Source organism: Actinoplanes sp. NPDC051494, assembly GCF_044454705.1.
GTDB lineage: Bacteria > Actinomycetota > Actinomycetes > Mycobacteriales > Micromonosporaceae > Actinoplanes.
Map to the genome: position 1 here is coordinate 335,469 of NZ_JBITDZ010000006.1, position 115,343 is coordinate 450,811.

General features: G+C 70.5%; 100 protein-coding genes and 3 pseudogenes (1 of these 103 only partly in view). 59 read left to right on the plus strand and 44 right to left on the minus strand.

The genetic code is table 11. From position 1 onward, the window contains the following. Positions 1-1,946 (minus strand): hypothetical protein (locus ACIA6A_RS22895; RefSeq protein WP_396099834.1); only part of this gene is annotated, 1,946 nt, incomplete at its 3' end. Between the two features lie 9 nt (positions 1,947-1,955). Next, the gene (locus ACIA6A_RS22900) at positions 1,956-2,432 is read right to left on the minus strand and encodes a hypothetical protein (protein ID WP_396099835.1); all 477 of its coding nucleotides are present in this window, start codon (positions 2,430-2,432) and stop codon (positions 1,956-1,958) included. Between the two features lie 144 nt (positions 2,433-2,576). Here ACIA6A_RS22900 and ACIA6A_RS22905 point away from each other — a divergent pair, with 144 nt between their 5' ends. Continuing rightward, the gene (locus tag ACIA6A_RS22905; protein WP_396099836.1) at positions 2,577-3,221 is read left to right on the plus strand and encodes a hypothetical protein; all 645 of its coding nucleotides are present in this window, start codon (positions 2,577-2,579) and stop codon (positions 3,219-3,221) included. Positions 3,222-3,225: 4 nt separating this feature from the next. Here the strand turns inward: ACIA6A_RS22905 and ACIA6A_RS22910 are convergent, their stop codons facing one another. Together ACIA6A_RS22910 and ACIA6A_RS22915 are read right to left on the minus strand one after the other, a co-directional pair. Further along, positions 3,226-3,693 (minus strand): hypothetical protein, encoded by a 468-nt coding sequence (locus ACIA6A_RS22910; RefSeq protein ID WP_396099976.1) that lies wholly within the window; start codon positions 3,691-3,693, stop codon positions 3,226-3,228. A gap of 957 nt (positions 3,694-4,650) precedes the next feature. Beyond that, positions 4,651-4,899: pseudogene (locus ACIA6A_RS22915) on the minus strand (zf-HC2 domain-containing protein); the annotation flags it as partial. 116 nt (positions 4,900-5,015) lie between these two features. Between ACIA6A_RS22915 and ACIA6A_RS22920 the strand changes: the two are divergent. Continuing rightward, entirely contained in the window at positions 5,016-5,651 is a 636-nt protein-coding gene (locus tag ACIA6A_RS22920; protein WP_396099837.1) for a response regulator transcription factor, read from the plus strand. 43 nt (positions 5,652-5,694) lie between these two features. On the opposite strand, the gene ACIA6A_RS22925 is transcribed toward ACIA6A_RS22920, so the two are convergent. The 6 genes from ACIA6A_RS22925 to ACIA6A_RS22950 form a co-directional block, all read right to left on the minus strand. Continuing rightward, entirely contained in the window at positions 5,695-7,458 is a 1,764-nt protein-coding gene (locus ACIA6A_RS22925) for a S8 family serine peptidase (protein ID WP_396099838.1), read from the minus strand. Positions 7,459-7,541: 83 nt separating this feature from the next. Next, complete coding sequence (locus ACIA6A_RS22930) at positions 7,542-8,303, minus strand: anti-sigma factor family protein (RefSeq protein WP_396099839.1); 762 nt, start codon at positions 8,301-8,303, stop codon at positions 7,542-7,544. Positions 8,304-8,305: 2 nt separating this feature from the next. Further along, the gene (locus ACIA6A_RS22935; protein ID WP_396099840.1) at positions 8,306-10,012 is read right to left on the minus strand and encodes an RICIN domain-containing protein; all 1,707 of its coding nucleotides are present in this window, start codon (positions 10,010-10,012) and stop codon (positions 8,306-8,308) included. A gap of 77 nt (positions 10,013-10,089) precedes the next feature. After that, positions 10,090-10,758 (minus strand): sigma-70 family RNA polymerase sigma factor, encoded by a 669-nt coding sequence (locus tag ACIA6A_RS22940; RefSeq protein ID WP_396099841.1) that lies wholly within the window; start codon positions 10,756-10,758, stop codon positions 10,090-10,092. Positions 10,759-10,905: 147 nt separating this feature from the next. Further along, positions 10,906-14,346, minus strand: a complete 3,441-nt coding sequence (locus ACIA6A_RS22945; protein ID WP_396099842.1) for a BTAD domain-containing putative transcriptional regulator — start codon at positions 14,344-14,346, stop codon at positions 10,906-10,908. Between the two features lie 56 nt (positions 14,347-14,402). Next, entirely contained in the window at positions 14,403-16,640 is a 2,238-nt protein-coding gene (locus ACIA6A_RS22950) for a BTAD domain-containing putative transcriptional regulator (protein ID WP_396099843.1), read from the minus strand. A gap of 367 nt (positions 16,641-17,007) precedes the next feature. Between ACIA6A_RS22950 and ACIA6A_RS22955 the strand changes: the two genes are divergently transcribed. The 4 genes from ACIA6A_RS22955 (at position 17,008) to ACIA6A_RS22970 (ending at position 21,588) form a co-directional block, all read left to right on the plus strand. Further along, a complete protein-coding gene (locus tag ACIA6A_RS22955; protein ID WP_396099844.1) occupies positions 17,008-17,361 on the plus strand; it encodes a hypothetical protein in 354 nt (117 codons plus the stop codon). 148 nt (positions 17,362-17,509) lie between these two features. Further along, on the plus strand, positions 17,510-18,133 hold the full coding sequence (locus ACIA6A_RS22960) for a response regulator transcription factor (protein ID WP_396099845.1): 624 nt from the start codon (positions 17,510-17,512) through the stop codon (positions 18,131-18,133). Between the two features lie 3 nt (positions 18,134-18,136). Further along, a complete protein-coding gene (locus tag ACIA6A_RS22965) occupies positions 18,137-20,872 on the plus strand; it encodes a hypothetical protein (protein ID WP_396099846.1) in 2,736 nt (911 codons plus the stop codon). A 92-nt stretch (positions 20,873-20,964) separates the two neighbouring features. Further along, positions 20,965-21,588 carry a TetR/AcrR family transcriptional regulator gene (locus tag ACIA6A_RS22970; protein WP_396099847.1) on the plus strand — a complete coding sequence of 208 codons (624 nt, stop codon included), beginning with the start codon at positions 20,965-20,967 and terminating at the stop codon, positions 21,586-21,588. On the opposite strand, the gene ACIA6A_RS22975 is transcribed toward ACIA6A_RS22970, so the two are convergent. The 3 genes from ACIA6A_RS22975 to ACIA6A_RS22985 all read right to left on the minus strand — a co-directional run bounded on the left by ACIA6A_RS22975 (position 21,585) and on the right by ACIA6A_RS22985 (position 24,879). After that, positions 21,585-22,628: an LD-carboxypeptidase gene (locus ACIA6A_RS22975; RefSeq protein WP_396099848.1), complete on the minus strand. Its 1,044-nt coding sequence runs from the start codon at positions 22,626-22,628 to the stop codon at positions 21,585-21,587. The two genes, ACIA6A_RS22970 and ACIA6A_RS22975, sit on opposite strands and share 4 nt — an antisense overlap. Before the next feature lie 149 nt (positions 22,629-22,777). After that, positions 22,778-24,301, minus strand: a complete 1,524-nt coding sequence (locus ACIA6A_RS22980; RefSeq protein WP_396099849.1) for an MFS transporter — start codon at positions 24,299-24,301, stop codon at positions 22,778-22,780. 98 nt (positions 24,302-24,399) lie between these two features. Then, positions 24,400-24,879, minus strand: a complete 480-nt coding sequence (locus ACIA6A_RS22985; RefSeq protein ID WP_396099850.1) for a response regulator transcription factor — start codon at positions 24,877-24,879, stop codon at positions 24,400-24,402. Positions 24,880-25,063: 184 nt separating this feature from the next. Here ACIA6A_RS22985 and ACIA6A_RS22990 point away from each other — a divergent pair, with 184 nt between their 5' ends. After that, complete coding sequence (locus ACIA6A_RS22990) at positions 25,064-27,295, plus strand: putative bifunctional diguanylate cyclase/phosphodiesterase (protein WP_396099851.1); 2,232 nt, start codon at positions 25,064-25,066, stop codon at positions 27,293-27,295. Beyond that, positions 27,256-28,098 (plus strand): alpha/beta fold hydrolase, encoded by an 843-nt coding sequence (locus ACIA6A_RS22995; protein WP_396099852.1) that lies wholly within the window; start codon positions 27,256-27,258, stop codon positions 28,096-28,098. The genes ACIA6A_RS22990 and ACIA6A_RS22995 overlap by 40 nt, the downstream gene beginning before the upstream one ends. Here ACIA6A_RS22995 and ACIA6A_RS23000 read toward each other — a convergent pair. From ACIA6A_RS23000 to pseB, 9 genes are read right to left on the minus strand one after another with little or no spacing between them, the layout of a single operon-like run. Then, positions 28,043-28,372, minus strand: a complete 330-nt coding sequence (locus ACIA6A_RS23000) for a pyrophosphatase (protein WP_396099854.1) — start codon at positions 28,370-28,372, stop codon at positions 28,043-28,045. The two genes, ACIA6A_RS22995 and ACIA6A_RS23000, sit on opposite strands and share 56 nt — an antisense overlap. Positions 28,373-28,378: 6 nt before the next feature. Further along, the gene (locus ACIA6A_RS23005) at positions 28,379-29,026 is read right to left on the minus strand and encodes a hypothetical protein (protein ID WP_396099855.1); all 648 of its coding nucleotides are present in this window, start codon (positions 29,024-29,026) and stop codon (positions 28,379-28,381) included. Beyond that, positions 29,023-30,435: an AAA family ATPase gene (locus ACIA6A_RS23010; RefSeq protein WP_396099856.1), complete on the minus strand. Its 1,413-nt coding sequence runs from the start codon at positions 30,433-30,435 to the stop codon at positions 29,023-29,025. The genes ACIA6A_RS23005 and ACIA6A_RS23010 overlap by 4 nt, the downstream gene beginning before the upstream one ends. A 20-nt stretch (positions 30,436-30,455) precedes the next feature. Further along, the gene (locus tag ACIA6A_RS23015) at positions 30,456-31,472 is read right to left on the minus strand and encodes a PseG/SpsG family protein (RefSeq protein ID WP_396099857.1); all 1,017 of its coding nucleotides are present in this window, start codon (positions 31,470-31,472) and stop codon (positions 30,456-30,458) included. Continuing rightward, entirely contained in the window at positions 31,469-32,203 is a 735-nt protein-coding gene (locus ACIA6A_RS23020; protein WP_396099858.1) for a cytidylyltransferase domain-containing protein, read from the minus strand. The genes ACIA6A_RS23015 and ACIA6A_RS23020 overlap by 4 nt, the downstream gene beginning before the upstream one ends. Further along, positions 32,200-33,594: a hypothetical protein gene (locus ACIA6A_RS23025; protein ID WP_396099859.1), complete on the minus strand. Its 1,395-nt coding sequence runs from the start codon at positions 33,592-33,594 to the stop codon at positions 32,200-32,202. The genes ACIA6A_RS23020 and ACIA6A_RS23025 overlap by 4 nt, the downstream gene beginning before the upstream one ends. Next, a complete protein-coding gene (locus ACIA6A_RS23030) occupies positions 33,591-34,397 on the minus strand; it encodes a hypothetical protein (RefSeq protein ID WP_396099860.1) in 807 nt (268 codons plus the stop codon). Before ACIA6A_RS23030 ends, ACIA6A_RS23025 begins: the two co-directional genes overlap by 4 nt. 5 nt (positions 34,398-34,402) lie before the next feature. After that, on the minus strand, positions 34,403-35,527 hold the full coding sequence (locus tag ACIA6A_RS23035; protein WP_396099861.1) for a DegT/DnrJ/EryC1/StrS family aminotransferase: 1,125 nt from the start codon (positions 35,525-35,527) through the stop codon (positions 34,403-34,405). Further along, positions 35,527-36,501, minus strand: a complete 975-nt coding sequence (pseB, locus tag ACIA6A_RS23040) for a UDP-N-acetylglucosamine 4,6-dehydratase (inverting) (protein ID WP_396099969.1) — start codon at positions 36,499-36,501, stop codon at positions 35,527-35,529. The genes ACIA6A_RS23035 and pseB overlap by 1 nt, the downstream gene beginning before the upstream one ends. Positions 36,502-36,706: 205 nt before the next feature. On the opposite strand from pseB, the gene ACIA6A_RS23045 reads away from it, so the two are divergent. The 10 genes from ACIA6A_RS23045 to ACIA6A_RS23090 all read left to right on the plus strand — a co-directional run bounded on the left by ACIA6A_RS23045 (position 36,707) and on the right by ACIA6A_RS23090 (position 47,176). Beyond that, positions 36,707-36,949 carry an acyl carrier protein gene (locus ACIA6A_RS23045; protein WP_396099970.1) on the plus strand — a complete coding sequence of 81 codons (243 nt, stop codon included), beginning with the start codon at positions 36,707-36,709 and terminating at the stop codon, positions 36,947-36,949. After that, positions 36,942-37,679, plus strand: coding sequence for an SDR family NAD(P)-dependent oxidoreductase (locus tag ACIA6A_RS23050; protein ID WP_396099862.1), 738 nt, complete (start codon positions 36,942-36,944; stop codon positions 37,677-37,679). The genes ACIA6A_RS23045 and ACIA6A_RS23050 overlap by 8 nt, the downstream gene beginning before the upstream one ends. Further along, positions 37,676-39,007 carry an AMP-binding protein gene (locus ACIA6A_RS23055; RefSeq protein ID WP_396099863.1) on the plus strand — a complete coding sequence of 444 codons (1,332 nt, stop codon included), beginning with the start codon at positions 37,676-37,678 and terminating at the stop codon, positions 39,005-39,007. The genes ACIA6A_RS23050 and ACIA6A_RS23055 overlap by 4 nt, the downstream gene beginning before the upstream one ends. Continuing rightward, the gene (locus ACIA6A_RS23060) at positions 39,004-40,041 is read left to right on the plus strand and encodes an acyl-protein synthetase (RefSeq protein ID WP_396099864.1); all 1,038 of its coding nucleotides are present in this window, start codon (positions 39,004-39,006) and stop codon (positions 40,039-40,041) included. Before ACIA6A_RS23055 ends, ACIA6A_RS23060 begins: the two co-directional genes overlap by 4 nt. Then, positions 40,038-41,234: an acyl-CoA reductase gene (locus tag ACIA6A_RS23065; RefSeq protein ID WP_396099865.1), complete on the plus strand. Its 1,197-nt coding sequence runs from the start codon at positions 40,038-40,040 to the stop codon at positions 41,232-41,234. Before ACIA6A_RS23060 ends, ACIA6A_RS23065 begins: the two co-directional genes overlap by 4 nt. A 13-nt stretch (positions 41,235-41,247) precedes the next feature. After that, positions 41,248-42,225 (plus strand): glycosyltransferase family 2 protein, encoded by a 978-nt coding sequence (locus tag ACIA6A_RS23070; protein WP_396099866.1) that lies wholly within the window; start codon positions 41,248-41,250, stop codon positions 42,223-42,225. Next, positions 42,222-44,504 (plus strand): hypothetical protein, encoded by a 2,283-nt coding sequence (locus tag ACIA6A_RS23075; RefSeq protein WP_396099867.1) that lies wholly within the window; start codon positions 42,222-42,224, stop codon positions 44,502-44,504. The genes ACIA6A_RS23070 and ACIA6A_RS23075 overlap by 4 nt, the downstream gene beginning before the upstream one ends. A gap of 67 nt (positions 44,505-44,571) precedes the next feature. Beyond that, positions 44,572-45,195 carry a copper chaperone PCu(A)C gene (locus tag ACIA6A_RS23080; protein ID WP_396099868.1) on the plus strand — a complete coding sequence of 208 codons (624 nt, stop codon included), beginning with the start codon at positions 44,572-44,574 and terminating at the stop codon, positions 45,193-45,195. Positions 45,196-45,338: 143 nt separating this feature from the next. Beyond that, positions 45,339-46,580, plus strand: a complete 1,242-nt coding sequence (locus ACIA6A_RS23085; protein ID WP_396099971.1) for a Dyp-type peroxidase — start codon at positions 45,339-45,341, stop codon at positions 46,578-46,580. Further along, positions 46,577-47,176, plus strand: coding sequence for a copper resistance protein CopC (locus ACIA6A_RS23090; protein WP_396099869.1), 600 nt, complete (start codon positions 46,577-46,579; stop codon positions 47,174-47,176). Before ACIA6A_RS23085 ends, ACIA6A_RS23090 begins: the two co-directional genes overlap by 4 nt. Here ACIA6A_RS23090 and ACIA6A_RS23095 read toward each other — a convergent pair. After that, positions 47,140-48,087: an alkene reductase gene (locus ACIA6A_RS23095; RefSeq protein WP_396099870.1), complete on the minus strand. Its 948-nt coding sequence runs from the start codon at positions 48,085-48,087 to the stop codon at positions 47,140-47,142. The two genes, ACIA6A_RS23090 and ACIA6A_RS23095, sit on opposite strands and share 37 nt — an antisense overlap. On the opposite strand from ACIA6A_RS23095, the gene ACIA6A_RS23100 reads away from it, so the two are divergent. The 4 genes from ACIA6A_RS23100 to ACIA6A_RS23115 all read left to right on the plus strand — a co-directional run bounded on the left by ACIA6A_RS23100 (position 48,087) and on the right by ACIA6A_RS23115 (position 56,743). Next, a complete protein-coding gene (locus ACIA6A_RS23100) occupies positions 48,087-48,485 on the plus strand; it encodes a MerR family transcriptional regulator (protein ID WP_396099871.1) in 399 nt (132 codons plus the stop codon). The two genes, ACIA6A_RS23095 and ACIA6A_RS23100, sit on opposite strands and share 1 nt — an antisense overlap. Before the next feature lie 9 nt (positions 48,486-48,494). After that, the gene (locus ACIA6A_RS23105; RefSeq protein ID WP_396099872.1) at positions 48,495-49,676 is read left to right on the plus strand and encodes an MFS transporter; all 1,182 of its coding nucleotides are present in this window, start codon (positions 48,495-48,497) and stop codon (positions 49,674-49,676) included. A gap of 532 nt (positions 49,677-50,208) precedes the next feature. Beyond that, positions 50,209-56,208: an RHS repeat-associated core domain-containing protein gene (locus ACIA6A_RS23110; RefSeq protein ID WP_396099873.1), complete on the plus strand. Its 6,000-nt coding sequence runs from the start codon at positions 50,209-50,211 to the stop codon at positions 56,206-56,208. Positions 56,209-56,245: 37 nt separating this feature from the next. Next, complete coding sequence (locus ACIA6A_RS23115; RefSeq protein WP_396099874.1) at positions 56,246-56,743, plus strand: hypothetical protein; 498 nt, start codon at positions 56,246-56,248, stop codon at positions 56,741-56,743. 56 nt (positions 56,744-56,799) lie between these two features. On the opposite strand, the gene ACIA6A_RS23120 is transcribed toward ACIA6A_RS23115, so the two are convergent. Genes ACIA6A_RS23120 through ACIA6A_RS23135 form a run of 4 tightly spaced genes read right to left on the minus strand, consistent with a single transcriptional unit; the run spans position 56,800 to position 60,543 of the window. Next, positions 56,800-57,528 carry a M66 family metalloprotease gene (locus tag ACIA6A_RS23120; protein WP_396099875.1) on the minus strand — a complete coding sequence of 243 codons (729 nt, stop codon included), beginning with the start codon at positions 57,526-57,528 and terminating at the stop codon, positions 56,800-56,802. 30 nt (positions 57,529-57,558) lie between these two features. Next, complete coding sequence (locus ACIA6A_RS23125) at positions 57,559-57,945, minus strand: MerR family transcriptional regulator (RefSeq protein WP_396099876.1); 387 nt, start codon at positions 57,943-57,945, stop codon at positions 57,559-57,561. Positions 57,946-57,965: 20 nt separating this feature from the next. After that, on the minus strand, positions 57,966-59,405 hold the full coding sequence (locus ACIA6A_RS23130; RefSeq protein ID WP_396099877.1) for a SulP family inorganic anion transporter: 1,440 nt from the start codon (positions 59,403-59,405) through the stop codon (positions 57,966-57,968). A gap of 34 nt (positions 59,406-59,439) precedes the next feature. Beyond that, a complete protein-coding gene (locus ACIA6A_RS23135; RefSeq protein ID WP_396099878.1) occupies positions 59,440-60,543 on the minus strand; it encodes a serine hydrolase domain-containing protein in 1,104 nt (367 codons plus the stop codon). Positions 60,544-60,649: 106 nt separating this feature from the next. Between ACIA6A_RS23135 and ACIA6A_RS23140 the strand changes: the two genes are divergently transcribed. Continuing rightward, positions 60,650-61,918 carry a sensor histidine kinase gene (locus ACIA6A_RS23140; RefSeq protein WP_396099880.1) on the plus strand — a complete coding sequence of 423 codons (1,269 nt, stop codon included), beginning with the start codon at positions 60,650-60,652 and terminating at the stop codon, positions 61,916-61,918. A gap of 17 nt (positions 61,919-61,935) precedes the next feature. Continuing rightward, complete coding sequence (locus ACIA6A_RS23145) at positions 61,936-62,580, plus strand: response regulator (RefSeq protein WP_396099881.1); 645 nt, start codon at positions 61,936-61,938, stop codon at positions 62,578-62,580. Here the strand turns inward: ACIA6A_RS23145 and ACIA6A_RS23150 are convergent. Next, the gene (locus ACIA6A_RS23150) at positions 62,513-63,385 is read right to left on the minus strand and encodes a TIGR03619 family F420-dependent LLM class oxidoreductase (RefSeq protein ID WP_396099882.1); all 873 of its coding nucleotides are present in this window, start codon (positions 63,383-63,385) and stop codon (positions 62,513-62,515) included. The genes ACIA6A_RS23145 and ACIA6A_RS23150 overlap by 68 nt on opposite strands. A 273-nt stretch (positions 63,386-63,658) precedes the next feature. Here ACIA6A_RS23150 and ACIA6A_RS23155 point away from each other — a divergent pair, with 273 nt between their 5' ends. Together ACIA6A_RS23155 and ACIA6A_RS23160 are read left to right on the plus strand one after the other, a co-directional pair. After that, entirely contained in the window at positions 63,659-63,841 is a 183-nt protein-coding gene (locus ACIA6A_RS23155) for a hypothetical protein (RefSeq protein WP_396099884.1), read from the plus strand. 86 nt (positions 63,842-63,927) lie between these two features. Beyond that, positions 63,928-66,108, plus strand: coding sequence for an MMPL family transporter (locus ACIA6A_RS23160; RefSeq protein ID WP_396099885.1), 2,181 nt, complete (start codon positions 63,928-63,930; stop codon positions 66,106-66,108). A gap of 58 nt (positions 66,109-66,166) precedes the next feature. Here the strand turns inward: ACIA6A_RS23160 and ACIA6A_RS23165 are convergent, their stop codons facing one another. After that, positions 66,167-66,340: a CsbD family protein gene (locus tag ACIA6A_RS23165; protein WP_396099886.1), complete on the minus strand. Its 174-nt coding sequence runs from the start codon at positions 66,338-66,340 to the stop codon at positions 66,167-66,169. Between the two features lie 74 nt (positions 66,341-66,414). Then, complete coding sequence (locus tag ACIA6A_RS23170; RefSeq protein WP_396099887.1) at positions 66,415-68,688, minus strand: putative bifunctional diguanylate cyclase/phosphodiesterase; 2,274 nt, start codon at positions 68,686-68,688, stop codon at positions 66,415-66,417. A 126-nt stretch (positions 68,689-68,814) separates the two neighbouring features. Between ACIA6A_RS23170 and ACIA6A_RS23175 the strand changes: the two genes are divergently transcribed. From ACIA6A_RS23175 to crcB, 8 genes are read left to right on the plus strand one after another with little or no spacing between them, the layout of a single operon-like run. Beyond that, a complete protein-coding gene (locus ACIA6A_RS23175; protein ID WP_396099888.1) occupies positions 68,815-69,855 on the plus strand; it encodes a glycosyltransferase family 2 protein in 1,041 nt (346 codons plus the stop codon). Next, positions 69,852-70,328: a GNAT family N-acetyltransferase gene (locus ACIA6A_RS23180; protein ID WP_396099889.1), complete on the plus strand. Its 477-nt coding sequence runs from the start codon at positions 69,852-69,854 to the stop codon at positions 70,326-70,328. The genes ACIA6A_RS23175 and ACIA6A_RS23180 overlap by 4 nt, the downstream gene beginning before the upstream one ends. Then, positions 70,325-71,365 (plus strand): pseudaminic acid synthase, encoded by a 1,041-nt coding sequence (gene pseI / locus ACIA6A_RS23185; protein WP_396099890.1) that lies wholly within the window; start codon positions 70,325-70,327, stop codon positions 71,363-71,365. Before ACIA6A_RS23180 ends, pseI begins: the two co-directional genes overlap by 4 nt. 16 nt (positions 71,366-71,381) lie before the next feature. Continuing rightward, positions 71,382-72,962 carry a hypothetical protein gene (locus ACIA6A_RS23190; RefSeq protein WP_396099891.1) on the plus strand — a complete coding sequence of 527 codons (1,581 nt, stop codon included), beginning with the start codon at positions 71,382-71,384 and terminating at the stop codon, positions 72,960-72,962. Beyond that, positions 72,959-73,909: a hypothetical protein gene (locus tag ACIA6A_RS23195; protein WP_396099892.1), complete on the plus strand. Its 951-nt coding sequence runs from the start codon at positions 72,959-72,961 to the stop codon at positions 73,907-73,909. The genes ACIA6A_RS23190 and ACIA6A_RS23195 overlap by 4 nt, the downstream gene beginning before the upstream one ends. Further along, positions 73,906-74,916 (plus strand): hypothetical protein, encoded by a 1,011-nt coding sequence (locus tag ACIA6A_RS23200; protein ID WP_396099893.1) that lies wholly within the window; start codon positions 73,906-73,908, stop codon positions 74,914-74,916. Before ACIA6A_RS23195 ends, ACIA6A_RS23200 begins: the two co-directional genes overlap by 4 nt. A gap of 9 nt (positions 74,917-74,925) precedes the next feature. Further along, a complete protein-coding gene (locus ACIA6A_RS23205; RefSeq protein WP_396099894.1) occupies positions 74,926-75,288 on the plus strand; it encodes a fluoride efflux transporter FluC in 363 nt (120 codons plus the stop codon). Continuing rightward, a complete protein-coding gene (gene crcB, locus ACIA6A_RS23210; RefSeq protein WP_396099896.1) occupies positions 75,285-75,638 on the plus strand; it encodes a fluoride efflux transporter CrcB in 354 nt (117 codons plus the stop codon). Before ACIA6A_RS23205 ends, crcB begins: the two co-directional genes overlap by 4 nt. On the opposite strand, the gene ACIA6A_RS23215 is transcribed toward crcB, so the two are convergent. Both ACIA6A_RS23215 and ACIA6A_RS23220 read right to left on the minus strand, forming a co-directional pair. Next, a complete protein-coding gene (locus ACIA6A_RS23215; RefSeq protein ID WP_396099897.1) occupies positions 75,628-76,911 on the minus strand; it encodes an ATP-binding protein in 1,284 nt (427 codons plus the stop codon). The genes crcB and ACIA6A_RS23215 overlap by 11 nt on opposite strands. A 62-nt stretch (positions 76,912-76,973) precedes the next feature. After that, a complete protein-coding gene (locus ACIA6A_RS23220) occupies positions 76,974-77,222 on the minus strand; it encodes a helix-turn-helix domain-containing protein (RefSeq protein WP_396099898.1) in 249 nt (82 codons plus the stop codon). A gap of 167 nt (positions 77,223-77,389) precedes the next feature. On the opposite strand from ACIA6A_RS23220, the gene ACIA6A_RS23225 reads away from it, so the two are divergent. Next, on the plus strand, positions 77,390-78,859 hold the full coding sequence (locus ACIA6A_RS23225) for a hypothetical protein (RefSeq protein ID WP_396099899.1): 1,470 nt from the start codon (positions 77,390-77,392) through the stop codon (positions 78,857-78,859). On the opposite strand, the gene ACIA6A_RS23230 is transcribed toward ACIA6A_RS23225, so the two are convergent. Continuing rightward, on the minus strand, positions 78,856-79,668 hold the full coding sequence (locus tag ACIA6A_RS23230; RefSeq protein WP_396099900.1) for an SDR family oxidoreductase: 813 nt from the start codon (positions 79,666-79,668) through the stop codon (positions 78,856-78,858). The genes ACIA6A_RS23225 and ACIA6A_RS23230 overlap by 4 nt on opposite strands. A 57-nt stretch (positions 79,669-79,725) precedes the next feature. Between ACIA6A_RS23230 and ACIA6A_RS23235 the strand changes: the two genes are divergently transcribed. After that, positions 79,726-80,115 carry a winged helix-turn-helix transcriptional regulator gene (locus tag ACIA6A_RS23235; protein ID WP_396099901.1) on the plus strand — a complete coding sequence of 130 codons (390 nt, stop codon included), beginning with the start codon at positions 79,726-79,728 and terminating at the stop codon, positions 80,113-80,115. 132 nt (positions 80,116-80,247) lie between these two features. On the opposite strand, the gene ACIA6A_RS23240 is transcribed toward ACIA6A_RS23235, so the two are convergent. Together ACIA6A_RS23240 and ACIA6A_RS23245 are read right to left on the minus strand one after the other, a co-directional pair. Next, on the minus strand, positions 80,248-81,009 hold the full coding sequence (locus tag ACIA6A_RS23240) for a DUF3800 domain-containing protein (RefSeq protein WP_396099902.1): 762 nt from the start codon (positions 81,007-81,009) through the stop codon (positions 80,248-80,250). A gap of 49 nt (positions 81,010-81,058) precedes the next feature. Further along, the gene (locus ACIA6A_RS23245) at positions 81,059-83,251 is read right to left on the minus strand and encodes a putative bifunctional diguanylate cyclase/phosphodiesterase (RefSeq protein WP_396099903.1); all 2,193 of its coding nucleotides are present in this window, start codon (positions 83,249-83,251) and stop codon (positions 81,059-81,061) included. Between the two features lie 285 nt (positions 83,252-83,536). On the opposite strand from ACIA6A_RS23245, the gene ACIA6A_RS23250 reads away from it, so the two are divergent. From ACIA6A_RS23250 to ACIA6A_RS23265, 4 genes are all read left to right on the plus strand, one after another. Next, a complete protein-coding gene (locus tag ACIA6A_RS23250) occupies positions 83,537-84,298 on the plus strand; it encodes a DeoR/GlpR family DNA-binding transcription regulator (protein WP_396099905.1) in 762 nt (253 codons plus the stop codon). Between the two features lie 82 nt (positions 84,299-84,380). Further along, the gene (locus ACIA6A_RS23255; protein WP_396099906.1) at positions 84,381-85,745 is read left to right on the plus strand and encodes an ABC transporter substrate-binding protein; all 1,365 of its coding nucleotides are present in this window, start codon (positions 84,381-84,383) and stop codon (positions 85,743-85,745) included. Between the two features lie 57 nt (positions 85,746-85,802). Then, positions 85,803-86,732, plus strand: coding sequence for a carbohydrate ABC transporter permease (locus ACIA6A_RS23260; RefSeq protein WP_396099907.1), 930 nt, complete (start codon positions 85,803-85,805; stop codon positions 86,730-86,732). After that, complete coding sequence (locus tag ACIA6A_RS23265) at positions 86,729-87,565, plus strand: carbohydrate ABC transporter permease (protein ID WP_396099908.1); 837 nt, start codon at positions 86,729-86,731, stop codon at positions 87,563-87,565. Before ACIA6A_RS23260 ends, ACIA6A_RS23265 begins: the two co-directional genes overlap by 4 nt. On the opposite strand, the gene ACIA6A_RS23270 is transcribed toward ACIA6A_RS23265, so the two are convergent. Together ACIA6A_RS23270 and ACIA6A_RS23275 are read right to left on the minus strand one after the other, a co-directional pair. Next, the gene (locus ACIA6A_RS23270) at positions 87,558-88,826 is read right to left on the minus strand and encodes an amino acid permease (protein ID WP_396099909.1); all 1,269 of its coding nucleotides are present in this window, start codon (positions 88,824-88,826) and stop codon (positions 87,558-87,560) included. The two genes, ACIA6A_RS23265 and ACIA6A_RS23270, sit on opposite strands and share 8 nt — an antisense overlap. Positions 88,827-88,919: 93 nt before the next feature. Continuing rightward, positions 88,920-89,456 carry a hypothetical protein gene (locus ACIA6A_RS23275; RefSeq protein ID WP_396099910.1) on the minus strand — a complete coding sequence of 179 codons (537 nt, stop codon included), beginning with the start codon at positions 89,454-89,456 and terminating at the stop codon, positions 88,920-88,922. Positions 89,457-89,579: 123 nt separating this feature from the next. Here ACIA6A_RS23275 and ACIA6A_RS23280 point away from each other — a divergent pair. After that, positions 89,580-90,863, plus strand: a pseudogene (locus tag ACIA6A_RS23280) (MFS transporter); the annotation flags it as partial. A 360-nt stretch (positions 90,864-91,223) separates the two neighbouring features. On the opposite strand, the gene ACIA6A_RS23285 reads toward ACIA6A_RS23280, so the two are convergent. After that, positions 91,224-91,811, minus strand: coding sequence for a TetR/AcrR family transcriptional regulator (locus ACIA6A_RS23285; protein WP_396099972.1), 588 nt, complete (start codon positions 91,809-91,811; stop codon positions 91,224-91,226). Positions 91,812-91,889: 78 nt separating this feature from the next. On the opposite strand from ACIA6A_RS23285, the gene ACIA6A_RS23290 reads away from it, so the two are divergent. After that, positions 91,890-93,122 (plus strand): MFS transporter, encoded by a 1,233-nt coding sequence (locus tag ACIA6A_RS23290; protein ID WP_396099911.1) that lies wholly within the window; start codon positions 91,890-91,892, stop codon positions 93,120-93,122. Positions 93,123-93,216: 94 nt separating this feature from the next. Next, positions 93,217-94,788, plus strand: a complete 1,572-nt coding sequence (locus ACIA6A_RS23295) for an alpha/beta hydrolase (RefSeq protein WP_396099912.1) — start codon at positions 93,217-93,219, stop codon at positions 94,786-94,788. Here ACIA6A_RS23295 and ACIA6A_RS23300 read toward each other — a convergent pair. Beyond that, positions 94,785-95,726, minus strand: coding sequence for an NAD(+)/NADH kinase (locus ACIA6A_RS23300; RefSeq protein WP_396099914.1), 942 nt, complete (start codon positions 95,724-95,726; stop codon positions 94,785-94,787). The two genes, ACIA6A_RS23295 and ACIA6A_RS23300, sit on opposite strands and share 4 nt — an antisense overlap. Positions 95,727-95,961: 235 nt before the next feature. Between ACIA6A_RS23300 and ACIA6A_RS23305 the strand changes: the two genes are divergently transcribed. The 3 genes from ACIA6A_RS23305 to ACIA6A_RS23315 all read left to right on the plus strand — a co-directional run bounded on the left by ACIA6A_RS23305 (position 95,962) and on the right by ACIA6A_RS23315 (position 98,332). After that, positions 95,962-96,549 (plus strand): TMEM165/GDT1 family protein, encoded by a 588-nt coding sequence (locus tag ACIA6A_RS23305; protein WP_396099915.1) that lies wholly within the window; start codon positions 95,962-95,964, stop codon positions 96,547-96,549. Positions 96,550-96,562: 13 nt separating this feature from the next. Continuing rightward, a complete protein-coding gene (locus ACIA6A_RS23310) occupies positions 96,563-97,513 on the plus strand; it encodes a cyclase family protein (RefSeq protein ID WP_396099916.1) in 951 nt (316 codons plus the stop codon). Positions 97,514-97,606: 93 nt separating this feature from the next. Then, on the plus strand, positions 97,607-98,332 hold the full coding sequence (locus ACIA6A_RS23315; RefSeq protein WP_396099917.1) for a tetratricopeptide repeat protein: 726 nt from the start codon (positions 97,607-97,609) through the stop codon (positions 98,330-98,332). Here ACIA6A_RS23315 and ACIA6A_RS23320 read toward each other — a convergent pair. Further along, positions 98,295-99,314 (minus strand): YbhN family protein, encoded by a 1,020-nt coding sequence (locus tag ACIA6A_RS23320; protein WP_396099918.1) that lies wholly within the window; start codon positions 99,312-99,314, stop codon positions 98,295-98,297. The genes ACIA6A_RS23315 and ACIA6A_RS23320 overlap by 38 nt on opposite strands. A 103-nt stretch (positions 99,315-99,417) precedes the next feature. On the opposite strand from ACIA6A_RS23320, the gene ACIA6A_RS23325 reads away from it, so the two are divergent. From ACIA6A_RS23325 to ACIA6A_RS23355, 7 genes are all read left to right on the plus strand, one after another. Further along, a complete protein-coding gene (locus ACIA6A_RS23325) occupies positions 99,418-100,485 on the plus strand; it encodes a PTS transporter subunit EIIC (RefSeq protein WP_396099919.1) in 1,068 nt (355 codons plus the stop codon). A gap of 1 nt (position 100,486) precedes the next feature. Further along, a complete protein-coding gene (locus tag ACIA6A_RS23330) occupies positions 100,487-100,807 on the plus strand; it encodes a PTS lactose transporter subunit IIB (protein WP_396099920.1) in 321 nt (106 codons plus the stop codon). A 2-nt stretch (positions 100,808-100,809) separates the two neighbouring features. Continuing rightward, positions 100,810-101,550 carry a magnesium transporter MgtE N-terminal domain-containing protein gene (locus tag ACIA6A_RS23335; RefSeq protein WP_396099921.1) on the plus strand — a complete coding sequence of 247 codons (741 nt, stop codon included), beginning with the start codon at positions 100,810-100,812 and terminating at the stop codon, positions 101,548-101,550. Beyond that, positions 101,547-101,996 (plus strand): PTS sugar transporter subunit IIA, encoded by a 450-nt coding sequence (locus ACIA6A_RS23340; protein ID WP_396099922.1) that lies wholly within the window; start codon positions 101,547-101,549, stop codon positions 101,994-101,996. The genes ACIA6A_RS23335 and ACIA6A_RS23340 overlap by 4 nt, the downstream gene beginning before the upstream one ends. Then, positions 101,993-102,265 carry an HPr family phosphocarrier protein gene (locus ACIA6A_RS23345; RefSeq protein ID WP_396099923.1) on the plus strand — a complete coding sequence of 91 codons (273 nt, stop codon included), beginning with the start codon at positions 101,993-101,995 and terminating at the stop codon, positions 102,263-102,265. The genes ACIA6A_RS23340 and ACIA6A_RS23345 overlap by 4 nt, the downstream gene beginning before the upstream one ends. Beyond that, complete coding sequence (locus ACIA6A_RS23350) at positions 102,258-103,883, plus strand: putative PEP-binding protein (protein ID WP_396099924.1); 1,626 nt, start codon at positions 102,258-102,260, stop codon at positions 103,881-103,883. Before ACIA6A_RS23345 ends, ACIA6A_RS23350 begins: the two co-directional genes overlap by 8 nt. Positions 103,884-104,123: 240 nt before the next feature. After that, the gene (locus ACIA6A_RS23355) at positions 104,124-105,740 is read left to right on the plus strand and encodes an IS1182 family transposase (RefSeq protein WP_396099926.1); all 1,617 of its coding nucleotides are present in this window, start codon (positions 104,124-104,126) and stop codon (positions 105,738-105,740) included. 184 nt (positions 105,741-105,924) lie between these two features. Here the strand turns inward: ACIA6A_RS23355 and ACIA6A_RS23360 are convergent, their stop codons facing one another. Genes ACIA6A_RS23360 through ACIA6A_RS23370 form a run of 3 tightly spaced genes read right to left on the minus strand, consistent with a single transcriptional unit; the run spans position 105,925 to position 107,755 of the window. Next, positions 105,925-106,131: a 4-oxalocrotonate tautomerase family protein gene (locus tag ACIA6A_RS23360; protein WP_396099928.1), complete on the minus strand. Its 207-nt coding sequence runs from the start codon at positions 106,129-106,131 to the stop codon at positions 105,925-105,927. A 23-nt stretch (positions 106,132-106,154) separates the two neighbouring features. Then, positions 106,155-107,021, minus strand: a complete 867-nt coding sequence (locus ACIA6A_RS23365) for an SDR family oxidoreductase (protein ID WP_396099930.1) — start codon at positions 107,019-107,021, stop codon at positions 106,155-106,157. Continuing rightward, positions 107,021-107,755 (minus strand): SDR family oxidoreductase, encoded by a 735-nt coding sequence (locus ACIA6A_RS23370; protein WP_396099931.1) that lies wholly within the window; start codon positions 107,753-107,755, stop codon positions 107,021-107,023. Before ACIA6A_RS23370 ends, ACIA6A_RS23365 begins: the two co-directional genes overlap by 1 nt. A gap of 101 nt (positions 107,756-107,856) precedes the next feature. Here ACIA6A_RS23370 and ACIA6A_RS23375 point away from each other — a divergent pair, with 101 nt between their 5' ends. From ACIA6A_RS23375 to ACIA6A_RS23395, 5 genes are all read left to right on the plus strand, one after another. Beyond that, positions 107,857-108,549: a TetR/AcrR family transcriptional regulator gene (locus ACIA6A_RS23375; protein WP_396099932.1), complete on the plus strand. Its 693-nt coding sequence runs from the start codon at positions 107,857-107,859 to the stop codon at positions 108,547-108,549. 36 nt (positions 108,550-108,585) lie between these two features. Next, entirely contained in the window at positions 108,586-109,899 is a 1,314-nt protein-coding gene (locus tag ACIA6A_RS23380) for a hemolysin family protein (protein WP_396099933.1), read from the plus strand. 9 nt (positions 109,900-109,908) lie between these two features. Continuing rightward, entirely contained in the window at positions 109,909-111,000 is a 1,092-nt protein-coding gene (locus ACIA6A_RS23385; protein WP_396099934.1) for a sporulation protein, read from the plus strand. A 170-nt stretch (positions 111,001-111,170) separates the two neighbouring features. Then, on the plus strand, positions 111,171-112,670 hold the full coding sequence (locus ACIA6A_RS23390) for an MFS transporter (protein ID WP_396099935.1): 1,500 nt from the start codon (positions 111,171-111,173) through the stop codon (positions 112,668-112,670). Between the two features lie 84 nt (positions 112,671-112,754). Further along, entirely contained in the window at positions 112,755-113,513 is a 759-nt protein-coding gene (locus ACIA6A_RS23395; protein ID WP_396099936.1) for a LamG-like jellyroll fold domain-containing protein, read from the plus strand. Here ACIA6A_RS23395 and ACIA6A_RS23400 read toward each other — a convergent pair. Further along, positions 113,506-114,651 (minus strand): annotated as a pseudogene (locus ACIA6A_RS23400) (glycoside hydrolase family 18 protein); the annotation flags it as partial. The gene ACIA6A_RS23395 and the pseudogene ACIA6A_RS23400 sit on opposite strands and share 8 nt — an antisense overlap. Before the next feature lie 169 nt (positions 114,652-114,820). Here ACIA6A_RS23400 and ACIA6A_RS23405 point away from each other — a divergent pair. Then, on the plus strand, positions 114,821-115,343 hold the start of the coding sequence (locus ACIA6A_RS23405; RefSeq protein ID WP_396099937.1) for an alkaline phosphatase family protein. Its footprint extends 1,538 nt past the window's final position; the window shows 523 of its 2,061 coding nt (coding positions 1-523); the start codon lies at positions 114,821-114,823; its stop codon lies beyond the right edge, outside the window.

The following is a 115,343-nucleotide window of genomic DNA, read 5'->3' on the forward strand; positions in this document are numbered from 1 at the left end:
ATGCGCTGGTTGCGGAGCTGGTCGGTGGTCGGGTGTGCGGCCCCGACGGCGGTCTCGTCGAGCACCCGCCCGGGCCCGTTCGGCATCGACGGCGCGGCGGTGTGCCCGCCACCGACGGTGCGGGGCGGTGCCGAGATGGTGCCGCCGTCGGCCGGGCGTGGGGTTTCCAGAGCTTGGATGCGCTGGTTGCGGAGCTGGTCGGTGGTCGGGTGTGCGGCCCCGACGGCGGTCTCGTCGAGCACCCGCCCGGGCCCGTTCGGCATCGACGGCGCGGAGACGTGGGAGGCGCCGGTGCTGGGCACGTGATCGACGCCGCCGGGCCGGGTGGTCGGCGGCATCAGGTGGCTGGTGCCGCTCAGGGCCGACGTGTCGGGCAGGCCGCCGGGGCGCAAGGCGGGAGGCAGCGTCGTCCCGTGCGGGACCGTGACCTGGCCGGCCGAGGTGGTGCCGTGCATCGCCGAGCCGGTGACGGGTACGTCAGGGCTCACGCCGCGACCGGTGGCGGCCGACACCGCGCCGCGTTCGGTGACGTGCGGCTGTGCCGACGGGTGGTAGGCGCCGGTGCCCGAGACCGTGGGCTCAGGGGCCACGGACGGGGTGCCCCGCGGCGGGGACGGCGGCTGGCCGAAATCCCGCTGCGTCGTCGTGGACTCGAAGCTGCCCCGGCTCGCCGGGGGTGAGACCTCGAAGGAGCTCATGCTGCCGCGGGGCGACGAGGTCGATACCGGGGAGACGTCCCCGCGCGCGCCGACGGTGGGGACACCGCCCCCGACGTGGCCGCGGTCGAGGTTCGCCATCGGCGGGATGTCGGTCGTCCGCGTGGCCGGCGGCCGGGAGGTGAGATTGCCCGACGCCGGCGTTCCGGTCCGCACTTCACCGGCACCGGGCACACCGCCGCGGGGTGTGGTGAACACCTCGTTGCGCCCGCCGCCCACGGCGCCGCCCCGCTGGCCGGTCACCGGGGCGTTCGTGTGCGGCGCCGCGAGCGGCTGGTTCACGTGGCCCGTGGCCTGCTGCGCGGACGAGCCCGTGGACTTCGCGGCACCGGGCGAGCCGGCCGCCATCAGGCGTGCGTCAGCACCGGTGGCGCCGGAGGCGGTGGGCGTGGCGTGGCCGCTGGTCGGGATGATCGGTGCGGCCGTGACGTCACTGGCGCTCACGACGGGAGCCGCGTCGTTGATGCGGGCGCCGGCGGAGTCGGTACCCCCGATGGGTTTGGGGGCGTTGAGCGCGGGGCCGTTGGTGGTCGTGCTGCCGGTCGCCGACGCCTTCGGAGGCACCTGCAGCTTCGGGATCGACGGGGCAACGGCGCCGCCGCCACCCCGCACCGGCGCGGCGGCGATGCCACGGATGGAGAACAGGCCGCCCAGCGCGCCCGCGAGCAGCACGCTCAACAGCGTGGTGCCGTGGACCTCCATGGGCACGCCCACCGCCGCGGAGACGATCGCGTTGGTGCCGAACTCCATCGCGACCTGCATGGATCCGTACGTGATGAAGCCCAGCGCGAAGTCGAGCACCATGGTGACGATCCGGCTCGCCGCCATGCTCATCGCGGGCAGCAGGCTGGCGAGCAGGCTCGACAGAGCGGCGAGAGCCGGCGCGAGGACGACGGCCAGGCCGAGCGTGAGCAGGCCGAGGATGGCGAGCACGATCTGCACGATCGCGGAGACCTTCTCGCGCTTGATCTGCTCCTCGACCTTGCTCGCGTACTCGTCGAGGAACTTGGCGAAGTCCCGCGCCGACTCGGCCATCTTTTTGAGCTTCACGTGTACGGCGTTCGCCGCGATGGTCGCCGACAGGCGCGCGTGTCCCGTCCACGTGATGCTCTTGTAAGCGGCCATCATCGTGCCGCCGAGCGACTCCAACCGGGACGCCTGTGCGCGCCAGTCGTTGGCGAGCTTGCGGAGCTCCTCGGGGCTCGCGCGCCCGTTCGTCTGGTTCGCCATGGTGGACCGTCAGCTCTTCGGCTTGGGGTACGGGTTGTCGGTGTAGTCCACCGTGATCGGCGGCGTGGTGCTGTCCTGGGGGCCCTTGCCGTCGCCCTCGCCGGTCATCGCGTGCACGAAGTCGTCGAACATGTTGGTGACCGCGTGTTCCGCGCTGTTGTAGTTGGCGGCGGCCATCACGGCGCCGTACCGGACCCGGTCGAGGATGCCCGGCGTCTCGACCTTGGTGGGATCCGCCTTGTCGGGCGTACCGAACAGGCGGTTCTGCACGTCCTTGAGTCTCGTGTTGAACGAGTCGGCCGCCTCGGAGCTCTCCCCGACCCAACCGATCTTGATCGCCTCCCAGATTTTGCCGACCTTCGTCCAGTCCTCCTGAAGGCTGGTGATCAATGAGGGCATGTAGACACTCGCGTACTGGTGCATGAAGTACATCTCGACGTCGATCCGAATGGTGGCAGTGTCATAGTTGGTCGTACTGTCAGCCACTAGGCACGCTCCGTCAGTCGGACTCCACCGTTCCCCTGACCGTAGCCATGGGGAAGGTGCCGTCCCCAGACCCTGTTCCGGCGTCGGCGGGGTCGTACCAAGAGGGACGTTGCCGCCGCCCCGGCACGCGCGTGAGGGTCAGGTATGGCCGATTCCCCCAGCAAAGTCGTTCCGGTAGACCTCACCCAGGACTGGCCGACCGGCCGGCACGTCAGCGGCGCCAACGAGGACCTCATCGGTTTCAAGGCGCCCACCTCGAACGGCAACGGCGGCTGGACCAACAGCGACGGGAAGCCGGTCGACGAGCACGGCAACCTGCTGCCCGACGCGAGCGCGCCCACCGGCGACCCGGCCGCACCGGACCTGCGCAGTTACAAGGTCAGCCCGGGCGAGATGCACGACGCCGAGACGACCATCCTCGCCGCGATGAAGGGCCAGATCACCGACTTCGAGTCGTTCCGCGACAGCGCGATCTCCCGGTCGAGCTGGGTGTTCTACACCGGGAAGGAGTCCGACACGGTCTCCCATTACCACCAGGGCGTCCCGCTGAACCCCAACGTCAAGTGGAGCGGTGCCTACGACGACGGCTCCGGATGGTACGCCGCGGTCAAGGACCCGCACCCGGACCAGACCGCGGAGATCCAGTACAACCAGTACCAGCTGCTGCAGGGTGTCGGCGGGGTCATGCAGCTGGTCGGCGACTTCGTCGGCAAGCTCAACAACGCCGCGCAGATCTACGCCGGCGCGGACATCCACTCCACGGTCCCGGACGGCACCACCACCGCCTGAGCTGTCAGCCGCCGTTGGGGCCGATGTCGGCCCCGACGCCGCGCGGAAGGTACACGGTCACCACCGCGCTGCGATCGCCACGCAGCACCGCGAAGTGCGAGATGTCAGGGATCCCCGCCGGCACCGTGCCGGTCACCTCCTGCACCTTCCCCTTCTTGCCGGTCCAGTTCGCCACCGGCCACCGGCTGTCGTCCACGCCGTAGCCGTACAGCCGGTATCCGGTCCCCTTCTTCAAGCCGGTCAGCTTCGCTCGCACCTCGGCCGATCCGCCCTTCGCGGTCAGGGTGACCGTCATCCGGGCACCACTGTCCACATCGGTCGCCGAGGCGGCCGCGCTGACGACGGCGGGTGCGACCGGCGAGACCGGATCGCCGTGGTCACTGCGGATGAGCGCCCCGGCGGCGATGCCACCGAGGGCCACGGTCACCGCCAGCAACCCGGTCGAGAGCATCAACGCACGTGTACGCCGCACAGGTCGCGTTTTCCCAGCAACGACCGTCACCTGGGGCGCGGGCCCGGGAACCGGAGCGGGCACGGTCACCGGAACCGGCCGGACCACGGGCTTGGTCCGCACCCCGGGTGCCACCGGTGGCATCCGGGGCGCGACGACCGGCGTGGGGGGAACCGCAGCCGGACCCGTAGGTGCGGGCATCGGCACAGTGGGCGCAGCCACCGGCACTATGGGCGCAGTAACAGGTGGTGCGGGGGCGACTGCAGACGCTGCGGGCGCTGCGGGCGCTGCGGGCGCTGCGGCTGCGGGTGCCGCGGGTGCTGCGGGCGCTGTCGCGGGCGTCGCGGCAGCGGCGGATGCGGCCGGCGGCGGGCTTGTCACAGCCGGGGCGACGGCGGCGGACTGCGGCGCAGTCGTCGGGGTCGGTACGGCCGGGATGCCGGGCGCATCCCGCGGCACGGCGGGCGTGACCGGCGGCGTAACTGACGCGGCAGGAGGCGTCATAGGCATGGGTGCCGGTGCGACGGGCCCCGGAGCCGGCCCGGAGAGCGGCAGCGCGGCGCGCACCGATGGTGGCACGACCGGTGGCGCGACCGGTGGCGCGGAAGCGGGCCGACCGGAGGCTGGTGCCTCGGGGACGGCCTGCGGTCCGGCGGCCTGCGGTTTGGCGGCCTGCGGTTTGGTCATAGGCGGTTTGGTCATGGGCGGTTGAGCGACGGGCAGATCAGCGGCGGGCGGTTCGGTGGCGGGGGTCTCCGGGGGACGGTTGCGTCCGAGCCGCCGGGGCCGGTGCGGCCAGGACATCCGGGACCGCGGCTCGTCGGGCTCCTCGACCGGCGCGAACCGGGCCGGGAACGCCGGTGGGATCGACGTGCTGAGCGCACCGTACGCGCTGGACAGGCTGTCCCGTTCGTCGGTGAGCAGCGCCAATGCGCCGAGCAGGTCGCACACCCGCGCTGCCTCGTCGCGACAGGCCGCACACGAGTCGAGGTGGGCCCGCACCCGCCTGGCTGATGCAGGGTCGAGCTCGTCGAGGTGATAGAGCCCGAGCTGCTCCTCGACGTGCTCGGTACCGTCCGCCACTGGTTTCAAATCCCCGGTCCGCTCCCGCTGGTGTGAGTCCGCACAGGACTCCTTACCCATCCTCGCCGACACCGGGGCGCCGCGTGACACCAGCTGAGCATGCTGGGTACGTACGGGGAAACATAAGTCCCTCATCAGGGGCATCGGAACCGCAACCCACCGGGGACGTCGGCGGATTTCGGCGGTTCGTGAACCGGGTGGGGCCGGCGTCCGTCTCAGTGGCGCCCGTGTACGCGGGCCAGACAGCTTGGAGGAGCCCGGTGTTCACAGCGGCCATCGTCTCGGACCAGCCCATCTCCCGTGCCGGTCTGGAGAAGCTGGCGTCCGACGACCCCGGCCTGCACGTCACGGCTGCGGTGGCGAGCATCGACGAGCTGCTGTCCGGGGGCGAGAAGTTCGACGTGGTGGTGCTGGAGCTGCCGATCGGCGGGACAGGCGCCATCACTCGAGCGGCAACGGTGGGGCGTCCCCTGGTGAGTGCGGCGTGGGGCCGGTCACCGAGTCTGCTCTCCGCGGTCCGGGCCGGCGCGCGGGGTTGTTTCAGCGGCTTCACCGAGCAGCGTGATGTTCGTGAGGCGGTCCGGGTGATCGTCCGTGGTGGCTTTTACATCTGCCCGCGGCTGGTCGGTCAGTTCCAGGGTGAATTGGCGCGCGGTGGCGACGAGGAGCAGAACGGACTGGCGCCGCGGGAGGTCGAGACGCTGCGGTTCATCGCCTCCGGTTTCACGCACGCGCAGATCGCGACGCGGATGGGGCTCTCGCAGGCGACGGTCAACACGTATGCGAAGCGGATCCGCGCGAAGCTGAACGTCAGCAACAAGGCGGAACTGACCCGGATGGCCATCGAGCTGGGCCACTGCAGTCAGCCTCGTCGCCTCAGCCGGGCTGCTGCCTGAACACAAGAGTCGAGGGCCGGGCGACTGCCCGGCCCTCGACGTCTCACTCCGATGGTTGTGCCGACTTCGCGCCGACCGAAGCCTTGGGGTTGGCCGGTGCCTCGGGGGTGCTCGCCGGGGACACGGTCGCGGCCGGTGCCGCCGGGACGGTGACCTTTTCCCCCGGCCTGATCCCTGGAGTTATCGGCAGGGTCTCCTGCTGCGCCGTCGGTTTGACCGAGGGCGGGCGGGTCGCCGGCGGCGGGGTGTCGTCGCCGGCGGGCGGCTCGGTGCTCTCCTGCTCGGGGGGCGCCTCGCCGCGCAGCAGCCCGCGGATGCGGAAGACCAGCAGCACGGCCGCGGCGATGGCGACCAGCGTCACGACGATGAGCAGCGTCGACCGGCCGCTGTTGGGCTCGGAGCTGACCCGGCTGAGCGCCTGCGCGTCGGACTCGGCCGCCACGACCTCCTCGGGCAGCACCTTGGTCACCGACTCGGCCGGGTTGATCAGGCCGAAGCCGAACGTGCCGTTGGGCACGGAGCCGTTGCCCATCTTGCTGGCGGTCGCCTCGAGCCGGTGCACGACCTGCTCGGCGGTCAGTTCCGGGTACGCGGACCGGACCAGCGCGGTGGCCCCGGCGACGAACGCGACGGCGTACTGGGTGCCGCTGCCGGTGAGCGAGCCGGTGCCGGTGATGCCGAGGCTGGTGACGTTGATGCCCGGTGCCACCACGTCCACGCCGCCCTTGCGGTAGTCGCCGGCGGCCTGGCCGTCCACGCCGATCCCGCCGACCCGCACGGTCCCCGCACCGATCATGGCGTCCGGGTTGACCGCGATCGCACCGAGTGAGGCGCCCAGCACGACCACGACGTCCTTCTTCGTGGCCTCCGCGACGGCGTCCGCCACGCCCTTGTCGTTGGTGTCCACGTAGGAGCCGAGGGCGATGACCGTCGCACCCGCCGCGACCGCCGCGCTGATGCCCGCGGCGGCGTCGGCCGCCTGGACCTTGGTGCTGGTCCCGGCGATGCGGATGGGCATGACCGTGGCATCGGGCGCGACACCGATGGGGCCACCGCCGGAGCCGCCCTTCGCGGCGATGAGCCCGGCCATGGCAGTGCCGGTGCCCAGGCAGTCGGTGTCACCCCGGCCGCTGCCGGAAACGATGTCGGAGCCCACGGCGACGTGCCCGGTGAGCTGCGGCAGGCTTCCATCCACACCGGAGTCGACGACGGCGACGAGCTGGCCGTCACCACGGCTCTGCGGCCAGGCCTGGTCCGCGGCGAGGCGCAGCTCGGCCCAGTTGGAGGACCTGGTGGACGCACCGGCGGTCGCGCACTGCCCCGACTTGCCGGTCTTGGCCTTGCCCGGCTTCGGCTTTTTGTCCTTCGAACCGCTGGTCGTGGTCTTGGGCTTGGGGGGCGTGGTGCCCGTGCTGGTGCCGGGTGCCGCGGCCGAGGTGCTGCCACGGGTGCTGGACGGTGATGGTTTCGCCGCCGCACTGGGGGTCACGGCTGCCGTCGGTGACTTGTCCGGGAGCACGCCGTACTGCACGCCGCCGCCGACGGCGTCCCAGGGCAGGATCAGCATCCAGCCGGCGGCAAGCCGTCCCGGGTCCACCAGCACGCCACCGTCGGGCTGCGGCCGGCCGGAGTTGAGGTTGAACACCTCCGCCGATCGGGCCGAGTCGCCGAGGAAGCGGTCGGCGATCTCGGTGAGGTTCTCCTTCGCGCCGTTGTGCGACGAGGTCACCGTGTAGTACTTCACGTAGTCGTCATCAGCGTGCGCGGCCGTGGCGCCCATGGCGAGCAGCGCTGTCGCTGCGCTCACGGCCAGACCCGCACGAAGTGCCGCTCGAGTGAACAAGGACATCCGCTTCCTTCTTATCGAGGCCGGGTTCATCAACTGGTTCATCAGCTGGGATCCGGTGCCGGGGCGCCCGCGGCGCCCGGCAGATAGACCGAGACCGCCACCCCGCCGCTTTCGGGGGAGACGGTGAAGAACGACAGATCCTTCAGTTGTACGCCGCGGAGCTCGCCGGAGACGTCCTGCACAGTGTCGGTGCCGGTCCAGTGGCTGACCGGCCGGGACTGTCCGTCGGAGGTGACGGCGTAGAGCACGTAGGCGGTGCCGGGGCGCAGCCCGTTGACGGTCGCCCGGATGTCGACCTCGTCGTCGCTCTCGGTCAGCAGTACCGAGGCGGAGGCGCCGGACGTCCGGTCGGTGGCTGTGGCGGCCGCGGTCACGAGGGCCTGGTCGGCGCGATGCCCGGGGCCACGGACGAGCGCCCCGAGCCCGAGCCCCGCGATGATCAGCACCAGCGCGAGCAACCCGCCCGCCCGGGCCAGCCGCGCCCGCCTGGAGGCCGTCCCGCGGGCACCGGGTCCGGTGCTGCCGCCCGCCCCACGGGCCGGCCGGCGCCGCCCTGCCGGGGCCGCCGCCGGGAGTGGCCGGTCGGCGGAATGCCCGGCGACGGCTTTATCGCCGGTGAGCTGGGCCAGGGCGGCCAAGGTCTCGACGACCTCGTCCGCCCCGGCCCGGCACGCGGTGCAGGTGTTCAGGTGCCGGTGGATGACGTCGCTGTGTGCCGGCTCGAGCTCGCCCAGGAAATGCAGCGCGAGCAGCTCCTCCCCGACGTGTTCGTCCGGCACCGTGTCACCCCTCAGCTCGTCCATGACTATTTGACGAGCATCCAGAACTGGTCCTTGTTGATTTTCTCGACCCGGTCCCACTGCTCGACCCAGTACTCGTTCCAGGTGCCGTCGGACTTCGGCGGGCCGAGGTCGTCACCGAGCAGTTCCATGAGCTTGCCGGAGTTGCGGTTCTGGATCTGGACCTTGCCGTCCCCTCCGTCGATCAGCTTCCACTGCTGTTCCTTGGCGGACTCGTTCTTGGTGGTTACGACGAGCTTGGCGTAGTTGTCCAGCGACGCGTTCTCGATGGACAGCGCCTGCTTGCTGAAGTCGTTGATGATCATCACGTAGCCATCGGTGGTGGCCTCCTGGAAGCGCCAGTACTGGTCGCTCTCCAGCAGGTTGTTGTAGAGCTGGACCCGCGTCCCGTCAGCGAGCTTGATCTGCCCGCCGGGCAGTTCCACCACCGCACCCGCCCATGCGTTGCGGATCTGGTAACGGGCTTCCGGGTCGAACAACTTGACCGGCTCGGGCTGTGCCGGCTTGGTGGCGGGCGTCGTGGTGGGGGCAGTCGAGGACGGTGCGGCGGTGGACGGCTTGATCGCCGGGGCCGATGCCGGTGCGGACGCCGACGCGGAGGCGGACGCCGAGGGCTTGCTCGCCGACGGGCTCGCCGACGGCTTGGGCGCCGGCTTCGACGAGGTCAGGCGGGCGTCCTTCTCGTAATCCGGGACGTAGCGTCCGACCTGGTCGGCGAGCTGCGGGACGTTGGCCCGCGGCAGGCCGTTGGCCTGCCGGACGATGTTGGGTCCCCACTGGTAGGCGCCCAGAGCCAGCGTGTACGGGTCAGCACCGCTGAGCCCGGCGAACTGGTTGCTCATGTCGCACATCGCGGTGCCCATGGCGAGGATCGCGTCGTCCGGGTTCCAGCGCGAGGCCGATGCGCCAGGCTGGTACTTTTCCCACAGGCTGTCGCTGAACTGAGCGATACCGGCGCCACCGTTGCTGGAGCGCAGGCTGGCGTTGAAGCCGGACAGGGCGCGCAGCTGCGCCGCGATCCGGGCCGGTGTGACGGTGGCGCAGATCCGGCCGGCGGCGTTGACGTCGGCGACGAGCTCCTTCGGCACCTCCATGGACGGCTCGGCGGACGCCGCGGCCGCGGTGGCCTTGGCGCTGAACACAGGCTGGTCGGCGTACCAGTTGGAGTAGGCGGTGACCTTGTCGACGTACGGCTCGGCGCTCGCCGGGACGCCCTTCGCCTTGATCACGGCCGACAGCCCGACCTTGTCGGTAGCGAGCGCGGCGGCCCACAGGTCACCGTCGATCTTGGCTGCGCGCAGCTGCCCGACGATCTCGCAAGTGCGGTGGGCCATCGCCAGCATGCTCGCCTGCCGGTCGGTGCGGGCCGCAGTGGACGACGGGCGCCATTTCGACCAGGTCGCGTCGTCCATGCCGGCGACCCCCGAGTTGGCGCCGTCCGCGCCGAACCCGGTGGCGGCCATCACCTGGGCGGCGACCTTCGGTGGGGTGAGTGCCGGGCAGGACAGGGCCGCGGCGACCAGAGAGGGAACGTCTTCGGCGGGCACCGGCGTGCCGGCGAGCTTCTCGTCGTCAGCGATGGCGGGGACTACCTCGAGGGCAAGGGCGCCGCAGACGACGATGGTGAGCGACAGCGCCACCACTTCGGCCCGTCCCCGGGTCGTCGTCAGCACTCGCCGCCACGGGGGGCGTGGCGTAGCGCGTTCAGTCATTTGTCCACTCATATGCTCAATCGATCCTGGATGAGAGGGGTCGTGCCTCACCAAGACGGCCCCCGGCCGTCGGCGGTTCACGATTCTGAGGGGTTTTTTCCGGCTCCGGCGGCGACCGTACCGTCACCTGGCCGGATCGTGAAGCCGCGTCCTGCGAGGGCCTCACGCAGCGCTTTCAAGGCGTAGAAGGTCCGTGATTTCACGGTCCCCGGCGGTACGTCGAGGACCTCGGCCACCTCGGCCACCGACCGTTCCTGGAAGTAGATCTCAACGAGAGTGATCCGCAACCGCTCGGGCAGCGAGTCGAGCGCCGCGCGTACCTCCTGGGCGTCCAGTGCCCGCTCGATGGGATCGTCGGTGCGGGCGTGGGTGTCGATGTACTCGTCCGACAGCTCGGCCGGGCGTGCTTCGGCGGCCCTGACCTGATCGATGAAAATACGCTTCGCGACCGTGAAGATCCAGGCTCGGCTCCACCGGCCGTCGGCGTTGCGGGCCTCCGGGTTGCGCCAGGCCCGGAGCAACGCCTCCTGCACGATGTCCTCGGCCCGGTGCCGGTCGCCACGGGTCAGCCGGGTCAGGAAGCTGAGCAGCACCGGTCCGTGGACCTGCTGCAGGTAACGCAGCGCGTCCTCGTCCGCGGCCTCGCCCACCTGGGTGCGCACCGGCATCTGCGAGGACGCGACCACCTCGGCCGACGGGTTTCCGGGGCCGGGCAACGCGCTGGGGGGAGGTGTGCCGTCAACCACCGGCAAACTCTTACATGCCGCTGCCGCAGTCGCGCGATTCGGGTCATGGTGAGACCCTTCTGTGCCCTAAGGGGACGGTCCGATGTGCCGCGCGGGCATCCACAGTGTCCCTTTTCGGGGACCTTTGGGGACAGTCGGCGCCTGCGGTCAGCGGGTGCTCGGCACGGCGGCCCGGGTCGGATCCACGCCCACCTCGGCCAGCCGCCGGCGGATGCGGCGCAGGTCCCAGCGTGCACCCAGAACCGTGTACAACCCCGTTGCCTCGGCGCCGGTCCGTGCCGCCTCGTGCGGTCGCCGGTTCGTGGCCAGCAGCACCGCCGCGTCCTCCAGCGCCGCCGCCAGCTCGGCCACCCGGCCCACCGTGCGGTAATGCGCGGCCGCGGCCAGAGCCGGTTCCGGATCGCCGGCGAGCAGGGCCCGGCACCGTTCGGACGCCGCCCAGGCCCGGGCCGGCCGGATCTCCTTGTCCGCCTCGGCCGCGCACAGCGCCGCGGCCTGCTCGGCGATGTCCGCACGGCCCTGCGCGAGAGCGAGCCGCAGCACCTCCGGCAGCCACTGGTGCCGCAGCATCATCGGGGCGTACTCGGGCACGAGCAGCGGCGCGAGGATCGCCAGCGCCTCCTCGGGCCGGTCCTGCTGCTCGGCCACCAGGGCTCGCGCCACCAGCAGGAAGTCGCAGCTCTCCCGTTCGGCATCGGTGGCCGGCAGCACGTCGGCGGTGTCCAGGTGCCCGGCCGCCTGGTCGGCGTCGTCGCGGTGGCCGGCGATCAGCGCCGCGACACCGTGCAGCAGCATGTTGACCGCGCCCGGTTCCCGCATGCCCAGGAACGTGCTGCCGGGAGCGTCGTCGGTGACCGCGCTGACCTCGGCCAGGGCATCGTCCCAGCGACCCAGCCAGTAGTACTGCACCGAGGACGCCACCTGCAGGCTGCTGGGCAACCGGTGCCGGATGGCGAAGAGGGCCGCCTCGCGCAGGGTGCGTTCGGCCTCGTCGAGCCGGTCCAGGCTCTGCAGGCTGAACATCCGGTTGTCGAGCAGGTCGAAGTACATCCCGGCGAACGTGGGGTGGTCGCGCATGATGTCCAGTGCCCGGTCGACGTACTCCAGGGCGCGTTCGTGGTCACGCCGGATGGAGTTGGTCAGCCAGACGGTCTGCAGCGCGAACGCCGCCTCGTACGGCTGTCCGTTCTCCTCGGCCGCCACGCGCAGGCCCTCGGCCGTACGGTCCGCCCGGTCCAGGTCGTCGAGGTCGCCGCGCCGGAAGTTGGCCAGCAGCACCCGGTGCCGGGTGTGCCAGAGCCCGGGCACCTCGGGGTCGGCGAGCGAGCTCTCCAGCAGCGCCATGGCCGCCGCGGCGTCACCCTGCCGGAACGTCATGGCGGCCAGCAGCTGGCGCATCTCCGCCCGGTCGGCCGGGTCGTGGGCCAGCTCCTGTGCCTCCCGGGCCTCGTCCATCGGCCAGCGCTCGTGCCGGAAGTCCAGTTTGACCAGGGAGATCAGCAGGGTCTCGCGCTGGGTGGGGGAGGGCAGCGCGGTGCCGAGTACCTGACGCAGCAGGCCACCGGCGATCTGCGGGGCCCGCCGGGCGACCTCGGTGTGGTGCCGGACCAGCCAGGACACCACCCAGTCGTCGACCACCGGGGCGACGGCGGAGAGCTGCTCGGCGACCCGGGTGACCGGACTCCCACCCTGGTCGAGGACCTCGGCGGTGTGCCGGTGCAGGGCCGCGCGGGCCGGTGCCGGGATGCTCTCGTACAACGCCTGGCGCAGGAACGAATGCCGGAACGCCAGATCGCTGCCGGCGTCCACGAGGACGTTGGCGGCCAGCGCCTCCTCCAGGCTGGACATCAGCTCGAACGGCGCGCGGCCGGTCACCGCCACCACGTCGTCGACCGCGAACTGCGTGCCGAGCAGCGCGGCCATCCGCAGCACCTCCTGGGTGCCGGCGCTGAGGAAGTCCAGCGTCGCCCGGACCACGGCGAGCAACGAGCGCGGCGCCTCGACCGGGACGGACTCGTCGATGTCGGCACGTCCGCCGATCATCCGGACGGCACCGCGGCGAACCAGGGCGGTGACCATCTCCCGGGCGCACAGCGGATTGCCGCCGGAGAGCGGGACCACCTCGGCCAGGTGCGGCCCGACCGGTGCCCCGACCATGCGGGTCACCAGGTCCTCGATCGCCTCAGCGGGCAGCGCGCCCAGCGACATGACGAGCCCTCGCCGGGTCTGCACACTGCGGCGCAGCCGGGCCATCTCACGGCCGTTCGGTTCCGGCCGGGCCGCCGCCACCAGCAGCAACGGGAGCCGGGGCGTGGCGGCCACCAGCCGGTCCCAGAACAGCACGCTGGATCCGTCGGCCCACTGCAGGTCGTCGACGATCAGCACCAGCGGGGCCACGGCACAGGCGGCCCGCACGTACGCGAGCACCCGGTCGGCCGCCGCGGCGAGCGCGGCCTCCTCGGCGTTGCCCTCGTGCAGTCCGGCGGCGACGGTCGCGCCACGGGCGTCGTCCGAGGTGTTCTCCAGGCCCAGCGCGCGCGTCACCACCTGCAGCGGAACATGCTGGTTGAGCTCGTCGGCGACGCCCCACGCCACCTGGCAGCCCCGGCCGGTGGCGTCGGCGAACGCCGCGGTGAGCAACTCGGTCTTGCCGATGCCGGGTTCGCCGTCGATCCAGACTGCCGTGCCCCGGCCCCCGGCGACCGCGCCGACCAGCGCCCGGAGGGCGTCCAGCTCGGTCCCGCGGCCGGCCGGCGGGTGGCCGGCCGGCCCGTCCCGCAGTGCCCGGGCCACCTGGGCGGGCAGGACCGGGGCGGCCGGGCGGGCGGCCGGCGCGGGCTCCGCGGCCCCGGTCAGGATCCGCTGGTGCAGCTCGGTCAGTGCCGGCCCGGGCTCCACGCCCAGCTCGGTGAGCAGCGTGCGGCGGGCCGCCCGGAACACCTCGAGCGCCTCGGCCCGCCGGCCGGTGCGGTGCAGCGCCAGCATCAGCAACTCGTGCAGGGGCTCGTGCAGCGGGTAGTCACGGATCAGCCCGGCCAGGTTGGCGACGACGTCCTCATGGCCCAGCTCCAGCGCGACCCGGGAGCGCAGTTCGATCGCGGCCAGGCGACGGTCGGTCAGGCGGGTCCGCTCAAGCTCGATGCGCTGACCGGAGAGCCCGGTGTACGCCTCCCCGTGCCACATCGCCCGGGCTTCGTTCAGCAGCGTGATGGCCCCGTGCAGGTCACCGGCGCCCTCCAGCTGGGCAGCCCGCTGACCGAGGGTGACGTACCGGTCACTGTCCAGGTCCTCGGGGTCGAGCCGCAGGCAGTAGCCGGCCGGACCGGAGGTGAGCAGGTCGTGGCCCAGGACCCGGCGCAGCCCGGAGATGTAGGTGTAGACGCTGCCCGCGGCGGTGGCCGGTGGCGTGACGCCCCAGATGCCCTCGATGAGCTCGTCGCGGCCGACGACCCGCCCGGCGGCGGCGGCCAGCACCGCGAACAGGGTTTTCTGCCGGGCGGCGCCGAGGTTGAGTTCACGATCGCCCAGCCACGCACGCACCGGCCCGAGAACCGAGACCCGGAGCCGGTCCTGCGGTGTAGTCGGCACGTGCCCTCCCAGTTCCGCTGCTGCGGCGACGCCCCCTCTGGGGGACCGGCCCACCGTCAGCGGATAACAGAAACCTCTCCGTCGATCATCGCTGACCGCGAAAGATGCGGCATCGTGGGGTTGCCTGCCAGGTGGGGGCGGACCCGGGTGAGCAGATTGCGGAACTGGTCGAGCCACGCCGCCGGGACCTGCCGGGCGCGCAGCACGGCCCGGGCGATCTCGGCGGCTGCTTCGTACTCGCCGCGTTTCTCGTGCGTCACCGCGGCCACCCAGCGCATCTCGCCCTGCAGCTCCAGGTCGCCGGTGCGGGCGGCGACCCAGCTGGCCTCCGACGCGGCGTTGCGGCCCTGGCGCAGCAGCAGCCGGGCCAACCACGCGGTGAGGACGAGCCGTTCGCCGGGCGCGACCGCGACCTGCGCCCGGGCCCGTTGCAGCACGGTCACGGCGAGCTGCGGCGCGCGGGTGGCGAGCTCCTCGACGTGGCTGGTGAGCCAGGTGGCGACCGAGCCGTCCAGTGGCACCGGACCGGCGAGGAGCTGGGCGACCACCCGCTCGGGGGGCCCGTTCGCGTCGGCGATCCGGGCGGCGAACGAGCGGTGCAGCATGACCCGCAGCGAGGCGGCGGTGCCCTCGTGCAGCACCCGCGCGACGACCCGGTGCCGGAAGACGATCGATTCCCCCTCGGCGATGAGCACCCCGGCGTGCACCGCCGGGGTGAGCGCCGCGATCAGCTCGGCGGCCGGCCGGTCGGTCACCAGGGCCAGCTCACCCACCGAGCACCCGGATCCCGCGCTCAGGAACGCGGTCGCGCGCAGCAGCTGCCGGGTCTCCTCGGTGAACGTGCCGAGGTGGGCGGCGACGGCGGCGTTCAGCCCGGACGGGAGCTGTCCCGGTGTGCCGGCGGCGGCAAGGTGCCGCAGGTAGCACGGATTGCCACCGGCGTCGGCGAGCATCTCCTGCAGGACCCAGGGCTCGGGCGGCTCCGGGGCGACCGCGCGGACCAGCAGCGGCGCGGTCTCCGCGGTCAGCCCGGCGAGTTCGAGGACCTCGTCGGCGGGCACCTCGCGCAGCCCGTTCGGGCCCGGCCGCCCGGCCGCGATCAGCAGCAGCGGCAGCTCCGCGGTGCTGTCGTGCAGCGCGGCCCAGACCCGCAGGGTGAGCGGGTCGGCCCACTGCAGGTCGTCGGCGACGAGGATCAGCGGGGCCTCGTCGGTGGCCCGCCGCACCAGCTCCGCGGCGCGGGCGACGGTGCCGGAGGTGGAGCCCTCCATCGCCTCGGCGGCCACGTCGTACAGCTGCCGGACCAGGTCGTGACCGGTGTCGCCGGGCATCGCGGACTCGAAGCACTCCAGCAGCACGCCGAGCGGCATCCGCTGGGAGAGCTCGTCGCCGACGGCCCAGCCGGTGCGGCAGCCGGCCGGGGTGGCGCCGCGCAGGGCCACCGCCATCAGCGCCGACTTGCCCATGCCCGGGGTGCCCTCGATGCGCACGCTGCGGCCCACGCCGTCGGCGACGTCGGTGGCGGCCCGGCGCAACCGGCGGATCTCGGTGTCCCGGCCGATCAGCGACGCCCGGTCGGACGGCATCGGCCAGGGTGTCTGCGGACGGACCGGCCCGGACCGGCGCTGTGCCTCGGCCGGCCGGCCGGCGGCGCGCAGCGCGGTGTCCAGCATCGCCTGCAGGTTCTCCTGCAGCGGGTAGGTCCCGACGAGCCCGCGCAGCGCCGCGACGGCGTCGTCGTGCCGGCCGGTCTCGATGAGCAGCGTGGCGTGGCGTTCGGCGGTGGTGAGCCGCAGTTCGGTGAGGCGCAGGCGCTGGGCCTCGGCGAACGGGCCGGGCACCCCGGCGAGCGCCTCGCCGTGCCACAGTCGCAGGGCGGAGCCCAGCGCGTCCCGCTCGGCGTGCCGGTCGCCGGCGGCCCGGTGCTGCTTGCTCTGCTCGCGCAGCGCCTCGAAGCGCAGCACGTCGACGTCCTCGGGCGCGACGTGCAGCTGGTAGGTGCCGCCGCCGGAGGTGAGCACCTGCCCGGCGGCCCAGCGGTCACGGCTCGGCTCGAGGGCCCGGCGCAGTGCGGAGACATAGGTGTAGACGTTGCCGGTGGCACTGGCCGGGGGTTCCTCGCCCCACAGTGCGGCGACGAGCTGCTCGCGGGAGACGGCGTGGTTGGCGTGCAGCGCGAGCACGCTGAAGACGGCGATCCGGCGCGCGGACCCGAGGGTGAGCTCGGCACCCGCCCGCCAGGCCCGCACCGGGCCCAGCAGGCGAAGGTCCACGCCTTCGGGCTGTGCCGACATGCCGTTTCCCAACCTCGTCGTCGTGGGATCTCTCCCGTTCACTCGGCGATTGAAGCTACAACCTTCAGTAGTCCGCCGACCAACGTCCCCGTTAGGTACCGCAATGGCGCGCGCCGTGGGTCCTTACCCGTCGTGGGTCCTTACCCGTATCGGTGGCCGGTGCGCAACCGGCCGATCGGCGCGTGCGCACCACCATACCGCTGAATTAGGTCATCCATGGATCTCCCTTAACCTATTCTTAATAGCTGTACCCGTGTGGTCGCGCGAGTGTCCATAAGCGCCGTCCTGGGCAAAGAACCCGGTCGGGCAGGGCATCACGACCCGTTCGGTCTTCCGGAGATGGTGTCCTGGCTGATGGACTCGCGGGGTGCCGGCCGATCGTGAAATATCTTCATCCCCCTTCGCGGGCGAGCTGTTCCTGACGCTCGCCGCCGAGGGGCGACTGACGCTGGACCCGATCCGGGCCGACGAGGTCATCGCCGGGCTGGAGCGCACCCTCTCTGCCGCCCGCGCGCGGCTGCGGGTCCTGAAGATCTGGCACACCGTCCCCGCGCAACGCTTCGACGACCTGCCCGGCCGGCTGGCCGACGACGTGGTGGACGCGGTCTTCGCCGAACAGCTCGCGCCCGGCCGGCTGGAAGAGGCCGTGGTCGAGCTGCCGAAGTACATCGAGGCGCTGCGCAGGGCCCGCCGGTTGGTACCTCCGGCGGACGCCGCCTAGTTGTTACATTTGCCCGATGCGAGCGATCTGACCTGCGTCGATGGCTCCACCTTCAGCGCCCGCGCCCGGGTTCTGGAGACCGCATGAAGGTTTTCTGAAGAACCCTTCTTGAGACTGGCCCGGCTGCAACAACGAGCCGGAGGTACAAGTGGAACAGATTCGGGTGGCCCTGCAGGCGTCGGACCCGCTCAGCCACGCGGGCCTCGCCAGCTATCTCCAGGCGCGCCCGGAGCTGCTCCTGGTGCGGTCCGCGGAACGGGCCGAGGCCACGGTGCTGGTGGTGTCCTGCGATCGCCTGACCAGTGAGGTCGTCGCCACGCTGCGTCGCAGTGCGGCCGAGGCCGGGATGCCCGTGGTGCTCGTCACCGGGGAGATCACCGAGACCGAGCTGCTCACCGCCGTCGAGTGCCGGGTCGTCGCGATCCTGCCGCGGGCCGCGGTGACCGGTGACCGGCTGGCGCACAGCGTGCTGGCGGCCGCCAACGGTGGCGGCGTCATGCCCCCCAACCTGGTCGGCGAGCTGCTCAAGCACATCGAGCGGCTGCAGCGCGACGTGCTCACCCCGAACGGGCTCAACGCGTCGGGCCTCACCCCGCGCGAGATCGACGTGCTCCGCCTGATGGCGGACGGGCTCGACACCAACGAGATCGCCGGCGAACTCTGCTACTCCGAGCGCACCGTGAAGAACGTCATCTATGGCGTCACGCACCGCCTCAAGCTCCGTAACCGTTCGCACGCTGTCGCCTACGCTCTGCGCGCTGGCATGATCTGACGGATGCGCAACGCGCACCCCGCTCCCATTGGCAGCCACACCGTCGGCAACGCCCTGGTTCTCCATGCCCGGGACAAGATCAGTTCCGAGGCGCAGTCACTGGCCCTGACCGTCGCCGAGGATTACGAGAACGACATCGTCGTGCTGGATCTGCACGACGATCTCCCCATCGGCATCTGGGAGTCGGTCGCTGCCGCACTGCCCCGCCGCCGCCGGGGAATCCGGCTGGTCGTCTGCGGCGCCGGGCAGGACACCTCCGTCCTGGCCGGACAGTGGATCTCCGACCGGCTCGGCCGTTCCGTCGTCGCGCCCCACGGACAGTTGATCCGGGGCACCTCCGGCGCGCTGTTCGTGCACTCCACCGACGGCAGCGGCTGGGTGCGCTACCACCGGGGCCGCAGTCCGCGCTGGGAAGCCAAGCGCTACCCGCAGCCGGTCTGGGACAGCGCCGCCACCGACGTGCTGCCCACCAGCGCCCACGGCCTGGTCGAACCGCTGCCCGGCGGCGTCTGGATCCGCGACACCCGCGACGAGGCCGCCCTGCGCGAACACTGGCAGTGGCTCGCGTCGGCGGTGCCCTGCCAGCCCGAGGCCTGCACCGTCGTCCTCGGCTGCCCCGGCACCCCGCCCCTCGCGCTCGACGACATCGCCCGGTTCTGGCGCGACCTCGCCGACGAGGGCCGCGAGCACGCGCGCTTCATCCAGTACGGCCCGGTCCAGCTGCCCGACGGCGAACCGCTCGGCCAGGCGCTCGCCGACCTGCTCGAGACCCCGGTCATCTGCTTCACCGGGGTCCCGGTCGGCCGCCCCGAACAGCCCCGGATGCACACCGTCGCCCTCGACGGCCGGCTCGGCTGGCAGGTCTACGCCCGCGAACTCGGCTACACACCGCGCCCCCGGCCCACCGTCGCGGCCGCCGCCCCGAGCATCATCAGCTACCAGGCCCCAGAGGTCCTCGGCGACGAGATCGCCCCGCTGACGTTCCGCTACGCCGACGACGCGGTGGTCGAGATCCTGCAATCCGGTCTCTGGGTACGCCCACCCGAGGCCCCCCGCCACGCCGACCGGATCCGGGCCCGCCCCGCCGATCCCGCTGTGCACGCCGTGGTCATCGACGACGCCCAGCCGGCCCGGATGACCCGCCTGCGAGAACTCGCCGACGACCTGGTGGCCCGGCTCGACGTCGCGACCCGGGAACGCAGCACGCTGCAGCTCGCGTCCACGGTGGTGGTGACATCGCGGATCTCCGCCCCGGCCGGCGGCACGGTCCCGGACGGCCTGACGTTCCGGTTCACCGCGGCCGACCTCATGCTGGACCGGATGCCCACCGAGGAGCCTGCGGCCACCCCACCGCTGAACCCGACCGTGGTGGATCTGACCATCGACGTGCCGCGCGCGCTGACCGCGACCTCGCCCGGCCTGGCCGGCGGCACCCTGGCCGGCGGAGCGTCCACCGACGTCGGGCGCCGCAACGGGGCATACTCGAAGAAGCCGCCGGCCGACCCGCCGCTGTGGGAACAGGCCTCGGTGCCGGTGCCCAGGCTGCCCACCCGGCCGAGCACATCCTCCAAGATCGTCGCCCGCATCGGCGAGTCCGCGGTCGGCGAGACCCGCACCCTCGAACCCGGCACCGCGGCCCGCGTCCTGGCCGCCCTCCGGCACGCCGACAGCCCCGACCCAGCCGCTTCCCCTTCCGCGACGTCGGCCTCTTCCGCGACGTCGGCCGATCCCCTCGCGCCGGCCGCTTCTCCCGCGGCGGTGGCCGGGCTTCCCGGGCGGGAGGAGATCGCCGCACTGCTGCGCCGCGCAGAGGCGATGGGTGCGACCTCACCCAGCGCAACCTCACCCAGCGCAACCTCACCCAGCGCAACCTCACCCAGCGCAACCTCACCCAGCGCAACCTCACCCAGCGCGACCCTGCCCGGCGCGGGCGGGCCCCGGCACCGGGCGCCGGGTGCGCCGCGGCCGTTGCGGTTCCAGGAGGTCGCGGAGCCCGAGGCGAGCGGTGTCCCCGATTCGGCCAGCCTCGGCGAGGAGCGCACCTGGCTGCGGGACGCCCTCAGGCGCGAATACGACCTCGCGGCCGGTTCGGTGTCCAGGATCCTCTCCGAGTACCCCGGGTTCCAGGCGGGACCCGACACAATGACGGACGCGGTGGCCGTACGGCTGTATCTGTCAGCGGTGGGTGACGGGGTCGACGAAGCCCTGCGTGACGGGGGTGCCGGTGCTGAAGTGCCGTTCGCCCGGTGCGTCGCGGGCGGTCTCGTCCGGTTGCCGTCGCACCGTGGCGCGACCATGCTGGTCGCCGATCTGTCCGCGGACGACCTGCGGCTCCTGCGTGACCGCCGGGTGCTGCGCGAACGCGGCTTCACGCACGCTCTCATCGACCCGCCGACCGGGCTGCACGGCGAGGTCGACGTGCTGATCTGGTCCATGACCGCCCGGCGCACCCGGCTCCTCGAACCCGAGGACGAGCACCGTACGGAATCCCGGGTCGTGTTCCTGCCCGGCACCAGTTTCAAGGTGCTCGACGCGGTGGAACCGGGCCCGGACACCCGCGGCCTGCTGTTGCTGCGGGAACTCTCGGCCGACGAACCGGTGGACGGCCGGGTGCCGTTCGACGACCTGGCGCTGGGCGCGTTGCACCGCGCGATCGAGCAGGCCCGCACCTCGGGCCGGGTCTCCCCGGTCGGTGAGCTCTCCGCCGAACGTTTCCTCGCGGTGCCCGGGGTCTACTGACCGAGCAGCGAGCCCAAGCCGACGGTCTCGGCGCGAACACGCCTCGCGCCCGCTTTCCGCGCTTCACCCGGGGGCGGGGTAGCGTCTGCGTCATGACATCGGGCGGTATCCGTGATCGCTTCCGGACCCAGATGCGGGAGGAGATCAAGGCAGCGGCCCTCCAGCAACTCGCTGAAGGCGGCGCCGCGGCCTTGTCCCTCAACGCGATCGCGAAAGAACTTGGCGTCTCCGGACCGGCCCTCTACCGCTACTTCGCCAACCGCGACGCCCTGCTGACCGAGCTCATCCTCGACGCCTACGCGGACCTGGCCGACACCCTGACGGCGGCCCCCGGCAACCTGGCCGGCGTCTACCGGTCCTGGGCGCTGGCCCAGCCACACCGCTACCGGCTGCTGTTCAGCGCGCCGCTGCCCGGCTTCGACCCCCATGACCAGCGCCTGGTCCTGGCCGCCCATCGCGTGATGGTCCCCGTCCTCCGCAGCGGGGCTGCCCTGCCCGCTGCCGGCTCGGTCCTTGGCTCGGTCCTTGGGGACCAGTTGTCCCGCTGGTCGGCTGCGGTCCCTCTCGACACGGCGGCCGACCCGGCGACGGCGCTGAACGCGATCATGGCCTGGACCAGGCTGCACGGCTTCGTCAGCCTCGAGATCGAAGGAAACTTCGCCTCCATGGGCCTGGACCCGGACGCCCTCTTCGCCGAACTGCTCCTGCCCGGCTAAAAATGCGCGACGATCCGCCGAGCCGGCCCGTCGACGGTCACCTGGCCACCATACGGAAGTACCCACTGCGGATTGGTGTGCCCGAAGTCCACGCCGAACACGATCATCGCCTCCGGATGGTATTCCGCGAACGCCTTCAGAATCGCCTCGCGCTGCTCCGCCCGATACGTTTCCCGTTCATCCCGTGCTTTCGGGTCGAACAGGGCGGTCCCTTTCGCGGTGCCGACCAGCACTGCCGGAAACTGCTCCAGCAGCCCCCGCTCCCCGAAATGCCGCAGCATCCGGAAAACCTCACTGGCTGACGGCATCTCCTCCGACGTCTCGATCAGCAGCACGCAGCCGGCATAGTCCTCCACCGGCCGAACCCACCTGCTCGTGGCCGCGGTCCAGTGCATGATCTCCAGGTTTCCACCCCAGGTCGGCGCGCGAACAACCCGGTCCGGCCGGTGCCAGCTCCACCCTGGACCCGGGTACGACGGCGCGGTCTCGGTCAGGGCGGCCTCGTCCCCCCAGTTCAGCTCTTCCTCGCTGAACTCCTCGAGCGGATGAAGCTCCAGATCACCCCCACCGAAAAGCGCGGCCCGAAGCGACTGCTCGACAATCGGCTCCACCCCGCCACCGCGCCCGAGCTGAACCATCGTCGACATCCCGTGATACCCGGCGACGCCGTGATACCAGAGCCAGTTGTGCAGATTGGTGTTGTCGGAATACCCGAAAAATGGTTTGGGGTCAGCGACGAACGGCGCCGGATCAAGATGCCGCAACACGGTGATCTGGTCATCCCCGCCGATGGTCGCGAAAACCGCCCGAATCCCCGGATCGGCATACGCGGCCATCAGATCAGCAGCCCGCTCCCGGGGCGAAGAAGCCCGCCGGGTCGTCGGATACTCCACCGGCTCCACCCCGAAGATCTCCCGGAGTCGCCGCAAACCCTGCTCATGCACGGCCGGAAAGATCGCCGGAGCGGCAAACGACGGAGAGACAACCGCAACCCGGTCCCCAGGAACAAGCTTCGGCGGAGTGCTGAAAGAAGGACGCATCGCCGCATTCAACCAGTTCCGCTTCTCCCGCGCCGCCCCATTAGTCCCCCACCCCTCCCCGGAACCAGGGCCGGACTGGACTGGACCACAGTGATCAAGGCTGGCCGGGTCGGGCTGGGCTGGGCAGATGGGGGGCTGGGCGGTGGGCGTCAGGTTCGGGGGTGGACGGGCGGGGCGGCTACGTCGCAGTAGGTGTGGACGGGGCTTTCCTCTCGGGAGGGGGTGATGGGTACGGCGGCCGGAATGGTGGTGGCTGGGGTGTGGGCCGGTAGGTGGGTGGGGATGAAGGTCAGGGCCAGGAGGCTTCCGGTGACCATCAGGGCCGCGCAGATCAGCATGGAGTGCTGGTAGGTGGGGTGCAGGTCGGCGGCGTCGGTCAGGTTGCCGGTGCCCAGGCCCGCGGCCAGGGGGAGGATGGCGACCGAGAGCAGGCCGGCTGCTCGGGCGACCGCGTTGTTGACGCCGCTCGCCACGCCGGCGTGGGCATCGTCGATGGAACCCAGGGCTGTCGCGGTCAGTGGGGCCACCAGCAGGGACAGGCCGAGACCGAAAAGGATGACCGGGGGCAGGACCCCGGTCAGATAGGACGCTCCCGGGCCGATCCGGGACATCCAGGCCAGGGCGGCCGCGCAGACCAGCGGGCCGGCGGTCATCGGGATGCGTGGGCCGATCCGCTGGGCGAGGGCGCCGGCCCGGGCCGAGAGCAGCAGCATCAGGACCGTCACCGGGAGCAGGGCCAGGCCGCCGGTGAGAGGGCTGAAGCCGGCCACCACCTGCAGGTTGAGGACGACCAGGAAGAAGACGCCGCCGTTAGCCGCGTAGACCAGGAAGGTGACCAGGTTGGCGCCGGTGAACGCCTTCGAACCGAAGATGGACAGGGGCAGCATCGGGTGGCGGGAGCGGCGCTCGTTGAGTACGAACCCGGCCAGGCCGAGGACGCCGACTGCCAGCGAGGCCAGCACCGCGGGGCTGCCCGGTCCGTCCGCGGGCCAGGCGGTGAAACCGTACGTGAGACCGCCCAGCCCCGCCGCCCCGGTGAGCACCCCGGTGACGTCGAGTTGCTGGTGGGCCGCCGCGGGGTTGCGGGTCTCGGGCACGTGCCGCACGGTCACCAGCAGCACCAGCGCCGCGATCGGCACGTTGATGAGGAAGATCAGCCGCCAGTCGGCGAGCTCGACGATCCAGCCGCCGAGGAACGGGCCGAGTGCGCCGCCGATGCCACCGAGCCCCGACCAGGCGCCGATGGCCCGGGCGCGGTCCTCCCGGGCGAAGGAGGCCTCGAGGATGGCCAGGGCGCCGGGGGTGAGCAGCGCGCCGCCGATGCCCTGCAGCACCCGGGCGCCGATGAGCAGCTCGACGCTGGGGGCGAGCCCGCAGAGCAGGGAGGCGACCGCGAACCAGGTGATGCCGAGGACGAAGAGCCGCTTGCGGCCGTACCGGTCGCCGAGTGAACCGCCGAGCAGGATCAACGAGGCCAGGCTCAGCGCGTAACCGTTGACCGTCCACTGCAGGCCGGCGGCGTCCGCGTCGAGGGAGTGGCCGATCGCGGGCAGGGCGATGTTGACGACGGTGGAGTCGATGAAGGCCAGGGACGAGCCGAGGACCGTGGCCAGCAGCACCCAACGTCCGGCTGCGGTGCTGTAACGCACGGGCTGAGCGATCACTGGATCCATGGCGATCACGCTACGCCGGGCGGGGTGGCGCGGCATCGTTCCAAGGACTGCCGTCGAGTCCGAAAGTCGATGATGCGATCGACCGAAGACGGTCGGGCTCAGGCCGTACGGCGTAATGGCGCAGGTAGAGCGGCACCGGCGGGTTTGAGCCCGGCCCGCGCGGCGAGCAGGGCGGCGGTCGCCACGGTGCTGGGCTTGAACCCGGCCCGGCCCCGGCGCAGCAGCAGCGCCTCGACCCGGGCACCCAGCTCGGCCCGGTGGTAAGGCTTGATCAGGTAGTCGTCGGCCCCGGCCTCCATGGCCGCCATGATCCGGTTGCCGCCGACGTCCGCGCTGACCACCATGATCGGCAGATCGGCGGTGGCCGGGTCCGACCGCAGCAGCCCGCAGAGCTCGATCCCGGAGATGCCCGGCATCCGCACGTCCAGCAGCGCGGCGTCGATGCCCCCGTAGGTGGCGGCACAGAGCGCGGCCTCGGCGTCCTCGGCCACCAGGACCTCGTGACCGAAGCGGTGCAGCGCCAGCGCCATCAGCTCCCGGTGGTCGGGATCGTCATCGGCGATGAGCACGGTGGGCACGGCGGCACCTCCATCCGAGTCGTCCAAGCCTCCTGAGATCTGTTCGGCACCCCACCGCCAACCGCTTAGCCGTTTCGTGACACCTACCTTGATATCGGAGGCTGCCGCCGGCGGCTGTGCGGGTGCGCGCAGGTCGGTGCCGCACCATCCTCAAGCAGGAGGTTTTGTGACCGAATAGGCAGCTGTGAACTGGAATCGTGTCCTCGCCGCGATCGCCGGGCTGTACGTCCTCTGCGTCGCGCTGCTGGTGCTGGCACCGCAGACCGTGGTCGTCGGCGCCGGTGTCCTGGCGGTGTTCTGTGTCGTGGGCTGCGTGGCCGGGTTGCGGGCCGCGCGGATTCCCGGGAGCGGGGCTCGTGCGCGGCGGGCCTGGCGGGCGATCGCCGCCGTCTTCGTGCTGCAGGCCGTCGTGATGACGATTTTTGTGTTTCCCGGCAGCGATCAGTCGTTCCCCGGCCCCGCGGACGGGGTGCGGGTGGTGATCGTGGGTGTGCTGCTGTTCGCCGCGTACTCGTTCCCGCTGAGCAGTATCACGCCGCTGGAACGTCGTAAGGCCGTGCTCGACGTGCTGACCGTCATGGTCGCCGGGGTGATGGTGGTCTGGTATCTGGTTGTCGGCCCCTCGGTGGGGGCGCAGACCCGGCTGCTGGTGACCGCCGCCGTCTATCCGGTGCTCGACCTGTTGCTCGTGCTGGGGTTCACCCGGCTGCTGATGCGTGGCACCGTCGCCGCCGGGAAGTGGCCGGTCACACTGCTGCTCGCCGGGGTCGCCGGGCAGCTGGGCATCGATGTCTGGACCGGGTATCTCGCCGCCCGTACCGGTGCCGGCGCGCACGACGCGATCTGGGAGATCGTCGGGATCATCACCGTCATCGCCCTGATGGCCGCCGCGGCGGTCGAGCGGTGCCGGCGACCCGAGGTGAACGATTCGCGCAGGGAACGTTGCCTGGTGCGCGGCAATTTTCCGTACGCGTCGATCATCGCCGCTTATGCCCTGATGATCGTGGCGGCCGTGCGGGAGCGCACGCTCTTTCCGTGGAGCGGTCTTACCGTGGGTGGCATCGGAATCACCCTGCTGGTGATACTGCGGCAGATCACCCTGCAGCGGGAAAGCGAGCATGCCGCCTCCACCGACGGTCTGACCGGGCTGCCCAACCGTTCGCGCCTGCGGGAGCTGCTGGTGCAGGCGCTGGAGCGGGATGCCCGCGACGGGCGGTCCACCGCGGTGCTGCTCCTCGACATGAACGACTTCAAGCAGGTCAACGACACCAGAGGGCACAAGGCCGGGGACCAGTTGCTGGCCGGGTTCGCGCGGATCCTGCGCGATGCCATCCTCGGCGCCGACTCGGCCGGCCGGCTCGGTGGCGACGAGTTCGCGGTGGTGCTGCACGACATCGGCAGCGAGGGCAACGCGGAGGCGGTGGCCCGGCGGATCGCGGCCGGCACCGCCGAGCCGATCATGATCGACGGGATTCCGGTACGCGCGTCCGCCAGCATCGGCATCGCGCTGTCCGGCCCGGGGGAGATGACCGCGGACGAGCTGATGCACCGCGCCGACGTGGCGATGTACCACGCGAAACGGCGGGGCGGCGACACCCGCTGGGCCTGCTACGCGGACACCATGGGCGGTGACGACGAGCCGTCGCTGGAGGACGAGCTACGGATCGCGGTGAGCAGCGGCCAGTTGCGCCTGGTGTTCCAGCCGATCGTGGGCCTGCCGGACGAGGAGCTGGCCGGGATCGAGGCGCTGGCCCGCTGGGAACACCCCCGGCTCGGCCTGCTGGAGGCCCGGGAGTTCATCTCGCTCGCCGAACAGATCGGCATGATCGAGGAGCTGGGCCGCTGGGTGCTGCGCGAGGCCTGCACGTACGCCCGGCGCTGGCCGCAGCTGCCGCTGCACGTCAACGTCTCGGCCCGCCAGCTGGAGGCGGACACGTTCAGCACCGAGGTACGCGACATCGTGCGCGCCACCGGCCTGAACCCGGGTCAGCTGGTGCTGGAGGTGACCGAGAGCCAGCTGATCGCCGACGAGGTGCCCAGCGCCCACCTGCGCATCCTCAGCGACGAAGGGATCCGGATCGCGCTGGACGACTTCGGCACCGGTTACTCGTCGCTGAAAAATCTCACCCACCTGCCGATCGACATGCTCAAACTCGACCGGGTCTTCGTCGCCACGCTGGACGCGTCGGCGGAGGGCGCCGCGGTGGCGACGGCGGTGCTGCGCCTGGGCCGGGTGCTGGGCATGGACACGGTCGCCGAGGGCGTCGAGACGGCCGCCCAGGCCCGTGAGCTGACACTGCTGGGCTGCGGCAAGGCACAGGGACACTATTTCGCGCGTCCGCTGCCCGCGGCCGAGATCGATGAGAGGATCGCGGCGTGGTCGGACAACCGCTACGGACGAACATTGCGGGCCTGAGCTGCGCGGCCTGGGGGCCCGAGGACGGGCGTACCCTGCTCGCCCTGCACGGCCTCACCAGCACCTCGCAGGTGTGGGCGAGCCTGGCCCGGGCGCTGCCGGAGCACCGGGTGATCGCCCCGGATCTCCCGGGCCGGGGCGGCTCCGCCCTGGTCACCGCCGAACCGGGCCTGGCCGGGCACGTCGCCAAGGTGCTGGCGCTCGCCGACGAGAGCGGCCTCGACGACGTGACGCTGGTCGGTCACTCGATGGGGGCGTTCCTGGCGCCGCTGGTGGCGAGGGCGCTCGGTGACCGGGTGACCCGGGTGGTCCTCGTCGACGGCGGGATCAGCCCCGACCCGTCCCCGCTGGTCCGCAAACCGGTGGTCAAGCTGCTCTTCACGGTCCAGACGGCGATGCTGGGCCGCCGCTGGCGCGACGCCGAGGCGTTCACCCAGGCGGTCGACGGCAAGGCGGTCCAGGGCCGTCCCGACCTCTGGCCGGTCGTCCACGCCTGGTCCGACTACCTTCTGGACAGCGCCGGTCACGCCAGACTGGATCGCCGCCGGCTGGTTGCCGACGCCGCCGACACCCTGGCGGGTACGCCGACCCTGGGCGCCCTGTACGACCACAAGGCCCCGGTCCACGCCCTGGCCGCCAGTCACGGAGCCACCGACCGCGCCGGCCCGTTCCTCAGCGACGCCGCCCTGCACCGCGCCCGCCTCCTCGTCCCCCGCCTGACCAGCGAACGCGTCGAGGCCAACCACGTCACGCTGCTGATGGATCCCCGGCTGGCGGAAGCCGTGACAGCCACTTCTTCGTGACCTCGGCCGGCAGGTCCACGTCCAGGTGCTTCGCCAGCAGCAACACCTGACACAGCACGTCGGCGACCTCGGCCCCGACGCCGGCCCGCAGCTCCGCGGGCGTCAACCCCTTGGGACGGGCCTGCCCGGTCCGCATCAGGAAAGCCTGGGTCAGCTCCCCGACCTCCTCCTGCAGCTTGAGCACGAACCACGCCTCGTCCCGCCGGATGCCGTACACCTCGGCATAGCGCTGCGAGACCAGCTCAAGATCATCGGTGAGCTTCTGCAGATCCATATCTTGTCAACTCCTGCCGGCCAGGGCTCGGCACGCTTCGTCGACATCTGCGACCATCTGCTGCCAGCCTGAAAGCCTGGTGACCGGGCCGTTGCAGTCCAGACGTTCCAGCAGCAGGCGGCGGTGCTCGAAAAATCGCTTCCGCTCGCGCTCATGCCGCCTGCCTTTGGCTTCGGCCGCGTTCAGTAAGGCTGCCTGAAGAATTTGTTTGGGGTCGGCGCGCGCTTCGACCTCACGGCGTCCAGGCAGATGCAACGGGTTCTTCCCGTTCGGGTTGCCGGCCACGAAACGGATCTCGGCCTCGTCGAGGAGCAGCCATGCCTCCGTCATCCGGACCGGGATCACCGGGATCACCTGGGGCTCGCCGGAGAGCGTGTCGGCAGCGGTGGTGATCTCCCGTCGGCGGGCGGCCACACCGGCATTGTCCGCGTCCCGGTGGACCACGACGACATCGAAGGTTCCGCCGTGCAGCTGTTCGCCCGCTGCCAGCCGTGAGCTGACGACCTTGGGAACCTTTCCCAGTAAGCCAAAGTCAGGCTTGCTGAGCCGCACTTCCACACCGCGCTCGAAGAACAGTCGTTCCACGATGTCGGCGATCGGCATATCGGAGCTGCCCTCCGCGACGAAGAGTCCGTCGAAGATACTGCCGGTCATCCCGCCAGATCCAAGGGAAGCCGCAGCTGGGCGCCGGCCGGGGCGGCGACGTAGTAGGTCACGTCCGCCTCGGTGAAGGAGTGTGACTGCTTCGAGGCTCGCCACGAGTCCCGGTAGGGCAGCAAGGTCAGTGCCCGAGTCATCTCACCCTCTTCATGACGGTGAGCCCGTACCTCGGCCAGGAGCAGATCCGCGGGGTCGCACAGCTGGACGACGCCGGGAGAGTGGGTGTTGACGATGACCTGGCGGAAGGCATTGTCGTCATCGGGAGGGAAACTGGGGTCGATCGCCAGATCGCGGATGAGCTCGATCATGGCTGGCAGGTTCGCCGGGTGGATCCCGTTCTCTGGTTCCTCCATGCATATGAGGCCGGTGAAACTGGGGTCCTCGAGTAGGACGCACAGCGCGAGGAAACGAAGTGTGCCCTCGGAGAGTGCCCGGGCGGGGAGTCTCAAGCCGCCCTTCTCATGAAGGAAGAGGGTGAACACCTCTCTGATCGGGTCGACATCGACGACAAGATGGTCGACGTCGACCCCCGCCAGGTCGGAAAGGCGTCCGGCGACCCGGGCGTACACCGCTTCAGGGCTGCTCCCGGCGGCGTGGGCGATTCTGTACAGCGTCGCCGCGAGGTGTCGTCCGTCGATATCGAGGGAGCGCGGATCGGTGAGGCTGTCCGGGGCGCGCAGAGCTGAGGGTTCCAGAGCGAGCCGATGCCAGCTCTGCATCTCCCGTCGAGCGGCCAGGATGGTCGGGTAGTCGTTTGTGGCCACGGTGCTGAGGACGGTGCGCCCGGCTCTGCCGGCTGCCCGAGGCTGAGGCCGCCCGAAGCTGCCACCGTCGCCGTGGACGTTGATGACCGTTCCGCCTTCTCTGATCTCCGTGGAGAGATAGGCCCCGCCGCGACGCTGACCGAGGACGACGGCGTTTCGGAACTTGGCGGTGCTGTGGGGGAATCGGAGGTGGTGGCCGGCGTCGCCCTTGTTTATATGGCGGAGTTCCTCGCCGACAAGGCTGAGTCGTCCGACACTCGCCTCGCCCTCCGGTGCGGAATAGCCGAGCGTCACCTGGTAGCGCAGGAACGTCGTCGTGGCCTTCGCCGGAGCTCCAAGATCGTCCTCGACCTCGGCGGGGACGACCATCTCAGCGGCGATCGTGATCTCCCGCCGATGATCGCGGTAGCCGTCCCAGAACAGATCACGAGGGTCGCCACCACGGCTGCCCGAGGCGCCACGGACCCGCTGTGCAGCTTCTACAAGCGAGTCCTCAGCCAGGTAGGAAAGGAATTCGATGGCGTCGAATACATTCGATTTCCCGATGCCGTTCGCGCCCGCGATGCACGTAAAAGGGCCGAAATCTACTTTAACGTCGAGCAGATTCTTGAAGCCCTTGACCTCGAGCCGCGTGAGCATGCCCTACAGCCTACCCAGAGTTACCCCTGGGTGATGGCAGCCAGCAGGGTGTCTGCCACCCGGGCGCAGCCGTGGCCGTCCACCGCTGACCAGCCCTGGGTGGCGAGGGTGGTACGGGCCTCGGGGGTGGTGAGGAGGTGGCGCAGGGTTTCGACGGCGGGGGTGCCGAGGTCGGGGAGGTGGCCGAGGCCCGCGGCGAGACCCCGGGCGGTCGTACGGTCGTAGCCCTGGATCTGGTTGTCGACCACCCAGACCAGGGCGGCGGCCCGGCCGAGGCAGAGGAGTTCCCACGTCGAGGTGCCGCTGGCGCTGATCACCAGGTCGGCGTCGGCAAGGAGTTCGGGCAGGCCGTCGGTGGGCGCGATGATCTCGAGGTGCTGGCCGGGCCCGGGGTGCAGGGCGTGCAGCTCGGTGCTGAGGTCGTCGGTGGCGGCGACCACCGTGGCGGTGAAAGCTGCGCCCGTGCCGATCAGCAGGCTGGTCACGATCGGGGCCGCGCGGAATGCGTCCGTCCCGCCGAAGAACGCGACCACGCGGGGTACGGCCGCCGGGGTGGCAGCGGCCGGCGGGACCGGCGGGCGCAGGTCGCGGATGGCCCGCCTGAGCAGGGCGTAGTCGAGGCCGACGAGACTCACCGCGTCGCCCTCGAGGGGAACCGCGTCGAGGTTCTGGTCGACGTAGATGTCGGCTTGCTGGCCGCGGGCCGAGCCGTCGACGATGGCCAGGACCGGGCGGCCCGACGCGCGCAGGGCCGCCGTGTGGGACGGCGGCAGCGTGTACGAGTCGACCACCACCGCGTCCAGGCGCAGGCGGTCGGCGGCGGCGATCAGGGCGACCGGGTCGTAGGGGGCCGGATGCCAGGGCAGGCCACGGCCGGTGAGCTGGGATTCCGCCCAGGTGACGCCGCCGAGGTCGCTGAGGAAGCGCACGTCGGCGCCGCGGGCGGTCAGCTCCTCGGCGAGGGCGACGCAGCGGACGAGGTGGCCGACGCCGGTGCTGGGCCCGGCGTCGCAGCGGATGCCGACGGTGACGCTCACGCCTGTGCGAGCTCCTTCTGCCGTACGTGGGCGTTGAGGGCGGCGAGTTCGGGGCGGTCGGCGAGCCAGCTCGCGAGCGTACGCATGGGCACCGGCCGGTCACCGAAGTGTGCCACGACGGTCTCGATCAGCCGCCAGTCGTCCTCGGTGTCGAGCGTCAGGCGCAGGGCGGAGAGGTCGGGTTGCAGGGTCAGGCCGAGCACGGCGTAGTCGTCGGGGTGCGAGTACACGTACGACGTCACGTGTGTCCGGTGGTGGTCGGTGGCCAGCTTGTCGATCTCCCGGAGCACGTCGGCGCGGACGATCTCGACATCCAGACCGCGGGGCAGCGTACGGGCGATCGACGTGCTCAGGTAGTCGAGTCCCGGGGTGGCGGCGAAGACGTTCGTGGCCAGCATGATCAGCTCCGGGTCGAGCAGCGGGCAGTCCGCGGTGAAGCGCAGGACCGCGTCCGGCTCGTCGTCGCGTTCGTCGAGCACGCCGAGGAACCGGGTGAGCACGTCGTCGACCGGCCCGCGGTGCACGGCCACGCCGAGCGTCGCGCATTCGGCGGCGACCGCGTCGTCGCGGTCCTCGATGGTGGTCGCCACGACGATGTCGTCGAGGACGCCGCTGTCCCGGGCGGCGCGGACGACCCGGTCGAGCACGGTCCGGTCGCCGAGGCGCCGCAGCACCTTGCCGGGCAGCCGGCTGGAGCCCATCCGGGCCTGGACGATGCCGAGGGTTCTCATGGGGTTTTCCTTAGTCTGCGGCGGGCGGCGCGGGCGGCCCGCATCCCGATGCGGCCGAGGCGGTATCCGACCCCGCCGCTGAACATGTCGATCTGGAGCCGGGCCTTGCGCAGTTCGGCGTCGCGCCGCACCAGTTCGGCCTCGGCGTAACGGGTCCGTTCCGCCGCGTCGGCGAGTTGTTCCTCGAGCCGGCGCACCCGTTCCTCGTGCTCCCGCACCGAGTCCGGCGCGACGGAAGGGGTGAAATCGCCCGAGAAGGAAGCACCTGCCGCGGCGAGCAACACAGCCGCCAGCGAGGGGACATCGCCGGCATGCGGCCACGGATGGTCGTAACCCCCGGCGAGCAGAGTCTCCGCGAAGCGATGGATCGGGGAGTCATCGACCAAAGACTGATCAAGAACGGTGAACACGTCACCGTCGACGATCACGTTGTCGGCGGCGAACTCCGGAGCGGCGGCGACCCAGGAGGTCAGCAGGCGCCGGAGCGCGGGCAGGTCGTGCCGCAGCGCCGCCCCGATCAGCAGCTCCTCCAGCAGCCGGCCCTCGGGAAGCGGCGGCATGGGCCCGCCACCTCGCACCGCCGCCGGCAGCGTCACCGGGACGCCCGGCCCGCGGAACGCCAGCACCAGCCACGCCGGTGCCAGCTCCGGTCCGAGGCCGGCCCGGATCGCGGTCGCGGCGAGCCGGCGCGGGTCACTGAGCACCGGCCGGGCCGCGTAGGCCGCACCGGTCGCGGCGGAAGCGGCCGCCGCGAGCGCCCCCGCCGGGCCGTACCGCAGCCGGGGCTCGTCGATGACCAGCGTGGGCGCCGCCGGCAGCGGCCACGCGGTGGCCAGCCAGCCGGGGGTGAGCCCCTCGGTGATGAGGTGTTCCCGCAGCCGGGCCGGGGTGCCCGGCTTGCTGTCGTCGTATTCGCCGAGCGGGCGCCAGTCGGCGTCGGTGTGCGCGGCGGTCGGCGTGATCCGGTCGACGAGCCGGTGCACACCCAGCTCGTTCTCGACCGCCAGCAGCAGCGATCCGCCGGGCCGGAGGCTGCGGTGCAGCACGCGCACGCTCTCGGCCCAGTCGTACTGCGGGCCCTCGACCGAGCACAGCCGGCCGACCCCGTCCAGCGCGACGATCGTGTCGTACTCGCCGGTGAGCTTGGCCAGCGTTCCACAGAGGACGTCGAACCCGGCCGCTTCGAGAGAGACCGCGTCCGGCTCGCCGCGGACCAGGCAGGTGACGTCCGCGTACGCCCGCAGTGCCGCCAGCAACGTCAGATCATGGGGCCCGGCGACCAGCACCCGGCCACCCACCGGCACCAGGGACTCGAGCAGGTATCCGTACGTGGGGCCACCGGCGGGCCCGGTGTCGGTCCACCCGGCCATCTCGCCTCCGAGGTGTCTCATGCCGCCCACCCCAGGGTCGCCCGCAGCTCGGCGGGCGTCGCCACCACGTCGGCGCCGAGTTCCGCCAGGGCCGATGCGGTCGCCGCGGCCGGGTCCGGGAACTTGCCGTGCAGTTCGGGCCACTGGCGGCGGATCCGCTCGGCGATCGTGCGCACCTCGCCACCCAGCTGCATCGGGTCGCCGTACACGGCCGGCTCGCAGCCGGTGACCGCGCCGTACAGGACCGCGCTGCTCAGCCGGTTGGACGCGACCCGGCGATGCCTGCGCAGCTCACCGAGCTGGTTGTGGAGGAACTTGGTGTCGGTGTCGCGCCACTTCAGGCCGCGGTAGCCGTGGCAGATGACCCGTCCGGCCTTCTCGTAGCGCCGCCGGGTGCGGTCGTCCTTGTACTCGTGCCAGTACAGGCAGAACGTGACCGGCCCGTCCTCGGTCTCGAGGATCTCGTCGATCAGCCGCTGGTGGTCCCCGGCGATGTGCTGACCCTCCCAGCCGTGGAACGGGTACCAGATGGTGCCCTCCCGTGGCGCGTCCTCGATCGGCCCGTGGAGCGCGAGCAGATAGAGGTAGGGCGCACCGACCGTGGTCGCGTAGCGGCGGCCCATCGACCGGGCCCGTCGGCGGGTCTGCTCGGACCAGACGAAGATCGGCCGGCCCGAGACGTACGGCGTCCCGGCACCCAGCCCGTCCACCACGTTCCAGCCGTGCTGCAGGTAGCCGTCGATCCGCGGGGGATCGTCGGGGTCGAGCCCGCAGTACTCGGCCAGCACGTGCGCGTGGCCGTAGAAGTGGTTGGCGTGGTGCACGGTCGTCAGCTCTCCAGCACGGTGCGCAGGGTGTCGACGACGCGGTCCTGGTCCGCGTCGCTGAGGTCGTAGAAGAGCGGCAGGGACAGCTCCTCGGCGTAGAAGGCCTCGGCGTTGGGGCACATGCCACGCCGGTACCCGAGGTCCGCGTAGACCGGGTGCCAGTACACGGGGATGTAGTTGACCTGCACCCCGATACCGGCCGCCCGCATCCGTTCGAAAACCTCACGACGACGACCACCCAGCACCCGTACGGGATAGAGGTGCCGCATCGGGTCGACGTGCTCGCGGGTGACCGGCAGCCGGAGCCCGTCCACATCGGCCAGCAGTTCGTCGTAGCGTGCGGACAGTGCGGTCCGGCGTGCCTTGAAAGCGGGCAGCCGGCGCAGCTGGGAACTGCCCATGGCGGCCAGCACGTCGGGCAGGCGGTAGTTGAGGCCGAACTCGTGCACTTCCTGGTGCCACGGCCCCTCGTCCGGGAAGCGCATGACCGCGCGGTCCCGGACCAGCCCGACCGTCCGGAACGTCCGGGCCCGCTGGAGCAGATCCGGGCTGGTGGACGCGACCGCCCCACCCTCGCCGGTGGTCAGGTTCTTGGTCGGGAAGAACGAGAACGTGGTGAGGTCGGCGAGCGTGCCGACGGGACGACCCCGGTACGTCGACCCGATCGCGTGCGCCGCGTCCGCGATCAGCACCGCGTCCGCGCTGTCCGCGACCTTGCGCAGCTGGTCGTACTCGGCCGGGTGGCCGGCGTAGTCGACCGCCGCGACGGCCCGGGTGCGCCCGGTGACCGCGGCCTCGGCGGCGTACGGGTCCAGGTTGGCGGTGTCCTCCTCGACGTCGGCGAACACCACCGTGGCGCCGAGCATCGACGCCGTGCCCGCGGTCGCGTAGAACGTCATCGGCGTGGTGATGACCTCGTCGCCGCGCCCGATCCCGGCCGCGGCGTACGCGGTGTGCAGCGCCGCCGTGCCGTTGCTGACCGAGACGCACGGCGCGCCGGCGATCCGGCCCAGGTCGTTCTCGAACAGGTCGACCTTCGGCCCGGTGGTCAGCCAGTCGCTGCGCAGCGCCGCGGTGACCGCCTCGATGTCGGCGTCGGTGACGTTCTGCCGCCCGTAGGGCAGCATCAGTTCTCCTTGATGAGGTCGCGCATCTCGTCGACCTCCAGCCAGAGGTCGTTGTTGTCGGAGCGGTAGTTGAAGCCGTCCGGCACCGGCTCGCCACCCTGCGGGGTCTGGTATCCCCAGCTCGCGACGACCGGCTGGACCACGTAACGGTCGGGGAAGCGCAGCGTGCGGCGGCTGTCGTCGGCGGCGATCATCTCCTCGTGCAGCTTCTCGCCCGGCCGCATGCCCATCTCGTGGGTGGGCGCGTCCGGCGCGACGGCCTCGACGAGGTCGAGGATGCGCATGCTCGGGATGCGCGGCACGAACAGCTCGCCGCCCTGCATGACGTCGAACGAGTCGACGACGAACTGCACGGCCTGGTCGAGGGTGATCCAGAAGCGGGTCATCCGCTTGTCGGTGACCGGCAGGCTCTTGCCCTCGGCGTTGAGCTTGCGGAAGAACGGCACGACCGAGCCGCGGCTGCCCATGACGTTGCCGTAGCGCACGACCGAGAAACGGGTCGGGTGCGTCGCGGCGTAGTGGTTGCCGGCGATGAACAGCTTGTCGGCGACCAGCTTCGTGGCGCCGTACAGGTTGATCGGGCTGGACGCCTTGTCGGTGGAGAGCGCGACGACGCGCTGCACGCCGGCGTTGATCGCGGCGTCGACGACGTTCTGCGAGCCGTTGATGTTGGTCGCGATGAACTCCGACGGGTTGTACTCGGCGGTGTCGACCTGCTTGAGGGCGGCCGCGTGCACGACGTGGTCGACGCCGTGCATGGCCCGGTCGAGCCGGTCCTTGTCGCGGATGTCGCCGAGGAAGAAGCGCAGCCGGGGGTCGTCGCCGAACATCTGGCGGACCTCGTACTGCTTCAGCTCGTCGCGGCTGAAGACCACGATGCGCTGCGGGTCGAGATTCTCCAGCGCGTGACGCAGGAAGGCCTTCCCGAACGAACCGGTGGCACCGGTGACCAGGATGGACGAACCGCTCAACACACTCATCAATTGCTCCCGGGGGGTGGGCACTCGCATTGTCTATCGATCTCAGGGGGCGAAGCATAACCGCGTGATCTGGCATTTCCAGAGGTCGCGGAAGATGCCTGACGCAATTCACGCGCAGTTCAGCTTCGATTGGTCGTGATGTTGCGGATGCTGATGCAAGGTTGTCTCCCGCGCCTACCCGCCTTGGAGATGTACCGTGATTGAGCTGCAGAGACTGCGTGAGACGTTCCGGACCGCGCTGGACCTCCCGGGCGACGCCCCGGTGGATGATCTGCATTACCAGGACAATGACAAGTGGGATTCACTGGCCCACATGTCGTTGGTCGCGGCCATCGAAGATGAATTCTCGGTAATGATTGACACCGACGACGTCATCAACATGTCCTCATTTGCGGAGGCCGAGCGAATTCTCGGTAAATACGGGGTGGACTTCGATGCCTGATCGGGTTGCGCTGATCACCGGCGCATCCCGGGGGATCGGGTACGCGGTCGCGGGCCGGCTCGCCGAGCAGGGTCACGACCTCGTCGTGCACGGCAACCGCGCGGACGCCATCGCCGGCGTCGCGGAGGAGCTCGCGGGCAAGCACGGAGTCACCGTCGTGCCCACCCACGGTGACATCGCGGATCCGGACACCAGCAAGGCGATGATGCGCCTCGCGTTCGAGAGGTTCCGGCGGATCGACGCGCTCGTGGTCAACGCGGGCACGCACGCCGCCGGGATGCTCGGGATGACCGACGACGCCACCGTCCGGCGGCTGTTCGAGGTCAACGCGATCGGTGCGGCGTACACGCTGCAGGGCGCGGTCCGGCTGCTCGGCCGAGGCCGTACCCCCGCGGTCGTGCTGGTCTCCTCGGTGACCGCCGGCGCGGGCGTCGCCGGACAGGCGATCTACGCCGCGTCGAAGGCCGCGGTCAGCGGTCTGACCCGGTCCGCGGCCAAGGAACTCGGCCCGCGCGGCATCCGGGTCAACGCCGTCGCACCCGGCTTCATCACCACCGACATGCTCGACACGCTCGACACCGACGGCCGCGCCAAGCGCGTCGCGGAGACCGCACTGGGCCGCCTCGGCGAGCCCGACGAGGTCGCCGACGTGGTGGCCTTCCTGCTCTCGGAACAGGCCCGCTTCGTCACCGGCCAGGTGCTCGGGGTCGACGGAGGAATCTCGCTGTGAACCTGTTCCCGCCCGGTGCCCGGGTGCTCGACGCCGAGACGGGTGCGGCCCTGCGCCACGACCAGGTCGAGGCCGCGGCGGCCGGGTTCGCCCAGCTGCCCCCGGGGGTGGTCTTCGCGCTCACGCCGGCCACGATCCCGGCGGTGGCGCGCTATCTCGGCGCGCTGGCCGCCCACCGGCCGATCGCGCTGCTGGACCCGGAACTCGACCGCGACGCGCTGCTCGCGCTCGTCGAGCGGTTCGGCCCGGTGCAGGTCACCGGCGTGACTGCCGCGCCGCCGGAGGGATACCACGCCGAGGACGACACCTGGGTGCGCGAGAGCCCGGCCGTCGAGCCGCACCCGGATCTCGCCCTGCTGCTCACCACCAGCGGCTCGACCGGCAACCCCAAGCTGGTGCGCCTGTCGCGCACCGCGGTCGCGGCCAACGCGGAAGCGATCGCGGACAGCCTCGGGATCACCCATGTCGACGTCACGCCCACGACACTGCCGCTCTTCTACACGTACGGCCTGTCGGTGCTGAACAGCCACCTGCTGCGCGGGGCGACCGTGGTCCTGGAGCGCGGTGGCCTCCTCCAGCGCGACTTCTGGGCCACGGTCCGGACCCACGGCGTCACCACGCTCGCCGCCGTGCCGTACCAGTACGAGATGCTGCGCCGGCTGCGTTTCGACCCGGCCGCGCACCCGTCGCTGCGCACGCTCACCCAGGCCGGCGGCCGGTTGCGCGCCGAGCTGGTGACCGACTTCGCCGGGCGGATGGCGGCCGTCGGCGGCCGGCTCTTCGTCATGTACGGCCAGACCGAGGCCACCGCGCGGATGGCGGTCCTCCCGCCGGACCGGATCAACGACAAACCCGGCTCCGCCGGACGGGCGGTCCCCGGTGGGTCCTTCTCCATCGACGGCGACGAGGTCGTCTTCACCGGACCCAACGTCATGATGGGGTACGCGGAGAGCGCCGCCGATCTCGCCGAGCCCGATGAGCTGGGTGGCATCCTGCGCACCGGCGATCTCGGCCGGCTCGACGACGAGGGTTTCCTGTTCATCACCGGCCGCCTCAAGCGGATCGGCAAGGTGTTCGGGGTCCGGGTGAACCTCGACGACGTCGAACGCGAGCTGTCCCGGCACGGTTCGGTGGCCGCGGTCGCCGGCGATGACAAGCTGCACGTCTTCCTCGAGGGCGCCGACGCCGAGAAGGCCCGGCTGATCCGCGGCGAGCTGGCGGCGTTCCTGGGCACCCACTTCTCCGGCCTCGACGTCCGTGCCGTCGAGGCGCTGCCCCTGCTCCCGACCGGCAAGGTCGACTACCGGTCCCTGGAGACCCTCCGATGAGCGTGTTCACGCTGCACCAGGCCGAGCGGGAGAGCCTCCTGCACAAGGAGCTCACCGAGCTCACGGCCCACCACCGGGCACACAGCGCCGAGTACGACCGGATCCTCACCGCGTCCGGCTTCACCTCGGCCGCCACCGTCGCCGAGCTGCCCTGGCTGCCCGTGCGCCTGTTCAAGACGCTGCAGCTCAAGAGCATCCCGGACGACGAGGTGTTCAAGGTGCTGACCTCCAGCGGGACCACCGGCGACGTCAGCCGGATCTACCTCGACAAGGCCGCCGCCGCGACGCAGACCCGCCAGCTCGGCGCCACCCTGCAGACCGTGCTCGGCCCGCGCCGGCTGCCGATGATCCTGGTCGACTCCCGGGGCATGCTGAAGGACCGCCGCTCGTTCAGCGCCCGGGGCGCCGGGGTGCTCGGCATGGCCACGTTCGGCCGTGACCACGCGTGGGCGCTGGATCCCGAGGGCAACCCGGATCTCGAGGCGCTGCGCTCGTTCCTGGCCAAGCACGGCGGCGAGCCGTTCCTCATCTTCGGCTTCACCTACCTGGTCTGGCTGCACCTGTACCAGGTCGCGCTCGAGCACGGGCTGGACCTCAGCAACGGCATCCTCATCCACTCCGGCGGCTGGAAGAAGCTCGTCGACCAGGCCGTGTCGCCCGAGGAATTCCGGCGCCGGCTGGGGGACGACACCGGCCTGACCCGGATGCACAACTTCTACGGCATGGTCGAGCAGATCGGCACGATCTTCCTGGAGGGGCCGTCCGGCGGCTCGCTCTACAGCCCGGACTTCGCCGACGTGATCATCCGCGATCCGCTGACCTGGGCGGAGCAGCCGGTCGGCGAACCGGGGCTGATCGAGGTGGTGAGCACGCTGCCCACGTCCTACCCCGGGCATGTGCTCCTGACCGAGGATCTGGGCGTTCTTGACGGCATCGACGACGGCGACTGGCCCGGCAAACGCTTCTCGGTGCTCGGCCGCCTGCCGCGCGCGGAAGCCCGCGGCTGCAGCGACACCTACCGGGAGCAGGCATGATCTTTCGTTTTGGCGAGCCGGGTGAGCTGACCGCGCCCTCGGCGGACCGGCTGACCGTCGGCGACCCGCGGGTGGTGGACTTCCTCGCCCGCTTCGCCCGCAAGCTGCTGGCCCCGGCGATCGCCCGGCGGCACCCGGAGCTCGGCTCGCTCGGCTACTTCCTGCGCCCGGCCGAGCTGAACCGGGCCGCCGCCCGGATGCGCCGTGACGACAACACCTACGTCTTCCCGCGCGGCAACGTCTTCCACGTGCCACCGGCCAACGTGGACACCATCTTCGTGTACTCCTGGGCGCTGTCCGCGCTCGCCGGCAACCACAACGTCGTACGCATCTCGTCACGCTCGGCCGGGGCCGCCGAGACCGTGCTGGAGACGCTGAACGCGACGCTCGACGGCGCCGACCCGGTGATCGGGCGGACCCAGCGGATGGTCACCTACGGTCGAGACGACACCCTGACCGCGGCGCTCAGCGCGTGGTCCGACCTGCGCGTCATCTGGGGCGGGGACAGCGCGGTCGAGGCGATCCGCAAACACCCGCTGCGCCCCTCGGCCCGCGATCTGACCTTCCCGGACCGTACGTCCTGGGCGGCGCTGTCCGTGCCCGGCTGGCAGGGCGCCGACCCGGCCGCCCGGCGCGCCGCGGTGCTCGGTTTCTCCAACGACGCGTACTGGTTCGACCAGGCCGCCTGCTCCTCGCCCCGCACGGTCTTCCTCGTCGGTGGCACCCCGGACGACGCCGCCGGGGCGAAGGAAGAGTTCCTCGTGTTGCTCGCCGAGATCGTCGAGCAGCGCGGCTGGGTCATCGACGCGGCGATGGCGGTGGAGAAGCGGGTCAACGCCTACGAGCTCGCGGCGACCGGCGCGGTGTCCGCGATGGCGTTCCCGGACAACAGCATCACCTCGCTCACCCTGACCGGGCCGGGCACGGCACCGCGGCGCTGGATCGGCGCCGGGGCGTTCCCGTTCGCGCACGTCGCCACGCTCACCGAGCTGGTGCCGGCGATGAACCGCCAGGACCAGACGTTCAGCCACTTCGGATTCGCCCCGGCCGACCTGCGCGTCTTCGCCGACGAGCTGGGCGGTCGCGGCGTCGACCGGATCGTCCCGTTCGGGTCCGCACTCACGTTCAGTGCCATCTGGGACGGCTACGACCTGCCGCGTGAGTTCACGCGGCTCACCACGCTCGAGACATAGGGGAACCGCAGCCGTGAGCAGCATCGTCCTGTCGGTCGTCGTGCCGATGTACAACGAGGAAGCGGTCATCCCCGCGCTCGTCGAGCGGTTGCGGCCGGCCCTCGACCAGCTCGCCGTCGGCTACGAGGTGGTCGCGGTCGACGACGGCAGCGCCGACCGCACCGCCCAGCTGCTGTTCGAGCACGGCCGCACCTGGCCGGAGCTGCGGCTGGTCAAACTGCGGCACAACAGCGGGCACCAGGCGGCGCTCACCGCCGGCCTGCAGCGCTCCCGCGGCGACTGGGTGGTCAGCATCGACGCCGACCTGCAGGACCCGCCCGAGACCATCGCCGAGATGCTGCGCGCGGCCCGCGAGCAGGGCCTCGACGTCGTGTACGGGGTCCGCTCCGACCGCAGCACCGACTCGTTCTTCAAGCGGAACACCGCCGGCGCCTACTACCGGCTCATGCGCCGGATGGTCGGCGCCGACGTGCCCTCGCAGGCCGGTGACTTCCGGCTGCTCAGCCGCGAGGTGGTGGACGTGCTCAAGGCGCTGCCCGAGCGCACCCCGGTGTACCGGCTGCTGGTGCCGTCGCTGGGCTTCTCGTCCGGCACCGTCCCCTACGCCCGCGAGCGCCGCGCCGCCGGCGAGACGAAGTACCCGCTGCGCAAGATGGTGGCGCTGGCCTGGGACAGCGCGGCCAACTTCTCAGCGGCCCCGCTGCGGGTCGCCACCTGGCTCGGCGCGTTCGCGTTCGTCGCCTGCCTCGCCCTCATGATCTTCGGTGTGGTGGTCTGGGCCAACGGCACCGTGATCCCGGGCTGGACCTCGCTGTTCATCGCCGTGCTGCTGCTCTCGGCGGTCCAGCTGATCTGCCTGGGCCTGCTCGGCGAGTACGTGGCCCGGATCTACAAGACCGTCCAGGACCGCCCCACATTCCACATCGGATTCGACTCGGCCTCGCAGGAGACGACGATCCCACAGCAACGGTCGGCGGCCACGGCCCGATGACCGCTGTCCTGACCCGGCCCGCGCCCCCTTCGGCACCGCCGGTCATGCAGAAAAAGGCCCTGACCGCCGTGCCGTGGGTGCTGACCGGCGCCACGTTCGTCACCGCGCTGCTGCTCAACGACGTCACCCCGGCCCAGGTCGCCGTGTACGCCACCTACCTCGTGCTCGGCATCGTGCTGCCCGGCACGCTCGTGCACCGGGCGCTGCGCGGCAGCCGCGGCAATCTGCCCGAGGACCTGGGCCTCGGCGCCGCCACCGGCCTGCTCGTGCAGCTCCTCGGCTGGGCGCTGGCCGCCGCCACCGGACTCCAGCAGATGCTGTGGTGCTGGCCGGTGCTCGTGCTCGTCGCGTTCCTGGCCGTACCCTCGCTGCGCCGGCACTGGCGCATCGCCGAGCCGCAGCCGTTGCCGCTGCGCTGGTCCTGGCTGATCTGCGCGGGGTTGCTGTTCGTCATCGCCTGGGGCGTGAACGCCTGGCAGAACGTCCCGCTGCCCCCGGTCCACGCGGAGTACTACGTCGACCTGATGTACCACCTCGCGCTGGTCCACGAGATGACCCGCTCGATGCCGTTCGAGGTGCCGCAGCTCGCCGGCGACGCGCTGCGCTACCACTACCTGTCCGACGCCGACATGGCCGCGGCCAGCATGATCACCGGGTTGTCCCCGGAACTCGTGCTCATGCGCCTGTGGATGGTGCCGATCGGTGCGACCGCGCTGCTGGTCGTCGCCACACTCGCCCGCGAGGTCAGCGGCAAGTGGTGGGCCGGGCCGCTCGCCGGGACGGTCGCGTTCATCGGCTCCCCGCTGAGCCTGGGCGCGCCGGTCTCCGCGTACGGCAATTCCTCGCTCGTGTTCGCCAGCCCGTCCCAGACGTACGCGATGCCCCTGCTCGGCCTGCTCACCCTCATCGCGGTCGACGTGCTGCGCCGGCGCGCCCTGGGCCCGGCCTGGTTCCTGGCCCCGGTGCTGGCTCTGGCCTGCGCGGGGTCCAAGTCCAGCGCGCTGCCCCCACTCGTGGCCGGACTCGCGCTGGCCGTGGTGATGCTCTGGATCCGCGACCGGGTGTTCCCCCGGGCGGCGGCGGGCCTGCTGGTCGCGGTGCTGATCCCGATGCTCGTCGGTGCCAAGCTGTTCGCGGGCGGCGGGGCCGGGACCCTGGGCGTGCAGCCGTTCAGCGTGCTGCGCTGGATGGACCCGTACTCGCGTACCCTCGGATCCTCGGACGGCATCGCCCCCAACGGCTTCCTGCCGCCCGGCCTGCAGGACGCGGCCCCCAGGGCCTGGGTCTACGTCGCCGGGATCATCGGCTGGTGGCTGCTCATGCAGGCCCCCCGGCTGCTCGGACTGGGCGGCATCGGCGCCCGCCGGATCCGCCAGGACCCGGTCGCCTGGCTGCTCGGCGGCATGATCGCGGCCGGTGTCGGCGCGGCCTGGGCGCTGTGGCATCCGTCCGCCAGCCAGGTCTACTTCTTCCTCTGCGCGCTGCCGTTCGGCGTGGTGCTCAGCACGTGGTTTCTCGCCGACCAGGTCCGCCGCTGGTGGGTGCCGGTGGCCGGCCTGCTCGCCGGCGCGGCCTGGACGCTCGCCGCACCCGACGTGCTGCGCCCCACCGACGTGAAATCCTGGGGTCAGTGGTCCTGGGCGCTGGGTCTGCCCGTCCTGCGCACCCTGGCCTTCGTGGTGGCCGGCGCGATCCTGGTGCTGGTGCTGCGCAGGAGCTTCCGCTCGCTGGTCGTCGCCGTGTTGGCCGCGACGCTGGGCGGCAGCCTCACCGTCGGCATCACCTACTACACCAAGTCACTGTTCCTGACCGACCGACCGGCGGCCGTCGCCACCGCCCGCTGGACCACCGCGGCCGAGATGGAGGCGGCGCTCTGGCTCAACCGCAACACCGGCCGCGACGACGTGGTGGCGACGAACGTGCACTGCGCCCCGGTCACCCGCGCCGAACCCTGCGACGCCCGCGCGTTCTGGGTGTCCGGCCTCGGCGGACGCCGCACGCTGGTGGAGAGCTGGGGATACTCCGACGACACGGTCGCGGCGAACGGTGTCGGCGGACGCAAATACGTCTTCCAGCCGGCCCCCGACCCGGCAGAATTCGCCCTCAACCAGCGCGCCTTCAGCGCCGCCGACCCCACCGACCTGACCACCCTGCGAGAAACGTACGGGGTGAAGTGGCTGCTCGCCGACACGAGAGCCGGCCAGGTGTCCCCGCGACTGGCGACGCTGGCCGACATCCGCTTCACCTCAGGCACGACGACCGTCTACGAGCTGCGCTGATCCGGCCCGGGCGCCCTTTTTCGGGGCGCCCGGGAACTCTTCCGGCCGCGCACCCGACCTACGACGCATGCGCAACCTCCGTATCCTCGCGGCGATCACCCTGGCCGCTGTCGCCCTGACCGGCTGCGGCGACAGCAAGACCGAAGCCGCGCCGTCGAGCCCGTCGTCCGCCCCCGCCACCCTCACGGTGAAGGACCCCTGGGTGAAGGCCGGTCCGGCCGGCACCATGACGGCGGCGTTCGGCATCCTCGAGAACGCCTCGGCCGCCGACCTCACCGTGGTGAGCGCGACCTCCCCGGCGTCCCCGCTCGAACTGCACGAGATGACCATGCAGGACGGCAAAATGATCATGCGGCCCAAGCAGGGTGGCTTCGTCATCAAGGCCGGCGCCACCCACGAACTCGGCCCCGGCGGCGACCACCTCATGCTGATGAACCCGGCGGCGGCCATCGAGCCGGGCGACGAGGTCACGTTCACCCTCACCCTCGCCGACGGAGCCACGGTCCCCTTCACCGCGATCGCCAAGCCCTTCGCCGGAGCCGGCGAGAGCTACGCCCCCGACATGCCCATGAGCTCAGCCGACAGCTCAGCCGACAGCTCAGCCATGCCGATGGCCCCGGCCGACACCTCGGCCATGCCGATGGCCCCGGCCGACACCTCGGCCATGCCGATGGGCAGCCCCACCCCGTGACCACCGAACCACCATCCACTCCTGACCCCACCCCCAAGAACGACCGTTCTTTCTCGGAAGAGGCGGTTCGTGAGGGCGAGCGCCCTGGCGCGCCCATCCCCGAGAACGACCGCTCTTTCCCGCCGGAATCGGCGCGGGGTGCGCTGAGCCGGCGGCGACTGCTTGGCCGGGGTGCGGTGGCCGGTCTGGGTGCGGCCATCGGTGCCGCGGCCGGCGCCACCGCGGTTGCCGCGATCGACCGCCGGTCACCGCCCGGATCAGGGACAGCCCAGCCCGGCGCGGCCCAGCCCGGCGCGGCCCAGCCCGGCGCGGCCCAGGCCGGTGTGGTTGAGGCCGGCTTGGCCACCGGTACCGCCACCGTGCCGTTTTACGGTGTCAGGCAGGCGGGGGTGACCGAGGATCCGCCGGCCCACGCCTCGTTCGTCGCGTTCACCCTGCCGGGCGGGACGGACAAGCGGGCGCTGGCCCGGATGCTTCGGCTGCTGAGCGATGATGCCGCCCGCCTCACCCAGGGTGCTCCCGCGCTCGGTGACACCGACGCCCACCTGGCGGTGCTGCCCGCGCGGCTGACCGTGACGTTCGGGTTCGGGCCGGGGTTGTACCGGGCCGCGGGGCTGGCCTCGCCGGTCGCGGATCTGCCGTCATTCGGGATCGACCGGCTCGAGGCCCGGTGGTCCGGCGGGGACCTGCTGCTGCAGATCTGCGCCGACGATCCGCTGACCGTCGCGCACACCCAGCGGATGCTGATCAAGGACGCCCGGCCGTTCGCCGCGGTGCGCTGGGTCCAGCAGGGGTTCCGGCGCAGCCCGGGGGTCCAGGCCGCCGCGCACACCCAGCGCAACGTCCTCGGGCAGCTCGACGGGACCGCGAACCCGCGCGACGCCGAGCTGCACGGTGCCGTCTGGAACCCGGACAATTCTTCCACCCTGGTGGTGCGGCGGATCCGGGCCGAGATCGAGAAGTGGGACCTGCTCAGCGTCACCGACAAGGAGAACGCGGTGGGGCGCAGGATGGGCTCCGGCGCCCCGCTCACCGGGTCGGGGGAGCACGACGAGCCGGACTTCGCGGCCATGGACGCCAGCGGCCTGCCGGTCATGCCGGATTTCTCGCACGTCACCCGGGCCCACGTCACCGAGCCGTCGCTGAAGATCCTGCGGCGGCCGTACAACTACGATGGAGCCCCGAACGCGGCCGGCCATCCCGACGCCGGGCTGATCTTCGCGGCCTATCAGCGGGACATCGCCGGCCAGTTCCTGCCCATCCAGCAACGCCTCGCGGACAAGGACCTGTTGAACGAATGGATCACACCGATCGGCTCAGCCGTCTTCGCGGTTCCGCCCGGCTGCGCCGAGGGCGGATGGATCGGCGAGCGGGTGCTGGCATGAAACGCGTGCTGCTCACCCTCGCCGCGATCGCCGCCATCATCCTTCCGGGTACGCCGGCCTGGGCGCACAACCAGCTCCTCGAGTCCTCGCCGGCCAAGGACGCCACGGTGAAGAAGGCGCCCACGGAGATCTCCCTGAAGTTCATGCAGAAGCTGAACCCGGAGTTCACCACGATCGTGGTCACCGATGGGAACAAGGCGAAGGTGGCCGCGGCCGACCCCGAGATCGACGGGCCCACCGGTGTCCTGCCGCTGACCGGCGCGCTGGCCAACGGCACCTACACGGTCGCCTACCGGGTCGTCTCGGTCGACGGTCACACGGTCCAGGGGTCGTACACGTTCACGCTCGCCGGTCCGGTTGCCACCTCGGCCGCCCCGTCGGCCGTGCCGTCGTCGGCCGCGCCGGCGCCGCCCTCGGTCGTACCGTCGTCGGATGCTCCTTCGTCCGGTGAGCCGGTCCTGGTCGACGCGGCCCCGACCGGGGACGACGGTGTTCCGGCGGGCCTGCTGATCGGCATCGGGGTGGCCCTGCTCGCCGTCCTGGCGATCGGCGGCGTCATCTACGGCCGGCGCCGGGCCGGGGCCAGCGCGGGATAGTCGGTGTAACCGGTCTCGCCACCCTTGTACAGCAGGAAGTCGTCCCGGATCGGGTTGACCGGCGCGCCCGTGCGCAGGCGCTCGACCAGGTCCGGGTTGGCCAGGAACGGGCGGCCGAGGGCGATCAGGTCGGCCCCCGCGGCCAGCAGGCGCTCGCCCGCGGCCCGGCCACCGTCGGCGGGCAGCGTCTCGCCGGGCAGCACCGGGTTGGCGATGAGAATGCCGGACCAACGATCACGCAGGGTACGGAAGAGCGACTGAGCCGGGTCGGCGAGCGCGACGTGCAGATAGGCGAGTCCCCGGCCGGCCATCGCGTCGAGCAGCGCGGGATAGATCTCCTCGGTGTCGTCCTCGACGATGCCGTTGACCGGGTTGCCGGGGGAGATCCGCAGGCCCACCCGCTCCGCGCCGATCGCGTCGGCCACCGCCGCCACGACCTCGGTGCCGAAACGGATCCGGTTGCGCACCGGGCCCCCGTACCCGTCGGTGCGGTGATTGGTGTTCGTAGCCAGGAACTGGTGCAGCAGATAGCCGTTGGCGCTGTGCACCTCGACCCCCGCGAAGCCCGCGTCGATCGCCCGGCGGGCGGCGGCGGCGAAATCGGCGATGGTCTCCCGGATGTCCGCGGCGGTCATCTCCCGCGGCGTCACCGGGTCCTCGCGGCCGGCCGGGGTGTGGATCTGTTCGGGGAGCGGGATCGCGGAGGGCGCCACCGGCATCAGGCCGCTGGTGGCGGGATGCCCGATCCGGCCGCCGTGCTCGATCTGCAGGAACATCCGGCCGCCCGCGGCACCGACCGCGCCGGTCACCCGGCGCCAACCTGCGACGTGCGCATCGTTGTGGATCGCGGTGATGTTCGGGTACGTCTGCCCGACCGCGTTGGGCGTCGCAGCCTCGGCGATGGTGCTCAATGCTGACGGGTGTGGGGTCGGTCATGCGGATCGGGGAGCTGGCGCGGCGTTCCGGGGTCAGCGAGCGCTCGCTGCGCTACTACGAACAGCAGGGCCTGCTCACCGCCGCACGCACCCCGGGCGGTCACCGGGAGTACTCCGACAAGGCCATCGACCGGGTGCTCCGGATCCAGCACCTGTTCGCGGCGGGCCTCGGCAGCGCCAAGATCGTCGGTCTCCTGCCCTGCATGCGTGACGCCGACGGCGGACCCGCCGACATCGCGACCGGCCGGCTGGTCGCGGACCTCACGACGGAACGTGAGCGGCTCGACCGTACTATCGCCGACCTGCTCCGCTCGCGGACGGTCCTCGACGAGGTCATCGAAACGGCGTCCGGAAGTGTCACACCCCCGGCCTAGTTTCGGGGCATGGCTGTTCCTCGTCTCGGCCGCGATGCCTGGCTCGCCCTCGGCATGAACGCACTGTCCTGTCTGGGCAGTGGGCTCACCATGCCGTTCCTCCTGGTCTACCTGCACACTGTGCGCGGGTTCCCGCTCGGCACCGCGGGCCTCGTGCTGGCCGCCTCCGGGCTGGCCGGCCTGCTGATCGTGCCGCTGACCGGCCCACTGGTCGACCGGGTCGGCGCCCGTCCGGCGTTCATCGGCGGCCTGCTCCTCGGCGGCGCCGGCATCGCCCTGTTCGCCCCGGCGACAACCGTCCCGGCGGCCCTGCTCGCGGCGGTCGTGCACGGCTGCGCGGGCGGCCTGACCTGGAACAGCTTCGCCAGCCTGCTGGCCCAGCTCGCCCCCGCCGACGAGCGCGGCGCGGTCTTCGCCCTGCGCTACACCAGCGCCAACGTCGCTTTCGGAGCCGGCGCCCTGGTCGCCGGTCTGGTCACGGCCGGCTCAGCCCCCGGGCCGTACCTGGCGATCCTGCTGGTCGACGCCCTGTCCTACGTGGCGTTCGCGGCGGCGATGCTGCTGGTCCCGGCCCCACCGCCGCCGGCCCCGGGCGGGCACGGCGGTTACCGCGAGGTGCTGCGCGACCGTGTCCTGCTCCGGGTGCTGGGCCTCAACACCCTGCTCACGGTGTTCGCCCTGGCCCAGCCGAGCGCCATCTTCACCGCCTGGGTGACCGGCCCCGGCCGCGAGTCGTCCCGGGTGGCCGGCCTGGCCTTCGCCGTCAACATCGCCGTCCTCCTGGCCGTGCAGCTTCCCATCCTGTCCCGTACCAGGGGCCGCTCCCGCCCTCGGATCGCCGCCCTGGCCGCCCTGGTCTTCGCCGCGTCCTGGGCCCTGCTGGCCGCCGGCGCGGGCAACGCGGCCCTGATCGTGACGGCCCTGGGCATCTTCGCGCTGGGTGAGGCCCTGCTCGCCCCCACGCTGCCGGCTCTGGTCAACGACCTCGCGCCGGACACCCTCCGAGGCCGCTACAACGCGGCGCTGGCGCTGTCCCAGCAATCCGGCCCGGTCCTCGCCCCACTGCTGGGTGGCTTCGCCCTCGGCCACGGGCTCGGGATTTCCTACGTGCTGTTCCTGGCCCTCGTCTGCCTGGTAACCGCAGCCGTGACCATCCCCTTGAAGATCCGCGAGCCCGCCACCTCAGCCTGAGATCCGACTGCCCGCTTTGTCACCGACGGCGAGGTGCCGGCGCCGGTCAGCACGGCCTCGCCGGCCCGTGCTGCCATAAGTTCCACCTGGGTTGCCTTTTAGTTGGAAAGTGCCACCGATCGACCCGGTCGCGTCACCGTTCAGGGGAGCTTAAGTCCGGCGAATGCCGCCATACATGATCTTGGCGTATCTGTTGAGCTGCGACAATCCACAATGGCCACGTTAGGTAGTTGTATTCGTATAGCTTTATATTGCCCTCCGGAAATTTGCAGTCGGCTCTGGAGGGTATGTGTACCGCAACTCTGCGCTTATGCGCGGATCAAAGGCGCTGTGGCGTAAGCCGCGAGCACCGTTGTCTCGAATATTGGCTCTCGCACTTCCGGTCCCGGTAACGCTCGCACTCGTCGGCGCACCCCCCTCGCCGTCCTTCGCCACCCCCGCTGTCCCTGCCACTCCGGCGGGGAAGAGCTGCCCTTCGCAGGTTGCAGACGAGGCCGCCGCACTGATCACCGCACGGTTGTGCGGTGGCCGGGTGGAGATCAGCGACGCCACGACGGAAACGGTCACCGCCGTGGCCCTGCCGTCCGGGTCGATCGAACAGACGATCAGCGCGGCACCGGTCCGGGTCGAACGGAACGGCACCTGGGTGCCGGTTGACCTCACCCTGATCCGCAACCAGGACGGTTCCGTCTCGCCGAAGGCAGCCCCGTCGGACCTGGTGCTGTCCGGGCCGGAGAACACGGACGCCGCGCACGAACTCGCCGCTGTCGGCGTCGGGGACCACCGGATGTCGATCGGTTGGACCGGCGCGCTGGGCGTGCCGGTGATCGAGGGTAGTCGCGCGACATATTCACAGGTCATGCCCGGCGTCGACCTCCAGGTGCAGGCCACCAGGACCGGTGCTGAGACGTTCTTCGTCGTGGAATCCGCGGAAGCCGCCGCACACCTCGACGGTATCGAGCTGCCGATCACCGGTGTGAAGGTCAAGTCCCATCGCATCGACGCGGCAGGCAACACGACCCTGCTCGACGCGGCAGGTAAAGCTCTCGCCACCGTGCCTGCCCCGGAGATGTGGGACGCCGAGGTCGAGACGGCCACCGGTGAGCCGGCCACGGTGGAGAAGGTTCCGGCCGAGATCACCAGAAAGAAGGCCGCGGAGGCAAGGCCGGACGAGGCCAGTGAGGGCGCCGGCGTCAAGGTGACCCTCGGGACCGGCGCCGATTTTTTCGAGGACCCGGACACCACCTACCCGGTCGTCGTCGACCCGCAGGTCAACCCGCTTTACAGCACCTTCGACACGTATGTCAGACGAGGCGACGCGGTCGATCGTAGCGGTGCCAACGACCTGCAGCTCGGTCTCGTCAGCGGGGACATCGCCCGGTCCTTTGTGCACTGGGACACCACCAAGTTGGCCGGTAAGCAGATCACCGCGGCCACGGCGAACTTCTACAACTTCTGGTCGCACACCTGCACGGCGACCAGCTGGGAGATCTGGTCCACAGGTGCCGCCAGTTCTGACACCCGCTGGTCCAGCCAGCCGGTCTGGAGCACCAAGGAAGCCATTTCGACCGCCACCAAGGGCAGCACCAACTGTTCCGACGGCTGGGTCTCGGTCGGTGGCGCCTCGTTCTTCCAGCGCGCTGCCACCGCCGGCAAGACCCGTGCCTACATGGGTATCCGGGCCACCAGCGAGACCGATGCCAACGCGTTCAAACAATTCCGGTCCCGCAACGCGGACGCGTCGAGCCAGGTGCCGTACGCGGTCGTCACGTACAACTCGTACCCGGTGGTCGGTGCCCGTTCCACCACGCCGTCGACCAGCTGTGTCACCGGCGCCGGTCGGCCGTACCTCAACACCACGACCCCGGTCCTGAAAGCGGTCGTTACCGACGGCGAGGCCAGCCCGGTCAAGGGCGTATTCGAGTGGTACAACTCGGCCGGCGCCAAGATCAACGGTGCGACCACAGCCAGCGTCGCGTCCGGTTCCACCCTGAGCGCCACGGTGCCGTCGGGCGCGTTCACGAACGGGTCCACGGGTAAGTGGAGGGTGCAGGGCAACGACGGCGCTGTCGGCGGTGTCTGGTCCTCCTTCTGCGAATTCACCGTCGACACGGCCGCCCCGGGCACCACCCCGACGGTCGATTCATCGACCTATCCGGCCGGCGCCACCAGCGGTGCGGCCGGAGCCGCAGGAACCTTCACATTCGGCGCGGCCGGTGTGACAGATGCCTCGGCGTTCCTGTACGGGCTGGACACCAATCCGCCCACCACCGCCGTCAATGCCACGTCGCTCGGCGGGAGTGCCTCGGTCTCGATCACCCCGACAACCGTGGGTAACCACACGCTCTATGTGCGGTCCAGGGACCGGGCGGGCAACTTGTCGCCCGTCAAGACTTACATGTTCAGTGTCGGCTCCACGGTCGGCGCTGTCGTCTCCCCGGCGGAGAACCACCTCAGCGCCGGTAAGGTCGTCCTGGGCGGTGCTGGAGCATCGACCTCCACCGGGGCCACCTACCAGTGGCGCCGCGGCGAGACCGACAGTTGGACCACCATTCCGGCCGCAAATGTCACCAGCGCGTCCGGCGCCGCGGTCACCTGGCCCGTGGCCACCATCGGCAGCGGTAAGTTTCCACCGTTGAACTGGGACGCCGAGACCACGGTCAACGCGGCCGAGGCCGGTCCCGATGCCTTGGACGGCCCGCTGCAGGTGCGTGCTTCCTTCAACGGCGGTACGGCCGGGGCCAGCCCTGCGGTGCGCTTCGAACTCGACCGTGATCGCGCCGCAGCACCCACCACCGACGTCGGAGCCGGTGAGGCCAATCTGCTGACCGGCAATGTCGAGGTCACCGCGACCGACGCTGCCACCGCGGGCGGCCTCGCGGTCACCCGGACGTTCGATACCCGCCGGGCCGGCGACGCCGACGCGCTCTTCGGCCCCGGTTGGGGCTCCAGCGTCGAGGTTCCCAACGCTGGGACCTACAGCGACCTGACGATCACCGGCAGCCTGGTGCAGATCGGTCTGCCCGGTGGGGAGACCGTGGGCTTCACGAAGAAGGCGGGTACGTCGACCGGCGCGTCGTTCGACTCCGGCATGGCGGGCTCCGGCCTGGTGCTGGAGTATGTGACCAGCTCGGACAGCTACCGATTGACCGAGGACAACGGCAACTACACGGTGTTCACCCGCCGGAGCACCGACCCTGCCCGGACATACACGCCGTCCTCCTCGGTCTCCGGTGGCACCGGCTCCACCACGGCAATCACCTGGGAGTCCGCGACCGTCGACGGCGCCGCGGTCGTGCGTCCAACTCAGGCGGTCGCCCCCGCCCCGGAGGGCGTCAACTGCGCGAGCAGCCCCTTGACCACTCGTGGCTGCAAGGCGCTGCGATACACCTACGCGACCGGCACCACGGCGACAGCCGCCGGGACCGGCGACTACACCGGCCGGCTCAAGGAACTCGCATTCACGGCGTACGACCCGGCCAGATCGGTGATGGCGACCGTCGTGCTCTCACGTTACGGATACGACGCCACCGGCCGGCTACGCTCCGCCTGGGATCCCCGCCTGGACTATTCAGGTCTCAATGGCGCCGAACACCAGGCGACCACCTACACCTACGACGCCGACGGCATCCTCAGCACCATTGCCCCCGTGGGGCAGCAGCCTTGGCAGCTCTCCTACACCACCATCCCTGGTGACTCCGGTCAGGGCCGAGTCGCCACGGTCAGCCGCTCCGCCCTGACCGCCGGCACTGCGGTCACCACCGTCGTCTACCGGGTGCCGACCACTGGCGCGACCGCACCGACCGACCTGTCCGCGGAACCGGCTGCGAGGTGGGGACAGACCGTCACTCCGATCGATGCCACCGCAGTCTTCCCGCCGACCCAGATCCCCGATGGCAACCAGGCCACCGGGATCCTGCCGTCGAGCTGGAAGCGGGCGTATGTCACGTACCTGGATGGCAACGCCCGCGAGGTCAACACCCTGGAGGCGGGCCAGCACATCGCCACTACCTGGTACGACTCCTACGGCAATGTGGTGCGTGAACTGAGCGCGGGCAACCGGCAACGGGCATTGGACGCCTCCGGCTCCGATACAGCGAGCGCCGAGGCGATCCTCGCGGCGAACCTCTCTACCGAGACCCGTTACGGCAACGATGGACGGCGCATCACCGATCTGTTCGGACCGGAGCGCGATGTCGTGCTGTCCACTTGGGCGGATGTTCGCGGGCGTACTCACACGACGTACGTCTACGACGAGGGTGCGCCCGCCTCGTCCGAGGCTTATGACCTCGTCACCAGCCAGGTCGACGCAGTGCGTTACTGGGACAGCGCGGGGAAGGCGGTCGACGCCGACCCTCGCACCACGCGTACCGAGTACAACTGGGACCTGCGGCAGCCCACCGCGAAGATCGTTGATCCGCAGGGCCTGGCGCTGACCACTCGGTACACGTACAACACGGCGGGCAGCCAGCTCACCTCCAGCACCCGGCCAGCCGGTGACGGCAGCACGGCGGCCACCCAGACAATCACCTATTACCGGGCCGGAACCGGTTCAGGCGCCGACGAGTGTGACAACACCCCCGAGTGGGCCGGCCTGACCTGCCTGACCGGACCGGCTGCTCAGGCCGACATGGATCCCGAACTGCTCGACACCCGCATGACATATGACATGTACGGCCAGGTGGCCGCATCCGTCAGCAGGAACAGTTCGGGTACCGTCCGGACGGCCTCTGTCACCTACGACCAGGCCGGACGGCCGGAGGTCCAGACCGTCTCCGCAGGTCCCGGGCTCGGCACTCCGGTCGAGACTCGCCGCATGGTCTACGACGTGACCACCGGCTATCCCGTACGGACCGAGCAACTCGACAGTTCTGGCCAGGTCACAGCGAAGATCTCCCGTGCCTACGATTCTCTGGGCCGGGTCACGTCGTACACCGACGCTGACGGGTCGGTGTCGGTCACCACGTACGACATCGCAAGCCGTGAAATCACCATCACTGATGGCAAGGGCACCCGAACCCACACGTACGACGACAACACCGAGGGACGTGGTCTGCTCAGCCAGGTCACGGACAGTCAGGTGGGTACGTTCACCGGCGAATACAACGCCGACGGGGAGCTGAAGTCGGAAACCCGTCCGGACGGACTGATCACCTACTCCTACTACAACGAAGAAGGCGCCCAGACCGGAATTCTCTACGACCAGAGCGACGGCACAACCGTCTACGGAGATTGGAGCGGACTCGATGCCCACGGTGCGCGTGCATGGGGTGCCGACAGCTTTTCCTCGGCGGGGTACAGCTACGACACTTCGGGCCGGCTGACCGGTACTACCCAGACGATCAACGATCAGGGCTGTGTCGAGCGTAATTACGAGTTCGACGCGAACAGTAACCGTGCCGCGCTGCGTACCTTTGGACCCGCTCAGGACGGCAACTGCCAGTCGAGCACTGGTGGTAACCCACGGAACTGGGCCTACGACACCGCGGATCGGGTCACGAGCAGTGGCTACACCTACGACGATCTCGGCCGTACGCTCACGGTGCCGGCTGCGGACGCCGGCTCAGGTGCGGGCGATGTCACGAACACTTATTACGCCAACGACATGGTCCGTTCGATCACCCAGGGGGCGGCACATGCGACGTACACACTCGACGTCACCACCAGCCGCAACCGTGCCTACGTCGTCACGAACGCGACGGCCACCGAGACCCATGTGAACCACTATGCCGATGACACGGACAAGCCTTCCTGGATAGCCGAGAACGGTTCGTACACACGTCGGATCATCGGTATCGGTGCTTTGAGTGCGTTCTATAACGGTGCGGCCGGCCGGACGGAGTGGCAGCTCGCCAATCTGCACGGTGACATCGTGGCGACGCAGATCGGAGGAGTCGCCGGCCTGGCATCGACCACGGTGACAGATGAGTACGGCAACCAGGTCGCGGGGACCGCGTCCCGGTACGGCTATCTCGGCACGGAACAGCGTTCTGCCGACAACCCCGGTGGCCTGATCACCATGGGAGTCCGCGTCTACAACCCGCGGACCGGTCGGTTCCTGTCCACCGACCCGGTGTACGGCGGTAACAACAATGCCTACGAATACTCCACGGCCGACCCGGTCAACAAGAGCGACGTCTCCGGGCAGATGCATTGCTGGAATACCAGCTTCACCTCACGCAAATGGTATTACTGGTGGGGCAGTTACGGGGGTATTCGCAAGGATCGCTACTTCCGGTGCCTAATCAGTAATTCAGACTTCAAGTATTTCAAGAAGACCGGCAAATGGATGGCGGGCGTCGGTATCATCGCGACCTTCATCAACGTGACCAGCGGTGCGGCAATCACGCTTGCGGGTTGGGTTCTCAAGGACTGGATCGCCGAGGACTACGAGGACCGTTGCGATGACAGGAACGGGGCGGTGTTCAAATTCCGGTACAGCAGGTATTACGACCGGGGCGGCAACTTCGCGGCGGGTACCTATGCTTATCGGGGTGCATATTGCCGCCCGGCGCCGAAATGGTACGACTGATGCGACGATTCCCGATCGATGCCGGAAAGGTGTGTGAATGAAGTCAACTGTCGACGTCTGGGTAACGCGTGACGCGGCCCGGACCCTCGCGCCCCCGCCGCGGTCCATCGTCGGCGGCGACGCGGCACCGGTCGCCGTGCGGACCTGGGTGCTGGGTCGTCCGCTTCAGCGACGCCTGGAGATGGGTCTTGTGGTGGACGAGACGACTGCCTTGCGTTTCTCGGCAGCCGGCAAGAGGCAGGCCATATGGGAACGCGGTGTCTTCCCCGGCGCGGTCGTCGTGCTCCTGCTGCTCGTCGTCGGCCTCGAGACCGAGACTTTCGGCGCGCGTCTGGACGCCGTCTGGACGCCGCTGACGGCTCTTCTTCTGGTCGGTGTGCTGGCCGGGAGAGCGATTCTTCCCAGGCTCGCTTCGCCCCATCACCCGCGCCGCGATGGCCGGATGGTGCTCATCCGCGATGTTGACCGGCAGGCTGCTCAAGACTGGGCCGCTGTGAACCCGGAGGGCGCGATCCGCCTCACCGCGCGCGAGTAACGTCACGACCAGAAACAGAGAGGCCGGGCATTCAAGTCGATGTCCGGCCTCTCTGTCTAGGTCGCGGGTGGCAAGTCGGTCAGGCAGCCGTATGCCGATCCGACCCGGCGCAGGCCGTTGCGGTCGCCGGCTCCCCAGGTGGCGGCCTTGCTGGTCATCAGGGGGTACATCACCTGGCGGGAGTCGCCGGCGGTCGGGTGGGCGAGCCCCACCGCGTGGCCGATCTCGTGCATGAGCAACTGGCCGGTGGTACCGCCGGCCTTCTTGCCGAAGCCCCGGGCCATCCGGTCGGTGTACGCGGTATTGAGCGCGATCTGCCCCTGGTCCATGATGAGCGCGGGTCCGCCCCCGGCCGTGTATCCCGAGTGCCACCAGCCGCCGCCGACCCCGGCGGCGCCGCTGCCCTTGGGGATCAGGGTGCTGTGCTTGCCGGCGACGACCCAGGCGAAGACCATCTCGGTCCCGTCGGGATAGTTGTCGTTGTAGCCGCTCTTCGCACCCGGGATGACGGTGGTGGCTCCGGCGTAGCGGAACGTCAGCCCGGTGGCCGCCGCGACGCGGGAGACCGCGGTCCTGACCTCGGCGAGGGAGCCTTTCGGGGCCCGGGCGAGGTTGACCCGGTAGTCGATCGGCGTGCAGGGATCCCACCGGGCGATGATCTTGCTGCCGCTCAGGAAGGCGTAGGCCTTGGGGTTCCCGGCCGCGGCGGCGTGCGCGACCCCCGGCTGGAGAGCCAGAGCGATCGTGGCGATCAGGCCAAGGGTGATGCGGCAGCGGCGGGGCATGGCCCGCCTGATCGGCCGGCTACCCGCTGATCATGAGGGATTGTGGAAGTCGATGTGCTGCTGGATCTGGCCGGCGAAGCCCTCGGCCATGGTGAGCTGGTCGCGCAACGCGCGGACCCGGGCCTGGGCCGCCTCGTGGAACATGGTCAGCCGGTCGAGCAGGGCGGCCCGGCCGGCGCCCGGGTCGGCGGCGGTCAGTGCGTCCAGGAGTTCGAGCAGGTCGCGCATCTCGTCGAGGGTGAAGCCGAGTGGCTTCATCCGCTTGACCACGGCGAGCCGCGCGATGTCCGGTTCGGTGTACAGCCGGAAGCCGCCCTCGCTGCGGGCCGACGGCATGATCAGGCCGGCGTCCTCGTAGTGGCGGATGGTCCGGATGCTCAGTCCGACCCGTTCGGCCGCCTCGCCGATCTGCATCATTCGTACAGTGTGCCCGGCCCTCAGGAGAGGGTGCCGGTCAGCCGGTCGTGCAGGCTGGAGCTCGGCGGGTTGAGCCCGACGACCGCGACCGTCTTGCCGCGGGACGCGTATCTGGTGGTGATGGCGTCGAGGGCGGCGACCGAGGAGGCGTCCCAGACGTGGGCCCGGGCGAGGTCGATCACCACGGATTCCGGGTCGCCAGCGTAGTCGAACTGGGTGACCAGATCGTTGCTGGAGGCGAAGAAGAGCGATCCGTGCACGGTGTAGGTACAGGTCGTGCCGGACTCGTCGAGGACCCGGGTGACCTCGACGAGTTGGGCGACCCGGCGGGCGAAGATGACCATGGCGGTGAGGACGCCCAGCACGACGCCGACGGCCAGGTTGCCGGTGGCGAGGGTGGCCGCGACGGTGACCAGCATGACGATCAGCTCGCCGGCGGGCATCCGCCGCAGGGTGGCCGGGGTGACGCTGTGCCAGTCGAACGTGCCGACCGACACCACGATCATGACCGCGACCAGGGCGGCCATCGGGATCAGGGCCACGACGTCGCCCAGCGCCACGACCAGGAGCAGCAGGAACGCCCCGGCCAGGAACGTCGACAGCCGGGTCCGGGCGCCGGACGTCTTCACGTTGATCATCGTCTGGCCGATCATGGCGCAGCCGCCCATGCCGCCGAAGAAGCCGGTGACGATGTTGGCCACGCCCTGGCCCCAGGACTCCCGGGTCTTGTCGGAGTGGGTGTCGGTGATGTCGTCGACCAGTTTCGCCGTCATCAGCGATTCCATCAGACCGACAAGGGCCACCCCCATCGCGTACGGGAAAATGGTCTGCAGTGTCGCGAAGCTGAACGGCACGTCGGGCAGGCCGAATACCGGCAGGCTGTCCGGCAGTGCCCCCTCGTCGCCGACCGTGGGCACCGTGAGGTGGACCAGCAGCGTGAGTGCGGTGAGCGCGACGATGGCGATCAGCGGCGCCGGCACCGCCCGGGTGACGCGCGGCAGCAGCCAAATGATCGCCAGCGCGACCGCGAGCAGCGGGTAGACCAGCCACGGGACGCCGATCAGGTGCGGCAGCTGGGCGCTGAACACCAGGATCGCCAGCGCGTTGACGAAGCCGACCATGACGCTGCGGGGGATGAACCGCATCAGCCGGGCGACGCCGAGTACGGCCAGCGTGATCTGCAGGATCCCGCCGAGGATGACGGTCGCGAACAGGTACTCGATCCCGTGTTCACGGACGACCGGGGCGACGACCAGGGCGACCGCTCCGGTGGCGGCGGAGATCATCGCGGGGCGCCCGCCGCAGATCGCGATGGTGACGGCCATCGTGAACGAGGCGAACAGCCCGACCCGGGGGTCGACGCCGGCGAGGATCGAGAACGAGATCGCCTCGGGGATCAGGGCGAGGGCGACGACCAGGCCGGCCAGGACTTCGGTACGCAGAACGCGGGGCGACAGCACCCGGGAACCCTACTCTTCCGTAAGGGGAGAGTTGTCAGGCGCCCGCGACCGCCGCGTGGATCGTGGCGGCGATGCCCTCCATGGGATCGTCCTCGGTCGTACCCAGGTAGTTCTTGGCCACCGCCACCGACAGGCCCAGATCCGGGTAGAAACCGGCCAGGCTGCCGCCGTTGCCGCTCCAGCCGAAACGGGTGCCGCCCAGTTGTGCGACGTACCCCATGGTCTTGGGCAGGTCGCCGCCGAACGCCCAGTCGGGGCCGTCGGTCAGCACGGTGGTCACTTCCTTGAGGCGTTCCGGCGAGATCAGGCGCACCCCGTCGACCTCGCCCATCAGCGCCGCGTACATCCGGGCGATGCCGCGCGCGCTCACCGTCGCGACCGCCGGGATGTCGGTCTGCATGATGTCGCGGCGGTTCGCGAGGCCGGCCTCGGGACGGACGTTCGGCGGTGCGATCGCGTCGAAATTCTCGATGTGCCGGCTGAGCTGCTCCAGCGCCTGGCGCCAGTTGCGGTCCTTCAGCCGGGCGACCCGGTTCAGCTCCTGCGGCGGCACCCCGAAGAACAGCTCCCGCTCGGCCTGCAGCGGCCGGGCGATGTCCTCGGCCAGCACCCACGCGATCGGCCGTTGGGTGGCCCGGCGGATGATCTCGCCGATCAGCCAGCCGTAGGTCCACTCGTGGAAGCCGTGCCGGGTGCCGGGCTCCCACACCGGGGTCGACCCGGCGATGGTGCGGCACATCCGGTCCCAATCAAGAAAATCCTCCGGCGTCGTGTACGAAGGAAGCGTCGGCACCCCGGCCGCGTGCAGCAGCGCGTGCCGCAGGGTGGCGTTCTGCTTGCCGTGTTTGCCGAATTCCGGCCAGACGTCGGCGATCCGCAGGTCGTAGTCGAGCTTTCCCTGCTCGACCAGGACGTGTACGGCGGTGCTGGTCAGCCCCTTGCCGGTGGAGAAGCTGAAGAACGGCGTCTCCGGGGTGACGTGGGCGCTGACCGACTCGTCGGCCAGGCCGGAGACCGCGTTCACGATCAGCTGCCCGTCGAGGTAGGCCGCGACCTGTACCCCGATCTCGCGGCCGGCGAAGACCAGCGCGTCGATCTGCCGCTGCACGTTTGCTTGGAGCTGGGTCCAGTCGCTCACCCGTTCAGCATTACGCAAAACGGACTCGGGGGTGGGGTTAACCCTACTTCCGTTCGGCCGGTCAGCCGGATCGGCGGCGCGGCGTCCGGTGCCTAGGGTCATCAGCATGACTTCGCCAGCGGTGAGAGTGGTCCGGCAGCTCGGTATCGACACCCAGTACGCGCTGCTCGGCCTCCCGCTGAGCATCATCACGTTCGTGCTCTGCCTGACCGGTTTCACGGTCGGTGTCAGCACCGTCTTCATCTGGCTGGGCCTGCCGATCCTGGTCGGCACGTTCTGGGCGGCCCGGGGTCTGGCGACGCTCGAACGGGCCAGGATCGCCCCGGTGCTCGGCCGGCAGCTGCCGCACCCGTACTACAAGCGGCCGCGGCCGGAATCGGGCTGGGTGCGCCGCCTGCTGGTCCCGGTCACCGACGGGCAGTCGTGGCTGGACCTGCTGCACGGCGTCTTCCGGCTGATCCCCAACCTGATCGGGTTCATCGTCGCGGTCACCTGGTGGGCCATCACTCTCGGCGGCCTGACCTATGCCCTGTGGGGCTGGAGCGTCCCGATGGACCCGGACAGCCAGGATCTGCCCGTGCTGCTCGGCATGGGCGGCTCCCGGGCCGTCTTCTACACCGCGCTCGGCTTCTTCTTCCTCGGCACGCTGTACCCGGTGGTCCGCGGCGTCGCGCTGATGGAGGCGCAGTTCGCCCGGCTGCTGCTCAGCAACGTCAACACGCTGCGCGAACAGGTCGCCCAGGCCAACGCCGCCCGGGACACCGCTCAGGCGCAGAAGGCCGCGGCCGTCTCCGCCGAGGCGATCGCGCTGCGCCGGCTGGAACGCGACATCCACGACGGCCCGCAGCAGCGCCTGGTCCGCCTCGCCATGGACCTCGGCCGGGCCGAGCAGCAGTTCGAGAGCAACCCGGAAGCGGCCCGCGCCACGGTCGCCGAGGCGCTGACCCAGACCCGGGAGACCCTCGACGAGCTGCGGGCCCTGTCCCGCGGCATCGCCCCGCCGATCCTGGTCGACCGTGGGCTCAAGGCAGCCCTGACCGCGCTGGCCGGCCGCTGCACCATCCCGGTCGACCTGGACGCCCCGGCGATGGAACGCCTCGAACCGACGGTGGAGAGCACCGCGTACTTCGTGGTCGCGGAGGCCCTGACCAACGTGGCCAAGCACAGCCACGCCGCCGAGGTGCAGGTGACGGTCCGCCGGGCGGGCAACGGCCTGATGCTCACCGTCACCGACGACGGTGTCGGCGGTGCCAGTCCGGCCAAGGGCCACGGTCTGGCCGGCCTGGCCGACCGGGTCGAAGCGGCCGGCGGCGTCCTGAGCGTGGAGAGCCCGGCCGGGGGTGGCACGACGCTGACCGCGGCCCTGCCGTTGTAACCGCTACGCTCGGCGCCATGCGCGTCGTCATCGCCGACGACTCGGTCCTCCTGCGGGAGGGCCTGGTCCGGCTCGTCGAAGAGAATGGCTGCACCGTCGTCGAAGCCGTCGGTGACGGACCGTCGCTGGTCACCGCCGTCGAGCGGCACCGCCCGGACGTCTCCATCGTGGACGTCCGGATGCCGCCGACGCACACCGACGAGGGCCTGCGGGCGGCCGTCGAGGCCCGCACGCTGGTGCCGGGCAGCCCGATCCTGGTGCTCTCGCAGTACGTCGAGGTCGAATACGCCGACGACCTGCTGGCCGACCGCCGCGGCGCGGTCGGCTACCTCCTCAAGGACCGGGTCGCCGAGGTCGCCGAGTTCATGACCGGCCTGCGCCAGGTCGCCGGCGGCGCCACCGTCCTCGACCCGGAGGTGGTCGCCCAGCTCCTGGTCCGCCGCCGCCGCGACGACCCGCTGCGCGCGCTGACCCCCCGCGAACGCGAGGTCCTGGGCCTGATGGCCGAGGGCCGCTCCAACAACGCCATCGCCCGGAAGATCGTCGTCACGGACGGCGCGGTCGAGAAGCACGTCCGCAACATCTTCACCAAGCTCAACCTGCACCAGGACGAGGAACAGCACCGCCGCGTCCTGGCGGTCCTGGCCTATCTGCAGGGTTGAGGAACCGTTCGGCGAACGCGGTCATCTGGTCGCGCTGCTCGGCCAGGTCGGTCGAGGCGGCGGCCACGACGATCCGGGTCACGCCCTGCGCGGCGTAGGCGGCGACCCGTTCGGGGGTAACGTCGATGGAGCCGAACCGGGTGTACTCCAGCTCGCGCCCGGCCGCGGTGCTCCGGGTCAGGTCCCAGTGGGTCACGCCGCCCGGGAAGTAGCCGTCGCCGCGCAGCCCGGCCCGGCGTGCGGCCGCCGGGGTCGAGCCGCCGACGTGGATCGGCAGGGGTCCGCCGAGCGGCTGGGGGAAGCTGCACAGGTTGTCGAAGTCGAAGAACTCCCCGTGGAAGCTCACCCCTTCCGGGCCGCCGGACCACAACAGTCGCAGCACGTCGATCGCCTCGTCGGCCCGCCGCCCCCGGCTCGCGTAGTCGACCCCGACCGCCCGGGCCTCCCCGGGCAGCGCCCCGAGACCGACGGTGAGCAGTCGCATCCGGCCCCGGGAGAGCACGTCGACGGTCGCCAGCCGCTTCGCGAGCACCACGGGATGGTGATAAGGCAGTAGCAGCACGCCGGTGCCGAGCAGAATTCTGGTCGTGGCGGCGGCCACGAAAGCCAGGCAATCGAGCGGATCCGCGTACGGCAGGGTGGCCGGCATCTCCCACCCGCCGATCGTGGCCCCGGGGTGCAGCACCACGTGCTCGGGCACGTAGAAAGCCTCGAACCCGCAGGCCTCGGCATGCTGCGCGTATCCCGTGATCAGGTCGGGGTCGACGCCGAAGAACGGCGAGCTGTAGTTGATCGCGAACTTCACCGGCTGGACGGTAGGGGTTGCCGCCGGTGTCAAGGCAAGCGCCGCCCACGGCGCAGTAATGATCACTAAGGGTCACATGGGTGGTGACTTAATGTGTATTTGTTGGCGGATCGGTGGGGGTTGGGTCGGACGTCCGGACGGTGCGGACCATTGCCTTGACGTGCGACATTATCGCGCGGGCCGACACGGGGCGGCTCACGATCGCGGACCGGCAATCATTGCGGAAAGTGATCACGCGAGGTGGATGGCAACGGAAAGTGAACGGGGAGGCTGATGGAGAAGGCTCTGTTGGCCTATCGGGACGGGCGTGTCGACGGGTGCGCCGGGCGGCGTGACGCCGCCCGGGCGGCGGATCCGGAGACCGGTGCGGACTACCGGATCGGGTTCCTCGACGGCCGGATCGAGGTCTTCCGGATGATGGCCGAGGTTCGCACGATGCTGGACGGGACCGACTGACCCGGCCGGTGGTGGTGGTAGCCCTACCCTGAACCGGGACGCTGGCCGGGTCGTTGCGGCGCCCGCGAATTCCTAGCGTCATGGGCATGCAGAACAGGGACAAGGTAACGGGGTTCGCGGCACGGGCCGCGGTGTGGAGCGCCCGGCATCGCACGCTGGCGATTCTCGGGTGGGTCGCGTTCGTGGCCGGCGTGACCGTGCTCAGTGGACAGCTCGGCACGGTGGAAGCGGTCGACAGCGAGACCGGGCACGGCGAGTCGGCCCGGGCCGACCGGATCGTCGCGGCGGCCGGGTTCCCGGAGCGGCCCGCCGGTGAGATGGTGCTGATCCAGGGCGGCAAGCGTACGGCGGCGGTCGCCGACGTCACCCGCACGCTGCGGGACCGCGCCGAGGTCGCGGACGTGGGCGAGCCGGTCGTCTCACCGGACAAGAACTCGACGCTGGTCTCCTTCACGATGACCGGGGATCCGGAGACCGCCAAGGACCGGGTGCAGCCGCTGCTCGACGCGGTGGCTCAGGTGCAGGACCGGCACCCGGAGCTCTATGTCGCCGAGGCCGGGGACGCCAGCGGGGACAAGCTCATCGGTGACTCGCTGGACGAGGGGCTGAGCCGGCTGGGCCTGCTGTCGCTCCCGATCACGCTCGGGATCCTGCTGGTGGCGTTCGGCGCGGTGGTCGCCGCGCTGCTGCCGGTGGCACTGGCGGTCACCGCCGTCGCGGGGGCGGCCGGGCTGCTGGCGGTGGCGAGCCGGTGGGTGCCGACCGTCGACACCACGATGCACGTGATGTTGCTGGTCGGGCTCGCGGTCGGCGTCGACTACTGCCTGTTCTACATCCGGCGGGAGCGTGACGAGCGGCGCAAGGGCGCGGATCCGCACCGGGCGCTGGTGATCGCCGCGCAGACCTCCGGCCGGTCGATCTGGGTCTCCGGGCTCACCGTCATCGTCGCGATGGCCGGCATGTTCCTGACCCGCGACGCGGTGTTCAGCAGCTTCGCGGTCGCCACGATCCTGGTCGTCGCCACCGCCGTGCTCGGCTCGCTGACCGTGCTCCCCGCGCTGCTCTCGGCGCTGGGCGACCGGGTCGACGCGATCAAGATCCCCGGGTTGTACCGGCGGCGCAGTGACGGCCGGGTGTGGCGGGCGGTGCTGCGGGTCGTGCTGGCCAAGCCGCTGGTCTCCGCGGTGCTCGCGGTCGGTGCGCTGGCCCTGCTCGCCGCCCCCGCGCTGGACCTGAAGACCAAGGGCGAGGGGCTGGCGGACTTCTCGCCGAGGATGCCGATCGTGCAGGCCTTCACCCGGATCGACGCCGCGTTCCCCGGTCAGAACGCCCCGGCCGAGGTCGTCGTCGAGGCCGGCTCGGTCAAGGGCAAGCGGTTCGACCGGGCGCTGGCGGAATTCAAGTCGGCGGCGGTCGCGTCCGACAAGCTGGGCGACGAGGTCGACGCCCGGATCAACCCCGCCGGGACGGTCGCGGTCGTCTCGGTCGCGCTCGCGGGCAACGGCAATGACGGTACGTCGAAAGCGGCGCTGACCGAGCTGCGGACCACCGTGGCACCGGGGGCGTTCGGGGCGCTGCCGGGCGTGACCGTCGCGGTCACCGGGGACACCGCGGGCAGCGTGGACTTCAACGAACGCCTCGACTCGTCGCTGCCCTGGGTGTTCGGCTTCGTGCTCGGGCTGGCGTTCCTGCTGCTGCTGGTGTCGTTCCGGTCGGTCATGGTCGCGGTTACCGGGGTGCTGCTCAACCTGCTGTCGGTCGCCGCCGCGTACGGGATGCTGGTCTTCGTCTTCCAGTACGGCCACTTCGAGAGCCAGCTGGACTTCCGTGCGGCCGGCGGGATCACCGCGTGGATGCCGCTGTTCCTGTTCATCATCCTGTTCGGGTTGTCGATGGACTACCACGTGTTCGTGCTCAGCCGGATCCGCGAGGGTTACGACGGTGGCCTGAGCACCCGGGACGCGATCAGCAAGGGGATCGGCAGCACCGCGGGTGTGATCACGAGTGCGGCGCTGGTCATGGTGGCGGTGTTCGCGCTGTTCGCCACGCTGCCGCTGATCTCGACGAAGGAGCTGGGCGTGGGGCTGGCGGCGGCGGTGCTGCTGGACGCCACGATCATCCGCGCGGTGCTGCTGCCCGCGGTGATGGTGCTGCTCGGCGAGCGCAACTGGTGGCTGCCCCGCTGGCTGAACTGGTTGCCCACGGTCGCCCACGAGCCCACACCGGTCGAGGGGACCGACCGGAGCCCGGAGCTGGCCCGGGTCTAGAGACGCCGAAAGGGGCGGACCGTGGAAACGGTTCGCCCCTTTTCGCGTACGGCGGCAGTCAGCTCTTGAAAGCGTCCTTGATCTTCTCGCCGGCCTGCTTGAGGTGGGACTTCGACTGGTCGGCGCGGCCCTCGGCCTCGAGCTGCTCGTCGTCGGTCGCCCGGCCGAAGCCCTCCTTGACCTTGCCGCCGAGCTCCTCGGACTTGTTCTCGATCTTGTCGTCGGCACCCATGGGAACCTCCAGGTCTAGGGGGAGCGTTGCTTACGAAACAACGGATACCCGTCTTCGGTCCCGGCAATCCTCAATCAGGCGGTGGGAATCGCGACCGGGGTGAGCGACACCCCGGCGGCCAGCAGTTCGCCGAGCCGGGCCGGCGGCATCGGGCGGGCGAACAGGTAACCCTGCGCCGCGAGATAGCCCAGCGACAGCAACAGTTCCGCCTGCTCGGCGGTCTCCACGCCCTCGGCCACCGCGTGCAGGCCCAGCACCTGGGCGAGGTGGATGACCGCGGCCGACATCGGCACCCGGTCGTCGATCGGGGACTGGGTGAACGAACGGTCCAGCTTGATCTCGTCGATCGGGCAGTCGTGCAGCAGCGACAGCGTGGAATGTCCGGTACCGAAATCGTCGAGCGAGATGCGTACCCCCATCGCCCGCAGTTCCTGCAGGTTGGTGACCGACTGCCCGGGCTCGACGGCCATCGTCTCGGTGATCTCCAGGACGATCCGGTCGGCGGCCAGGCCGTGGTGCGTGAGCAGCTCGGCGACCGCGTCGGCGAAACCGGGCTCGCGCAGGTCCCGGGCGGAGACGTTGACGTTGAGGGTCTGCGGGGCGGCCTCGCCGTGCTCGGCGATCCAGGCGGCGAGCTGGGCGAACGCGGTCCGCATGACCCAGCGCCCGAGCGGCACGATGAGCCCGGTGCGCTCGGCGACCGGGATGAACATGTCCGGCGCGAGAACCCCACGGACCGGGTGGTTCCAGCGGACCAGCGCCTCGGCCCCCATGATCCGGCCGTCGTCGAGCGCCACGATCGGCTGGTACAGCAGGAACAGCTGGCCGGCCGAGATGGCCTCGCGCAGCTCCGCGCCGAGGTGCGCGTGGTCGCTGCCGGTCGTCGCCATGGTCGGCTCGTAGTGCAGGTACGCGGTCCCGTGCAGCTTCTTCGCCGCGTACATCGCGATGTCGGCGTGCCGGAGCAGCTCGGAGGCCTCGTCGCCGCTGCGCCCGTCGGCGATCCCGATGCTGGCCCGGATCGGCAGCTCGTGCCCGTCGGCGTAGATCGGCTGGTGCAGCGCGTTCATCATCCGGGCGGCGGCGAGATCCGCGGTGGCCGGGTCGGCGTCGTCGAGCACCACGACGAACTCGTCACCACCGAGGCGGGCCACGGTGTCCTCGACCCGGATGCAGCCCTCGAGGCGCTTCGCGACGCCGATGAGCAGCTGGTCCCCGACCTCGTGGCCGAGCGTGTCGTTGACCTCCTTGAAGTCGTCGAGGTCGATCAGCGCCACCGCCACGGGGCGGTCGCCCGGGCTGGTCAGCGCCTTCTGCAGGCGGCTGTGGAACAGGACCCGGTTGGGCAGCTGGGTGAGCCCGTCATGGGTGGCGCTGTGGTCGAGGCGGCCCAGCAGGCGGCTGTTGTCCCGGAAGGCGACGAGCTGGCGGATCACCACGAGCGCGGTGAGCAGCACCGCCGCGCCGACCATGACCAGTTCGTCGGAGCTCTCGGTCCAGGTCGCCCGGATGAGCAGCCCGTCGACGGCGGCCACCGCCACGTACGGGAGCAGGCTGAACGGCCGTCGCCGGGGGGTGACCGCACCGCGGCGCCGGACCGTGCGCGCGACCCGCTGCCGGTCGGCGGCCCAGGCGGCGAGGAAGTAGACCACCGGTGGGCCGGCCATGTTCGGGAACAGCGTCGGGTCGACCGCCTCGAACACCGGCCGGAAAATGGGACCGACCGCGCCGACGAGCATCGCCAGGGCCAGCAACCGCAGCGCGCCGTTGTCGACGTGCAGGTGGCTGGAGAAGACGAACTTCACCACGGCGAAGACCGCCAGCAGGGCGATGAGCGTGACCAGCATGGTCAGGTAGACGGCGGCGGTGTCGCTGTTCTCCAGCGCCGCGCGGGTGGAGAAGTGCCAGATGAACACGGCGGCGGCGAGCGCGACCGTGACGGCGTCGAGGGCGATCCGGACCAGCTCGCCGGGGGACCCGCGTTCCAGCGGGAGCCGGAACAGCGCGTACATGATGATCAGGACGCCGCCACCGGCCAGCACCAGCATGGTCGCGCCGGTGTGGTCACCGCGCGGGTCGCCGGCGCTGAGGACGGCGTACGTGTCGGCGGTCAGGCCGGCCACCACGAACGCGGCCGCGGCGCTCAGATGCCGCCAGAACCGTCTGGTCGCCACGGGCAGCCCGGGGGCGCGGGCGGTGCGCAGCAGCACCGCCACCGCGATGATCCCGCCGGCGAAGGTCGGCAGCCACAGCAGCCAGCGCGGCCCGACCGGGTGCACGAGGTTGACGCCGACCCAGATCAGGGCGAGCAGAGCGGTCCCCGCTGAGGCTCGCAGTAGCCGGTCCACGCTCTCCCCTCCTGGACGTAGGTCAGATACCTCTCCCATCGGTCGCCCGGCACCGTGCGTGAGTATTTGCGGACCGGCCAACCGGGGTTTCGGCTTTCGTCATCCGCGGGGTCGACCGTGAACATCATGAATTCCTTCCTGTTGTCGGTCGTCGTGCCGGTGTTCAAGGTCGAGGGGTACCTCTATCAGTGCCTCGAGTCGATCCGGGCCGGTCTGACCGCGGCGGAAGCGGCACAGGTCGAGGTCATCGCGGTCGACGACGCCTCGCCCGACGGCTGCGGGGAGATGCTCGACGGGTACGCGGAGCGCCACGGCGACCTGCGCGTGGTGCACCTGAGTCACAACGTGGGCCTGGGGCTGGCCCGCAACGCCGGCCTGGCCGAGGCCCGCGGCGAGTACGTCTGGTTCGTCGACAGCGACGACTGGCTGCCCAAGGGCTCGGTGCGCGCGGTGCTCGAGAAGCTGGCGGAGCGCCCGGACGTGCTGCTCATCGACCATCTGCGGGTGCACGAGAACGGCCGGCTGGAGCCCGACGCGAGCAGCGGCGCGCTGAAGGACCCGCGGTTGCCCAGCCTGCTGGAGCTGCAGCACACCGCCTGGAACCGGATCGTCCGGCGCGGTCTGCTGGACGAGCTCGACCTGCGTTTCCTGCCCGGTTGGTACGAAGATGTCCCGTTCAGCAACCCGGTGCTGATCGCCGCCCGGCGGGTGTCGGTGCTGGACCGGGTCTGTTATCACTACCGCGTCGGCCGGCTCGGCTCGATCACCGCGACCCGCAGCGACCGGCACTTCGAGGTCTTCGAGCAGTACGACCGGATGCTCGCCTGGGTCGACGAGCGCCACCCCGAGCCGTGGCTGCGGCACCGGTTGTTCACCTTGATGGTGAACCACCTGCTCGTGTTGCTCGGCAACGACGGCCGGGTGCACCCGCGCCGCCGCCGGCTGTTCTTCCAGCGCCTGACCGCGCACTACCGCCGGCACGTGCCCGCGGACTACCCGGGCCACCCCGGCATCAAGCACAAGCTGGTCCGGCTGCGCAGCTATCCGCTGTACGCGGGCCTGCGCCAGGCGTACCGGATCACGAAGCGCGACCCCGAGCCGTCACCTGCGGTTCTTCCCGCTCTCGCTTCCGCGCCACAGCGGGCTCAGGCAGCGCCCATACGTTGACGCCCGTGCTTCGCCCCGCCACCCCCTCCGACCGCGACACCGTGCTGTCCTGGCGCAACCACCCGGACGTACGCGCGGTCAGCCTGACCACCCACGTGATCTCCGCGGAGGAACACGCCACGTGGTGGGAGAACGCCACGAACGACCCGCGCCGCCACATCCTGATCTTCGACGACTGTGGCGTGGTCATCTTCGACCTGCGGGAGGATCCGCCCAGCTGGAGCTTCTACCTCGACGTCGAGGGCCTGGGCGGCGGATTGCTGAAGGCCTGGCTGCGGCTGGAACAGGCGGCGGTCGACCACGCGTTCGGCCCGCTCGGGCTCACCCGCCTCGGCGGTGAACAGCTGGCCGCCAACAAGCAGGTGATCGCCCTGCACCGCCGGTTCGGCTTCCGGGAGACCCGGCGCTACGAACGGCTGATCGACGGGGTGCCACAGACCGTGGTGTGGACCGAGAGAGGGACTGAGCAGTGATCATCAACGACGTGGAGATCGGCGCCGGCAAGCGGCCGTACATCGTGGCCGAGATGTCCGGCAACCACAACGGCTCGCTGGACCGGGCGCTGGCCCTGGTCGACGCGGCCGCCGAGGCCGGCGCCCACGCCATCAAGATCCAGACGTACACGGCCGACACGATGACCGTGGACGTCAAGCACGAGCGCTTCCAGCTCTCCAAGGGCCACGAGCTGTGGGGCGGGGAGTATCTCTATCAGCTCTACGAGCGTGCGCACACGCCGTGGGAGTGGCACCGAGCGATCTTCGACCGGGCGCGCGACAAGGGCCTCACGCCGTTCTCCAGCCCGTTCGACCGCACCGCGATCGACCTGCTGGAGAGCCTCGACGCCCCGCTGTACAAGATCGCGTCGTCGGAGATCACCGACCTGCCGCTGATCCGCGGCTGCGCGGGCACCGGCAAGCCCGTGATCATCTCGACCGGCATGGCGAGTGTGCAGGAGATCGCCGCCGCCGTGGACGCCGCCCGTGACGCCGGGGCCAAGGACATCGTCGTGCTGAGCTGCACCGCGTCGTACCCGGCGCCGCCGGAGCACACCAACCTGCGCCGCATCCCGGTGCTGGCCGAGACGTTCCGGGTGCCGATCGGCCTGAGCGACCACACGCTCGGCATCGGCGTCCCGATCGCGGCCGTCGCGTTCGGCGCCTGCCTGATCGAGAAGCACGTGACGCTCGACCGGGCCGACGGGGGCGTGGACTCCGCGTTCTCCCTCGAACCGCAGGAGCTCGCCGCGCTGGTCGTCGAGTCCGAGCGGGCCTGGCAGGCGCTGGGCACCACCGCCATCGGCCCGAACGAGGCCGAGAAGGAGGGCCTGCGGTTCCGCCGCTCCCTCTACGTGGTCCAGGACGTCAAGGCCGGCGACCCGGTCACCGCGGAGAACGTCCGTTCCATCCGCCCCACCGGGGGTCTCGCCCCGGACGCCATCGGCCTCGTGCAGGGGCGAACCTTCCACCAGGACGCGGCCAAAGGCACGCCGCTGTCCTGGGACCTGATCTGAGAGGCACGAAGAAACCGTGTGGCTGAAGGCGAACAGCAAGGAACTCCAGTGGTTCCTGGAGTCGGCGAGCGTGTACTGGGAGAAGAACCTCCCGAAGCCCGCTGACGACGCGGTCATCGTGGTGGAGATGTTCCACCAGGACATCCGGGTGAACCTGCGCAACCTGGCGTTCGCGAACGCGCTGCGGCGACTGCACCCGGCGCGGATGGTGGTGCTGACCGGGGTCGAGGACGCCTGGATGGCGACGCTGTGGAGCGGCTTCAACGTCGAGACCGTCCGCAAGGTCAGCGACGCGTTCGCCGGCTCCGAGGTCATCGACGTCTGGGACAAGGTCCGCGCGTCGAGCACGCCGGCCCGTGACGACAAGACGATCGTCGAATACACCGACGCGACCTACTGCCGGCTGGCCAAGCTGCCGCGGCTGCCGCAGGGATACCAGTCCCGGCCCGACTACAAACTGCGCCACACGTACGCGACCCGGCTGCACGACTTCTACACGGAGCTGTTCCAGCGCGACGTCGTGGCGCTCGTGACCAGCCACGTCGACTACGACCAGTGGGGCCTCGCGTCCGAGGCGGCCCGCCAGGCTCAGGTCCCGATCATCCACACCCAGCAGACCGGCTGCATGAAGGCCTACGCGCTGTTCCCGGAGAAGGACACCCGCACCGGTACGTTCCGTGAGGAGCTGACCCGGCAGATCGGCGACGTGTTCGAGACCAAGGTCTGGACCAAGCGGGAGTCCCTGCGGCAGACCGCCGAGCTGGTGGCCTGGCGCGCCAAGGTCAACCTGGGCCGGCCGAGCTGGTGGCGGGGTGGCGTGACCGCGTCCGTCGACCTGAACAACCCGGCCGAGCGCGCCCGGTTGCGTACCCACGTGGTGGATCGGCTCGGTTTTGATCCGGACAAGCCGATCATCACGGTCTACAACCACGCGGTGTCCGACGCGCTCGGCACCAACCGGGAACTGTTCCCGAGCCTCGCCGACTGGTTCGCCGACACCGCCGCCTACGCCGCCGAGCATCCCGAGGCGCAGTGGCTGTTCCTCGACCACCCGAGCCAGGCGCTGTACGACTCCACCAGCTTCTTCGACTCCGTCGCCGAGAAGTACAAGAAGGTCAAGCACATGGCGTTCACACCGAGCGCCACGCTCAGCAAGAACGCGCTGTGGAGCCTCACCGACCTCGGCGTCACGGTGCGGGGCAGCGTCAGCAACGAGCTGCCCGCGTACGGGATCCCGGTCATCCAGGCCGGCTGGTCCGAGTGGAGCTCGTGCGGGCTGTCGATCGTCGTCGACGACCAGGACGCGTACTGGAAGACGCTCGAGCAGAGCATCACCGCCATCCGCGCGGGCGAAGAGCTCGTCACCGAGGAGCAGGTGCGCCGCGCGCGGCTGTGGCTGTGGCTGTACCGCAGCGGCACCGACGTCGTCACCCCGCTGGTCCCGCAGTGGGAGGTGTGGCCGGCCGACACGCTGCTCAAGACGATGCGCGCGACGTTCCGGCACATCGAGGCGGACGCCGACCCGATGTACACCGCGGTCGAGCGGATGTGGACCCGGCGCGAGCCGATGCTCACCCGGACGGACTTCGACGCATGATCGGCTCCTGGTTCGCCACCGACTACGACGAACCCCCGAAGTTCGTCGCCGGCCTGCCGCTGGACCTCACCAGCGGACAGCACCTGAACATCGTCGACCAGGTCGTCCGCGGCCGGGCCATCATCGGCCGGGTGACCAGCGACTACGGTGCGGTCGGCGTCAAGATGCACCACCCCGGCACGGCGACCCGGGTCTCGGTGCTGGTGCACCTGGACGAGACCGGCACCCGCTGGTGGTCCGACCGGGTGCGCCCGTCGCGGCACGCGCCCGAGCTGCCCCGGCTGGTGCTGGTGCGCGCGCAGGGCGAACTGCGGGGCGCGGCCGTGCTGGCCCGCCGCCAGGGCCTGAAGAGCGCCGGCGGCGTGAAGGTCACCGTCGAGTTCGACCTGGCGGCCGACGAGCTCGACGAGGACGGCCTGCTCATGGTCGAGCTCGCCGAACCCCCGCGACCCGGGTGGGTGACCGGCCGGATCGCCGCGCGTTCCGCGCTGGGCCTGCGGATCGACAAGATCACCGTACGGGCGCAGCCCACCGCCCCGATCACCCCGATCAGCTCCGCCACCGGGTGTGACGTCGCGGTCGTGGCACCGCAGGTCGCCGACGTGTTCCGGCTCGAGGTCTCCGCCGTGACGCCCCCGCAGCCGCTCCCGCGACCGGCGGTGCACAAGTGGGCCCGCAAGAAACCGCTCCGGGCCGGCTTCAAAGCGCTCCGGATGGCCCGGCGGGCCGGCACCCGGGTCGTCGCCGAGGTGCACAAACCGCTGCCCGCCGAGGGTTTCGGGGTGCACGCCACGGATCTGCGGACCGGCGTACCCGTGGATCTCGAGGTCGTGGAGCACGGAGCCGGCAGCATCACGCTGCGCCGCACCACCCCCGCCACCGGGCCGATCCTGATCGGCACCGACCAGCCGGGTCGCGGCTTCTCCTGCAAGGTCGCCGGAAAATGATCCACCGCCCGGCGCTCGGGCCGGACGCCGACCAGAACCACCGGGTGCTGCAGGAAGTGCTCGACACCGTGCCGGCCGGCAAGCTCGAACTGCCGCCCGGCACGCACACCCTGGCCGACGGCCTGCGCGTGCCCGCCGGCTGGACCATCCGCGGTTCGGAGGTCGCCGGCGCCAACGGCGGCCCGCCCGGCACGTGGCTCGTCTCAGCCGGCACCACCGGCCACCCGGTGCTGCACATCGTGGGCTCCGACGTCGCGGTCAGCGACCTCGGCCTGCGCCCACCCCCGGCCGACCCGGGCGAGCACGGCGGCGATCGCGGCACCGCCATCACGGTCGGCGACTACCTCTACGCCTCGGCCCCGGACTGGATCACGAACGTCGACCTGCGCCGCGTCCACGTCGCCCGGATCGGCCTCGACCGGCACGCCAACTGCATCGCGCTGATGGGCGCGGTCAGCGACGTCACGCTGCACGACATCACCGTCCGCGGCGGTTACACCGGCGTGGCCGTGCACTGGGGCGCGGTCGGCGCGGACGTCGCCTCGATCGCCGGCCCGACGTACCACCCGCACCGCCTCACCGTCACCGACCTGCGGGTCAACGACGCGATCGAGGGTTTCTACCTCAGCTCGGTGCACGACGTCCGGGTCGAGGGCGCCTGCCTGCGCGACGTCGAGATGGGCTTCCGCCTGCTGCCCGGCGACAACACCGACCGCTTCGTCTCCTCCGGAGCGGTCGGTTCGACCATCACCATCGCGGACATCTGCGTCACCTGGAACGGCCCCCGGTACGCGGTCCGCGCGGCCGGCTGGGGCCGCAGCGAGATCGACGGCGAGGTCAGCGTCCTGCACTACCGTGACACGGTCATCCGCGACTGCACGCTGCGCGGCGCCGGCACCGGCGACTCGTGGTCCCCGGTCCTCATGGAACGCGCCGACGGTGTGGAACTGAGCAACGTGGTCACCGTCACCGGGGGTTCCGTCGCATGCTGTTCCCGGGCGGCCTAATTTGAGCAGGTGAAAACGCTCGCGGTGGTCTCGGCCGGCGGGATCGTCGGGGCGGTCGCCCGATACGGCCTCGCGGTCGCCTGGCCCGGCATCTGGATGATCTGGATCATCAACATCACCGGCTGTTTCCTCATGGGCATCCTCATGGAGCTGCTGGCCCGCCACCGCCCGGACAGCCGCCTGCTCCGCCCCTTCCTCGGCACCGGCGTCCTCGGCGGCTACACCACGTTCTCCACCGCGACGGTCGACGTGCTGCGCTCGCCCCCGGCGACCGCCCTCGCCTACCTGGGAGCCACGCTGATCGGCGCCCTTTTCGCGGTCTGGGCCGGCTCCGTGCTGGGCCGCTCGGTTCTTTTCCGGGCGCGCTCATGACGCTGCTGCTGGTCGCGCTCGGTGCCGCGGTGGGGGCCCCGCTGCGATACCTCACCGGCAAGCTCCTGCCCACCCAGCGCTTCCCCTGGGCCACCCTGACCGTGAACATCGCCGGATCTTTGCTGCTGGGCTTCCTCATCGGCCTGCCGGTCAGCCCCGGCCTCGCGGCCCTGCTCGGCACCGGGTTCTGCGGAGCCCTCACGACCTACTCGACCTTCAGCCACGAGACCCTCACCCTGGCCCGCACCGGACGGCAACCCCGGGCCATCGCCTACGTGACCCTCAGCATCCTGGCCGGCCTCGGTGCCGCCTACCTGGGAATACTCCTCGGAGCCGCGCTCACGGCCTGAATTCCTCGCGCGTCTCACCCTTGTCTGCCAACCGGTATCGGGCGTTCTTGGTGCCACGTTGAGGTTCGGTGAACTGAATTCCGCCCTCGCGCCGAAGCGTGGCCAGCCAGTACTCGGCAGATTTCGCATTGATGTTCAGCAGCGTGGAGATTTCGGTCTTCGACAGGTCGCCGTGGACTGCCAGAAGGTCCAGGATCTGCCGTCGCCGATTGGGGCGGACCGGCTTGGTCTGTCCGGTGCTGTCCAAGGATCGCGCGTACTCGCTCAATGAGTATCGTGCGCCACCGCGGGTGCCGGTTTGGTCGACGAGTTCCCGGGCGACGAGGTCCTGCAGTTCCGCGGTCGCCGTCCGGCTGTCCGAGATTCCGGTAGCGGCCCGATATTTTGCATTGTCGAGGAGTTCATTCTGGCGCATGAGGGCCAGGGCGGTCCGTTGCGAGTCCTTCAAGCCGTCCCGGCCGATGGCTCCGAGCCAGCGCACCGTCTCTTCGTCAAGCAGGGTGTGGTTCGGCATGGTGACCTCGAAGGACGTCACCCGATCGTGGAACTTCGGAGGGCTCATACCGGCACGGGCCAATTCATGGCGCATGGTCCGGATGCCGGAACCCCGGTTCTCGCAGACGGTCCGGGACTCACCAGGTATGACGACATCCTCGAGGATTCTGAGCAGTGAGCCATTGCGGGCCGAGGAAACGCCCTCGTCGCCGAGCCTCGTGATGTCCACCGCGCCGAACAGCCCGCCCGGGTTGAGGATGCGTAGCCGGTCGGGGTACATCTCCACCTGCACCTGAGTGCCACGAGTGCCGGGGCTCAGATCCCGGTGGACCAGGGCGTTGACTATTGCCTCGCGCAATGCCTCAGGTGGGTATTCCCAGACGTCCTGCCGGCCGGCCCCGCTGACAAGCGCTCGTCGGCTCATGTTTCGCCGGATGACGGCCAGTGCCTCTCGGGCGATCTCCGGGATCGAGCCGTCGATCCGGACATTGTCCAAGAATCGCGTCGAGGTCGCGGAATTCTCTCCCGTGGTCGTGGGGTAGTGCACGAAGGTCAGGGAGAGCTGGGGAAAGTATTCCTGCGGGTATCGTCCGAGACTGAGCAGGCCGGCCAGCGTGGGGCGAAGCTCGCCGCTCGGGGACTTCCGTAGAACCCCGAGCATCTTGAGAACGATCTCGTCCGGCTCGTCCGCGAACAGGCGTGGATTGTTCGACCGAATACGGGAAAGCATGATCTGAACTCCCCGGGGATCCAGATCCTCGATCCCGGCGTCCGGCACCGTCTCGTGATCGAATCTTGGCTGGCCGCGATCCGCGATGAGTTGCTGAACTTCCTCGCTCGTCAGACGACGGTTGTTGCCAGATCGGCTTGGACCTTGGCTGCGTCGGTGACGCCGGTGACGGCGAAGTTCGCGTTTTCGTCCACGCCGAGAAGCACGAAGCCACCCTCGGGGGTGTTGGCGAAAGCGCAAAGGCTCTCGGCGAGGGAGTCCGGAAGCTTTGATCCCGCCCGTTTCGCCTCGATCCCGGCATCCTCGGACCCGAAAGTCCGCAAGATCCAGATGAGGGTCTCCACCTGCTCGACGTACATCGGGTTCCTCCTAAGTTAGGAGAAAACTTACCGTAGTTAGGAGCAAGTGCTAGAAATTTAGGAGTAAAAGCGCGGAGGAGTGTCTGCGACCGCTCTTCACCTGCGGAAAGTCCACCTTCGCCTCTGGTAGCCTCCTCCTCGTTCAGCCATCGGGGGAGGGCTCTGTCTTGCGTGCTCGTCGATACATCGCCGGAGCGGCGGTTGCTCTGGTCGCCGTCACGTCGGCGTTCGCGGTGCAGTTCATGGCCGCCGCGGACCAGGCCTCGTTCTCGTCGGCCGATGTCGGGTTCGCGGAGGGCAGTGCCACCGCGGGGCTCGTCGGCCGGCTCGACGCGATGGACGCGTACGTAGGGGACAGGAAGCCGATCCTGCGGCTCGACCTCAACTGGCAGGGCGTGCAGCCCACCGCCGGGGCGACGCCGGACTTCTCCGCGCTGGACCCGGTCGTCGACGCCGCGTACGCCCGGGGCATCCGGGTCGATCTGATCCTGGCCTATTCGGCGCGCTGGGCCAACGGCGGCAAGGACATCAACTGGTTCCCGACCGACGACAACGCGTGGCGCTCCATCGTGGACTCCACGGTGCGGTATTTCGGGGACAAGGTCGCGGCCTACGAGGTCTGGAACGAACCCAACTTCACGAAATTCGGGCAGTACGCCGACGGTTCGGTCGCCGCCCGGCGGCTGCGTTACTGGCAGCTCACCAAGATGGCGTACGAACGGGTGCACGCCAACTGCTCCGATTGTGTCGTGCTCGCGGGCGCTTCCGGGGCGGGCGACGCGATCAGTGCGACCCGCAACGACAACGAGTCGGCGCAGTGGTTGGACTGGGCGTACGCGAATGGGTACGGGACGTATTTCGACGCGGTCGCTCATCACCCGTACCCGGCCTGGAACATGGGTCGTAGCCCGTCCCGCGCGGAATGCGCGACCCGCTGGTGGGCCATGTTCGGCCCGGCCGACGAGAAATGCGGTGAGCTGGCCGCGGTCCGTGCGGTGATGGTCAAGCGTGGTGACAGCGCCAAGAAGATCTGGGGCACCGAGTTCGGTTATCCGACCGAGGGCACCGAGATGACCATCAAGCCCAATGCCACGCAGATCCGCGACCATCTCGAAGAGGGCATCCGCACCTGGCGGGCGCTCGACTTCACCGGCCCGCTGTTCGTCTACTCGTTCCAGGACAGCCCGGGCTGTACGCCGACCACCAGTGCGGAATGCCATTTCGGCCTGACCACGACGGCCGGCACCCCGAAACAGCCGATCTACGACGACGTCAAGAAGGCCCTCACGGATTCCTGGCAGCGCACCCTCGCACCGGGCCGTTCCCTGCACCCCCAGTCGGCGCTGCGTTCGGCCGACGGCCGTTTCCAGCTGTGGCTGCAGGGCGACGGCAACCTGGTGCTCTACATGGGCAGCGCGGTCCTGTGGAAGAAGACCGGGCTGAAGGGCGTCAAGCTCACCAACAGCACCAACGGCAACCTGGTGCTGCTCGATGCCGCCGGTAGCACGGTCTGGAGCACGGGCACGTCCACCAAGGGTCAGTCGGATCTCAACCTGCAGAACGACGGCAACCTGGTGCTGTACCCGCGTTCCACCCCGACCAAGGCCTCCTGGTCGACCGGCACCTGGGGCCATTAACCGAACAGTGCCGCGTGCCGCTGGGCCCATTCGTCGAAACCACGCGCCGGCCGGCCGAGAATCGCCTGCACATCGGGGCTGATCCGCTGCTCGGCCGGCGTCGGGGAACCGATGATGTCCAGCGTCCCGTCGGCCACCGGCCCGGGCATGAAAGCGGTCATCTGCGCATACGCCTCAGCGCGGGACTGCTCGACAAAAGTGATGTCCGCGCCGATCGCGTCCCCGATCGCGGCGGCCCGTTGCCGGGGTGTGCTGAGCGCGGGCCCGGTCAATTCATAGACCTTTCCGGCATGGCCGTCGTGCAGCAGGACCGCGGCGGCCACCTCGGCGATATCGGCCGGATCGACCACCGGCAACCCCACCCCACCAAAGGGCGCCACCACCGTACGCCGTGAGCGCACCGATTCCACCCAGGCGAAAGCATTCGAGGCGAACCCGCCGGGCCGCAGCATCGTCCACTCCCCGCCGGCCTCCCGGATCACGTCCTCGAGCGCCCGCAACGGAGCATGCGAAACCGACTCCGGCCGGGTCCCGGCAGCCTGCGACGACAGCACCACAACCCGTCGCACCTTGGCGAACTCGTGCGGGTCCACACCCACCCCAGCCCCCGGCACGATCAGGACGAGCGTGTCCGCCCCGTCCGGCACCGCCCCCGGCTGCGTCAGGTCAGCCTGCCGATGCAGCACGCCGGCCGGCAGATCCGCCGGCGCGGCTCCCCGGGACACCGAGACAACTTCCTGGCCGGCGGCGGCAAGAGCGTGGACAAGCGGCCGGCCGACATTTCCGGTAGCACCCGTAACAACAATCATGGTCGGGAAGCTAACATCGAAACGATAGTAGGTACCTAGAGGAAAGTGACTATCCCTGTGAGCGAAGCAGCGACCGCCTGGCAGCGTCAGGCGTCCGGAGACCCGGCCGTGGCCTGCCCCATCGCCCCGGTCGTCGACATCGTCTTCAGCCGCTGGACCACCCCGATCCTGTGGGCCCTGCACGAATACGGTCGCCAGCGTTTCGTCGAGCTCGAGAACCGCATCACGGCCATCACCCCCAAGGTCCTCACCCAGCGCCTGCGCCAGCTCGAACGCGACGGCCTGGTGACCCGCACCTACCACCCGGAGGTCCCACCCCGGGTCGAATACGAGATCACCGACCTGGGCCGCAGCCTCGCCCCGCTCTTCGCCAACCTCGCCGAATGGGCCGCCACCAACCTCACCAAGGTCGACCAGGCCCGCGAGACCTACGACAGCCGCCCCTAGTGGGTTGACCACTTGCGGTGATAATCGCTGCTCGGCATAATTGGCGCTGCAGGTTCCCATGCACTCCTCCGAGGGTGCCCACGGGGACCAGCTATCGAAGACCCCCGGATCGCTCCGGGGGTTTCTTCGTTTCTACCTGCTGTTGAGATCCGCCCAGTGGATGCCATTGTCGCTGTCCGGCAGCCAGCGTTCAGCCAGCCGGTGATGCGCCTTGATCAGGGCGGCCCTGGGTCTTCCGTTTCTGCCGCCCTGTGGCCAGACCTCCCGCTCGCCCCAGAGGTACTCGTAGGCGGCAAAGGCGGTGAGGTCGGCCGCCTGGACCAATTGGCTGGAGCGACTGTCGTGCAGCACAGGATCCTCGATGATGCGGCGACCCGGTAAATCCAATTGGCGATGCACATTGCGGTAATGCACCGCGTTACGGTAAGCCCTGTCCCACTGGTTGCGAACCTCGGTCTCGGTGGTGTCGGTGGTATCGATCGGGAGTTCTTGGCCGTCGAGCACGATCATGACTTGAGTGTCGTTCTTGGCCGCCCACCGGTCCACGTGCTTGATGAAGTGTGCGTACGCCGTCGCGGAGCTGCTGGTACGCGCAGCAACCGTCGTCACCGTCAACTGATCACAGGTGCCGAGCCCGCGCAAAAGGATGTTGACGGCACGCGCCCTGACGTATTCCGGGCTGAACGCCCGGTCTTGTTCGTCGTTCTCGCAGTACCGTCCTCTGCCGCCTTTGGTCAGGTCCGTGGCGTGCAGCTCGACGTGTTTGCGTACCCCCCACTCCTCAGTGAGTTCGCGCCGCCCGTCGAGCCAGCTCTGTAGCAGACCGTTCCACCCGGAGTCCGCTATGAGCAGACCGGTCATGGTTACCACGTCGTTCTTGCCCGAGTCGTCCACATAGCACACATGCATTCGTAGACTTTACATGGGACAACCTGTCATACGTCTATGGGGTGGAGGGGAAGAGCAGGGCGTCGGTGGCGTTTTCGGTGAGGGGTTCGGCCCAGAAGTAGCCCTGGCCGAGTTCGCAGTTGCCGTCCGTCAGTTCGGTCAGCTGGCCCTGGTCCTCGATGCCCTCCGCGATCGTGGAAAGGCTGAGCGCCTGGCCGAGCTGGATGATGCCCAGCGTCAAGGCTGCCGCGGTCGGTTCGTCGCCGACGTCGTCGACGAAGCTCTTGTCGATTTTGATGATGTCGACCGGGAAGCGGCGCAGGTACGCGAGCGACGAATAGCCCGTACCGAAGTCGTCGATCGCGAGGCGGACGCCGAGTTCCTTGATCTGTTCGAGCTGGCGCAGGGTCGAGTCGCGGTGGTCGACCAGCAGGGATTCGGTCAGTTCGAGGACGAGGCAGGTGGCCGGCAGGCCGCTGTTGGCCAGGGCGGATTGGACGACGGCAGGGAGGTTGGCCTGGTCGAGCTGGACCGCGGACATGTTGACGCTGACGCTCAGCGGGTGCAGCGTGCCGCGGCGGGCGTTCCAGGTGGCGGCCTGGCGGCAGGCCTCGCGCAGGACCCATTCGCCGATCGGGACGATCATCCCGGTCTCCTCGGCCAGGGGGATGAAGTCGAGGGGCGGGATCATGCCGCGTTCCGGGTGCTGCCAGCGGATCAGCGCTTCCAGGCCGGTGATCTCGCCGGTCCGCAGGTGCACGATGGGCTGGTAGCGCAGCTCGAACTCGTGCCGGACCACCGCCCGGCGCAGGTCCGCCTCCAGCTGGAGGCCGGCCTGGAAGGAGACCTGCAGCGCCGGCTCGAACACCTCGTAGCGGTCCTTGCCCTGCTTCTTGGCGTGGTACATCGCGAGGTCGGCCCGGACCATGAGTTCCTGCGGCCCGGAGGTCACGCTGTAGGCGACGCCGATGCTGCAGCTGATGAACGTTTCCTTGCCGGCCAGGTCGAACGGCTGGCGCAGCGATTCCAGGATGCGCTTCGCGACGGGTACGGCCTCCTCGATCCCGGCCCCGTCGGGCAGCAGCACCGCGAACTCGTCCCCGCCGAGCCGGGCCGCGGTGTCGCCGGAGCGCAGGCAGGACTGGATCCGGGCGGCGACCCCGGACAGGAGCAGGTCGCCGGCGGCGTGGCCGAGCGAGTCGTTGACCACCTTGAAGCGGTCGAGGTCGACGAAGAGGACCGCGACGCCGGTGGTGTCGTTGAACGCGCGTTCGAGCCGGGTGAGGAACAGCGCGCGGCTGGCGAGGCCGGTCAGTGAGTCGTGGAAGGCCTGGTTCATCGCTTCGAGGGTCTGCGCGTCGGTCAGCGCCAGGCTGACGTGTTCGGCGAACGCGCACAGCACGTCCTGGGCGGCCTTGTCCCAGTCGCGCGGGCCCTGGTAGGTGCCGACGGTGAGGCAGCCGACCACGTCGCCGTTCTCGTGCACGGGTACGGCCATGACGGCTTTGAGGCGGGAGCGCACCACGTCCGGGATGGCGATGGGCGAGTTCACGTAGTCCTCGACCATGACGAGTTCGTTGCCCATGACGGCCAGGCCGGCCACGCCGGCGGACGGCAGGGGTACGCGCTGCATCAGCCCGAGCAGGTCCGGGGCGAAGCCGACGCTGGACACCATGCTGCCGACCGATCGGTCGTCGCGTTCTAGCAGGTTGAGCGAGGCCATCTCCACGTTGAGGAGTTCGGCGGCGCCGGCGGTGATGGCGTCGAGGATCTGCCGCAGTGGCGCGCGCCGGGCGATGAGCCGCTGGACCCGGGTGAGGTGGTCGAACAGCCGCTGGTGTTCCTGCAGGGTGCCGAGCAGCCGCAGGTGTTCGGCGGCGGTGACGTTGAGGGCCTGGAGGCTGAGTTCGAGGACCCGGGCCATGCCGCGGAAGAGGCAGACCTCCTCGGCGCTGAAGTCCCGGCCGACCCGGCCGAGGGCGAGGACGCCGGAGTCGCCGATCGGCGCGTGGGTGACCGAGTACGACGTGCCCGCGATCGTGAATCCGGGCTCGTGCAGCGCGTCGAGGGGTACCTGTTCGGCGGGCAGCCCGACGGAGGCGACCACGCCGCCGTCGACCACCAGCACGGCGACCTGCGCTTCCAGTGCGCGTGCGGCACACTCCACGGCCGCGTACTGCGCCGTGGGTCCGTCCGGCCGGTCAGCCACCGCGGAGAGGAACTCCGTCAGCTGCTGTGTTGCGAGCATGCCCATGTCACCGCTTGTCGGCCCGGGGCGTCACTAGCTGAGGGAAAACGGTCGGCGGGTGCGCTCAGAGCGACCGCTCCCACACCCTCGGGCACCATTCGGGCGGGGTTTTCGGGCAAACAGTCACGAGATTCGTCCGCTTTAGTGTGATCTTGGGTGGGTATCGGGTGAGGATGCCCGATCGCCAAACGGGCAGAGACAGGCTGAATCACCGTAGTTTGTGATGGGGGCCACACGTTTCCCCGGTGTTACAAATGGCGTACGACAGGCGCGGGGAGGTGTGATTTGAACGCGGACGAGCGGCAACATCAGATCGTCGCCTTGGCGCGACGGCAGGGCGAGGTGGACGTGGCCAAGCTCGCCGCCGAGCTCTCCGTCTCGGCGGAGACTGTCCGGCGCGATCTGCGCCTGCTGGAGAAGCACGGTCTGCTCCGGCGCACGCACGGCGGTGCGTACCCGGTGGAGACGGCCAAGTTCGAGACCGACCTCGCGATGCGCACGACGCGCGGGGTCCCGGAGAAGAGGCGGATCGCCGCCGCGGCGGTCGGCCTGATCGGCGACGCCGAGACCATCTTCATCGACGAGGGGTTCACCCCGCAGCTCATCGCGGAGGCGCTGCCCACCGACCGGCCGCTGACCATCGTGACGGCCTCGCTCAACACCGCGGCGTGGCTGTCCACCAACACGCCGGTCACCGTGCTGCTGCTCGGGGGCCGGGTCCGGGGCCGCACGCTGGCCACGGTCGACCACTGGGCCAGCAGCATGCTCGCGGGATTCGTGCTCGACCTCGCCTTCGTGGGCGCCAACGGCATCTCCCGCGAGGTGGGCCTGACCACCCCCGACCCGGCCGTGGCCGACGTGAAGGCCCAGGCCGTGCGCGCGGCCCGCCGGCGGATCTTCACCGGCACCCACACCAAGTTCGGCGTACGCACGTTCTGCCGCTTCGCCGAGATCTCGGATTTCGAATCACTGGTCACGGACACCGGCCTGCCGGCGTCCGAGGCGCACCGCTATTCCCGGCTGGGTCCACAGGTCATCAGAGTCTGACGCGACAACGAAATAGTAGAAAGATCGGCCGTCGTGCACCTGGGCGGCACGTTTCCGCATGTCTTCAAACGGAGGATCTGCTGTGTTCAAAAGAAGAGGCAAGCTGTCGTTGCTGGTCGCGGGCGCGGCCACCGGCGCACTGGTGCTGTCCGGGTGTTCGGGCGCGGGCTCGACCGCCGGGGGTGGCTCCGGTGACGAGAACACCATCACCGCCCTGATGGTCGGCAACCCGCAGATGGAGGACATCGCGAAGCTGACCGCGGAGAACTTCACCAAGCAGACCGGCATCACGGTGAAGTTCACGATCCTCCCGGAGAACGAACTCCGCGACAAGGTCACCCAGGACGTCGCCAACCAGGGCGGACAGTACGACGTGGCCACCGTGGGCGCGTACGAGACCGGCATCTGGGCCAAGAACAACTGGCTGCACGAGCTGTCCACGCAGTCGTCCGCCGATGCCGCGTACGACAGTGCCGACCTGCTCAAGCCGATGGTCGACTCGCTGACCGGCGACGACGGCAAGCTGTACGGGGCGCCGTTCTACGGTGAGTCCTCGTTCCTGATGTACAACAAGGAACTGTTCGCGGCCAAGGGCCTCACGATGCCCGAGAAGCCGACCTGGGCCCAGGTCGCCGACTTCGCCGCCAAGCTCGACGACAAGCCGGGTGGCGTCGCCGGTATCTGCCTGCGCGGCCTGCCCGGCTGGGGCGAGCTGTTCGCGCCGCTGACCACCGTCGTCAACACGTACGGTGGCACCTGGTTCGAGAAGGACTGGACCGCCAAGGTCAACTCCCCGGAGTTCAAGGAAGCCACCAACTTCTACGTGAACCTGGTCAAGCAGCACGGCGAGACCGGTGCCCCGCAGGCCGGCTTCACCGAGTGCCTGAACCAGTTCGGCCAGGGCAAGGCCGCCATGTGGTACGACGCGACGTCGGCCGCCGGCACGCTCGAGGACCCGAACGCGTCCAAGGTCGCCGGCAAGGTCGGCTACGCGTACGCCCCGGTGAACAAGACCGCGTACTCCGGCTGGCTCTGGACCTGGGCGTTCGTGATGCCGAAGACCACCAAGAAGGCCGACGCCGCGTGGAAGTTCATCTCGTGGGCCACCAGCAAGGAGTACGAGCAGGTCGTCGGCAAGAACCTCGGCTGGCCGCGGATCCCGTCCGGCAAGCGCACCTCGACGTACTCGATCCCGGAGTACAAGGAGTCGGCCAAGGCGTTCGCTGACGTGACGCTCGGCTCGATCGAGAACGCCAACCCGCAGAACCCCGGTGTGCAGCCCCGCCCGGCGCTGGGTGTGCAGTTCGTCGGCATCCCCGAGTTCGCCGACCTGGGCACCAAGGTCTCGCAGGAGATCAACGCGGCGATCGCCGGCAGCTCCACGGTCGACAAGGCCCTCGACGACGGGCAGAAACTCGCCGAGGACGTGGCGAAGAAGTACAAGTAGCGCGCGCGGCGGCGCTGCCCCCACGGCAGCGCCGCCGTACCTACCGGAAGGCCGACCATGACCGACGTCATCACCCGGACGGATCCGAGACCGGAGATCCCCGTGGTGCCCGCCAAGGGTGGCGCCAAGGACCGCTGGGTCCGACGGGCTCCGCTGCTGCCCGCCCTCATCTTCGCCATCGTCGTGACCCAGGTGCCGTTCCTGGTCACCATCTACCTGTCCACGCTGGACTGGAACGCCCTGCGCCCGGGTGAACGGGCGTTCGTCGGCCTCAAGAACTACGTCACCGTGTTCCAGGACTCGCGGCTGCAGTCGGCCCTGCTCAACACGGTGCTGCTGACCGCCGGCGCGGTGATCTTCTCGATGATCCTCGGGCTGGCGCTCGCCATCCTGCTGGACCGCAAGTTCTTCGGCCGCGGGGTCGTGCGCACCATGCTCATCACGCCGTTCCTGGTGATGCCCATCGCGGCGGCGCTGCTCTGGAAGCACGCGCTCTACAACCCCGCGTACGGCCTGATCAACGGCATCTTCGGCGGCTCCACCGACTGGGTCTCGTCGTACCCGAAGGCGGCCGTCATCGCCACGCTGGTCTGGCAGTGGACGCCGTTCATGATGCTGATCCTGCTGGCCGGCCTGCAGTCGCAGAGCGAGGACATCCTCGAGGCGGCCCGGGTCGACGGCGCCGGGGCCTGGAAGATCTTCACCCACATGACGCTGCCGCACATGCGTCAGTACCTGGAGCTGGGCGCGCTGCTCGGCTCGATCTACCTGGTGAACACGTTCGACGCGGTCTTCACCATCACCCAGGGCGGTCCCGGCCAGGCGACCACCAACCTGCCGTACGAGATCTACCTGACCACGTTCCGCAAGTTCGAGTACGGCGAGGCGTCGGCCGCCGGTGTCGTCGTGGTGGTCATGACGATCATCGTGGCGACGTTCGCGCTGCGCGTCATCTCGAGCCTGTTCCGCATGGAGGAGTCCCGATGACGACACTCGCCGCGGCTCCCAAGCGCCGCCTCGGCAACGCGATCTGGGGCGTCGTCGCCTGGATCGCCGGGATCATCTTCGTGTTCCCGGTGATCTGGATGGTGCTGACCAGCTTCAAGCAGGAGCAGGATGCCGCCAGCAACCCGCCGGCCTGGGTCTTCACCCCGACGTTCGACCAGTACGCCCAGGTGTTCGACCGCAACATCACGCCGTTCCTGCTGAATTCGCTGATGGCCAGCGTGTTCTCCACGCTGCTGGTGGTGCTGTTGGCCACCCCCGCCGCGTACGCGCTCTCGCTGCGCCCGGTCGCGAAGTGGACCGACGCGCTGTTCTTCTTCATCTCAACCAAGATGATGCCCGCGGTCGCCGCGCTGCTGCCGGTGTATCTGCTGGTCAAGAACCTGGGCATGCTCGACAACGTGTGGACGATGGTGCTGCTCTACACGTCGATGAACCTGCCGCTCGCGGTCTGGATGATGCGCTCGTTCCTGCTCGAGGTGCCGCGCGAGGTGCTGGAGGCCGGCGAGGTCGACGGCGCCGGCCTGATCACCTCGATCCGCAAGATCATCCTCCCGATCGTCTCCCCGGGTCTCGCCGCCACGGCGCTGATCTGCTTCATCTTCGCCTGGAACGAGTTCTTCCTGGCGGTGAACCTGACCGCGACGAACGCCGGCACCGCCCCGATCTTCCTGGTCGGCTTCATCTCCTCCGAGGGCCTGTTCCTCGCCCGGCTCTGCGCGGCGGCCACCCTGGTCTCGCTGCCGGTGCTGATCGCCGGCTGGGTCGCTCAGAACAAGCTGGTCCGCGGCCTGTCCATGGGCGCGGTCAAGTAAGGGACCTGTCGACGCGTTCCGGGCGGTGAGCGCCCGGAACGCGTGGGTGGGGGAGGACCACGGGCTCGGTCGAGGGGTCGGGCACCACCACGATGGCCCGCCCGCCGAGCCCGATCCCCGCGTAGACGACCGGTCCGGCCTGCCGCAGCACTCCGGCGTGGACCAGGCCCACCAGCACCGGAACAGCGCCGGCGATCAGCAGCGGACGATGATGCTCGTACCCGAGCCACCCCAGCGTGCCGAACCCGACCGTGGCCACGCCCGGTGCGAGCAGCCGCCGCCACACCCCCTCACCGGCCGGATGCCGGTTGAGGAACAGCAGCGCGGCCAACGATGTGCCGAGCAGCAGCACCAGCACACCCAGCCCGCCCGCGGTGATGAACCCCGCGCTCAGGTCCACATCGAACAACACGCACGCGCCGAGGGTCAGACCTGCCACCACGCTCTGGGTCAGCGACGCGAGCCGGAGCCGGGCCAGCCCCCGCGGAAACACCCGCTCACGGCCGAGAGCGACCAGATACCGGACGATCGTGTGGTGCAGCGCCACCACGCCGGCCAGCGCACCCGCCGCGACACCCCAGGCCGGCAGCGCGACGCGCGGCGGTGCCAGCACGACCACCAGAACCACCAGCACCGGGTACGCGACGGGAGCGGCCGAACGGCGCAGATCCTCCCCGTACGCCGCGGCGGTCTCGAAGCCGGCAAAGGCGAGCGCCGCCGTGAGAAGCGCGAGCCCGAGCTCCGGGCGCGGGATATCGGTCAGGGCCGGCGGACCCAGCCCGGTGAACCAGTCGGCACCGGGATACCGGACGGTCAGCCCGAGCAGCCCGATCACGAGCAGGGCCAGCACCGCGGCGGTGATCTCGACCCGCAGTATCCCGCTGAGCGTCACCACGGCCCAGGCCACCCCGGCGGCCATCCACCAGGGACCGTCGATCAGCGGAGCGACCGCCACCCCGGCAACGGCATAGAGCCCGAGCTGCACCACGGTGTACGCCGTCAGCGCCAGCCAAGCGGCAGAAAGTCCGAAGGGCCGCCCCAGCCCACGGGCGGCGAACGTGTACAGCGCCCCGGCCGACGGCAACCGGCGCGCCATCGCGGCGTACACCGTGGCGAAGACCAGCAGGAACAGCCCCACCCCGAGCACGATCAGCGGTTCCGCCAGGACAGCGGGCCGCCACGGGGCCGCCGAGGCCAACGCGATCCCGACCACGGCCGCGCCACCGAGGCGCCCCGCGACCAGGGTCAGCGGAGCGGACACCGCTTCATTGACCCCCACACCCGGCCCGATTGGCAACCACCCGTGATCACGTCATAACCATTAGTGAAAACTCTGGCACGCTGGGCGGGTCGGTCAGTGGGCACGGGGCTCGTCGCCGAAGAATTCCTGGATCTGGGTGAGGGTCAGGTAGCCCTGGTGGTCCGGTTCGCCGTGTTCCGGGGGCATGGTGCGGTGGGTGACCTCGAGGTCGCCGGCGTGTTCCGGCAGGTCGGGCAGGGTGGGCACCGGGGGCAGGGTGCCCAGGCCGATCGCCTCGCGGATCACCTCGAACATGCTGGTGACCTCGCGGCTGGCCAGGGTGAGCAGCTCGGCCGGGCGGCGGCCGGTGGTGGGTGGGGCGGCGCAGGTGAAGTTGGCCCGGACCGTTCCGCTGATCTCGCGGATGTCGGCGCTGGGGCGCAGGTGGTCCAGGTGGCTCTCGGCGACGATGCCGAGTTCGCAGTGCGGGACGCCGGAGGCTCGCCACCAGCGGCGCCAGGCCGGGTCGGCGTCGAGGGTGACGACCACGTGCCGCAGCGCCACCATGTAAGCCTGGGGCTCGCGGCCGTCGACCGTTGTCGTCCCCATATGGGGGTGCAGCCAGTGGGGCTGGCGGCCGCGAGCATTCATCAACTCATGGTGACATTTCAGGCACTGCGCGTCGGGGATGGCCGGCCCGCGCGTAAGGGTGGCTGGTGAGCGTTGCGTCACTTCCGCTGAGATAGCTGTATCTACCAGTGATATTAATCGGGGGTGCTATCCGTCGATCACCCGCGGTACAAATGGGTCGCGCTGTCGAACACGACGCTCGGCACCCTGCTGGCCACGATCAATTCCTCGATCGTCCTGATCTCGCTGCCGGCGATCTTCAAGGGCATCCACCTCAACGCGCTCGAACCGGGCAACGTCAGCTACCTGCTCTGGATGCTGATGGGATACATGCTGGTCACCGCGGTGCTGGTGGTCACGCTCGGCCGGCTCGGCGACATGTACGGGCGGGTCCGCATCTACAACGCCGGGTTCGCGATCTTCACGCTCACCTCGGTGATCCTGGCAGTCGACCCGTTCGACGGCGGTGGCGGCGCGCTGTGGCTGATCGGCTGGCGGGTGCTGCAGGCGGTGGGCGGCGCGATGCTGATGGCCAACTCGGCCGCGATCATCACCGACGCGTTCCCGGCCCGGCAGCGCGGCATGGCGCTCGGCGTCAACATCGTCGCGGCGCTGGCCGGCTCGTTCATCGGGCTGGTCGTCGGCGGGGTGCTCGCCGAGTGGGACTGGCGCTCGGTGTTCTGGGTCAACATCCCGCTGGGCCTCCTCGGCACCGTCTGGGCCTACCGGTCGCTGCACGACAGCGGCGTGCGCCGCAGGGCGACGATCGACTGGTGGGGCAACGCGACGTTCGCGGTCGGGCTCACGGCGGTGCTGGCCGCCATCACGTACGGTATCCAGCCCTATGGTGGCCACACGATGGGCTGGACCAGTCCCGGCGTGCTGGCCGGTCTGATCGGCGGTGGCCTGGTGCTGGTCGCGTTCGGCGTCATCGAGGCCCGGGTCGCCGAGCCGATGTTCCCGCTCGGGTTGTTCCGCAACGTCGCCTTCACCAGCGGCAACGTGGCCAGTCTGCTGTCCGCGGTGGCGCGCGGCGGTCTGCAGTTCATGCTGATCATCTGGTTGCAGGGCATCTGGCTCCCGCTGCACGGCTACGACTACGAGTCGACGCCGCTGTGGGCCGGCATCTATCTCGTCCCGATGACGATCGGCTTCCTGGTGGCGGGCCCGGTGGCCGGCTATCTGTCGGACCGGTTCGGCTCCCGGCTGTTCGCGGCCGGCGGGCTGCTCGTGATGGCCGCGTCGTTCCTCGGCATGCTGCTGCTGCCGAGCGACTTCAGCTACGCCGTGTTCGCGATCCTGATCTTCGTCAACGGTCTCGGCGGCGGGCTCTTCGCGGCCCCGAACACGTCCCTGGTCATGTCCAGCGTCCCGGCCACGATGCGCGGGGCGGCCTCCGGCATGCGGGCGACGTTCCAGAACGCCGGTCAGGTGCTCTCGATCGGCATCTTCTTCTCGCTCATGGTCGCCGGGCTGGCCGGTTCGCTGCCGTCGACGCTCAGCTCGGGCCTGACCGCCCAGGGCGTGCCGGCCGCGACCGCCGACCAGGTCGCTCAACTGCCGCCGGTCGGCACGCTGTTCGCGGCGTTCCTCGGCTACAACCCGATCGCCGAGCTGCTCGGCCCGCAGGTGCTGGCCGATCTGCCGCCGGGCAACGCGGACCGGCTCACCGGCCTGGAGTTCTTCCCCCGCCTGATCTCCGGCCCGTTCCACGACGGCCTGGTGATCGTCTTCTGGCTCGCCATCGCGATGGCGGTGGTGGGCGCGCTGGCCTCGCTGCTGAAGCGGTCAGGCGGTCGCGGCGTCGACGAGGGTGGCGGCGATGGCCCGGGCGGTGGTCACCGGCGTGGTGCCGCCGTCCATGCGGGAGCCGGCCAGGGCGCCGTCGTAGAGGACGACCAGCTGGGCCGCGAGGGCCACCGGGTCGTGGGCGCCGGCGTTGCGGGAGAGGTCGGTGAACAGCTCGCGGGCCCAGTCGCGGTTGGCGGTGGCGGCCACCTCGGCGACGCTGCCCCGTTCGGATTCCGCGCTGGCGTTGTAGAAGGCGCAGCCGCGGAATTCCGGTGCGGCGACGCGCTCGGCGAGCAGGTCGAAGACGCCGAGCAGCTTCGCGCGGGGGGTCGCGAAACCCTTGAGCCCGGTCAGGATCCGCTCGCGGCGGCTCATGTCCCGGCCCTCGAGGTAGGCCTGGATGAGGCCGTCCTTGTTGCCGAAGCAGCTGTAGAGCGAGGCCTTGGCGACACCGGCCTTCTCGATGACGCGGTCGATGCCGACGGTGTGCACCCCCTCGGCGTAGAAGAGCTCGTCGGCGGCGGCCAGCAGCCGGTCGCGTGCGGACGGCTTGCGGGCGGGGGCGGCGGGTGACGCGGCGGACATGGCCTTGACGGTACCAGACAGATCTGTCTACTCTCAGGCCGTACCAGACAGACCTGTCTGTTCTAGACCGGGAGCGACATGACCACCTCGACCACCGCCGCACCACCCGCCGCCGAGCGTGCGCGGGGCGCCCGCCGGAGACGCCTGTCGCACCCCGTCGCGTTCGCGGCGATCGCCGCGATCTTCATCGCGTTCACCGCGGCCTCCAGCGCGCCGTCCCCGCTCTACGTCGTCTACCAGCAGCTCTGGGGCTTCTCGGCGGTCACCCTGACGGCCGTCTTCGCGGTGTACGTGGTCGGCCTGGTGAGTTCGCTGCTGGTGCTCGGCGCCCTCTCCGACCACGTCGGGCGCCGGCCGGTGCTGGCCGCCGCGATCGCGCTGGAGGTCGTGGCGCTGGTGCTGTTCCTCAACGCCGGTGATGTGAACGTGCTGCTGATCGCCCGTCTCCTGCAGGGGATCGCGACCGGCGCGGCGATGACCACGCTCGGCGCGACGCTGGTCGACCTCAACCCGCCGCACGCCCCCGGGCGGGCCGGCCTGATCAACAGCATCGTGCCGACGTCGGGGCTGGCGCTCGGGTCGCTGGGCACCGGCGCGCTCGTCCAGTATGCCCCCGGCCCCACCCACCTGATCTGGGCGATCCTGATCGTGGGCATGGTCGTGGCGGGCGCCGTCGTGCTGGTCCTGCCCGAGACCTCGGCCCGGCGTCCCGGTGGCGCGTCCTCGCTGAAGCCGAAACTGGGCGTACCGGCGCGGCTGCGGACCGGCCTGGTCGCGCTCGTGCCGATCATCGTGGCCAGCTGGGCGCTCGGTGGCCTCTATCTCTCGCTCGGCCCGTCCGTCGCGGTCGGCGTGTTCGGCCTGGGCAGCCACCTGATCGGTGGCCTGGTCGTGAGCCTGCTGTGCGGGGCCGGTGCGGTGGCGGCGTTCGCGCTGCGGACCCACCCGACCCGGCGGGTGCTGCTGCTGGCCGGTGGGCTGCTGACCGGCGGCACGGCGGTGACCCTGGTCGGCATGGAGACCGGCTCGGTCGTCACGGCCGCGATCGGCACCGTGGTGGCCGGGGTCGGTTTCGGTGCCTCGTCGCTGGCGTCGTTCGGTGCGCTGGCCGTGATGGCGGGCCCGGCGGAGCGGGGCGAGCTGTTCGCGGTCGCGCTGACCATCGCGTACGTGGCGTTCAGTGTGCCGGCGGTGATCGCCGGGCTGGCCGCGACGACGTACGGCCTGCGCTCGACGGCCCTGGTCTACGGCCTCGTGGTGGTGGCGCTCGGCGGGGTGGCCCTGGTGCTGCAGCGGGTCCGCAAAGCCTGAGCGGTTCTTTCGTCAGGGTTCGCCCGGCGTGGGCGGCGGTTGATCCGCCGTCCACGCCCGAACATATGGGGCGAAACCTTACGGAGGGCTGCATATGAGACGAATTCTGGCGACCGCGGCGATGCTGGGGCTGGTGCTCTCGGGCGCTGCCGTGGCCTCTGCCGCGCCGAGTGCCGCCGCACCGGCCATCGTCTGGGGTGCCTGTAAGAACAACCCCGCCCTGACGGGACGCAAGGCCGAATGCGGATACCTCAGCGTGCCGCTCGACCACGCGAAGCCGAACGGCAAGCGGATCCAGCTGGCCGTCTCCCGGATCAGGCACACCGTCCCGGCCGCGAAATACCAGGGCGTCATGCTGGTCAACCCGGGCGGACCGGGCGCCCCCGGACTGTCGCTGCCGACCCTCGGCGGGTTCGTGCCGGGTGGCGGCGGTGGCGCGTACGACTGGATCGGTTTTGATCCCCGCGGGGTGGGGTCGAGCAGGCCGGCGCTGACCTGCGACAGCGACTATTTCGCGCCCGGCCGCCCGGCCGACGTGCCGACGACCACCGCGATCGAGAACGCGTGGCGCAAGAAGGCCAGGAACTACGCCGCGGACTGTGCCGCGGCCGGCGGCGACCTGCTCGAGCACCTGCGCACGACCGACACCGTGCGGGACATGGACCTGCTGCGGATCGCGCTCGGCACCCAGAAGATCAACTTCTACGGCTTCTCGTACGGGACGTACCTCGCCCAGGTCTACGCCACGCTCTTTCCCCAGCGGGTCCGGCGGATGGTCCTGGACGGCAGTGTGGACCCGTCCCGCGTCTGGTACGACTCGAACCTCGACCAGGACATCGCGTTCGAGCGGAGCATGAACGTCTTCTTCGCGTGGGTGGCGAAGTACGACCGGTTGTACCACCTCGGCACCAGCGCCACAGCGGTCGAGAAGCTCTTCTACCAGCGCAAGGCCCAGCTCACGAAGAAGCCGATCCGCGGCTTCGGGGCGTCCGAGCTCACCGACGTGTTCCTGCAGGCCGGCTACTACGTCTTCGGCTGGGAGGCGATCGCCGGGGCGTTCTCCGCCTGGGTCGGCGACGGCGACCTCGCCGATCTGCGGGATCTGTACGCCGCGTCGAACCCGACGGACAAGGGCGCCGACAACGGGTACGCGATGTACGTCGCGACCATGTGCACGGACGCGCGCTGGCCCACGTCCTGGAAGACGTGGCGCAGGGACAACCGGCGGGTGTACGCGAAGGCGCCGTTCGAGACCTGGGGCAATGCCTGGTTCAACGCGCCGTGCCTGACCTGGCCCGCCCGCCCGGGCACCCCGGTGACGGTGGACGGCCGGGACACCCCGCCGATCCTGCTGATCAGCGAGACGCTGGACGCCGCGACGCCGTACCCGGGAAGCCTCGAGGTCCGTCGCCGTTTCCCGCGAGCCGTCCTGGTGGAAGGGGTCGGGGGCAGCACCCACGCCGGTTCGCTGTTCGGCGGTGCCACCTGTATCGACAACACCGTCGCGGAGTATCTGGCGACCGGAGAACTCCCCACCCGAGTCAAAGCCACCACCTCGGACAAGCGGTGCGCGCCGGTCGCCCAGCCGGATCCGACCACGTCCGAGGCCCGGCGGGCCGATGACCCGCTCCGGCTCGAACTGCGCAAGCTCCTCGCCCCGCGTTAGTGCTCGCGCAGGGCCGTGTTGTGCCGCAGGCTCTCCGGGATCAGCTCGAGCAGCTGATCCCGGCGCAGCGGCAGGTCCAGCAGGCTCAGCTTGATCCGGCTGCGGTTCTGGTGCACGCCTGCGGAAAGGCGCACCACCTGCGCGGCGTCGTTGCGGAACCGCGCCGAGAGGACGCCGCCGGGGGACAGCTCCCCGGCGTCCGTACCGTCGACGTCCACCGCGACCGGCGCGCTTTCCGGGGCCAGCGTCAGGGTCATCCGGTCGCCGGCGCCCAGCACCACGCTGCGGCCGATCCCGGCCATCGGGGCCACCGGGGTGATCACGGTCGCCGCCGCCGAGGGGGACAGGATCGGACCGCCGGCCGCGTAGTTGTAGGCCGTCGAGCCGTTCGGGGTGGAGACGATCACCGCGTCACACTTGTAGTAGCCGTACTGCCGCCCGTTGACGGTCAGATCCGCGTTCACCGCGCCCTTGCGGCCCAGGCGGGCCAGCACGACGTCGTTGAAGCCGACGTCGGTGCGCAGCTCCACCGGCCCCGCGTCGGCGGTCAGGCAGCCGTGCGACTCGACCGTGAAGTCGCCGAGAGCGAGCTGCTCCAGCGCCGGGGCCAGGCTGGACGGCGTGACCTCGACCAGGAAGCCCAGGTTTCCGTGGTTGACGCCGAGCACCGGGACCTGCCGGTCGATCACCAGCCGCATCGCCCCCAGCATCGTGCCGTCGCCGCCGAGCGCGATCACCCCGTCGACCCGGCGCAGGAACTCCTCGTCGGGGACCGCCTCGACCGAGCCGGCGGGCACCCGGGCCGCTTCCGCCGCCCGGATCAGCACCGTCGTCCCGTGTATCCCGGCCCAGCGCACGATGGTCGCGACCGACTCGCCGACCGGCTTCGTAGGGTGAACGACCAGGCCGAACGTCTTCACCGCTGTCTCCAGGCTCACACGTTTCACAGTAGCCATGATCTCCGGCGATACCTGTATGGTGGCGAACGCGAAGGGGAGTAGCTCCCAATGGCGTGGTCGACATACTGATCTCCGAGGCACTGCCTCTCAGGTCCGGCCATCCAGCCTCGGTCTCCGGGGCGAGCGAGACCTTCGACTTGGCCAGCAGCACGCGGCCGGGTCGAGGTCGCCCCGCGCCCGAACCCCGGTCCTCGACATCGGGAGTTTGCATTCCATGGACGGTTTCCTCGCCGCGACGGCGATCAGCTTCGCCGTGATCTTCGTGGCCGAGCTGGGCGACAAGTCGCAGCTCATGGCGCTCACGTTCGCCACTCGTTTCAAGACCGTGCCGGTGCTCATCGGCATCACCGTGGCCACCGCGGTCGTCCACCTGGTCTCGGTCGGCATCGGGTACGGCCTCGGCGCCACGCTGCCGACCGGCTGGATCTCCCTGGTGGCGGCCATCGCGTTCCTGGCGTTCGGCGCCTGGACGCTGCGCGGCGACAAGCTCACCGACGACGAGAAGCAGAAGGCCGAACGCACCACCGGCTCGGCGATCCTCGCGGTCGGCGGCGCGTTCTTCCTCGCCGAGCTCGGTGACAAGACCATGCTCGCCACCATCACCCTGGCCACCCAGCACGGCTGGTTCGGCACCTGGCTCGGCTCCACGCTCGGCATGGTGGCGGCGGACGCCCTCGCCATCGTGGTCGGCCGGATGCTCGGGCGCCACCTGCCGGAGAAGGCGATCAAGTACGGCGCCGCGGCGCTGTTCGCTATCTTCGGCGTCTGGCTCCTCGTGGAAGCCATCCGAGAGCTCACCTGACCTGGGAGAAACCGTGCCGCTGCAGTACCGAGCCGAATTCGACGCCGTGGTGACCTTCAGCAACGGCGGCGGTCTGCGGACGCACGGATTCCGGGTGGACGTCGCGCACGCCGACGCGACCGAGGCGGAGATCTCCGCGCTCTTCGTGTCGGCGTGCCGCCTGCTGATGGTGAGCACCGTCGAGCTGTCGAACGTACGGGTCTTCGCGGAACCCCACCTCGGCACCCCGGGCGGCCCGTCCGAGCCCCCGGCCCGGCGCCGCTGGGCGGAGCTGAGCCACGTGATCAGCGAAGGCCTGGTCACGTACCCGGGGCTGCCGGCGCCCGCGTTCACCCCGCACCTCACCCGCGAGGCCTCCCGCGGCGTGTACGCCGAGGGCACCGAGTTCGCGATGGACCTGATCACGATGATCGGCAACACGGGCACGTACCTGGACAGCCCGTTCCACCGCTATGCCGACGGCACCGACCTCGCGGGGCTCCCGCTGGAACGCCTCGCCGACCTGCCCGCGGTCGTGGTCCGTTCCGCCGGCCGCGGCGTCACCGCCGAGGCACTGGAGCACCTCGAGGTGGCGGGCCGGGCCGTCCTGCTGAACACCGGCGGCGACCGGCACTGGGGCACCCCGCAGTACGCGGTCGACGCCCCGTTCCTGACCGGCGAGGGCGCCCAGCTGCTCGCCGACCGGGGCGCGGCCCTGGTCGGCATCGACTCGATCAACATCGACGACACCTCCCCGGCGGCCGCCGGTACCCGTCCCGCACACACGGTGCTGCTGGCCGCGGGCATCCCGATCGTCGAGCACCTGACCGGTCTCGGCGATCTCCCGCCGACCGGGGCCCGGTTCACCGCCGCACCGCCCCGGGTCGCCGCGTTCGGCACGTTCCCGGTCCGGGCGTACGCGTCTCTGCCGGTCGAGGAGCCGCACGACCACCACCGGTCCGCAGGCTGGTTGCCCACCAGCTGAAGGAGGGCATTCGGGGGAAACGGCTCAGGAAACCCGGGAATCTGCCGATGATGGTCAAGTGACCTTCATCTTTCGCCGGGCCGGGACGTGCTGATGACCGATGTCGAGGCCGGGGTGAAGGACGTCGCGCCGCAGCGGGCCGGTGGGGCCGGGCTGAGTACGCCGACGGAGATCGGGGTGGCCCGGGCCGCCGCGCTGTTCGAGCGGGTCGACCCGGCCGCGGCCGCGCGGCATCTGGAGCCGATCCTGGCCGCCGATCCGGAGTCCGCCGCCGGGTGGATCCTGATGGCCCGCATCCGGCTGGCGACCGACGAGGTCGACAAGGCGCTGGACGCGGCCGGCCGGGCGGTGCCGCTGGTGCCGGGCGACCCGCGGCCGCTGGCCATCGCCAGCCGGGCGTTGACGCTGCTCGGGCGGCATGAAGAGGCCGTCACCATGGCGTACCGGGCGGTCATCGTGGAGCCCCGGAACCCGCTGTGGCACGACCGGGTCGCGTGGGCGCTGCTCGCCGCCGACCGGCAGTACGCCGACGCCGAGCAGGCCGCCCGGACCGCCGTGGGGCTGGAACCCGACGAGGCGCACTACTACTTCACGCACGGGGTGACCCTGGACGCGCTCGGGCACTCCGACCAGGCCCGGCAGGCGTTCCTGATCTCGCTCAAGATGGAGCCGGAGAACCCGGTCGCGCAGCACCGGCTGGCCGTGCTCAACGGCGACGCGGTCAAGGAGCCGGAGAAGAAGAAGCGCGGCTGGCGGTTGTTCGGCAAGCGCGGGGACGCCGCTAACGGGCCAGCGCGCCCCGAGGAGTATCTGCCCTAGAGCGCATGACCAGCCAGACCAGCCAGCCCAGGCCGATCACGAAGCCGAGGCTGATCAGGCGGTACAGCACCACGGCCGCGACCGCGGTGCTGCTGGACAGCCCGCCGGCGACCAGGCCGAGGATGAGGGCGCCGTCCACCACGCCGAGACCGCCCGGCACGATCGGCACGCTGGCCGCCGCCATGCCCGCGCAGTAGGCGATGACGAGGTGCTGCGGGCGCAGGCCCTCGGCGTCCAGCGCGATGCAGCACATCCAGAGGCAGAGCGCGTCGAACAGCCAGTTCGCGACGGCGAGCAGGACGGCGTACGCGAAATCGGCCGGCTTGATCCGCACGGAGCGTAACTGGTCCAGGAGGCTGACCAACCGGGCGTGACCGGTGTCGATCGGCCGGCGCCGCAGCCGGTTGATGCCGTGCAGCAGGCTGCGGGCCGGCGCGATGAGCAGCTGGGGTTGCCGGGCGAGCAGGCGCACGCCGACCGCCACGAGCAGTGCGCCCCCGAGGTAGAGCAGCAGAGTTCGCAGGCTGTTGGTGTTGCGGGTGAGCAGGCCGAAGACCGCGCCGATGACGACCAGGGCGCCGGCGGACAGGACGCCGCTGAGCGCGAGGCACCACGACGCGACCGCCGACGAGGCCCCGAAACGGCGCAGATGCTGGAAGCTAAACGCGGTGGAGAACAGTGGGCCACCCGGCAAAGTCACGCTCAGTGAGTGGGCCGCGTAGGCCAGCGCCACGTGCCGGCGGATCTGGACCTTGGTCCCCGCGCCGCGCAGCAGCGCCCGCTGCATGCGGGCGTAACAGCCCATCGACGCGATCTCCGCGACCACCGCGCCGGTCACCCAGTTCCAGTGCGGGGTGCGTAGCTGGCCGATCGCGTCGAGCAGCGGGCGCCAGCCGAGGAAGAGCTCGATCGCGAGCACGGTGAGCACCGCCGTGGCCACCACCGGGCCGCGGCGCCACCAAGGCGGGACAGGGACGGCCACTACCTCGATCGTCGCAAGAAGAGCGGCCGGGCGCCGTGAAGATTGACAGTAGGTGATCTCGTCGGTACAACAGTCCCCACCACCAGCTGTGAGGAGCCGTGCCGTGTCCGAGCTGTACGCGCCTCCCACCCGGGACACCGGATTGAAAGCGCAGGTCCAGCGCTTCGGCGGCTATCTGTCGGGCATGGTGATGCCCAACATCGCCGCGTTCATCGCGTGGGGCCTCATCACCGCGCTGTTCTTCGAGAACGGCTGGCTGCCCAACGAGCGCTTCGCCGCGCTGATCGACCCCATGTCGCACGTGCTGCTGCCGGTCCTGATCGGCTACACCGGCGGGCGGATGGTGCACGGCCAGCGCGGGGCCGTGGTCGGTGCGGTGGCGACGATGGGCCTGGTGGTCGGCGCGGAGTCGCCGATGTTCTTCGGCGCGATGCTCGTCGGCCCGCTCGCGGGTTACGCGCTCAAGCTGGTCGACGGCCTCACCACCGACCGGATCCGGTCCGGTTTCGAGATGCTGGTCGAGAACTTCAGCGCCGGCATCGTCGGCGGGCTCATGGCGCTGGCCGGCGCGCTGGTGGTCGGCCCGGTCATGCGGGTCTTCACCGACGCGGCCGGCGACGGGGTGCGGTTCCTGATCGAGCACCACCTGCTGCCGTTCGCGGCGGTGCTGATCGAGCCGGCCAAGGTGCTGTTCCTCAACAACGCCGTCAACCACGGGGTGCTGGGCCCGCTCGGGATCGCCGACTCCTCGGACCACGGCCGGTCGGTGCTGTTCATGCTCGAGACCAATCCCGGTCCGGGCCTCGGGATCCTGCTCGCCTACCTGCTGTTCGGGCCGCGATCGCTGCGGCCGAGCGTGCCCGCCGCCATGGCGATCCAGTTCCTCGGCGGGATCCACGAGATCTATTTCCCGTACGTCCTGATGAAGCCGAGCATGGTGCTGGCCGCGATCTCCGGCGGGGCGGCGGGCATCGTGACGTTCATGGCCACCGGTGCCGGCCTGGTGGCCACCCCGTCGCCGGGCAGCATCTTCGCCTACCTCGCCGAGACCCCGCGGGGTGGCTATTTCGGGGTGCTCGCCGGGGTCGCCGTCGCCGCGGCGGTCTCGTTCGTGATCGGGTCGCTGCTGCTGGGCTTCGGCCGGCTGACCCGCGGCGAGGAGGAACTCTGACATGACCAGCATCCAGGGCGGCAGCATCCGCAAGGTCGTGGTGGCCTGCGACGCGGGGATGGGCAGCAGCGTGATGCTGGCCGGTCAGCTGCGGCGCGAGCTGCGCAACCTCCCGGTGCTCGTGGAGCATCACCCGGTCGCGTCGATCCCGGACGACGCCGACGTCGTGCTCTGCCAGCTGGGCCTCGCCGAACGCGCCCGGGCGGGCGCACCCGGCTCGGTCGTGGTCGGCTTCCGCCTCTTCCTCGGCGACCCCGCGGTGGCCCGGGTCGTCGCCGCCGTCAAGCAGGGCGGCGTCGTCTTCGGTACGCCGGGGAGCTGACCGTGCTCGGCTCCCTGCCGACGGACCACGTCGTGACCATGCTCCGGGCCTCGCCACCGCAGCGTGCCGCCGGCGTGCTCGTCGCCATGCCGAAGGACCGGATCGACCGGCTGCTCGCGGCCATGGACGGGCGGCTGATCGCCCGGATGATCATCGCGACCGATCCGGGCCGCCGGCTCGCGCTGCTGGGCCATCTCGACGACGGCCGGCTGGCCGCGGAGCTGGCGCTGCTGCCCACCGTCGAGGCCGCGGCGGTGCTGGCGGTGCTGCCCGACGAACGGGCCCGGCCGCAACTCGCCCGTGGTGGCCCGGAGAACCTCGCGATCCTGCTCGACGCGATGCCGAAAGCCCAGCGCGGCCGGTTGATCGCGCTGCTCGACCCGCTTCGGCAGATCGAGCTGCGCCGGGTCGGGTACGAGAAATCCGTGATCGACGCGCTCCGCGGCACCGCCGCCAGCCTGCAGTGGGTCCCCGGTGACCATGGGAGCAACCTGCTCGCGGGCGCTTTCCACCGGCTCTGCGGCATCGCCCTGCGATATGTACACAGTGGACCGTTGTCCACCGTCGCGGTGGCCGACGCCTATCGTGTGTTCGCCGGGCTGCAGGTGCACGGCGTGCTCATCGTGACCAACGCCGAACCCCTCGAGCTGCCCGCCGGGGACCCTCCGGCGCTGGTGGTCAGCTGGATGGACGGGGACAATGACGGGGTGCTGGGACGTGCGCTGGTGAGGCTGGCCGGATGACGACGAACATCGGGGGCGTGCTCGACATACGCGCCGTACGCATGCGGGAGGTGGCCGCCGACCGGGCCGCCGCCATCCACCGCTGTGCCGACGTGCTGGAGGAGATCGGTGCGGTCCACCCCTCGTACCGCGAGGCCATGCTGGACCGGGAATGGGCCATGTCCACCTATGTCGGGGAGGGCGTCGCGATCCCGCACGGTCTCGACAAGTCCCGCGACCTGGTCCGCCGTGACTCGCTGGCGGTGCTGCGCTTCCCGGACGGCGTCGACTGGGAGGGCGACCGGGTGACCGTCTGCGTCGCGATCGCGGCCCGGGGCGACGGGCACGTGGAGCTGCTCTCCCAGCTCGCCCGGATCCTGCTCGACCCAGGGCGGGCCGAGGCACTGCGGGCCGCCACCGACCCGGCCGCGGTGCTGGCCATGCTCGAGGAAAGCGACAACTCGTGATCCGGACCGTACTGCTCGCCGGGCGGGCCGGTCTGCACATGCGCGCCGCCGCCCGGATCGCCGGGGCTGCCGCCGAACTGCCCACCCGGATCACCGTCCGCACGCTGGACCGGCCGCCGGTCCCCGCCGACAGCATGCTCGCGCTGCTCGGGCTCGGCGCGCTCTGCGGCACCGAGATCATCCTCGAGGCGTACGGCGACGGGGCGGCCGAGTCGCTCGCCAGCCTCGCCGACCTGTTCGCGACCGACCTGGACGTCGCCGGTGCCTGAGGTGCTCCGCGGTCTGGGCGCCAGCTCCGGGACAGCCACCGGCCCGGCGTACCGGCTGGGGGATCCGCCCCGGTTGCCCGCTCCCCGGCCGGTGACCGACCCGGACCGTGAGGTGGACCGGGCGTACGCCGCCATGGACGCGGTCCGCGACGACATCGCGCGCCGGGCGGCCGCCGCCGACGATCCCACCACCGCGGAGATCCTGGCGGCCCAGGCGGGCATGGCCGGGGACCGGACGCTGCGCGCCGGGGTGGCCGAGGCGGTGCGGGCCGGGCACGAGGCCCCGCATGCGGTCGCCGCGGTCCTCGCCGGGCACCGGGCGGTGCTGATCGCGGCCGGGGGTCTGCTCGCCGCCCGGGCCGCCGACCTCGACGACCTGCGGGACCGGGTGGTCGCGTACGCGCTCGGGCTGCCGATGCCCGCGCTGCCCGCGCCTGGTCATCCGTACGTGCTGGTCGCGGTGGATCTGGCGCCGGCCGACGTGGCGCTGCTGGACCCGCGGCAGGTGCTGGCCGTGGTCACGTCGGCGGGCAGTTTCGTCAGCCACACGGCGATCCTCGCCCGGGCCCGCGGCCTGCCCACGGTCGTGGCGTGCGGGGAAGCGCTCACCATCGGCGACGGCACCGTGGTCACGGTGGACGGCGGGGCCGGGCGGGTCATGGTCGGCAGCGCGGCCACGGCGCCGGAACAACGCGCCGCCGCGGCCCGGGAAGAGTCGGGTGACCTGCGGGGACGCACCGCCGACGGCCACCCCGTGGCCCTGCTCGCCAACATCGGTGGCGCCGCCGAGCTGGCCGGCGCGCACGCCGAGGGGGTCGGCCTCTTCCGCACCGAGCTGCTGTTCCAGCACCATGTCGACCCGCCCACCGGCGAGGAGCAGGCCGCCGCGTACGCGCAGGTGTTCGCGGCGATGCCGGGCCGCCGGGTGGTGGTCCGCACCCTCGACGCGGGCTCGGACAAACCGCTGCCGTTCCTGCCCACCGGCGACGAGCCGAACCCGGCGCTGGGCCTGCGCGGGCTGCGGCTCGCCCGCGGCCGGGCCGAGATCCTGCGGACCCAGATCACGGCGATCGCGGCGGCGGCCCGGGACTGCACGGCCCGGGTCGAGGTGATGGCCCCCATGGTCACGACCGTGGCCGAGGCGGCCCAGTTCGGCGCGCTCTGCCGGGAGGCCGGCCTGGCCACCGTCGGCGTGATGGTCGAGGTGCCGGCCGCGGCGGTCCGGGCGGCCGCGATCCTCGACGTCGTGGACTTCCTCAGCGTCGGCACCAACGACCTGAGCCAGTACGCGTTCGCCGCCGACCGCCGCAGCGGCGAACTCGCCGACCTGCTCGACCCGTGGCAACCGGCGCTGCTGTCGCTGGTCGAACTGTGCGCCACGGCGGGCACGGCGGTGGGCCGGCCGGTCGGTGTCTGCGGCGAGGCGGCGGCCGATCCCGCGTTCGCGGTGGTGCTCGCCGGCCTGGGCGTGACCAGCCTCTCGATGACCCCGGCGGCGATCCCGGCGGTGCGCGCGGCACTGGCCGCGCACACCCTGCGGGAATGCCGGGAAGCGGCGCAGAAGGCCCTCGCCGCGGCCGACCCGGCGGCGGCGAGGGCAGCGGTCACCCGCGTCTAGGGTCTGTTTTGGAAGTGGGGCCGAGGCGAGGCGCGGTCCAGGTGTCGTCTGGGTGTGCACCGGAATTGGGCGGATACCGGTGTTGTATCCGAGCGATTTCGGCGTGCGGCCAGACGGCGGCTGGGCCTCGCCGCAGCCCGTCTCCACTTCCAAAACAGACCCTAGGTGACTGGTGTTAAACGATGACTGCCACCAGCATGGCGGTCATCGTTTTCTATCTATATCAGGTAGTTTGCTGGGATGACGTTGGGTAAAGCGTCGCAGCAGCTGGACCTGTTGGATCCGGTCAGCCGGTTCTGCGCAGAGTCGCTGCCGGCGAACTCGATCTACGCGTTCCTGCATGAGCATCGTGACCGCCTGTTCCCGGACAGCATGTTCACCGACTTGTTCGCCCGGGTCGGGCGCCGGTCGGTGCCACCGTCGGTGGTCGCGGCGGTGATGGTGCTGCAGCGCCTGGAGGGGCTCTCCGACCGTGAGGCCGTGGACCGGTTCGCGTTCGACGTCCGGTGGCGATACGCCGCAGGAGTCGGTGGCTGGGACGGTGCTGCGCGGGCCGGGTTCGCTCACACGGTGCTGGTCGATATGCGGGAACGGTTACGCCGGTCCGGCCGCCCGGACCGGATCTTCGAGGTTGCTCTTGCGGCGGCCGGGCAGGCTGGGCTGGTGGGCCGGCGCCGGGTTCTGGATTCGACACCGTTGTATGACGCGGTCGCCACGATGGACACCATTACGTTGATCCGTTCGGCGGTCCGGGGGCTGCTCACGGCGGCCGGCCGGGTTCTGGCCGGCGAGTTGCGGGCGGTGTTGTCCAGCGGTGATGACTACACCGCCACCGGCAAACCGGTCGTGGACTGGGACGACAAGAGCGCCCGGGAGGCGTTGATCGATTCGCGGGCCCGCGACGGTTACGCCCTGCTCGCAGCCCTGGACGGGCGCGAGGATCTACCTGAACCCGTGACGCAGGCGATGACGTTGCTGGCCACCGTGCTGGGTCAGGACCTGGAAACCGGCGACGACGGGCTGCTGCGGATCGCCCGGAAAGTCGCCAAAGACCGGGTGATCTCGACGGTCGACCCGCAGGCCCGGCACGGGCATAAGACCAGCCACCGCGGGTTCGACGGTTATAAAGGCCACCTCGCCCTCGATCCGGACAGTGAGATCATCACCGCCACCAGGGTGACCGCCGGGAACACCGGCGACGCTCAGCCGGCCGCCGACCTGATCACCGACCTCACCGACCCGCCCGCTGCCGAGAGCACACCGGCGGGCGAGGTGGCAGGGGACGCCGCTGTTTACGGTGACGCCGCCTATGGCGCCGGTGACGTCCTGCAACGGCTGCATGAGGCCGGGATCGACATCAAAACCAAGGTCCAGCCGCCGAACTCACCGGCCGGCGGATTCACCAAGGACCGGTTCGTCATCGACCTCGGCGCCGGCACGGTGACCTGCCCGGACCAGGTCACTATCGGGATCCGGCGGGTCAACGAACACCCCCGTCATGCCGGGCAAGCCGACTTCGGTGCGGCCTGCACCGACTGCCCCCTGCGAGCGCAGTGCACCACGTCCAAGACCGGCCGGCACATCACCATCAGCCATTGGGAAACGCATCTCACCACAGCCCGGACCCGCCAGCAGGACCCGGCCTGGAAAGCCGACTACCGGGCCACCCGCCCCAAAGTCGAACGCAAGATCGCCCATCTGATGCGCCGCCGGCACGGCGGACGCCGCGCCCGCATGCGCGGTTTGCCCCGCGTCGCCGCGGACTTCACCCTGCTGGCCGCCGCCACCAACCTCGCCCGGCTCGCCACCGTTGGACTCACCCACAACCAAGACCAAGGCGGCTGGGCAATCGCCTGACCGCGAGCGAGCTCCCACAGGACCCACTACCGGACACCGGTGAGCCTCTGGCAAGACCTACAACCCCTACCCACCAACACATCCCACGGACACCGCCGAACACATCCGCAACACACCAACCGCCCCGACCCACAACAGGGGTCGATCGGCTACGCCGATCAAACCCCTGTTTAACACCAGCCACCTAGTTCGTACCCAGCATCTCGGCGGTCAGCACGGTGCCGCCGAGGCCCCAGCCGCCGTCCGTGACCTCCTCGACGAGGACCAGGGTCGTGGCGCGGGCCCGCTCGCCGTACACGCCGGCGTAGGCATCGGTGACGGCGTCGATCAGCTTCTTCTTGGACTCGGTGGTCAGGGTGCCGGCGGGAACCTTGAGGTTGGCGAAGGGCATGGTCTTTCCTCTCGAAGTGCGGATCAGAGCGCGGAATGGGCGGACAGCAGGTCGGCGAGGCCGACGCGGTGGTAGAACTCGTGCCGGATGCGGTCGGCGACCACCGAGACGACCTCGCTGCCGTCCCGGCTGGGGTCGACGTGGGTGCGGAACGGGCGGTCACCGGCCGGCAGGCCGATGACGCGCACGATCTCGTCGGCGACGCTCTGCGCCTCGCTGCCGGGCGGGATCAGAGCGGCGAGGCGGTCGCCGAGCCCGGCCCGCAGGTCGCCGTACAACCCGTCGTAGGCCCGCTCGCGGTCCTGGTCCGCGGGCGTGCCGGCGTGGGCGAAGTGGTTGGTGCCCGACGTGAACGCGCCGGGCACGACGATCGAGGTGCCGATGCCGAAGCGGATCAGCTCACCGGCATAACTCTCCGCGAGGGCGTCCATGGCGGCCTTGGCGGCGAAATAGGGCGCCAGGAACGGCGGGTGGCCGCCCCGGGTGGACGAGCTGCCGACCCAGACCAGCAGGCCGGAGCCCTGGGCCCGCAGGTGCGGCAGGGCGGCGCGGTTGACCCGCTGGGTGCCGAGCACGTTGACGTCGTAGACCGCGGCCAGCTCCTCGGGGCTGAACGCCTCGGCCGGGCCGAGCACCATGTGGCCGGCGTTGTGCACGACGACGTCGAGGTGGCCGTGCCGGCCGAGGACGGTGGCGATCGCGGCGTCGACGGACTCCTGGGACTGCACGTCGAGCTCGACCGCCATGCCTTCGAGGTCCGCCGCGGCGGTGGCGTTGCGGCCGGCGATGTCGCGCATCCCGGCGGCGACCCGGTGGCCCGCAGCGTTCAGGGCGACGGCGGTGAGCCGGCCGAAGCCGCTGGACGCGCCGGTGACGAGGACGGTGGCCATCAGACGATCCCGCCGTTCGCGCGGACGACCTGGCCGTTGACCCAGCGGCCGCCGGGGCCGGCGAGGAACGCGACGACCTCGGCGATGTCGCCGGGGGCGCCGAGGCGTTCGAGCGGGGGCTGCTTGGCGAGGTGGTCGATGGTGGCCTGGTCCTTGCCGTCGAGGAAGAGGTCGGTGGCGGTCGGGCCGGGGGCGACGGTGTTCGCGGTGATGTCCCGTCCACGCAGTTCGCGGGCGAGGATCAGGGTCATCGCCTCGACCGCGCCCTTGCTGGCCGCGTAGCCGCCGTAGCCGGGGAACTGCAGGCCGACGATCGAGGTGGAGACGCCGATGAACGCGCCCCCGGTGCGCAGCCGGCGGGCGGCCTCGCGGGCCACCACGAACGTGCCGCGGATGTTGGTGCGGTGCATCCGGTCGAGGTCGTCGAGGTCGAGGTCGGCGATGGGGGAGAGCGCCATCACGCCGGCCGAGTTGACCACGACGTCCACGCCGCCGAACGTCTCGGTGGCGGTGTCGAACATGGCGGCGACCTGGTGCTCGTCCGCGACGTCGGCCCGCGCCGCGACCGCCCGGCCGCCGGCGGTGGTGATCTCGCCGACGACCTGGGCGGCCGCCTCGGCCCCACCGGCGTAACCGACGACGACCGCGGTGCCCTGGGCCGCCAGTTTCGTGGCGATCGCGCGACCGATGCCGCGGGAACCACCGGTGACGACCGCTACCCGTTGCTCGCTCATGCCGTGCTCCTTAGCGTTGATATCAATGAACCGTAGCGCTGATATGACGAACGTAGCACGGGAGTCGTACCGTCGCTAGGGTTTTGGCGTAGCATTGATTCATGACCACGATCACGCCCGACGTGCGGGCCGCGATGATCGCCGCCGCCGAGCGGCAACTGGTGGCGTCGCCCGGCAACGAGATCGCCACCCGGGCGGTGTGCGAGGCGGTCGGGGTCACCCAGCCGGTGCTCTACCGGCTGTTCGGGGACAAGGACGGCCTGCTGGACGCGCTCGCCGACGACGGCCTGCGCCGGTACGCCGAGCAGAAGGCCGCGCTCGCGCAGACCGGTGATCCGGTGGCCGACCTGCGTACCGGATGGGACGACCACATGGTGTTCGCTCGCGACAACCCGGCGCTCTATCAGCTGATGTTCGCGCCACGCCCGCGGTCGCACGCGCAGACCCGGCAGCGGATCATGGAACTGCTGGAGGCGTCCCTGCTGCGCTGCTCGGCCATCGGCGCGCTGCGGATCGCGCCCCACCTCGCCGCCCAGCTGATCCTGCCGGCGAACATCGGCCTCGCGCTCAGCCTCGTGGCCCAACCCGAGCTGTTCGACGACCCCGGCCTGTCGCACCGCATGCGGGACGCGGTGTTCGCCGCCGTGCTGGCCTCGCCCGCGGTCGTGGAAAAGGAAGCCTCGGTGGCGGCGGCCGCGACGAGGTTGCGTTCCCAGCTCGCCGTCTCGGGCACCGACGTGCTCGAACCCGCCGAGACCGCCCTGCTGGACCGCTGGCTCGACCGCCTTTCCTGACGTGTCCGCGATCGTGCGGATGGGTACAGGCCGGGGATGAGTGGTTATAGCGGGCAGATCGCACTCGTCGTGGTGCTGGTTCTGCTCAACGCGGTCTTCGCCGGCAGTGAGATGGCGCTGGTCTCGCTGCGCGAGAGCCAGTTGCAGAGGCTCGAACGCGAGACCCGGACCGGGGCCACGCTGGCCCGGCTCGCCCGCGACCCCAACCGGTTCCTGGCCACCATCCAGATCGGCATCACGCTCGCCGGGTTCCTCGCCTCGGCGGCGGCGGCCGTCTCGCTGGCCCAGCCGCTGATCGGCCCGCTCGGCTTCCTCGGCAGCCTCGCCGACCCGGTCGCGATCGTCCTGGTCACCCTGGTGCTGGCGTTCTTCACCCTGGTGGTCGGCGAGCTGGCGCCCAAACGGATCGCCATGCAGCGTGCGGAGCAGTGGGCGCTTGCCGTGGCCCGGCCGCTCGACATCCTGGCCACCGTCACCCGGCCCGCGGTCTGGTTGCTCGGTAAGGCCTCCGACGTGGTGGTGCGGCTCTCCGGCGCCGACCCGTCCGCGGCCCGGGACGAGGTGAGCAGCGAGGAGATCCGCGAGATCGTCGCCGGGCAGGAGGACTTCTCCGCCGAGCAGCGCACCATCATCAGCGGCGCCTTCGAGATCGCCGACCGGACCCTGCGGGAGATCTTCGTGCCCCGCCGTGACGTCTTCACGCTGCCGGCGGTGCTGCGGGCCGAGGACGCGCTCAAGCAACTGGTCGAGGCCGGGCGCTCGCGGGCCCCGGTGGTCGGCCCGCTCGGGCTCGACGACGTGCACGGCGTGGTGCATCTGCGCGATCTGGTCGGGGTGCGGGGGCCGGTCATCGCGTACGTGTTCGAGCCGCTCTTCCTGCCCGGCACCATCAAGATCGTCGACGCCATGAAGGAGATGCGCCTGCAGCGTCAGCAGCTGGCCCTCGTGGTGGACGAACACGGTACGGCCGGTGGGCTCGTCACCATGGAGGACCTCGTCGAGGAGGTGATCGGCGAGATCTACGACGAGACCGACGCCGACGTGCTCGGTGTGATCCGGGAACCGGACGGCGCGATGCTGCTGCCGGGCACGTTCCCGATCCACGATCTGCCGGACCTCGGTGTCGCCGCCGACGCGCTCGGCAGCGGATACACCACAGTGGCCGGACTCATGCTGTCGCTGCTCGGGCACATCCCCGACGCCCCGGGCGAGACGGTCACGCTGGACGGGCATTCCGCCGAGGTCACCGAGGTCACCGGGCGCGCGATCACCGGGGTGCGGCTACGCCCACTCTCAGCAACATCCCAGCCTGACTTGTTAGCTTCTGCCCGACCTGACAGTCCTGTGTAGGGGGAGTTCGTGGGCTTCAAGAAGATGCTGGGTGCCTTCGGAGTGGGCGGCCCGAGTGTCGACACCGTGCTGAGCGACATGAACACCCGGCCCGGTGCCCCGCTGACCGGCCACGTGAACCTGGTGGGCGGCAACCACGACGTCGACATCGAGCACATCACGCTCGGGCTCGTCACCCGGGTCGAGATCGAGAGCGGCGGCGGGGACCACGTCGCCAACGGCGAGTTCCACCGGGTCGGCGTGAGCGGGCCGATGCGCCTGGCCGAGGGTCAGCGCCTGTCGCTGCCGTTCCAGATCATCATGCCGTGGGAAACCCCGATCACCGCGGTGTACGGGCAGCACCTGCGCGGCATGACGATGGGTGTGCGCACCGAGGTGTCCATCGCCAAGGCGGTCGACAAGGGTGACCTCGACGCGGTGGCCGTGCATCCGCTGCCGATCCAGGAGCGCATCCTCGAGGCGTTCGCCCGGCTGGGCTTCCGGTTCAAGCACGCCGACCTGGAGTACGGCCAGATCATGGGCGTGCACCAGGCGCTCCCGTTCTACCAGGAGATCGAGTACTTCCCGGCCCCGCAGTACGCGCAGGGCATCAACGAGGTCGAGCTCACGTTCGTGACCAACCCGCAGACGGTCGAGATCGTCCTGGAGTTCGACAAGCGCGGTGGCATGTTCAGCGGCGGCCACGACTCGTTCGGGCGCTACACGGTGCCGCACAGCGACGCCGAGTCGGCCGACTGGGCCCAGGTCGTCGACGGCTGGGTCCGCGAGGCCCTGAGCGCCCACCAGAGCCGCCCCGGTTACGGCTACGGCCAGCAGCCCGGTTACGGCCAGCCGGGTTATGGGCAGCCGGGTTATGGGCAGCCGGGTTATGGGCAGCCGGCGTACGGCGGGCACGGCGGTGGCTACGGGCAGCCGGCCTACGGCGGCGGCCACGGCGGCGGCTACGGCCACGGCGGCGGTCATCACGGCGGCGGGCACGGCGGTCCGGGCGTCGGCGGTGTCGTCGCGGGTGTCGCCGGTGGCATGGCGGCGGGTTACCTGGCCGGCGAGGTCATGGAAGAGATCTTCGAGGATGAGGACGGCGGCGGCGAGGAGGAGTGACCCTCGCCGCGGGGCCCTTCTTCGAGGGGCCCCGCGCCGCTCCAAACAGGTTTGCGACACCCGTCTCATTTCCCTGTTCAGAACATATGTTCGGGCGCGGATCTCAGTAGTGTCGGTGGCTCGGGGGCTGGTGTTCGACGGCTCCATCGACCACCGGAAGGCCTGTTTTCATGTCCGCTGCCCCGGAAACCCGTGCGGATTCCGAGCCCGCGCTCTACCCGCGCCGCTGGGCCGCTCTCGGCGTCATCGCCATCTCGCAGCTGATGGTCGTCCTCGACGCCACCATCGTGAACATCGCCCTGCCCAGCGCCCGCGACGACCTCGGCATCACCGAGGCCGACCAGCAGTGGGTCGTCACCGCATACACGCTCGCGTTCGGCGGGCTGCTGCTGCTCGGCGGCCGGATCGCCGACTACTGGGGTCGCAAGCGGACCTTCATGGTCGGCGCGATCGGTTTCGCCGTGGCCTCGGCCATCGGCGGTCTCGCCACCACCGGCCCGCTGCTCTTCGCCGCCCGCGCGCTGCAGGGTGGCTTCGGCGCACTGCTCGCGCCCGCCGCGCTCGCGCTGCTGACCGTGCTGTTCGTCGACGCCAAGGAACGGGCCAAGGCCTTCGCGGTGTACGGCGCGATCGCCGGCGGTGGCTCCGCGGTCGGCCTGCTGCTCGGCGGCGTGCTCACCGAGTACGTGAGCTGGCGCTGGTGCCTGCTGGTCAACATCCCGATCGCCCTGCTCGCGCTCGTCCTCGCCATCCGGGTCGTCCCGGAGAGCCGGGCGCACGGCGACACGTCGTACGACATCCCCGGCGCGGTCATCGTCACGCTGGGTCTCACCTCGCTGGTCTACGGATTCACCGAGGCGGCCAAGGCGGGTCAGGGCTGGAGCTCCGGCACCACGTGGGGCTTCATCGGGGCCGGCATCGCGCTGCTGATCGCGTTCGTGTTCGTCGAGACGCGCACGAAGAACCCGCTGCTGCCGCTGCGCATCGTGCTGGACCGCAACCGCGGCGGGGCGTACCTCACCTCGGTCCTGGTCGGCGCCGGCCTCTTCGGTGCCTTCCTGTTCCTCGCGCTCTACCTGCAGGGCGTGCTCGGTTACACGCCGTTGAAGACGGGCTTCGCCTCGCTGCCGGTCACGGTCGGTGTGCTGATCGCGGCCACGGTCGCGTCCAACGCGCTGCCCCGTACGGGTCCCAAGCCGTTGATGATCCTCGGCCCGATCCTGGCCGCGGCGGGCATGGTGATGCTGCGGTTCATCGACATCGACACGTCGTTCTGGGCCCACCTGTTCCCGGCGCAGATCCTGCTCGGCCTCGGCCTGGGCTTCACGTTCGTGCCGCTGTCCAGCCTCGCGCTGGTCGGTGTGCCGGAGCACGACGCGGGTGCGGCGAGCGCGGCGCTGAACGCGACGCAGCAGATCGGTGGCTCGCTCGGCACCGCGCTGCTCAACACGATCGCGACCAGTGCCATCACCGCGTATCTGCTGGCCAACCCGTCGGCAGGTCCCGAGGAGGCGGTCCGGGCCGCACGGATGGCCCAGGTGGACGGCTATTCGCACGCGTTCACCTGGTCGGCCGCGCTGATCCTGGTGGCCGCGGTGGTGGCCGCGGTCTTCATCAAGGTCCGCAAGGAAGACCTCCCGTCCGGCGAGGGCGTCGCCCACGTGGGTTGATCACGGCGAGCGCCGGGCGGGGATCGCCCGCCCGGCGCAGCCCGTGATCCACCGAAAAATTGGTTCACAAGTAATAATTCGGACATGACATATCGTCGTGTCGTTCTTCCTGTGGTCCTCGCCGGGCTGATGCTCGGCCCCGTGACCCCCGCCGCACCAGCGTTCGCCGCGCCCGCGGACCCCGATCCGGGGTCGGTCGTGGTGCGGTACACCTTCGACGGCGGCCGGGCCAGCGGCATCGCGGACGAGTCCGGCAACGGCCACACGTTGCGCCTCGTCGCGGGCAGCGGGGGCACCGTCGAGCCGGTTCCGCACCGCAGCGGCCAGGCCCTGCGCTTCCCGGCGAAATGCGCCGCCGGCCAGGCCAAACGGTCCACCTGCCCGCACGCCACCCTGCAGAGCGCCAGCTCCGACGCGCTCAACCCGGGCAACCGGCCGTTCGCGTTCGGCGCGACGGTGCTGCTGGCGCCCAGTCAGACCTCCAGCGGCCAGAACATCCTGCAGAAGGGCTACTCGACCGCGAGCAGCCAGTGGAAGCTGCAGATCGACGGCGACGCCGGGCACCCGAGCTGCGTGCTGGTGGACGACCGGAAACCCGGCATCGAGATCGTCCGGAGCTCGGTCTCCGTCGCGGACGGACACTGGCACGACATCGAGTGCCGGCGCCGGGGCAGCGCGCTGAGCGTGCTCGTCGACGGGGTCGACCGTGGCACCCAGCCCATCCCGGCGCAGCTCTCGGTCACCAACGACTTCCCGCTCAGCGTCGGCGGCAAGGGCGCCTACCGCGACAACGACCAGTTCCAGGGCCTCCTGGACGACGTATGGGCCGCGAACCTCAGCTGAGCCCGTCCGCCATCGCCCGCAGCAGCGCGGCATCGCCGGTGTCACCGGACAGTTCCCAGGCGAACGCGCCGCCGAGCCGGTTGCCGCGGGCGTACCCCATCTTGGCCCTGATGGTCTCGGGGGTGTCGTAACTCCACCACTGGCCGCGGCAGAACGCGTAGGCTGTGCCGCCCACCGTGCCGGTCGGTGGGCAGGTGCGGCTCAGCACGTCGTAGTCCTCGAGACCCTTCTCGTAGGTGCCCCGCGCGGCGCCGGTCGCGGTGGCGCCCGGCGCCGGCGAGGCGACGCCGGTCCAGCCCCGGCCGTAGAAACCGACACCGAGAAGGATCTTCTCGGGCGGGATCCCCAGATCCCGCAGTCCCCGGACCGCCGCGTCGGTGGTCGCCGTCTCTTTCGGGATCCCGGGGTACGCGGTGAGCGGCGAATGCGGCGCGGTCGGCCCCGGCGAATCCCCGGTGCCGAAGAAGTCGTAGGTCATCGCACCGAGCCAGTCGGCCTGCCCGGCCACCCCGGCATAGTCCGTGGCGGAGAGTTTCGCCAGGTCACCGGGGACCGCCGCGGTGATGAGGGAGGTCTCGCCGAGCCGGGTGCGCAGCGCGGAGACCAGCGCGCTCAGCGCGTCCGGCCCGCTCGTGTCGCAGCTCAGGCCGCAGGCGTTCGGGTACTCCCAGTCGAGGTCGATGCCGTCGAAGACCCCGGCCCAGCGCGGATCGTCCAGCAGTGCGGCGCACGACCGCGCGAACGCCGCCGGATCCTTCGCCGCAGCGGTGAACCCGGCGGAGCCCGTCCAACCGCCGAACGACCACAGGATCCGCAGGCCGGGGTGCTTCTGCTTGAGCTTGCGAAGCTGCCCGAAATTACCCCGCAGACCCTTGCCGGGTACGTCGGCCACCCCGTCGACACTGTCCCCGGCGGCGACCGGCTTGTCGTAGTCGGCCCACGGATCACCGGGTGCGCAACCGCCGCCGTCGACCGTGCCGAACGCGTACATCAGATGGGTCAGGCGGGCGGCCGATCCGCTGGTCTCGAGGTCACGGACCTGGTAATTGCGGCCGTAGACGCCCCAGGTGGCGAAGTAGCCGACAATTTTCGGCGCGGCCGGTGCGGTCGTCGACGGGGTGGGATCCGGGGTGGCGGGAGCCGAACAACCGGCGAGGAGCAACGTCATGGCGGCAAGAAGTCGTCTGACCATAGGCCCGTGAAGCTACCCCGGTCCGGTGCGGGAAAGATGTGCGTTCATCCCTTCGGGGGAGTGGGCTTCACCTCGTGGTGAGCGCGGTCGGCGCCGCTTGTGCGATCGTTTTGCGGTGGCCGTACAACCTCCTCGGAAACGCCGGACCGAGCTGCGTGGGCTGGTCGCCTGGCCCCGCGTGCTCGATCGGGCCAAGGCGGTCCTGCGCAACGGCCTGATCACGTTCGTCGTGCTGTTCTTCACCCTGTGGCTGATGCCCGGGGTCCGCAGCACCGACGTCATCGGCACCCTGGGTCTGGTCATCCTCGTCTCCGTGGTCGGTGCCGTGCTGCGCCCGTTGCTGCTGTTCGGGGTGACCGCGCTCGGCGGGTGGGGCGCGATGCTGCTCGGCGTCGTCGCCCAGGTCATCGTCATGGCGGTCGCCCTGGAGCTGGACCCGTCCAAGCGGCTCAGCGGCTGGCCCACCGTCGGGGTCGCCGCGTTCTGCGCGGTGGTCGGCGCCGCGATCCTCGACTGGATGGTCGACAGCGGCACCGAGGACACGTTCATGAAGGAGGCCCGGCGGCTCATGCGGGCGATCCGCCGCCGCCAGGCCCGGCAGGCCGGTGGCAGCCTGTTCACGCTGCGCCGCCCGGAGC

Bases quoted from the DNA above. Each gene is read 5' to 3' on its own strand.
- ACIA6A_RS23260 (WP_396099907.1), top strand. From the start codon at position 85,803: ATGACCGACGTCATCACCCGGACGGATCCGAGACCGGAGATCCCCGTG.
- ACIA6A_RS23035 (WP_396099861.1), bottom strand. From the start codon at position 35,527: ATGCTGCCCTACGGGCGGCAGAACGTCACCGACGCCGACATCGAGGCG.
- ACIA6A_RS23060 (WP_396099864.1), top strand. From the start codon at position 39,004: ATGAGCGTGTTCACGCTGCACCAGGCCGAGCGGGAGAGCCTCCTGCAC.
- ACIA6A_RS23025 (WP_396099859.1), bottom strand. From the start codon at position 33,594: ATGAGACACCTCGGAGGCGAGATGGCCGGGTGGACCGACACCGGGCCC.
- ACIA6A_RS23155 (WP_396099884.1), top strand. From the start codon at position 63,659: ATGGAGAAGGCTCTGTTGGCCTATCGGGACGGGCGTGTCGACGGGTGC.
- ACIA6A_RS23160 (WP_396099885.1), top strand. From the start codon at position 63,928: ATGCAGAACAGGGACAAGGTAACGGGGTTCGCGGCACGGGCCGCGGTG.
- ACIA6A_RS23100 (WP_396099871.1), top strand. From the start codon at position 48,087: ATGCTGACGGGTGTGGGGTCGGTCATGCGGATCGGGGAGCTGGCGCGG.
- ACIA6A_RS22970 (WP_396099847.1), top strand. From the start codon at position 20,965: ATGACATCGGGCGGTATCCGTGATCGCTTCCGGACCCAGATGCGGGAG.
- ACIA6A_RS23390 (WP_396099935.1), top strand. From the start codon at position 111,171: ATGTCCGCTGCCCCGGAAACCCGTGCGGATTCCGAGCCCGCGCTCTAC.
- ACIA6A_RS23195 (WP_396099892.1), top strand. From the start codon at position 72,959: ATGATCGGCTCCTGGTTCGCCACCGACTACGACGAACCCCCGAAGTTC.
- ACIA6A_RS23315 (WP_396099917.1), top strand. From the start codon at position 97,607: ATGACCGATGTCGAGGCCGGGGTGAAGGACGTCGCGCCGCAGCGGGCC.
- ACIA6A_RS23120 (WP_396099875.1), bottom strand. From the start codon at position 57,528: ATGCCCCGCCGCTGCCGCATCACCCTTGGCCTGATCGCCACGATCGCT.
- ACIA6A_RS23275 (WP_396099910.1), bottom strand. From the start codon at position 89,456: ATGAATGCTCGCGGCCGCCAGCCCCACTGGCTGCACCCCCATATGGGG.
- ACIA6A_RS22930 (WP_396099839.1), bottom strand. From the start codon at position 8,303: ATGGACGAGCTGAGGGGTGACACGGTGCCGGACGAACACGTCGGGGAG.
- ACIA6A_RS22980 (WP_396099849.1), bottom strand. From the start codon at position 24,301: ATGGATCCAGTGATCGCTCAGCCCGTGCGTTACAGCACCGCAGCCGGA.
- ACIA6A_RS23330 (WP_396099920.1), top strand. From the start codon at position 100,487: ATGACCAGCATCCAGGGCGGCAGCATCCGCAAGGTCGTGGTGGCCTGC.
- ACIA6A_RS23020 (WP_396099858.1), bottom strand. From the start codon at position 32,203: ATGAGAACCCTCGGCATCGTCCAGGCCCGGATGGGCTCCAGCCGGCTG.
- ACIA6A_RS22950 (WP_396099843.1), bottom strand. From the start codon at position 16,640: ATGTCGGCACAGCCCGAAGGCGTGGACCTTCGCCTGCTGGGCCCGGTG.
- ACIA6A_RS23140 (WP_396099880.1), top strand. From the start codon at position 60,650: ATGACTTCGCCAGCGGTGAGAGTGGTCCGGCAGCTCGGTATCGACACC.
- ACIA6A_RS23125 (WP_396099876.1), bottom strand. From the start codon at position 57,945: ATGATGCAGATCGGCGAGGCGGCCGAACGGGTCGGACTGAGCATCCGG.
- ACIA6A_RS23075 (WP_396099867.1), top strand. From the start codon at position 42,222: ATGACCGCTGTCCTGACCCGGCCCGCGCCCCCTTCGGCACCGCCGGTC.
- ACIA6A_RS23360 (WP_396099928.1), bottom strand. From the start codon at position 106,131: ATGCCCTTCGCCAACCTCAAGGTTCCCGCCGGCACCCTGACCACCGAG.
- ACIA6A_RS23395 (WP_396099936.1), top strand. From the start codon at position 112,755: ATGACATATCGTCGTGTCGTTCTTCCTGTGGTCCTCGCCGGGCTGATG.
- ACIA6A_RS23005 (WP_396099855.1), bottom strand. From the start codon at position 29,026: ATGACCGGCAGTATCTTCGACGGACTCTTCGTCGCGGAGGGCAGCTCC.
- ACIA6A_RS23010 (WP_396099856.1), bottom strand. From the start codon at position 30,435: ATGCTCACGCGGCTCGAGGTCAAGGGCTTCAAGAATCTGCTCGACGTT.
- ACIA6A_RS23200 (WP_396099893.1), top strand. From the start codon at position 73,906: ATGATCCACCGCCCGGCGCTCGGGCCGGACGCCGACCAGAACCACCGG.
- ACIA6A_RS23295 (WP_396099912.1), top strand. From the start codon at position 93,217: ATGAGACGAATTCTGGCGACCGCGGCGATGCTGGGGCTGGTGCTCTCG.
- ACIA6A_RS23090 (WP_396099869.1), top strand. From the start codon at position 46,577: ATGAAACGCGTGCTGCTCACCCTCGCCGCGATCGCCGCCATCATCCTT.
- ACIA6A_RS23145 (WP_396099881.1), top strand. From the start codon at position 61,936: ATGCGCGTCGTCATCGCCGACGACTCGGTCCTCCTGCGGGAGGGCCTG.
- ACIA6A_RS23065 (WP_396099865.1), top strand. From the start codon at position 40,038: ATGATCTTTCGTTTTGGCGAGCCGGGTGAGCTGACCGCGCCCTCGGCG.
- ACIA6A_RS23365 (WP_396099930.1), bottom strand. From the start codon at position 107,021: ATGGCCACCGTCCTCGTCACCGGCGCGTCCAGCGGCTTCGGCCGGCTC.
- ACIA6A_RS23380 (WP_396099933.1), top strand. From the start codon at position 108,586: ATGAGTGGTTATAGCGGGCAGATCGCACTCGTCGTGGTGCTGGTTCTG.
- ACIA6A_RS22965 (WP_396099846.1), top strand. From the start codon at position 18,137: ATGCGCAACGCGCACCCCGCTCCCATTGGCAGCCACACCGTCGGCAAC.
- ACIA6A_RS23355 (WP_396099926.1), top strand. From the start codon at position 104,124: ATGACGTTGGGTAAAGCGTCGCAGCAGCTGGACCTGTTGGATCCGGTC.
- ACIA6A_RS23000 (WP_396099854.1), bottom strand. From the start codon at position 28,372: ATGGATCTGCAGAAGCTCACCGATGATCTTGAGCTGGTCTCGCAGCGC.
- ACIA6A_RS23230 (WP_396099900.1), bottom strand. From the start codon at position 79,668: ATGATTGTTGTTACGGGTGCTACCGGAAATGTCGGCCGGCCGCTTGTC.
- ACIA6A_RS23370 (WP_396099931.1), bottom strand. From the start codon at position 107,755: ATGAGCGAGCAACGGGTAGCGGTCGTCACCGGTGGTTCCCGCGGCATC.
- ACIA6A_RS23245 (WP_396099903.1), bottom strand. From the start codon at position 83,251: ATGCTCGCAACACAGCAGCTGACGGAGTTCCTCTCCGCGGTGGCTGAC.
- ACIA6A_RS23220 (WP_396099898.1), bottom strand. From the start codon at position 77,222: ATGTACGTCGAGCAGGTGGAGACCCTCATCTGGATCTTGCGGACTTTC.
- ACIA6A_RS22905 (WP_396099836.1), top strand. From the start codon at position 2,577: ATGGCCGATTCCCCCAGCAAAGTCGTTCCGGTAGACCTCACCCAGGAC.
- ACIA6A_RS23105 (WP_396099872.1), top strand. From the start codon at position 48,495: ATGGCTGTTCCTCGTCTCGGCCGCGATGCCTGGCTCGCCCTCGGCATG.
- ACIA6A_RS23165 (WP_396099886.1), bottom strand. From the start codon at position 66,340: ATGGGTGCCGACGACAAGATCGAGAACAAGTCCGAGGAGCTCGGCGGC.
- crcB (WP_396099896.1), top strand. From the start codon at position 75,285: ATGACGCTGCTGCTGGTCGCGCTCGGTGCCGCGGTGGGGGCCCCGCTG.
- ACIA6A_RS23340 (WP_396099922.1), top strand. From the start codon at position 101,547: ATGACGACGAACATCGGGGGCGTGCTCGACATACGCGCCGTACGCATG.
- ACIA6A_RS22975 (WP_396099848.1), bottom strand. From the start codon at position 22,628: ATGCGTCCTTCTTTCAGCACTCCGCCGAAGCTTGTTCCTGGGGACCGG.
- ACIA6A_RS23080 (WP_396099868.1), top strand. From the start codon at position 44,572: ATGCGCAACCTCCGTATCCTCGCGGCGATCACCCTGGCCGCTGTCGCC.
- ACIA6A_RS23115 (WP_396099874.1), top strand. From the start codon at position 56,246: ATGAAGTCAACTGTCGACGTCTGGGTAACGCGTGACGCGGCCCGGACC.
- ACIA6A_RS23290 (WP_396099911.1), top strand. From the start codon at position 91,890: ATGACCACCTCGACCACCGCCGCACCACCCGCCGCCGAGCGTGCGCGG.
- ACIA6A_RS23285 (WP_396099972.1), bottom strand. From the start codon at position 91,811: ATGTCCGCCGCGTCACCCGCCGCCCCCGCCCGCAAGCCGTCCGCACGC.
- ACIA6A_RS23050 (WP_396099862.1), top strand. From the start codon at position 36,942: ATGCCTGATCGGGTTGCGCTGATCACCGGCGCATCCCGGGGGATCGGG.
- ACIA6A_RS22935 (WP_396099840.1), bottom strand. From the start codon at position 10,012: ATGACTGAACGCGCTACGCCACGCCCCCCGTGGCGGCGAGTGCTGACG.
- ACIA6A_RS23175 (WP_396099888.1), top strand. From the start codon at position 68,815: ATGAATTCCTTCCTGTTGTCGGTCGTCGTGCCGGTGTTCAAGGTCGAG.
- ACIA6A_RS23305 (WP_396099915.1), top strand. From the start codon at position 95,962: ATGGACGGTTTCCTCGCCGCGACGGCGATCAGCTTCGCCGTGATCTTC.
- ACIA6A_RS23375 (WP_396099932.1), top strand. From the start codon at position 107,857: ATGACCACGATCACGCCCGACGTGCGGGCCGCGATGATCGCCGCCGCC.
- ACIA6A_RS23265 (WP_396099908.1), top strand. From the start codon at position 86,729: ATGACGACACTCGCCGCGGCTCCCAAGCGCCGCCTCGGCAACGCGATC.